Here is a 115,343-nt window from a genome sequence, read left to right on the forward strand (position 1 = left end):
TCACAACATGGGCGCACTCGACAACCAGGAAGAAGCCAGAGAGCTCGCCCGAAAATACCGGTAGGCACGTCTCTGCAGGGGTGCGGCACATCGACGCCGCAACATTTTCTTTGCTGCGGCATGGAGGGGCAGCCTCAGGCGGACGCGCACCTCGCGCCCGGCGGGGCGACGGAGCGAATCAGCGCAGGCATCGGCGAGTTCTCGGCAAGGCTCGGCACAGCCTTGCCGCGCCATCAGCGCTACCCGTCCGTCAGACGGTAATGCACCGGAATCAGCACCTGAAATCCGCCCGTCTGTGCCACGGAAAGCCCCACCAGCTTTTCGCCCAGCCGCTTTGCCGCGGCGTCGAGCACGGCTTTTCCCGAACCTTCCGACAGCGAACACGCACTCACGCGGCCGTCCGACGCCACATGCACCAGAAGCCGACACGTGCCCTCCGCGCCGGAGCGACGCCCCTGCCGCGGGTACTGCTTGTGCCGCTCCACGGCCTGAAGCAGCACGGCAAGCGCCGCGCTTTTGTCCGGCTCGACCTTGGCGCTGCCCGCCGCGCCGGGCATGGACGCCGCCGCCTTTCCCGGCACCAGCGCAGTTCCCGCCGCGTCGGAAGCCCCCTGCGCCGCGCCCCTATCGACCGTTCCCTGCTGCACCGCCTTCGGCTGCGGAGTTTTCACCGCTTCGGCTTTTGCGGGCTTTCGTGCAGGTGCAGGCTTCGCCCTTCTTTCCGGCTTCGGCTCCATCTTCGCCTCCGGCTCCGGTTCAGGTTTCGGCGCAGGCTTCGGCGTGGCCGCAACCTTCGGTTCAGGCGCAACCTCAGGCTCCACCTTCTTTTCCGGCGCTGCCGGTTCAGGAATCTCAAACGGCGAGTCCTCGGCCAGCAGTCTTTTCACTTCCGTCTGCGGGGCCGGAGCCGGAACAAGCGTCCGGAACTGCGCATGCACGAGAGCCGTTCCGCCCGCCTGCACCGGGGGCAGCGTCAACGTCTGTTCCGCCAGCAGCGAAAACACGCTGAGCATGGTGAACGACATCACGCCGCACATGCCCGCGGCCGCCACGTGGCGACTTCGGCGCAGTTGCGTTGCGCCGAAGGGCGACCGCAGAGGACAGGTCTTATAACTACCGGCCTTCCGCCGGTCTGGTGCTGATGACAAAATGGCCTCCCTTCTTCACCTTGGCCCGATCCACGACGCTCACAAAAGCCTCGAACGGAGCCTTTTGATCCACGTACAGATTGAGCAGCGCTTCCGGCCGCTCCGAAAGCACGGCGTCAAGCTCGTCCTTTTCTATCCGGCGGCCTTCGTAATGCAGCGAGCCGTCGGCTTTGATGGAAATCACCTGCTCGCGCCTGTTGTCGGACGCCTCGGCCTCGCCGGAAGCCGGGAGCAGAATGTCCAGCACGGGGCGGCTGAAGGTGGTCGTCATGATGAAAAAAATGAGCAGCATGAAAATGGTGTCGATGAGCGGCGTCAGATCAATGCTCGGCTCGTCGTCCAGACCGAAATTAAACATCATCGTCCTCTCCGCGGGGCCTGCCGCCCTTTCGCTTCTGGCAGAAGTCCAGCGCCCGATAGCTGTATTCCACCACCTCGATATGAAAGCCCTTGAAACGCAGCATCAGGAAATAATAGACCATGAGCGCGGGTATGGCCACGCACAGCCCCATGATGGTGGTTATGAGTGCCTCCCATATACCGTTGGCCAGCATGGCCGTGTCGGGGGCTGCGTTCTCCCCGATGGTCTGAAACACCGTGACCATGCCGAGAATGGTGCCGAGCAGCCCCAGAAGCGGCGACAGCACGGAAATCAGCCGCAAATAGCATATCTCGCGGGTGAGCTGCTCGAAATTGCGATGGAAGAGATAGGCGATTTCCGCCCGGATGTCTTCCGAATGGCCGGAATGCGTCTGCACGATGTCGCGCACGATGCAGATGAGCGGATTGTCGCCCTCGTAGCTCATGCACTCTCCGCTCCGCTCCTCGTTTTCCAGCTCGGGAAAGGTGCGGCGAAAATCCCTCCAGACAAAAAACAAAAACGCGTAGCTTTTAATGGCAAGGTACACGCCCGCGCACGCCACCGCCGCAAGCACCACGCCCGCCGGGCCTATGGCGTCGTATATTTCCGACCAGTTCATCTCCTTGTCCTTCCCTGACCGAAGCCTGCGGGAAAAGGCGTCCGGATCAGGCGTCCGGCCCGCTCCCGCAGCTTCGCGGCCTTGTTGAATGTTGCTTCAGCTCCGCCCCGCCTCCGGAGCGGGAAAACGCTACCGTTCCAGAAAACGGCGGATGAACGCCTGCGCGCGGCGGCAGTCCTCGTCGTCGGGATGTCTGGCCGCCTCCGCAATGCGCGCCTTCCGCTCCTCGGTCATGGGGTGCACGTCGCCCGCCATGCGGGCCATGATTTCCAGCACCTTCGGATCCACCCTACCCTGACAGAGCCAGGAACCGAGCACGACGTTGCCGCGCGCGGGCTCCAGCGCCAGCGCTTCGCCGCGCGCCATGCACTCCCTCGCGTGATCGGAATCGGGCCACGCGCCCAGCGTGCCGAAAAAGGCCAGTCTGGCGTTGCGCACGCCTTCGAGCCAGGCGCGGGTTGCGGCGTCGGGCATGCCCCTGTCCACCCAGTAGCCCACGGCCACCACGTCGTACTGATCCACGGACGAAGGCGCTTCCTCCACGGGAAGAAGCTCACATCCGGGCATGACCCCGGCCATGGCCTGCGCCACCTTTTTCGTGTTTCCGGTTCGCGAGGAATACACCACAAGCGTTTTCATCATCATTCTCCTGACAATAGTTTTCATTTTCAAACATTGACGCCGCCAGACCGCTGCGCGCAGCAACGCCGGACGTAAAACCGCGCTCCCAAACGGCGGTCACACGCCGGTCATTTTCCGGCGAAGCGCAAAGAACGCCGCGCGCACCGAGGGCAGAATACGGTGATGTTCCCTCCCCGCGTACACGGCAAACGCCACGCCTCCCCGCCCGTCGAAAAACTGCACGGAATGGCTCTCCAGTCCCATGAAGGGCAGGGAAAGAAAGGCGATGTCCGCAATGAGATCGGCCCTGATGTGCCCGCCGAGGGCTTCGCCTGCGGCAAGATTGCAGTATCCGTTTCCCGGCGAGCCCGCAGGAATGCGCCCGGAAACTTCAAACACGTGCCCTTCGTGCTGCACGATGAACGTCGCCTTTTCCCACTCGCCGAGCGCCTCCCATATGCCGGCAAAATCCCCGCCGGAGGCAAAGGCGCACATGCCTTCGGGCAACGCCTGCGCCGCCTGCTTTTCCGTGACGTTGAACATCCCGGCCAGCGAGGAAAGCATCCACGGCTTCCGCTGTTCAAGGGCGGCCGCCAAGCTCTCGGCCAGATTCGATGATGCGCGCTCGTCCTTCATAATGCCTCCTTCGCCTGATCGGCGCGCGCCGCTTCCCCGGAAGGGCGAAACGGCAGACGAAGCGCGCGTGAACAGGAACGTTTCATAAGTTCAAGATCGTGGGTAATCACCAGCACGCAGACGCCCTTTTCCGCAAGAGCGTCCAGCGCCCGGGCAATGCGCTGCATGTTGCCGCCGTCAAGGCCGCTGGTCGGCTCGTCGAGAATGAGCACCTCGGGACTCTTGGCCAGGGCGCAGGCAATGACAAGGCGCTGCTTTTCCCCGCCGGAGAGCGACTGCGGATGCCTTTCCGCCAGCGCGGAAAGTCCGAAAAGCTCCAGCAGTTCCGATGCTGATACTTCCGGCGCTGCATTCCCGCCGCCGGATGCGCGCCTTTGCCGTTCGGCAAGGCGAAGACTGACGGCAATCTCCTCGGCCACGGTTCTCATGTGCAGCTGATGATCGGCGTTCTGCAGCACGATGCTCGCCCGGCGCAGAAGCTCCCCGGAAGAAAGTTCCCGGCCGTGCAGGAAAAAGCGCCCCGACTGCGCCTTGTTCAGCCCCGTCAGCAGACGGGCCAGCGTGGTTTTTCCCGCGCCGTTGTCGCCGATGACGGCCGTCACGCCGGGCCCGAGAGAAAAGGACACGCCGTCAAACAGAGGCCTGCTCCCCCGGTAGGCAAAAAAAAGCCCTTCCGCGCGCAGTCCGGCGTCGGCGGGCGCGGACTCTTCCGGCAGCTGGGCGCGCATATCCTCCACACGGCACTCGCGCAGTCCGCAGCCGCGCCGGAGTCCTTCATCCTCAAGCAGGGCGAAGTTGCCCATGGCGCAGATCTCGCCGTTCTTCATGATCAGCACGCGGTCGGCCACGCCTTCGAGCCAGTAGAGACGATGATCGACCACCAGCACGGCCATGCCGCTTTCCTTGAGCGTGCGCAGCTTCCGCGCCAGCTCCGCCGTGGATTCGGGATCAAGATTGGCCGAAGGCTCATCGAGCGCAAGGGCCTTCGGCTCCTGGGAAAGTATGGAGGCAAGCCCCACCTTCTGCTTCTGCCCCTCGGAAAGCTCATGCACGGCCTGATGCAGCACGCCGCAAAGACCGAAGGATTCCGCCGCGCGCCGCACCTTTTCCCGGGTCGCTTCGGCGGGCAGGCCCCGCCATTCGTGAACGAAGGCAAGCTCGTCCTCCACGCCGAGCGCAAAAAACTGCTGTTCCGGATCCTGAAAAAGCGTGCCCACGCTGCGGGAAATCTCCCGGACGGGCGTCTCGCCGGTACTGCGGCCGTTCACCAGCACCCGCCCCTTCATCTCGCCCCGGAAGCAGCCGGGGCACAGACCGTTGGCCAGGCGCATGAGCGTGCTCTTGCCGCATCCGCTCGGCCCGGAAACCAGCACGAGTTCCCCCGGGCGCACGCGGAAACTGACGTCGCGCACGGCGGGCCTGTCGGAAAACGGATAGGTGTAGGTAACATTTTCAAAGCATATCATGCCGTCATCTCCAAACTTGCGGCCGCCGGTTCAGTGCATGGCGGGCGACGAGGCGCTTCCCCAGCGCGCGTGACAGTACAGGGCCGCCGCAACGACGGCCACGGCCAGAACAACCAGTGCGGTGTCGCGCGCAGACCACTGTGGGCGTCGGAAAGGCACAAAGCGCCCGCCCGCCTCAAGCCCCTTGAGCTCGGCGGCAATGCCCAGTTCCTCGGACGTGCGCAGGGAGCGGAAGAGCAGCGGCGCCAGCAGAAGACGCAGCATCATGAACGGATGCCGGAACATTTCTCCCGGGCCGAGGCTGCATCCGCGAATCTTCAGCGTTTCGGCCACCTGACGAACGTCGTTCATGAACGTGGGAATGAAACGGATCATCACCGCGCCCGGCAGATACACGCAGAACGGCAGGCGCAGCCCCTTCAACGCGGTGAGCAGCGCCTGAATGCGTGAAGCGAGCGCCAGAGGCAGTACCACGTTCAGCATGACCGCGCTGCGCATAAAAGGCACCACAAGGCTTTCCGGAGAAAACGGCATGCCGGAAACGGCGCGGGACACGCCCCACGAACATGCGGCGGCAATGCCCATCATGAGCGCGAGGGCCGCATAGGCCACGGCCAGCGCGCGAAAACGGCGCACGGACAACGCGTAGGACAGCGATGCGGCAAACAGCACCGCCTGCCCCTCGAAGGAGCCGACGACAATCGTCGCCGCAGACGCCAGCAGCGTGACGACCATGCGGGCGCGCACGTCGAACCCGCTCTGCGGGGCCCCCTGCTCATCCGGCAAAAAACGTTCCAGTTTCATGGCCGACGCCCCTTGCGAGGCGGGCGCGAAGCCTTCGCCTTCCGCGACGCCCGCCCTCCTACTGACGAATGATGCCCGCATGACGCAGCTCCCTGACGGCCTTCACGCCGGAAAAAAGTCCTCCCACCGAGCCCAGATAGCCGATGGCGACAAAGGGAATCACCATGACCATCATGGCCGGATTCTCGCGCATGAACAGCCAGGAAACGCCGAGGGAAAGTGCCTTGCCCATGGCATCGAACACGGCCGCGCCGAGCACGGCGTTGCCTGCGCCCGCCTTGTCTCTGCCCGGCCACATGGCCGCCTCGCCCGCCAGCGCGCCGATCAGCATGGGCGGCAGCAGCGTGACGCTGGCGCCGAGCAGCAGCATGCTGACGAGCATGTTGATGACGGTGAACAGCATCAGCGTGCCCGGCCTGCGCACCTTGCAGAGCATGACCACAAGCAGCGTGGTGAACACAAGATTCTTGCCCGCGAGACTGACGGGATTCATGCCGCCGCCCGCAAGCGCTATCAGCAGCGTGGACACCTTGGACGCCGCGGCGAACACGCCGACGACCACAAGTTCCTGCGCGCTCCATCGGGAAAAAAATCGAGTCATGAAATTTCCAGACCTCCGACCGGAAAACGAAACAAGGCAAGGCTGCCGCGCCGTCCGCTTTTTCTCCGAAACGGGCGGCGCGGCAGGGTATTCATCAGAACCGGTAGCTCAGCTTCACGTTGGCGTGAAGACCGGGTTCAAGAATGGCCGTATTGTACTGATAACGCTTGTCGAAGATGTTCAGCACCTCGGTGAGCAGCGAAAACTGCTTTTCCGGGCCGAAGTCGAAGCCGAGGGCAATGTTGGCCGTGGTGAAACCGCCGAGATCGTAGTTGCTGCTGCCGGAGGAGGAGCGATACACCGTGGCGGACTGGCTGCGGCCGTACACGTCGGCGCGAAAATCCAGGTCTTCGGCCAGAGCCTTCGCGTAGCGGACGCCGTATCGGCCCACCCACTCGGGAGTGGCGGTATCGTAGGTTTTCCAGCCGTTGCCGTCGTCGTACTGACGGCGCATCCAGGTCAGCGAGGCGTAGGGGGTCACGTCGCCGAACGGGGTGGAAAAACGATAGCCTGCCGCAAGTTCCGAACCGAAGGTGGTGGCGTCGGCCACGTTGGTGTAGGTATAGACGCTGCTGCCGGAACTCACCGGCACGGAGGCTATGTAGTTGTCGGCAATGGAATAGAAGAAGGCAAGATCGAGATCCAGCGCGCCGTGATTGTAGCGGGCGCCGATTTCAAAGTTGTTGGACGTTTCAGGATCCAGATTCGGATTGCCGTAAATGGTGCCGCCGCCCATGGCCGTGCCGATGTATTTTTCCGTCAGGTTCGGCACGCGGAAGCCCTGCGCCCAGCTTGCGCGCAGCGCCAGATCCTCAATGCCCGTCCACACGAGTCCCACATTGAACACGGGGCGGGAATTCGTGTCGTCGCCGAGCGCGCGCTTTTCCACCGCGCCGGAATAGTCGAACATGGGCCGCTTCATGCCGCCCATCTGCATCGTGCCGGTGTAGGGATTGGAAACTTCTTCGCCGCGCGTCAGCTCGGTGCGCACATGCGTCCAGCGCACGCCGTAGGTGAGCGCCAGATTCCAGGGCAGCTGACTTTCCATGGAGGCGAACAGCGACTGATTGAGCTGATTGCCGTCGTAGTATTTGTCCGTGGTCTTGTTGATGAGAATGCTCATGACCGGGGACATGGAAATGCGGTTGTTCAGATAGGTTCTGCCGTCGGAATTGAGCCTGTCGTAGTTCAGCTCATACCCGGCGATGAGATAGTGATCCGCGCCGAGCTGCCAGTCCGTCTGCAGCGAGATGCCGCGGCTGCGGATGATGTTGTGCGCAAAGTTGTCCATGACCACGTCGGCGGAGGCGTAGGAAACGGGTCTGCCGTTCATGCTGGTGCTGCCGGGCCCGCTCGCCTGCCCCACATAGTTGCGCATGTCCTTTTCGTTCTTCTGATAGTAGGCGTCGAAGCGCACGCGGGCCAGGTATTCGCTGATGTCCTTCCCTTCCGCAAACAGGTAGTACTTGGTGCGCGCCCACTTGGGAACACGGACGAAGAAACGGTTGCCGTTGCCGTTGTCCTTCATGGACGTGGAATTGAACGCGCCCTTGTAGTAGTCGAGCCCCGCGCCCACGGTGAAATGTTCGGAAAAGTCGTAGCTCAGGAAGGCGGACGCGTCGGTCTGGCGGAAATTCGTGTTGTCCAGCTCGCCTTCGGGCGTGTGGATGTTTCCCTGATCGGAATGCGAGCCGGACAGGCTGTACTTGAAGCCGTCCAGATTGCCGCGCACGGCCATCCCCTCGGAAAAGCCCCGGGACGCGCCGCTGAATCCGGTCCACACCTCGCCTTCCACGGGCTTTTCGCCGCCCTTCTTCGTAATGATGTTCACCACGCCGCCGATGGCGTCGGAACCGTACAGCACCGACGCCGGTCCCTTGATGACCTCGATGCGTTCAATGCGCGAGGCGTCGATGAGCATGGGCGAGCCGGACATGGACTTGTGCTCGGAAATCTTCTGCCCGTCGATGAGCACCAGCGTGCGGAAGGCGTCCTCGCCGCGAATGGAAATGCGCTTCAGGCCCTGCGAGCCGTCGTTCTGCACCTGCACGCCGGGCACGTCCTCCAGCAGTTCGCCCACGGTGCGCGCGCCGGATCTGCGCACATCCTCGGCGGTCATCACCGTCACGCTCATGGGCACCTGCTGCAGTTCCTTCTCCACACGCGTCGCGGTCACGTACACGTCGCCCGCCTTCACGGTCTCTTCCGCCAGGGCCAGCGGGGCCGGAAGCAGCGCACAGGCAAGCAGCACGGTCGAAAACGCCGTCCAGGTCATTGTCGTCTTCTTCATCATCCCTTCCTTTCGTTGCGCGGCCTTTTAAATCCGCGCTCTGTTCCTCAGGTTCCCGGCCCAAGCGCATGCACGGACTGCCGTGGCCGCGCCCTCTGCCGGAACCCGCGCCCCTGTCCTGCCCTTTCCGGCAGGGGCGCCAGATATCAGTGTTTCGTTGCCTTCTCCAGCTCGTGCTTGAGAAAATCCTGCATGAGCTGAGAAATGTTCACCTGCCAGAACTGCCCGGCAAGCGTGAGCACCATCTTTTCCCCGCGAAGCTCCACCAGTCCGGCGCGGCCCCACTGCTCCAGAAGCGGCTCCAGCCATGTTCGGAGCGGCAGCCTGAACGTGTTCTCCATGTCGGCGAGATCCATCCAGCCCTGTTCCAGGGCCGCAGCCACGGCGCGAAAAAAGTAAAAGTGAGCGTCCGGCCGAACCAGCGTCGCCACGGGCTTTTGTCCGGCGCTCACCGCGTCCAGCCACGTCTGGTACCGGCTCTCATTCATGTAGAACCAGCCCGCGAGATTCCCTCCCGCGCCCGGCCCGAAGGCCAGACAGTTCGCGCTGCCCTTCACCTTGAGATTGTACAGGTTGCGCTCCCGGCTGGTGCGCGCCCAGTGCGTGAGCGAGAGCCGACGGTAAAACGCCTTTTCCAGAACATCCACGGCCGCGGCGAACATGGCCGCCTGCTGCGGAATGTCCGCTGCGGGAGGAAGTTTGCCTTCCCGTATGGCCCGGCCGAGCGGCGTCCGGTCGTACACGTTGAGCTGATAGCAGTCCATGCCGTCGAGCCCGGCGGAACAGGCGGCGGCAATGTCGTCCAGCCACACTTCCATGCTCTGCATGGGAAAGCCGAAAATGAGATCCACGATCACGGCGGCCTGATTGTAGCTCTTCAGGCGCTCCAGCCTGCGGAACACCTCTTCCCGCGGGGCCAGACGCCCCATGGTCTGCCGTATCTTCGTATTGAAGCTCTGCACGCCGAGCGAAAAACGATTCGCGCCTCCCGCAAGACAGGCTTCCATTTTTTCCGGACCGAAGTTGTGCAGCCGCCCTTCCACGGTGATCTCGCAGTCGTTGGCAAGCGGCAGATGCCCGCGCACGGCCCTGAGCAGACGTTCAAGATCGCCGCTCTCCAGCGCCGTGGGCGTGCCGCCGCCCAAGTACACGGCATGCACCGGCCCCTGACTCTGCGCCGCGCGCCCCTCCCAGAGCCGAAGCTCCCGAACAAGAGCGTCCACGTAACGCGCGCTCTCCTCCCGGGAATAGCCCCGGTTGTAGAAGCCGCAGTACAGACAGTGCGTTTCGCAGAACGGCACATGAATGTACGCCACGCTGTCGCCCCGGCGGGGCTCGTCGAGCAGCGCCTCAAGACGCGCCTCCCGCTCCTGCGGCGCAACCAGCCTTCCGCCCACGCCGGGATGCACGGCTATCTTGCCGTCAAACGCGCGGGAGAGAGGATCCGCATCCTCTCTTGCAAAATACTTCTCCACGCTCCAGTCGTCCGACTGCGGAGCGGAAAACGCCGCGCCGTTCAGGCGAGGCTCTTCGGAATCAATCCGTTCCCGATCAAACCGTTCTATGGCGGCGCTCATGAAATCCTCTCTCAACGTTTTGCCGCTGGGCAAAAGTTATACTCATCAAACTTTTTCTGAGCAATAAAGAAATTGAAATTCAATGTCAACTTAAAAACGCAATTTTCTCTTTGCCTTCAGGCTGTGCCCGCAGCTTTCCCTTGAGGAAAACATGCGGACCGGAGGAAAAATCCATTCGTTTTTATTGACGATTTTCACGAAAAACGAACACGGCCCACAAAGACAAAAGGCCGCCGACCTTTCGATCCGCGACCGAGCTTGCGACGTTCTGAAACGCCGCGCTGCGAAGCTTTCCGACTGCGCGCACCTGTGCCGGACCCGGCCCTGGCCTCATCCCGTCCACGGCCATGAAAAGACGTTACGGCATGTTCCGGGCGGCCCAACGCCAGCGAGGCATCGCCTTCCTTCCCCGCCTGCCAAAAAGCCGGAACAGGACTTCTCCTCCTGCTCCGGCCTGTGTTCTGTCTGTCCGCAGCACTCCGGCAAAAACGTCGCACCCGGCGTCAGCGCGGCTTACAGCCCTCCCGGCTTTCGCCAGAGCGAGGGATGAAGCAGAATCAGAAGCGCGTAAAATTCCAGACGCCCCGCAAGCATGCAGAAGGAAAGAATCATTTTGACGGCCTGCGGCATCCATCCGAAGTTGTCCACGGCTCCCACACGGCCAAACCCCGGTCCGGCATTGGAAAGGCACGTCAGCACGGCGGAAAAGCTCGTCAAAAAGTCGATGTTCCAGCAAAGAAGCAGGCCCGTACACAGAAACAGCATGAGCATGTAGGTAACGAAGAAGACGCCGCTGCCGGAGATGATCTTTTCCGAAAGAGGCCTGTCCTGAAATTTGATGGTGTACACCCCGCGCGGATGCAGCATGGAAAAGAACTCACGGCGCAGCACCTTTCCCAGAACCATGATGCGCATGATTTTGAATCCGCCGGCGGTGGAGCCCACGCATCCGCCGACGAAAACGGCAAACAGCAGCATCGGCATCGTGCCGAGAGGCCACAGACTGTAGTTCTCACTGACGAAACCGGTGCTGGTGATGAGGGAAACTATCTGGAACATCGCGCCGCGCAGCAGTTTTTCCGCATCGGAAAAAGACTGCACGGAGGCGCTGTTCTCCGCATACAGAAAGCCTGCGGTAAGCAGCGTAAGCACAGTGCAGAGCAGCACGAAGAAACGGCACTCCTCGCTTTTGCCGTAGGCGTTCCACCTTCCCGAAATAAAACGAAAATGCAGAGTAAAGTTGATTCCGGCCAGAAACATGAAGACAATGATGATCCACTGAACGGCCGGGGAAAACGCCGCCGCCGAAGCATTCTTCGTAGAAAATCCTCCCGTGGCCAGCGTGGCAAAGGCATGATTGACCGCGTCAAGAACATTCATTCCCGCCATCATCAGGCACACGACCATGACGGCGGTAAGAACGCAGTAGCCGCTCCACAGAATCTTGGCGGTATCCTGAATCCGGGGAGCCAGCTTGTCCGGCGTGGGGCCGGGCACTTCGGCCCGGTAGAGCTGCATGCCGCCGACGCCGAGATGCGGAAGCACGGCCAGAGACAGCACGATGATGCCCATGCCGCCGCACCACTGCGTGAGACTGCGCCAGAACAGCAGACTCTGCGGCAGGGCCTCGATATCGGAAAGAATGGAAGACCCCGTCGTGGTAAAGCCTGAAACGGATTCAAACCAGGCGTCCACGGGGGTCATGAATCCCGTGGACACATAGGGAAGCGCTCCGGCGCAGGTGGCGGCTATCCAGCACAGGCCCACGCAGGCCAGCGCCTCGCTGTTGCTGAGTATGGTGCGGCGTTTTCTGCTCCCTGCGCGCACCAGAAGAAGGCCGAACAGCACGGACGCCGCGCAGGTCAGCGCAAGAGAAACCGCGTGCCCGTCGCCGAAGCCTGCGGAAAGAGCCAGAGGAAGGATCTGCATGACGCCGACGCAGGCGATCATGATGCCGACAAGGTAGATGATATTCCAGAGCGTCATAGATCCGAGCCTCCGCACTCGGAGGCCTCCGCATCGCCAAGGATGCGCTCCAGTTCCGCAATGTGCTGCTTTTCCGCCAGAATCAGCACGCGGGCGTCCGACTGAATGACCGTGTCGCCCTTGGGGATGAACACATTGTCCCCCTGAACGACGGCGAGGAAGAGCACGCCCTTGGGCAGGCAGATGTCGCGCAGACGCCGGCCGCAGAGCGCGGAATTCTGCTCGACGAAGACTTCCATGGTTTCGGCGGCTTCATTGCTCACCGCCACCGAGGCCAGCACGTTGCCGTGCCGGATGTAATGCAGAATGCTGCTCACGGTGGCTATGCGCGGGCTCACGATATGATCGATGCCCACGGTTTCCACCAGCGGCAGATATTCGGCCTTGTTGATGCTGGCCACCGCCAGCCCGGCGCCGAGCTTCTTGGCCAGCATGCAGGAAAGAATATTGGACTCCTCGTTCTCGGAAACGGCGACAAAGGCGTCCATCTCGCCTATCCTCTCTTCTTCAAGAAGACTGCGGTCTCTGGCGTCGCCGTGCAGAATCAGCGTAGATCCGAGACTGGAGGAAAGCTTTTCGCACTCCCCGGCATTGCCGGCGATCAGGCAGACCTGCACGTTCATCGACTCCAGTCTTCTCGCAAGCGCCGTTCCGATGAGTCCTGCGCCGTAAATGCACACGCTGCGCACGGGACGGCGCTTCTGCTCCAGCGCGCGGAGTATGGAAGGAAGCGCCGCAGGCTCGTAGATGAAATGAACGATGTCGCCCTGCCGTATGACATCGGAACCGGAAGGAATGATGAGCCTGTTCTCCCGGTAAATCGCGCCTATCATGACGCGCTCTTCCTGCATCACCTCACGGAAGCGGAAAAGCGGCAGATCGATGAGGGGGCCTCTGTCCACCTTCATGCCCGTCATGCGGATGCGGCGATTGGCGAATTCGTGATATTCCACGGAACCGGGCATGGTGATGAGGCGGGATATGGACCGGACGATTTCCTCTTCGGGATTGACCAGAAGGCTGAGCCCGAGACTTTTTTCCAGAAAGCCCGGCAGAAGATGATAGTCGGGATTGCGCACGCGGGCCACGCGTGTGGCCTGAGGCGCCAGCTCTCTGGCGAACATGCAGGCCATGATGTTCACCTCGTCGGAGTTCGTCACCGCAAGAACCAGCTCGGCCTTGTCTATTCCGGCGTCCCGCAGCACCTGCGGGCTGGCCCCCGAGCCCGTCAGCGTCTGCACGTCAAACGCTTCCTGTATCTTGCGCAGCTGCTCTTCGTCATGGTCGATGACAATGACCTGCCGCTGTTCCTCGGCAAGCCGTCTTGTCGTATGAAAGCCGACTTCTCCTGCGCCGATGATGACGATTCGCCCGGAGGAAGGCGCAGATTTTTCCTTAAAAAACATGACTACCCCATGTAAAGGTGGCTGATGAAGACCTATGCCATACGTGCATGAAACATACCATCATGACCATATTTTTCAACGTGTCTTACCGAACACTTGTCTTCCTGCAATCATGCATGTATTTCCTTCATAAACAAAAAATAAAACACATGTCATCATATTGCATGCCTGTGCAGCAGTCATGCAGAAAACTTTTTACAAGCATAATTCATCATCATTCGGCAACCTGTTGAACAGAAAAAAGAGAATGTTTTCCTCCGTCTGTTGAAAAGCAGCAGGTTGGGCTCTTCCCATTCAGAGTCGTGACCGGCAGCATACGTCAGACTCCGGCAACGTGCGTCCGGCAGCCTTTCCGGACGGATACCCCCCGGCCTTTCCGAGGCATCCGCCCTCATGTTGCGCTGAACGCCCCGCCCCGCCGGGACATCCCTTGCTTGACAGAACAGGGCACTTCCCCTAGAAAAAACGGCGGGGGCGGTTAGCTCAGTTGGTAGAGTATCGGTCTTACACACCGACTGTCAGGGGTTCGAGTCCCTTACCGCCCACCAGCATTTGACGTTCCGAAGAAAAGCCGTGTGTTTGCATGGCTTTTCTTTTTTAACAAGCGATCAATGCCCTCAGGCCTGCGGCATCAGAGCTTTTCCCACTTGCTGAAGCGCAGGCAGGAACCGCCGGAGAGCATCTTCATCTTGCGTATGGGGCAGTAGGCCGGGGCCGAATCGCAGCGGATTCTGACCACGCCCTTGAACACGTGAATCTCGGGAACGCGCCTGCCTTCCCACCAACGGCAGGCTCCGCACTTCTTGTCCTGGGGAAAAATGGTATTCGTCGCCATAACAATTTCTCCTTTGCCGCGCCTTCCGCACAACACGCGGACGCTCCATGCCTCCCCGATATCACACCCGCACGCCCTTCTCAACGTGGACGCACGGAAAAGAGCCCCGCGCGTTGCCGCATGTTCCTGCTCCCGAGAGACACTCCGAAGAGATCACGCCTTCTCTTTCCGAACAAGACGCGTCTTTCCGCTGCCTGCGCGGCTCTCCTGGCGTTCCGCTTTCCGCGTCGCCGCCCCGCGCAGGTCTCCGAAGCCGCCTTCTCGTCAGGACGCCTTCCGCCGCTCCATGTCGAGCACATACTCGACTACGTTCCAGTATTCGGAAACGCCGCCGAGGCCGGTGGTGGCGTCGAACACGAACATTTTTCCTTCGGTCGGACGCTCCTTCGGTCGCATGATCCAGAACGGCTTGCAGAGCAGACGGGACGACGACTCCGAGCATCGGATGTCCGCGCGCGGGCCGAGGGGAAGATTGCAGCGTCGCCCCCACGCGGAAATTGCAAACGCCTCCGCCTTTGACGCCGCCTCCGCCTCGTCGAGAACGGCTGCGGCAACATGCGCAGACGCTTCAAGAGCCTGCCCGTCCGCTTCCACGCGCGCGGGGGCAAACGCAGGCTCCGCATCGCCGTGCTCAAAAACAATCCGCTCTTCGCAAACTTCGGGAAACGACGACACCCGAAGGCACTTGCCCGTGCGCGCATCGACCACAAGCAGCATTTCCAGCGGTCTTTTTCCGAAAAAGCGCCAGCTCGCCTGCCCCCGCAGATGAAAAAGCCGGTAGGGGTAATATAAAAGATCGAGCCGAACCTCCTCCCGTCTTTTGCGCAGAAAGGCATACCGCGCACAAAGCGCCTCCGCGTCCCACGCAAGGCCGGAAGAGTTCAGCGTCAGCGTCGTCGTGTCCATGAGTCACCAGCATGCCGGAAATGCGGCCTGACCGAATCAAGAAAATACTGAAAGCGCCTGTTCCGAGCGCCCGTCGCTCAAGGCTCCGGGGCCGAGTCAGGCAGAGCGGCAAACGGAAACTCCGCCCAAAATGTTGCAGGGGCCTTCCGACGAAGCGGCCGGAAAGCCCCTGAACGATCAGAGCTGACGGAACTTTTCCCACAGCTCGCGGATGTCCGGATCGAGCTCGCGCTTTTTGAACACGGCGTTGACGGCAAAGAAGATGAGCGGCGCGCCGATCAGCCCCACCAGAAGCGCGGGGATGCCCGTGGGCTTCTGCAGCCAGATGGTCCACACGGGAATGATGATCATGATGCTCACCATCTGCGCCAGCGCGGCCTGTTTGGAAGCGCCGGGAATGAGGATGACGCCGATCATGGGCATGAGGAAGGTGAACACCAGGAAGCCGAAGGCGAACACGCCTATCCAGAAAATGATGGTCGGCGGCTTGACGGCAAAGAGCAGCGGCAGCAGCACGAACACGGCGGCGCCCAGACGGTTGTAGAACATGGGATGCCGGGTGTAGCGCTCCGGAATGGCAAGCTTGAAGATGTCTTCCGTGAGCGACGAGGCCGCCACCACGATGGAGCCGCTCACCGTGGACATGATGGCGGCGAGCACGGCGGCGAGATAGATGCCGCCCGTAATGGGCGAGAGCACCTTGGGAATGAGCAGCGGAATGACCATGTCGGGATTCTTCACCTCGCCGGGCGCAAGCACCATGTGACTCATCATGCCGGTGGTGGCCAGCGTCCAGGCGAGAATGGCGGAGAACACCACGCACACGATCATGGCCACGCGGGCGGTGCGCACGTCGCGCATGGAGAAGATGGCCACGCTCTGCTGAGGCATGGCAATACCCACGAGCATGGTGATGGCGAGAATGATGAACAGATTGGACCAGCTCATTTTTCCGCCGCCCGTGACGTCGAGCAGATTGGGATCAATGGAGCCGAGCGCGGCGTTGAGCTGGGAGAGCAGATCCGCCGACACGCCGCCGAAGGCCGCCTGGGCCGTGGCCGTGAAGATGGCGATGGAGCCGAGCACCATGATGATGCCCTGAATGAAGTCCGTCCACACCGAGGCGAGATAGCCGCCCATGACGCAGTACACGCCCACGACGACCGCGCCGATGAACAGCCCCGAAAGATAGTCCAGACCGAGAATGGTGGAAAAGATTTCTCCCGTGGCCTTGAACTGCGCCACGAGCGAGCCGCCGAGGCCTATGAGGATGGCCACGGCCGCCACAATGCGGATGGCGCGGCTTTTATAGCGCTTTTCCAGCATCTGCGGCAGGGTGAGCACGTTGAAGTGATCGAAGGCCAGCTTGAGGCGCTGCCCGAACACGCGGAAGGAAAAGAAATAGCACAGCGGCGTGCCTATGCCCATGGCGAGCGAAGACCAGCCCGCATTCCAGGCCATGCCGGGGCTGCCCACGAGCTTGACGCCGCTCTCCCAGGTGGCCGCGAACTTGAAGGCCGTGAACCACGGCCCGAAGCCCTTGCCGCCGAGAAAATAGTCTCTCGAATCCCTCACCTTGCGGGAGGCGAGGTAGCCTATGAACAACATGAGTCCGAAATAGACGACGAGTATGGCAATCATCATGGCGCGCCCCTTCTAATTCCTCTTTTTCTTATTGTCGGGGCGGGTTCTGCCCTGAAGGCACCACCAGATGCCGTAGCCTATGACGAACACAAACTGCACCAGAAACGCGCCGATGTAGAGAAGAAAGGTTGAAGTGGGCATATTGGCAATCATGAGCGAATCTCCCGCGTTGTTCCGATGCGTTTGCAAACGGCAGGCCGCCCCGGAGGGCGGCCGCGCCATCAGATCTTCCAGGGCAGAATGGGACGGCGTTCCCGGTCTGCGGAAACGGCGATGGCCCCTGCCGGGCAGTATTTTTCACACAGAAAACAGGACTGGCAGTCCTGAAGATAGGCGATGTACGGATGCTTGTCCTCGTCGGCCCGCAAGACGTCCTGCGGGCAGTAGGTGACGCAGCGCAGGCAGCGGATGCACTTGTCGTAATCGATATGACGGATGCCCATTAGATGTTCTCCCCAAGTTTTCTGGCCGCGGCAATGGAGGCGTGAAGTTCGCGCTTGTGCTCGGGACGCAGCGGATAGCGGTCGATGGGAATATCCTTCGTGCGGAGCGCAAGTTCGCCGTTCTGCTGTTCCACGAGAATCCATTTCAGCCAGTTCTCGTTGTCGATTTCCGGGTAGTCGAGGCGCAGATGCGAGCCGCGGCTTTCCTTGCGGTACAGGGCGGCGGTAAGCATGACTTCCGCGCTCAGCACCATGTTGCGCGCCTCCAGGGCAAAGCGCAGGCCGTGCGCGTCGAGCGCGCGCAGACGGGGCACGTCGTACTTCTTGATTTCCCGAATGCGGTTCAGCGCGGCGAGCATTTTTTCTTCGGTGCGCAGAATGTACACGTCGTAGGGGAAGAGCGCCTCCTGCACGGCGATGACCACATGGGAAGGATCCACGCCCTGCGGATGCCTGAGCGGCGTGGTGAGCTTTTCCACCACCTGCTCGATTTCCTTCTCGTCCACGTCCGGTTCGCCCACTGTGCGGGCGTATCTTGCGCTGGATTCGCCCACCACCGCGCCCGTGGTGGACGCCGCAGGCATGGCGTAGGCGCAGAAGCCCTCCACGCCCGAAGTGGGGCCGAACGTGGCGTCGCCCGCGGCGTACAGGCCTTCCAGCGTGGTGCGGCCGTCGAGATCAATGTACAGGCCGCCGCCGAAGCCCACGTTGCCTATGAGCGCGGAAACCCAGCTCAGCTTGCCCTGAATCACCTTGCGGTTCTTGTCCACGTAGCCCGCCTGTTCGTAGGAGCGGTACATGAGCGGCAGCGTGCGTTCAAACAGTTCCCAGTCCTTGGGCGTGAAGGAGGAATAATCGAAATAGAGCGGGCCGCGGCCGAAATGCACTTCCAGGGCCATGGAGGCGGAAATGCGCCACAGGTTGCCGTGGGAGGCGTATTCCGGGTCGTACTTGGCGGTGAAGTCCTCGCCGAGAGCGTTGACGAACTTGGCGCCGAGCCCCTGCGAAACGTTCATGCCGTGCGTGGCGAAGTTGCCGTGCGTGAGCTGATGGCAGTTGAATTCGTAGTTGGCGAGCGCCGCACCGGCTTCAAGGCCCATGATGTGCGCGTCGCCCGTTTCCATGTGCAGATCGGCGTAGTGAGACTTGTAGGCCTGCGCGCCGGTGGTGAGCACCACGGCCCGGGCCTTGACCACGTACACTTCGCCGGTCACGCCGTGGAATCCCACCACGCCGCGGATGACACGGTCGTTGCCTTTTTCATGAAGCAGCGCGTCCACCATGACGCGATCCACGATGGTCACGCCCTTTTCCTTGCAGACTCTGCGCATGACTTCCATGAACTGCGGCCCGTGGAACATGAGCGTCTTGATGGGGCGCTGATCGGAAGACCCCTGTCCTTCAATGCGGCGATAGGTGCCGTCTTCATTCTTTTCAAACACCACGCCCCAGGATTCCAGTTCCTTCACCCTGTCGCCGATGGTGTCGAAATGCTTTTTCAGCCAGTCCTGATCGTTGATGTAGAAGCCTTCTTCCACGGCCTTGCCGTACCACAGGTCGAGGGAGTCCTCTTCCTTGAGATAGGCCTTGAACGAACCGGCCCCGAACGTGCCGCAGCCGCTCTTGCCGACATAGCCCTTGTCCAGAAGAATGACGTCGGCGCCGTTTTCCGCCGCCTTCACGGCGGCGAAGGTTCCGGCCGGGCCGCCGCCCACGACAACGACATCGCATTGCAGAGTTTTCATACTGTTCTCCATGGTGAGAGCGACAGACGCTTCCGTCCGAAAAAATGCGGAAAGACGCCGGGCCGCTTGTTCGAGAATACATGACGCAGCCGCGGAGCTCAACAACATTTTACGCTATTTCGCTGCGATACGTTTATGTTTCCCCCAAAGAACCCCCTACCTTCATAATCAACGCAAAAGCGGGCCGGACGACGTGTTATTTACAAAAAAGTTCTTCTTCGCGATCCAAAAAACGAACAGGATTCCCGCTCTCCCGCGCGCTGCTGCAGAAGATTGCGGCAAAAGCATCGGAAGGCTTCCCGCCCATCGGCATCGAAAAGCGTTCGTCACTCCATGCCGGAAGCGTCCTCCCGCGCCTCGTTCTCCCGGGAAAGACCGTATTTGCGCATTTTCGCGTACAGCGCGGAACGACTTATTTTCAGCACGGCCAGCGCTCCGTACCGGCCGTCGATGCGCCAGCCCGTCCGGCGAAGCGCGGCGAGGATGCATCGCTTTTCCGCCTCCTCCACGGAACAGACGGGCTCTTCCCGCTCCGCCGGAGGATCGTTGCGCCCGCTAAACGCCGCGCTTCTGACGGGCGCTTCATAGAAGCCCTCCTGAAAGGCGAGCGTGCGGCCGCCGCTGAGAATGACGGACTGCTCGACCACGTTGCGCAGCTCGCGGATGTTGCCCGGCCACGGCCACTGTTCGAGCAGACGGCAGTTGGCTTCGGAAAAATCCTGCACCACGTCGCGGCCGTGCCGGTGGGCAAAATGATGCAGGTAGTAGCGGGCCAGAGGAAGAATATCCTGACGCCGTTCCCGCAGCGGCGGAATGTGGAGACAAATGACCGCCACCCGGTAATAGAGATCGGCGCGGAACGCGCCCGTGCGCACGGCCTCGCCGATGTTGCGGTTGGTGGCGGCCACCAGCCGGAAATTGATGCGTATGGGCCTTGTGCCGCCCACACGCAGAAAACTCCGCTCCTGCAGCACCCGCAGCAGCTTGGCCTGCCCCCTGGGACTCGCCTCCGTCAGCTCGTCCAGAAAAAGCGTGCCGTTCTCGGCAAGTTCCACCAGTCCAAGCTTGCTGTTCATGGCTCCGGTGAACGCGCCTTTTTCATGCCCGAAGAACTCGCTTTCAAAAAGCTCGTCCTGCAGGCTCGCCATGTTGATGGTCACAAGGCGGCCGCTTCTGCCGCTCCGCTCATGAATGCGCCGGGCCAGCATTTCCTTGCCCACGCCGGATTCGCCGTTGAGCAGCACAGCCGCATCCGTGCCCGCCGCGTTGTCCACGTCCGCCAGAAAATTCCGCATCGTCGGGGAAACCCATATCATTTCCCGCGTGCTCTCGCCCGGGGCGGAAACGCTCTGCGTGCGGCGTTCCGTTTCCAGCGTGAGCATGCACGGCCAGGTAAGCACCCGGGCTATGTCGCGCAGAAGCGTTTCGTCCAGCACCGCCCGCAGCTTTTCGGGAAACGTGCCCGCAAGGCAGAGCACGTATAATCCATAGGGCCGGCAGTCCAGCGGAAGCCCGACAAACATGCCCGGCACGCTCTTTTCGCCGTCCGTCACGCTGTCCAGAATGACCGGCTCCCCTTCCGCCACAAGTTCCGCCATTTCCTCCACCGTGGCGGGCCCCAGAAAACCTTCAAGAGCAGAGCCGCTTTTTTCCACAAGACGCAGCGGCGCGGATGGCTGAGAACGATGATACAGCCACCCCTCCGACGCGCCGAGCAGCCTTCCCGATTCCGTCAGCAGCATGCGGGAAAATTCCTCAAACGACAGCCCGGAACGCCGGGGCGCAAAATTGTCGCGGAACGCCTCCACCAGCGCGTGGGCGGAAACGGCGCCCTCTTCTCCCGCGTTCAGATACGACGGCACCAGCCGAAGCAGCCTGTCGGACCAGAAGAACGGCTTCTGGTACCTGTAGGATCGCCAGGCTTCGTTGACGAGCAGCGCCGCCTCCTTCTCGTTCTCATCCAGCAGCAGCGAGGCCAGAAAAAGACGCGTCTGATCCGCTTCGAGCGTGTTGTGAATGGCGTCCAGCAGGGCAATGCTCCTGCGGTAGGCCTCCACGGCCCCGGCCTTTTTCCCCGCCCGTTCCAGCAGCCGCCCCTGCACGCGGAAGGCCACCCCGCGCAGCAGACGGTTCGGCCCCGAAAGACAACGGGCCAGCTCCTCTTCAAAGGAATAGCACGGCAGAGGCGGCAGTCCCTTTTCGTGCATGCAGGCCAGCAGTTCGAGAAACACGCCGTTGAGATACACCGGCCGCTGATACCCCTGCGCCTCGGCCTTGCGCAGGGCGGGCAGCAGCACCTTGAAGGCCGCCTCAACGTGCCCGGAAAACATGTGATAGCAGGCCAGATGACGCAACGTGGTCACGGCGCTGGCAATGTCCGTCTTCCTCGTTATGCCGGTGAGGGCTATGTCCAGCTGTTCCAGCGCCTTTTCGCTCCTGCCCATGCGCAGATACACGAAGGCAAGCTGACTGCGCATGTTGCGCGAAAGCGAGGAGTCGCTGCTCACTTCGGCCTGCCGGAGTCTCGTGAGCAGAAGCCTCACCGCCAGATCGAAATCCCTGCGGTTGGCCGCCGCAAATCCCCAGTGCCGGGCATAGAACATTTCAAAGTAGCGGCGGCGCTGAATGCGCATTTTCCGGCTGGCGCGGGAGAAAAAGTTCATGGCCTGTTCGTAGTCGCCTTCCAGAAACGCGAAAATGCCGAGATAGGGCACGGCCGTCTCCACGAGAACAGGATCCTTCACCGTATCGAGCTCCGCCCTGCCCCGGGCCATGATTTCATGAAAATACGCGCTGTTGTGCTCGGGAATGTTGCACACGTTGAGCGAGCCTATGAGAAGATCCATCAGGGCCGTCTCTCCCATGTCTCCGGTGCCGAGCGCCGTTTCCCGCGCCTGAAAGAAGAACTGCGGAAGCCCGGGAATGAAGATGCCCGAACACACGATGAACAGATTGAGCTCCCGGCACAGCCCGAGAAAGCGCTTTATCTGCAAAAGCGAGGAAGGAGAAAGATTCCGCAGCCTCTCCAGCGCGAACATGAGCATGGCGCGCATGTCGTCCGTGGAAAGCGCACGGATGCGCCGCTCGCCCTGCTCCAGAAACGTTTCCAGAGCGCCCAGCTCGTCCCCTTCGGCAAGGCTGCGCAAAAAGCGCTCGAAGGGAGAGGTTCCGGCAAGAGAGCGCAGACGCGCGGCCGCCTCTTCGTGCCCGGCCAGCAGAACGTCCAGCGCCTGCCATTCCGCCGCTTCTTCTCCGGCCGGAGCAAAGCAGCCCCGACCCGCGGCCGAAGGTTCGAGTCCGGCCAGCTTCACCAGCATTTCAGGACGCCAGTGCCTTCCGAAAAGTTCCCGCAGAAACGCTCCCGTTTCCGTGCTGTTTTCCCAGTCCGTCTTCTGCTGCCGCATGCTCCTTCTCCTGTACTGACAAGCGCCCTGCGCACAGACGCAGGCCCGCTCATCGTAACTGTATTTTTTACGCACAGCAATAAGACGTTTTGTATTTTTTAAACACGAAATACCCCTGATTCACAAAGGGCAAAAACAACAAACACCAATAAATAAAACATATTATAATTATGGCACGCTTCTTGCTACATAAGGGGCAATTCATCTGAAACAACCATCGGTCCTGCATTGCAACCCGCCAAGGAGATTCCATGATTCAGAGTATCGACCCCGCAGCCTGTACCGGATGCGGCACATGCACCAAAACATGCCCGCTCGACGTTTTCCGTCTTGACACGCAGCAGGAAGAGCTGTCCCCCTGCATGGCGGCCTGTCCCGCCGGCGTGGACATCCGCAGGAACAACTATCTCATCCAGCAGGGCAGGCTCGACGAGGCGGCGGAAAACTTCCTGAACGCCAACCCGTTCCCGGCCATCACCGGACGCGTCTGCTTCCATCCCTGCGAATCCAGGTGCTCCCGCGCCAAGGTGGATCAGGCCGTGAACATCAACGCCATCGAACAGGTGCTCGGCGACCGCGGCATGACGCTTCCGCAGAAGGAAAAGGTGCAGCGGCACATCACCAAGGTGGCCGTGGTGGGCTCCGGTCCCGCCGGACTGTCCTGCGCGTGGTTCCTGGCCAGCATGGGCTATCCCGTCACGGTATTTGAAGCCCGTCCCTTCCCCGGCGGCATGCTGCGCTACGGCATTCCCGCCTATCGCCTGCCCGACGCCGTGGTCACGGGGCAGATTGAACGCCTGGAACGCCTGGGCGTGACGTTCTGCTGCAACACCCTCGTGGGCGACAACGCCGACGTCAGTCTCGCCGATCTGAAAAAGCGCGGCTTCAAGGCCGTCATGCTCGCTCCCGGCGCAAGCGCCGCCAAGAAGGTGGACATCGAGGGCGCGGACGCCGAAGGCGTTCACTGGGGACTCGATTTTCTGCGCGCCTGCCGTGACGATGAAAAACCGGAAATTTCCGGCGACGTGGTGGTCATCGGCGGCGGCGACGTGGCCGTGGACGCGGCCATCAGCGCCAAGCGCCTCGGCGCGGCCCGCGTGTACATGGCCTGCCTTGAAAGCCGCGACGCCATGCCCGCGTACCCCCACAATCAGAAGGACGCCGAAAACGAAGGCGTGGAATTCCACTGCGGTTTCGGCCCGGCGCGCATTCTCACCGAAGACGGCCACGTTTCCGGCATAGAGCTGCACGCCTGCACCCGCCTCAAGGACGAGGAAGGACGCTTCGCCCCGCTCTTCGACGCCGACTCAACGCTGCATCTTGCCGCCTCCCACGTCATTTTCGCCATCGGCCAGACTCCGGAACTGAGCGGCTTTGCCGGCGAGGTAACGGTGGAGCGCAACCGCATCGTCGTGAACGACGTCACCTTCGCCACGTCGGCATGGGGCATTTTCGCCGCGGGCGACGCGGCTTCCGGCCCGGCCTCCGTGGTGGCCGCCATTGCGGGCGGCCGTGAATGCGCCTGCTCCATCGACCGCATGCTGAAAGGCGCGGACCTCACCGGCGAACGCGGCAGAAAGCGCCCCTGCGTGCCCGAAGACAAACTGCCCGGCGAAGGCATCCGCCACGAAGTGCGGCACGAACGCGCCGCGCTTCCCGCGGACCCGGAACATCCCTTTGCGGAACACACGAAGCCTCTGGACATGGAAGCCTGCTTTGCCGAAGCGCTGCGCTGCATGACCTGCGGCAGCAAATCCCGCATCACCTACACCGACGACTGCATGACCTGCTTCAACTGCGAGCTCCACTGCCCCTCCGGTGCCATTTTCGTTCATCCCTTCAAAGAACGTTTTGCCCGAACCCTTGACCAGATTGAAGTCGCCAAGAGCTGAACCCGGAGGATATCATGAAAGAAACCAGAGGATACGAATACACGACCGACCTTCTCGTCATCGGCTGCGGCTTCAGCGGCATGTGGGCCGCCATGCGGGCCAAGGACTTTCTTGACGACGTGCTCGTGGTGGACAAGGGCCCCCGCGACTGGGGCGGACTCGGCGGACTTTCCGGCGGCGACATGATCGTCAAGCAGCCCGACATGAACCTCGACGACCTGCTCGACGACCTCGTGTACTACTACGACGGCCTGGCCGATCAGCGCATTCTCGGCCAGATTCTCACCCAGTCCTACGAGCGCTTCATGGACTTCGAAAACTGGGGACACAAGTTCGTGCGCAACGACAAGGGCGAACTGTGCTTCATTCCTCAGCGCGCGCTCGATCACATGCGCTACTACTATTATCATCCCTACGGCATGGGCGGCATTGAAAAGGCCCGTCTGCTCAAGCAGGAATGCGAAAAGCGCGGCGTGCGCCGCCTCGGCCGCACCGTGATCACCGACGTCATCACCGACGGCGACCGCGTCACCGGCGCGGTGGGCTTTCATGCGCAGAGCGGCGTTCCGGTCTTCATCAAGGCCCGCGCCGTGCTGCTCGCCACCAACACCGGCGGCTGGAAGCCTTCCTACCATCAGAACACGCCGGCGAGCGAAGGCGTGAGCATCGCCTGGAACGCGGGCTGCGCCATGCGCAACTTTGAATTCTGGAAGGTGTGGAACGTGCCCGTGGATTTCGCCTGGGAAGGTCAGACCGGCCTGCTGCCCAAGGGCGCGCGCTTTCTCAACAACAAGGGCGAGGACTTCATGCGCAAGTATTCGCCGAAGTTCGGCGCCAAGGCCGATCCGCACTACAACACCCGCGGCATGGTGTGCGAAGTGCGCGCGGGCAACGGCCCCATCGTGTTCGACTGCAGCCAGATGAAGCCCGAAGACGTGGAAACCATGCGTCCGCGCGCCGGATGGATGGGCCTCAACGACAAGAAGCTGCGCGCCATGGGCATAGACTTCTTTGCCCAGAAGCTCCAGTGGATGCCGCAGGTGCGTCACACCTACGGCGGCATTGTGGCCGACCTCGACGGCTCCACGGCCGTGAAGGGTCTTTACGCCGCAGGCCTTGCGCGCAACCCCGATCCCGGCGTGTACATGGGCGGCTGGGCCACCTGCATCACCGCCACCACCGGCTACTGCGCGGGCGAAGCCGCCGCGCACTTCGTGCAGGGACACGACGCCGTGGCCTTCGACAGAGCCTACGCCGAAGACAAGGTGAACGGCCTGCTCAAGTATCTGGGCAGAGACGGCATCGCCCCCAAGGACGTCATCGCCGACATGCGCGAAGTGATGAGCGCCCCGGACATCGCCCTCATGAAGACGGGGCAGGGCCTCACCCGCGGCCTCGACCGCGTGGCCGAAGTGCGCGAGGAATTCGCTCCGCGCATGGGAGCCCGCGACGCCCACGAGCTGGCCAAGCTCTTCGAGGCGCAGTCCACCATTCTGCTCACGGATCTCAGCCTCACCGCCGCCCTTACCCGCAAGGAATCGCGCGCGGGCCACTTCCGCGAAGACTTCCCCGAACGGGACAACGCCCACTGGCTCAAGTGGATCGAACAGAAAATGGTGGACGGCAGACGCGAACTGCACACCGTGCCCGTGCCCGTCAACGAATATCCCATCAAGCCCTACCGTTACTACATGGACAACTTCACCTGGCCTGAACACCGGCATGCAGGCTAGTTCCGTCCGCAGCGGAACGATATCGGCGCGGCCGTCCCCCGGCGGCCGCGCCTCTGCCGCGCATCCTGCGTGAAAAATATCCCATCTTTTTCGAGGAAAAGCATGAGCACCGCAACTCCCGCGCACAAACGCCCCCTCTCCCTTTCGTACTACATTCACACCGCCGTCTGCCTCATCATCATGTTCGGCGTGGGGCAGCTTCCGCCTCTCGCCCCGCTCACGCCCCTGGGCATGAATCTTGTCGGCATCTTCCTCGGCGTGCTCTACGGATGGATCTTCATCGAAATCGTCTGGCCCAGCCTCGCCGGACTGCTGGCCATGATGCTCATCGGCGGCATGACTCCGGTAAAGCTGCTCAACAACAGCTTCGGCCACCCCATCGTGCAGATGATGTTCTTCATCTTCGTGTTCTGCGCCACCATCAACTACTACGGCCTCTCCAAGTTCATTTCGCTCTGGTTCATCACGAGAAAGTGCGTGTGCGGAAAACCGTGGCTGTTCACCTTCACGTTTCTGGCCTCCATGTTCATTCTCGGCGCGCTCACCAGCGCCTCGCCCGCAGCGCTCATAGGCTGGAGCATCCTGTACGGCGTGTGCGAAGTGTGCGGCTACAAGCGCGGCGACGGCTACCCCACCATGATGGTGTTCGGCATCGTGTTCGCCACCCAGATAGGCCAGTCCATGATTCCCTTCAAGCAGGTGGCGCTCACCGTGTTCAGCGCCTATGAAACCATGTCCGGCAGCGGCATAGACTACGCGAAGTACATGATCATCGCCTGCCTCATCTGCGTGCTCTGCTCGCTGTTCTTCATTCTCATGGGCAAGTACGTGTTCAAGCCCGACATGTCCAAGCTGCGCGACCTCAGAGCCGACGATCTGGACAGCGAAGGCGCGCTCAACCTCAACAACGTGCAAAAGACCATTCTCGTCTTTCTGTTCATGCTGGTGCTCCTGCTGCTCGCGCCGAGCTTCCTGCCCGCCGACTTCTTCCTCACCCGATTCCTCAAGGCCATAGACAACACCGGCGTGGTCATTCTGCTCGTCACCATCATGGCCTGCATCCGTGTGGACGGAAAGCCCCTGCTCAACTTCAAGGTCATGGTCGATTCCGGCGTCACCTGGGGCATCGTGCTGCTGCTCGCCTTCGTGCAGCCGCTCACCATAGGCATGGCCGCGCCGAGCAGCGGCATCACCGACTTCCTCATGGGCCTCATCATGCCGCTCTTCGGCGAAAGCTCTCCCATGACCTTCGCCCTCATCATCGGCTTCGGCGCCATGCTGCTGACGCAGGTCATGAACAACGGCGCCGTGGGCGTGGTGCTCATGCCCGTCATCTACAGCTTCAGTCAGGCCACCGGCATGGCTCCCGAAATTCCGCTCATCATGGTGGTCATGTGCGTGCACTTCGCCTTCCTCACCCCCGCCGCCAGCGCCAGCGCCGCCCTGCTGCACGGCAACGAATGGAGCAACACCGCCGTCATCTGGAAGACCGCGCCCATCGCCATCATAGGGGCCTACCTTTCCACCGCCGTAGTCACCATGCTTCTCGGTCCCGTGCTCTTCTAGCCTCACGCCTGCCGCGCCGTGCCGGACAGCGCGGCACCAACGGGGAACCTCCCCATTCCCCATCGGCGGACGGACCGCAAGGTCCGTCCGCTTCCGGCCTCCGCCGCTTCGACCGGAACACTCTCCCGGCCGTCCTCCGAAGCGCGCAAAAGACGCGCGGCGACTTCCGTCTCCGCGCGTCTTCCAGAGGAGGACTCAGGTCCTTTCTTTTTCCGTTTTCCGTTCCCGTTTACGTCGGAAAATCTACAGCGCCGCCTTGCCCGACTCGCCCGTGCGGATGCGTATGACGTTGTCCACGGGCAGAATGAATATCTTGCCGTCGCCGACGGCCCCGGTGCGGGCGTGTTCCAGAATGATCTTGACGGCGTCGTCCACCTTTTCCTCTTCCATCACGATTTCCAGCATCATTTTGGAGCGGAAGTCCACTTCCATGCGCTGCGAACGATAAATTTCGGTATGGCCGCGCTGACGTCCAAATCCGCGCACTTCCATGAGCGTGGCGCCGCCTATGCCTATGGAGCTCAAGGCTTCCTTCACGCGGTCCACGGTTTCCAGTCTAAGAATAACCTGCAACTTTTTCAGGGAATTTTCTTTCTGCATGACAGTATCCTCATCAGTCGGTAGTTATATCTGGTAGCCGGATTCGGAATGTTCCGAAATGTCGAGACCCGTCACTTCCTTGTCCAGCGGCACGCGCAGGCCCACGAGCATGTCGGTAAGCTTGAGCAGCACGTAGCTGACCGGGAAGCAGAAGCCCACCGTGGCGATGACGGATACGAACTGCACCCAGAGCTGATGGGGATTGCCGTACAGAAGTCCGTCCACGCCGTTGACTTCGGCACAGGCGAACACGCCCGTCAGCAGCGCGCCGAGCACGCCGCCCACGCCGTGAATGCCCACGACGTCGAGAGCGTCATCATAGTTGAAAAGTCTCTTGAGGAAAATACCGCCGTAGCAGACCGCACCGCCGAGCAGACCGATGATGATGGCCGCCCAGGGTTCCACGAAGCCGGCGCCGGGAGTGATGGCCACAAGGCCCGCCACCGCGCCGGAAGCCGCGCCGAGCACGGTGAAGTGACCGGTGTGCCAGCGTTCCACGGCGAGCCAGCCGAGGATGGCGCAGCCGGCGGAAAGATGGGTGGTGACCAGAGCGTTGGCGGCAAGGCCGTTGGCCGCGAGCGCGCTGCCTGCGTTGAAGCCGAACCAGCCGAACCAGAGCAGTCCCGCGCCGAGCACGGTCATGGGAATGTTGTGCGGCAGACCGGCTCTGCGGCCCATGGTGGAACGCTTGCCGAGCACGATGGCGGCGGCGAGAGCGGCCGAACCGGAGCTCATATGAACCACCGCGCCGCCGGCGAAGTCAAGAGCGCCCATCTGCATGAGCCAGCCGCCGCCCCACACCCAGTGGGCCATGGGGCAGTACACCACGAGCAGCCACAGCGTGGAGAAGAGCAGCATGGCCTGAAAATGAATGCGTTCGGCGTACGCGCCGGAAATGAGCGCGGGCGTGAGCGCGGCGAACATGCACTGGAAGGCCATGAAGGCCAGCGCCGGAATGGAGCCGCCGTTGAGAGGCTCCTTGCCCACGCCGAAGAGCATGATGTTTTCAAAACCGCCGATAAGGCCGTGAATGTCGGGACCGAAGGCCAGCGTGTAGCCCACGATAGGCCAGAGCAGCGCGCCTACGCCGAGAAGAACAAAGCTGTGCATGGTGGTGGAAAGCACGTTGCGCGAGGCCACGAGTCCGCCGTAGAACAGAGCGAGTGCCGGCACCATAAGCATGACCAGCATGGCGCTGATAAGAACAAAACCGGTATCAGCAGCGTTCATAGATATTTCCTCCTTCATCCAGAACGTCAGATTCTGTTCTTGACGATGCATAAACCGTGCCAACTCCCCAAAAATAATTCAACGCGGCAAAATAACTGACATCTTCATCAAAACGCCGATTGCCGCATTGATACAATAACGTTTCGGCACAATCCTGTTTCCCGCCGGTCGCCCTCCTGTGCGTTTTTGTGCCCGGAAATATTTTCTCCAATTTTTTCAAAAGGAAAGATCGGACAATATTTTTTTGTATCAATCCAGAAATAACGATGAATCCTTTTCGTACCCCGCGCCTCAAAAAACGACGGGCTCCGGGGCCTCAAACTGTGTTCAAGGGAAAACGCCGGGCCCGCCTTCCGGGAGGCAGCGCAGCAGCCGACCGGAGCCAGGGAAGCCGGAGCAAATCGCCTGTCGCCGGATCTCTCCCCACAGGTTCAGCAGCACGACGAGCCGTCGAGCGGCCGCGCCTGCCTCTGAAAGAACGCTCGCCGAAGCCGGAGCAGCATCCGCCGCATCGGAGCGACGCCGACAGCCCCAAAGGCAAGACGCCCGGCCATCTCAAAAGCCGGGGGCCCAAACGACGGCGCAAAAAAAACGGGACGCTCCGGCCAGCGAAGCATCCCGCGGATGAAAAAACATGAAGAAAAGGAAACTGCGAGGAACGGCGCGCCGTTCGGCCTCGCCTAGTGCATGGAGCAGGCTTCCAGCGCCTTGTCCAGCGTGGCCGTGTGATCGCGCAGACGACCGTAGGCAAAAAAGTACCGATGCAGCGTCCACGCCTCAAGGTCAAGGATGTCGAGCTTGCCCTCGCTCTGATCACAGAGAAAGGGGCGCAGAGCCTCCACCACTTCGGCGTCGGGAAACACCTCGCCTTCGTAGCTGATGCGCAGAAGATCGCCCTTCAGCTCCACGGCGTCGGGAATGTACCAGTCTTCAAGCACGGCGCGCACGGCGCGATAGGTTTCCTCCGTGGCGGGATTCAGGGCCCCGTAGGCCTTCACGAGCACTGGTCTCATAATTGCTCCGTATCCGCCTTTCCGCAGAGAAAGGCGTTCAGACTGAAACGCCGCGTCCGGAAAACCGGACGCGGCGCAATGTTCACACTTCAGCGTCGAAGCGCAGAGTCTTCCGCCCTTCGCGATGCCGGACCGCGGCGCAAAGGCGCGCCGGACGCCGTCAGCATCGGGAAGGCGCAAGCGCTCTAGCGCATGGCTCCCATGATGGACATGGACGCGTTCTTGAGCACGTCGGCCAGCGTGCTGGACAGGGTCTGTTCGGCAAGCGCCGCGCCGGGAATGCCGGTCTTTTCCTGCTGGGAGGCAAAGCTTCTGGACACCGTGGCCTGCTTCTGGCTGTAGAGGCGGGTCTGGATGCGGATGACGGCGTCGTAGCTGCTGATGCTCTTTTCCGTGAGCCACACGCGTTCGACCACGCCGCCCACGATGTAGTCGGGCTGTCCGGCCTGGGCCTGCGCCATGCTGGTGGCCAGAGACACCTGTGCGCCCTGACGCGCGAGTTCGTCGGCCAGAGACTGGCTCACCCATTCCGCCACGCTGGAGCTGGGCTGGAAGGGGCTGCCGTCCTTGCGGGCGCCGATGTCGATGCGGCCGCGCTGATCTTCAAACACGACCACGGCCACGCGCGGAGCCGTGGCCACGGGCAGGGCGGCCGTTCCGCTGGGATTATAAAGCAGGCGGACATTATTCTGGGCCAGGCAGCCGGTGAGGGCCACAGCGGCGAACATCAGAACCGCACACATGGACAGGGAAAGACGACGGAAATGAATCATACCTCAACTCCTGAAAAAGGGATTTCACACCTTAGCCTTTTTATGTCCGGGACGCAACGCCGGGCCGATCTGCTAAATTCCCATGCGCACCTGATAGAGACGGCCGCCGCGCAGCACCTGAAGCAGTATCTGCCGCTTGAGAAAATCCCGGCGGAACGCGTCGAGAAACGCCTTGCGCGAACCGGTCGCCCGGCCGGAAACCGCCGTGACGGCGTCGCCCCGCTCCAGCCCGAGACGGGCCGCGGGAGAATTGGGCCGCACATCCGTCACCACCGCGCCGTTTCTGCCGTCCTTGACGGCCATGCCCCAGCGGCGCAGCGCAAGCGAGGATGCCGTGCCGTCGTCGAAGTCCGTCATGGTCAGGGTGACGGTCTTTTCCGAGCCGTTGCGCCAGAGCTTCAGCGTCACGGGGGCGTGAGGCTGATGGTTGCGCAGCAGGGAAAGATACTTGTCTCTGTCGGTCACGGCATTGCCGGAAATTTCCATGATCACGTCGCCGGGGCGTATGCCCGCCTTGTCCGCCGGGCCGTTGTCGAACACTTCCGTGACGAGCAGACCTTCGGCTTCGGGCAGGCGCAGATAGCGGGCCGTGCGCGGATCCACGTTCTGACCGATGAGCGCAAGCCACGGCGTGCTCACATGGCCCTGATCGAGAATTTCGTCCACCACGCGGCGGGCCTTGCTGATGGGAATGGCGAAGCCTATGCCCTGCGCCTTGTCGTAGATGGCCGTATTCACGCCGATGAGCTCGCCGAGGATGTTCAGAAGCGGACCGCCGCTGTTGCCGGGATTGATGGCGGCATCGGTCTGGATGAGATCGGTGAACACGCCGTCTTCGGCTTCAATGGTGCGGTCGAGGGCGGAAATGACGCCCGTGGTCACCGTGTGCGAAAAGCCGAAGGGATTGCCGATGGCAATGACGCTCTCGCCGGGCATGAGATCGGTGGAATCGCCCATGGCCACGGAAGGCAGATTCTTCGCGCCCTTGAGGCGCAGCACGGCGATGTCGAAATCCGGCTCCGCGCCCACCACGTCGGCGTCGAAGGTGCGGCCGTCGAGAAGGCGCACCGAAATGGCGGACGCGCCGTTCACCACGTGGGCGTTGGTGAGCACCAGCGAGCGGCTGCCGTCGATGATGATGCCGGAGCCGATGCTCTGACTGCGCAGATCGCGGCCGGGCATGTTGAAAAAGAAGTCGAAGGGGGTGAGTTCCGCAGGGGAGCGGCGCTCCACCAGCGTGCTCGTGATGTTCACCACGGCCGGAGCCACGGCGCTCACGGCGCGCACGGCGGGAGTCACGCGGGCCTGCTGACGCGCGGTCAGGGCCGGGGCGGCCGCAGGGGCGGCGGCGCAGCCTTCGGTCACGGGAGCAAGGCACAGAAGACAAAGGAATGCAAGAGAACGAACGGTAATATTGCTCATGGCAAAGACCCTCCGGAAAGCGGAGGTCTGTCGTTTTATCGTTGCGGAACCGGAGAGCGTCGGCGCGCGAGGCTATCTTCCGGGAGCCGGACGACGGGGTTCACTGTTTCCGGGCGCGGGCGCTCTGCCGCCGTCCTTGCGGGGCTCGGGCCGACGCTGCACGGACGGGCCGGAAGGCTTGCCGGGGCGGGCAGGCGACACATGGGCGTCGGGGCGCGGCGCGGGCCTGGAAATCTGCGGCTTCGGCGCAGGCGCGGGTCTGTTCGCCTGAGGCCGCGGAGCAGGCCGGTTCGCCTGCGGACGGGGCGCGGGAGCGGGCTTGTGGACCTGCGGGCGCGGGGCCGGACGGGGCGCGGGGCGCACCTCGTGACGCACGGGGCCGGGATAGGACTCCGCATACGTGTATCCGGGCTGCGGCGGAAGGCAGCCGGCCAGAAGGAAAAGACATCCTGCAACAATGGGCAGCGCGCGCATGGCATACCTCCAAGATGATGGAACAGGCGGCGCAGAAGGCGGACTTCCGAACCGACAAGCCCGGCAAGACGCCCTGCGGACGTTTCGCCGAGGTTCTGCGCCGCGAAAAAACGCCGCGCCGCAAACGCTCACGGCGCGAAAGTCTCAGCCGCTCGAAACGCCCCAGAGAAAACGCCCGGACAGCGCAAAGCTGATCCGGGCTTTTCCGAGGTCCGCCGAAGCGGCCTCACGCTAGCGGCTTCTCGGGCCCCAGTAGGGATGATAGTCCGGGGGCGGAGGCCTGTGCCCGCGGGGCTGATCGTATTCCGGGCCGTCGTGATGAGGCGGCGGGACGGCGCATCCGGCCAGAGCAAAACTTACGCAGAGAAGCGCGATAAGACCAAAACGAATCATGACAACTCCTTTTGTTTCCACCTTGCCGTTCACGTCCGCTTGAAGGTGGCCGTGGCTTTCAGCCCGCCTTCCGGCCTGTTTTCCAGCGTCACGTCGCCGCCGTGCATGCGGGCCATGCTCCGGGCGATGGACAGGCCGAGTCCTGTTCCGCCCGTGCTGCGGTTGCGTGAACGTTCCACCCTGTAGAAGGGCTCAAACACCTTTTTGAGTTCCGACTCCGCGATGCCGGGGCCGCTGTCGGAAATGATCACGGACAGCATGTCGTCGCCGTCCCTGACGTCCACGACCACGTGACCGCCGTAGCGCAGCGCGTTGTCCATGAGATTGGCCAGACAGCGCTTCATGCTGAGCGGACGCGCCTTGAGCGGACGGATCGAGAACATGGCCTCGGGCGTCTGAAGACGTTCCTCCATGCGGATATCCTGCCCCATATCCTGCCGGTCTTCAACCAGACTTTCAATAAGGGACATGACGTCCACCACGGCGACATTCTCGCTCTTGCTGCGCGCGATGTCTATGGTTGTGTCCATGATCTGCTGCAGCTCCCCGATGTCCTTCTGCAGCGGGCCGCGCTGACTTTCGTCGAGCTGCTCCACGCGCAGGCGCATGCGGGTGAGCGGCGTGCGCAGATCGTGCGACACCGCGGCGAGGGTGCGTTCCCGCTCGTCGAGAAATTCGCGGATGCTCGTCTGCATGCGGTTGAAGGCCTGCGCGGCTTCGCGCACTTCGGTGGGACCGGTTTCGGGAAGGGCAGGCGTGTGGATGTCGCGGCCGAAGCGGTCGGCGGCGCGGGCGAGCCTGCGCAGCGGCTTCACGCAGAGATAGAACGCGAGGAAGCTGATGACCACAAAAAATATCTCGATGGCCATGATGCTCGTGAAGGGGAAATACGGCATGGGCGGATAGCCGGGCGCGGAATCCTCAATGACCACCCATGTGCCGTCGTGCAGCGGAACCACGGCCGTGGCCTGATACACGGAAGGGCCGCGCTTTCTTTTGTCCTCGGTGAAATACTGGCACACCGACTGTCCGAAGGATTCCATGGGGCTCGGCAGGTTCAGTTCGCGCACGGCCAGCATGCCGCGGCGGGGCACGTCGTCGCCGTGGCCGTCGCTTTCGTGCATTCTGCCGTGACGGCCCATGCCTCCGCCATGTCTGCCGCTCATCATGCCGCCGGAGCTCCCGGGCATGTCGCCGTAGAGGCGCGACAGGGACACGTTGAGCATGTATTCCATGAGCGCGGACACGTCCTTCATATCCTCATGCACGGACAGGGACGGACGCGAACTCGTAAACGTGACGAAAAATCCGCGGCTGTTGAACTGCTCGCGCAGCACGAAGCGGATTTCCGGCGAGGTGGAATCGAGCAGCGCGGCCACTTCGGCCATGCGCCGGGCCCTGTCGGCCATGAGGCCGCGCATGAAGTAGAAGTGGCGGGATTCTCCCGCGTAAATGGTGGTAAGCAGCAGCAACGCGAAGAAGCCGCCCGAAAAAATAAGTATGAGCTGCGCCAGAAGGGAATCGGGCGAGAGTCTGGAAACAAGATGTCTCAGCCCGGAAAGAAAGCCCTTCCCTTCCGCGTGCGTCCGGCTTTCCGCGGCAGCCATGAACTACTCCACGGTGATGGCGCTGGTGAACACGTAGCCGTCACCGCGCACCGTCTTGATGAGCTTGTTTTCGCGGCCCTTGTCGCCGTCGCCGGTGTCGCGCAGGCGGGCGCGGAGGCGGCAGACCTGCACGTCGAGGCTGCGGTCGAAGGGACTGCGGTCGGTTTCCTGGCCCTGAAGCTCGTCCTGAATGAAGTCGCGGCTGAGCACCTTCTGCGGATGCTCAAGGAAAATGGTGAGCAGACGGTATTCCGCGCCGCTCAGGTTCACCACCATGCCGCCGGGAGCGATCAGGTGACGGGCCGAAATGTCCAGGGTCCAGCCGCTGAAGTGATAGGCCTTTTCCGGGCGTCCTGCATCGGCGGGAGCGCCGGGCGCGCGACCGGAACGGCGAAGCACGGCGCGGATTCTGGCCAGAAGCTCGCGCGGCTGGAAAGGCTTGACCACATAGTCGTCCGCGCCGAGTTCCAGGCCCACCACGCGGTCGGCGGTGTCGCCGAGGGCCGTGAGAAAGATGACCGGCACGGACGAGGCGCTGTCCATGGCGCGCAGGCGGCGGCACAGGGAGAGTCCGTCCTCGCCCGGCATCATGATGTCGAGCACGATGAGATCGGGCACTTCCTGTTCAATGCTCTCGAACATGGCCTTGCCGCCGTCGGCCACCCGTACAAGAAAGCCGTGCTGGCGCAGGTACTCGGCCATGAGGTCGCGGATATCCTGATCGTCGTCAACGACAAGAAGGGACAGGGCAGGCATCTGAGAAGTATCGGTATCGGGCATGGTAAGGTCCTCCAGAACATTCTGGAAAGACTATAGCCGGGAGCGGACTTAATCGCACCCTTTTTCCTGTTACAATATGTTGCAGGAAGCTTGCCGCTTCTTGCCTCACAGAAGGCGCAGCCTTTTTTCCACTTCGTCGATGATGTAGCGCGGCGTGGACGCGCCTGCCGTGAGCCCCACGGTGCGCACGCCGGAAAAATCGGCGGCCTTGAGCTCGTTGGCGGTTTCCACGAGCACCGTGGGCACGCCGCGCATGCGGGCAAGTTCGGCCAGACGCTTCGTGTTGCCGCTCGACTTGCCCCCGGCCACCACCATGGCCTGCACGCGCGCCGCAATTTCTCCGGCCTCCTCCTGACGCTCGCGCGTGGCGTCGCAGATGGTGTCGAGCACGGCGAGCGATGAGCCGAACCGCGAGGAGAGGCGACGGTGCATTTCATCGAAGATGAGGCGGTCCTGCGTGGTCTGGGCGGCGAGCACCAGCGGGCGGCCGTCCAGCTCCGCGCCGGAGAGCAGCGCGTCCAGATCGGCCAGCGAGGAAAAAATATGACTTGCGCCCGCGGCGTAGGAAATGAGACCCCGCACTTCGGGGTGCGACGCCTCGCCGTAGAGCAGCAGCTCGCGGCCGTCGGCCGTGGCCTCGGCAATGGCGAGCTGGGCGTTCTTCACGCGGGGGCAGGTGGCGTCCTCCACGCGGGCGCAGCGTTCGCGCAGTCTCGCCTCCACGTCTCTGGGAATGCCGTGCGCCCGGATGAGCACCGACATGTCGCTTTCGGCCTCCTCCACGGCGTGCAGGCAGCGCACGCCCTTGCGTGCGTAGTCTTCGAGCACCTGCGGGTTGTGGATGATTTCGCCGAGCGTGGCCACGCGCTGACCGGGGCGCGAGGCGACGATGGTGTCGAGCTTGTGCAGGGCAAGCGCCACGCCCATGCAGAATCCGGCGTGACTTGCGCGGATGACGTTCATGAAAATCCTCCGTCAGGACTGCCGGACGCGCTTCACGCGCCGCAGGAAAGGAGAGGTGACAAGGCGGAAATAGTCGCGATGGAAGAACCAGGCGATGACGAGCCACGAGGCGACGAACAGCACGCCGCCCACGGCGAGCACGACAAACTGCTGAAGCAGAGCGTTCCAGCCCTGCATGAGCCTGAATCCGTCGTGCATGACGGCGAGCATGATGCCGCAGCCCGGCATGGAAATGAGCGCGCTGCGCCACGCCGTGCCCCAGATGCCGGCAAAGGCTCCGGACGCCCAGCGGCGGCAGGCCACCGCCATGAGCACAAGCGCGTACAGCGCAATGGAGGCCGTGGTCACCAGCGCCACGCCTCTTGCGCCGAGGAGCGGAATGAGCAGCATGTAGCCCGGCACGGCGAGCAGCGTGACCACCGTGCCCACCACGGCAGGCGTGACGGTGTCTTCCCGCGCGTAGAAGGCGCGGCCCGTCACCTGCTGCAGAAGCCAGAACGGCACGGCGAGCATCATGATCTGCAGAAGCGGCGCGGCCCCCCGCGTTTCGGCGACGGAAAAGCTGCCGCCCTCGAAAATGAATCCGAGCACCGGGCCGGAAGCGGTGATCATCCAGGCCGTGACGGGCACGGCCACGATCATGCTGTTCGTCATGGTGCGGCGCAGGGTGGCGCGAAATTCGTCCATGTCGCCCCTGGCGGCCAGAGACGCGAGGAACGGGAACGACGCCACGCCCGCGGCCTGCGCCACCACGCCCACGGGCACCATCATGATGCGCCGTGCGTAGTTGAGCAGGCTCACGGCTCCGTCGCCGGCCATGCTGCCGAAAATGCGCACGAACTGCTCGTCGAGCACCACCACGGACTGACCGATCATGAGCGGCAGGGCCATGAGCAGAAATTTCTTCATGAGCGGATGCAGAAGACCGAAGGAAAGGTGAAGCCCTCCGGCCCGCACGGCCGCAAAAGGCAGCGCGAACGCGCCGAGGGCGGCGCCTGCAAGCACGCCCCAGCAGAAGCCTTCCATGCCCTGCGCCAGTCCGAGCCACGGCAGCCCCACGCCGAAGAGCAGAATGCATCCGTTGTAGATGAGGGGCATGAGCGCGGGCACCGTGAACTGATGCCGGATGTAGAGCACGGCCGAAAGACACGCGCCCGGCAGGAAGAACACCTGCGCCGGCAGCACGATGCGCAGAAAATCCGCAAGACGCGCGCACTGCTCCGGCGTAAAGCCCGGAGCCACCAGCGGCGCAAGGCGGGAGGCCGCCGCCCACGCGACCACGGAAAGCAGACCGATGGACAGCGTGGCCCAGGAGAACACCACGCCAAAGAAGCGCCAGCCGTCGACCTCGTCTTCCTCGAAGCGCCGGGAAAGCAGCGGAATGAGCGTGATGGAAATGTAGCCGCCCGCCAGAAGATAATTCAGAAAGTCGGGCACGACGAAGGCCGCGAAATAGATGTCCGTTTCGCCTCCGGCTCCGAACTGCCAGGATATGATCTTGTCGCGGAAAAGCCCCATGAAGCGCGAAACGAGCACGCTGAACGCCATGATGAGGGCGGCCGCCCCCATTTTCTGCCGAGATGTAAGTGCCATACTCATACCGGAAGCCCCACGGCTCGGGAAACGGACAGAATCCTCACGCTCTCCGGCGGAATGACCACGTATTCCCGACTGAGCGGTCGCCAAGGATCCGTCAATTTTGCATAGGGCAGGCAGAAGAGCGCGCCCGCCTCCAGACTGCAGTCGAGAAAATGCAGCCCCTCCATATCCATATAGTGTCCCACCGTCCAGTGATCCACGTAGGGCCGTTCCGAGGGCGGGGCAATGCGCAGAAAGCGAAATATCGACACCAGCGGCATGGGCGGTCTCGCGCAGGAACGCAGCGCCTCCCACACCTTGTCGCATGACGTGTCCGGCGCAAAGGGCGCGCTCACGCAAAGGCCGGGAAACTCGTGCCGGCGCACGTCGTCGAGCATGAAGTCCACCAGAGAAACGTAGTCGGTGCGATGTTCGAGAATTCTTCCGAACATGTCCGGATCGGCGGCCTGCGCGTACAGCGCGCGATTGAAAATTCTCCGGGCCTGATGCGGACCTATGCTGAACAGCACCTGCAGCGCGTTGAGCACTGCGTACATGGCGCAGAAATTGTCGATTTTTCCCTGATAGAAAGGCTGCATGGCGTACTCCCGGACAGGCACGTGAAGCAGGAGGACCCGTCGGCCCGCACCAGGAGCCATCCTTCTGTTTTCCCTTTCTTAGGGGATAACGTGACGATGATATCCCGTCAAGAAGCTGGACAGCCCGCATTTCCCTGTGTATAGTGTCGGAGTGAAAGGCATATTACCATAGCTTGATATAAAGATATGTCCTTTCCCGGATGCCTTTCGCTCACGGTGTCCGGTGCATGCCGCATCCCTCCGAGCGCCCCGTGAACTTCAAGGAGACTCCATGATCCCCCCTAAAGGCAAATACCTCTTCACTTCCGAATCCGTCACTGAAGGTCATCCCGACAAGGTGGCCGATCAGATTTCCGATGCCGTGCTCGACGCCCTGCTTCAGCAGGATCCCGATTCCCATGTCGCCTGCGAAACGCTGGTGACCACGGGCATGGCCATTGTGGCCGGCGAAATCACCACCAAGGGCTACGCCGACCTGCCGGCCATCGTGCGGCGCACCATTCGCAACATCGGCTATCTCGGCACCGACATGGGCTTCGACGCCCAGACCTGCGCCGTGATTTCCTCCATCGACAAGCAGTCTCCCGACATCGCGCAGGGCGTGAACCGCGCCAAGCCCGAAGATCAGGGCGCGGGCGACCAGGGCATGATGTTCGGCTTCGCCTCCAACGAAACCGACACGCTCATGCCTGCTCCCATCTACTGGGCGCATCAGCTCTCGCTCCAGCTCTCGCGCGTGCGCAAGAACGGCATCGTCGATTTCTTCCGCCCCGACGGCAAGACGCAGGTTTCCTTTGAATACGTGGACGGCAAGCCCGTGCGCATCAACAACGTGGTGGTGTCCACGCAGCATTCCCCCAAGGTAAGCCACGACGACATCGTGGAAGCCGTGAAGAAGGAAGTCATTCGTCCCATTCTCGAGCCCACCGGCTACTTCGACGAAAAGGACTGCGAAATCTTCATCAACACCACGGGACGCTTCGTCATCGGCGGCCCCATGGGCGACTGCGGTCTCACCGGCCGCAAGATCATTCAGGACACCTACGGCGGCATGGGCAACCACGGCGGCGGCGCGTTCTCCGGCAAGGACCCCTCCAAGGTGGACCGCTCCGGCGCGTACATGGCCCGCTACGTGGCCAAGAACATCGTGGCCGCCGGTCTGGCCGACCGCTGCGAAGTGCAGATTGCCTACTGCATCGGCGTGGCCGAACCCGTGTCCGTGCTGGTGCACACCTTCGACACAGGCAAGCTGCCCGACGAACAGCTCACGAAGGTCGTGCGCGAAGTGTTCGATCTGCGCCCCTACTTCATCTGCAAGCGCCTCGATCTGAAGCGCCCCATCTACAGCAAGACGTCCTGCTACGGTCACTTCGGCCGCGAACTTCCCGAATTCACCTGGGAAAAGCGCGACGCCGTGAACGATCTCCTCACCGCCGCCAAGCTGTAGTCTTCCCTTTCTGAACGCGAAAGCGGAGGAAGAACATCGTTGTTCTTCCTCCGCTTTTTTTTCGGAAATCCACCCGGCCGCCCGCAATCCGCGGAAACGCCGATGCGTCACGCCCGGCGCATCGCCGCGTCGGCCTGAACGCAGGGCGGAACAAAAAACGTTTGCCTACTTCAGCACGCGCGGTTCGGTGAAGGGCACATGGGAGCCCACCACCAGCCAGCCGCCGCGACGGGCGCGGTTCAGCATGTCTTCACGCACGCGGGCCGCGGCCGCGGGATCCATGTCGAAGCTCGTGGAGACCGCAGGGTTCGCTTCCTGCACGTCGAAGGCGTGCAGAAGATCGCTCCAGAAGAGGAACGTGCGGTCTTTTCCGGAAACCATGATGCCCACGTGTCCGGGCGTGTGTCCGGCCTCGTCCACGGCCAGAACGCCAGGCAGCTGCGCGCACACGCTCTCTCCGGCTTCAAACGTGGCCACGCGGCCCTTGTACGCGGCAGCAATGTTCGCCACGTTCTCGAAAATCTTCACCGCGCCGCCCTTCGCCGCCTGACGGTTCGCCTCGCTGGTCCAGTACGAAAGCTCCCTCTCGGGGAACAGCACCACGGCCGACGGGAACGCGGCCACGCCGTCCTTCACGAGACCGCCCACATGATCGCCGTGCGCATGCGTGACGATGACGTGCGTCACGTCCTTTCTCTCAAGTCCGGCTCCGCGCAGCGCCGCGTCCATCTGGGCATCCGTCCAGTCGAAGCCCGTGTCCACCAGCGCCGCCACGCCGGGGGCGCGCAGAAGCAGCACGTTGAGCACGTTGTGAATCGCGCCGTCGGGGTAGGCGTCGGCCACGGCCTTCTTCTGCTGCGCCGTGCCCGGCAGCAGAATGGACGCATTCAAGTCCTTCTGCACCAGAGACACGACTCTGACGTTCACATTGCCCACGGAAAGTTCATGAAACGGAATGTCCCCGGTCTGCGCGGACGCGTTGCCTGAAGCAATCATCATAACGACTCCCAACAGTTGAACAACCTTTTTCCACATAACGACCTCCCTGATCAGCGGGGAATGCCGCCGTCGCCGTGCGGCAGTGCGGCATGATTTTTCTGCCGAAGGCGGACGTTCCGGGTCTCCTGCGGCAGCGCCGCAGGCTTGCGGCGCAACACGTCTGCCGACATCCAATCGGGCGCGCTCCCAGCACGCGCCCCGCTCTGCCGGTCTCTTCCGATGCGCCCGGAACGGATCGCCCTGTTTCCATGATACGGCAAGACGTTCTTCTCCGCCAGTCTTCCTTCGCGGGGTTCAGCGGCCAAAAAACTGAAAAAAAAGCCCGCGTCGAACGACAACGCGGGCGCATGTTCCGGCGAAATTCCGGGTCAGATTTCCAGTTCCCTGAGTCTTGCCTCTATTTCGTCGCCGCGCTCAAGCAGCGCGAGCTGCTCTTCCTCCACCTGCGGCAGGCGGGCAATCTTGGCGTTGAAGGCGTCGGGATCGCGGCTGAACAGATCGGGATCGGCCAGCGCCTCTTCCAGCGCCTTCTGTTCCTTTTCCAGCGCGTCGAGCTTTGCAGGCATTTCCGCCTGTTCCTTGAGCAGGGCTTCCTGCTCGCGCTGCTCCTTGTAGGAAAGACGACGCTTCTTCGGCGCGTTTTCCTTCCACGTTTCCCTGGACGAGGCCGCCTTCTTCTCCTCCGGCTTCTGGCGCTGACGCAGCCAGTCGGTGTAGCCGCCCACGTATTCGCGCACCTTGCCGTCGCCTTCCAGCGCAATGGTGCCGGTCACCAGCTCGTCGAGGAAGGCGCGGTCGTGGCTCACCACGATGACCGTGCCCTTGTAGGAAGCCAGCATTTCTTCCAGAAGTTCCAGCGTTTCGGCGTCGAGATCGTTGGTGGGTTCGTCGAGCACCAGCAGGTTGGAAGGCCGGGTGAAGAGCTTTGCAAGCAGCAGACGGTTGCGCTCGCCGCCGGAAAGAAGGCCCACCGGCGTTCTCAGGCGGCTGGAATCAAAAAGAAAATCCTGAAGATAGCTCGCCACGTGACGCGGTTCGCCGTTGATGGTCACTCTGTCGTTGCCTTCGGCCACATTGTCCATCACGCTCTTCTCGTCGTCCAGCGAGTCGCGGAGCTGATCGAAATAGGCGATCTGCAGTCCCGTGCCGAGGCGCACCGTGCCGGAGGTGGGCGCAAGCTCCCCGAGCAGCACACGCAGAAACGTGGTCTTGCCCGCGCCGTTGTCGCCGATGAGGCCTATCTTTTCGCCGCGCTGAATGATGACGTTTGCGTCTTCAAACACCTTGTAGCCGTCCGGCCAGACAAAGGACACGTTCTTCATCTCGGCCACCAGCTTTCCCGACTTCTCCGCCTCCTGCACGTTGAGCGTGGCCGTGCCCATTCTTTCCCGGCGGGCGGCGCGCTCTTCGCGCATCTTCATGAGCTCGCGCACGCGCCCCATGTTGCGGGTGCGCCGCGCCTTGATGCCCTGCCGTATCCACACTTCCTCCTGCGCGAGCTTCTTATCGAACGCGGCGTTCTGCATGTCTTCCGCGTGCAGACGCTCCTCGCGGCGCTCCAGGTAGGTATCGAAGCCGCAGTCGTAGCAGTAGATCCTGGCGCGGTCGAGCTCCGCCATGCGCGTGGCGAGACGCCGTACGAAGGCTCGGTCGTGGCTGATGAACACCAGCGTGCGCGACTGCCGGGCCAGATACTCTTCCAGCCAGCTGATGGTGCTGATGTCCAGATGGTTGGTGGGCTCGTCGAGAAGCAGCACGTCCGAGGCGATGAGCGCCCGGGCCAGCGCCACGCGGCGGCGCGTTCCGCCCGAAAGCGTGGAGAAGTCCGCCTCCGGATCCAGCGCCAGGCTGTTGATGACGCCGAGCACTTCGCCGTGCCGCTCCCACACCTCGCCGTGTTCCATGACGAGATCCGCCTCTCTGGCCAGATCGGGCGGCAGAAGATCGCGCCTGTCCGAGGCGATGAGGTGCGCCGCGGCCAGAAGGTGTCCTTCCTTGCCGAGCGCGTCGGCCGTCACGCTGAACACCGAGCCCTTCCAGTGATCGGGCACGGCCTGCTGCACGTAGCCTATGCGCAGCCCCGGTTCCTCGTGACGCTCTCCGGCGTCCAAGGGAAGGCGTCCGGCCAGCACCGACAAAAGCGACGACTTGCCCACGCCGTTGCGGCCCACGATGCAGAGCCTGTCGCCCTGCTCCACGAATATTTCGGTATGATCCAGAAGCTGTCTGTTGCCCAGCGTAAGGCTGGCGTCCTGAATGGAAAGAAGTGCCATGAGATTCTCACAAGTTGCCGGGCCGAAGCCCATACCATCCGCCGCGGCCGGAACAGCCGCGGCAAAAAACATGTCCGGCGGCCTTTCAGCCGCCCCCTGCGCCCTTGCCCTGCCGGAAAGGCGGCCGGGCTAGTGCGCCTCGCCCCAGTTGCGGCCGACGCCCGCATCCGCCACCAGCGGCACATGCAGTTCCAGCCCCCAGGCCGAGGTGTCGGTCATGAGCGAGGCCAGGCGCGAAGCCGCGGCTTCGGCGTTTTCCTCCGGCGCTTCCACAATGAGTTCGTCGTGAATCTGGAGAAGCATTCTCGCCTTCATGCGGCGCAGTTCCCCGTCGTTGTACACGGAGAGCATGGCCAGCTTGATGAGGTCGGCGGCCGAGCCCTGAATGAGCGTGTTCACGGCCTGCCGCTCCGCGAGCGCCCGGGCCTGACCGCTCTGGGAAAGCATGTCCGGCAGCGGACGGCGACGCCCGGAAAGCGTGGTGACGTAGCCGTTTTTGCGGGCCTCCTGCTCCACGGAGTCGAAGAATTCCTTGATGTGCGCAAAGCGGGCGAAGTAGCGCTCGATGAACATGCGCGCCTCCGAAAGCGGAATGCCGAGATCCTGCCCGAGCTTGCGCGCGCCCATGCCGTAGATGAGGCCGAAGTTGATGGTCTTGGCCCTGCGGCGCTGATCCGGGCCTATCTGCGCGGGATCGACGTCGAAGAGCAGCGCGGCCGTGCGGGTGTGGATGTCCTCGCCGTTGCGGAAGGCGGAAAGCAGGGTGGGATCCTGCGAATAGTGGGCGAGCACCCTGAGTTCCACCTGCGAGTAGTCCGCGGAAATGAGCTTCATGCCCGGCCCGGCCGTGAAGCAGGTGCGCATGCGCCTGCCGAGCTCGCCGCGCACGGGAATATTCTGCAGATTGGGATTGCTGGAGGAAAGGCGTCCCGTGGCCGTGGCCGTCTGATTGAAGGTGGTGTGAATGCGGCTGTCCGGCCCGGCGAGGCGCGGCAGGGGCTCAAGGTAGGTGGAACGCATTTTTTCCAGCTTGCGGAATTCAAGCAGGGCGTCCACCACGGGATGCTGCCCGGAAAGCTTTTCGAGCACCGCCTGCGACGTGGAAGCCTGCCCGCCCTTGGTGGACCTGGCCGCCGCAAGGCCCAGCTTCTTGAAAAGAATCTCTCCTATCTGCTGCGCGGAGCGGATGTTGAACTGCTGCCCCGCCTCCTGATAGATGCGTTCGGTCAGCGCGTCGAGCTCGGTCTGCACTTCGTCGAGAAAATCCCTGAGCGCGGCCTTGTCGATGGTGATGCCCGCGTTCTCCATGGACACCAGCACCGGAATGAGCGGCATTTCCATGTCGTGCAGCAGGCGCAGCAGCCCGTCGTGTTCGAGACGCTTCACCATGTCGTCGTAAAGAGAAAGGGCGATGGAGGCCGGGCGCTCCATGGGCAGGCCGCTCTTTTCCGCATGACGGGCGGAAAGGCTGGGCCAGCCGTAGTCTCTGTCTTCGGGCGCGAGAAGATAGGCGGCAAGGCCGAGATCGAAGCAGCGCGACGGCGAAATGGTGCCCCAGGCCGGATGTGCGTGCAGAAGACGCTTCATGTCCGGCGTCACGACAAGGGAGGCGGCGGAAGCCCAGGCCACGAGCGCCCGGGAGTCGCCGGAATAAAGGCTCTCCTCTACGTCGGAGCCCTTGCGCACGGCCACGCACAGCCCGTGACTCTGCGAACGGTTCACCACGGGCGCAGGCGTGACGGCAACCATGAGCCCGGCGCACACGGGCAGACGCGAGGCGTCCTGCACGTCGTCCATGGCCGGAACGGGCGCGGGTTCGTCGAACAGGGAAAGCTGACGCGCCGTGCGCGCACCAGGCGCGGCTGCGCCGGAAACGTCCTCGGCCTCGCCCTGAAAGGCCACCACGCCCTGACGCATCAGGCTGTCGAGCTCGCGCAGAAGCGAATTCATTTCAAATTCCCGCAGGAAGGTGCGCGCGTGCTGACGATCCAGCGGCTCCACGGCGAGCTCTTCCAGAGGCTGCGCGCAGCAGTCGGTGTGCAGGCGGGTGAGCTCCCGGTACAGGAACATGGCCTCTTCGTTGCCTTCGAGCTTCTTGCGGATGGAGGGCGGCACCTCGGCCATGCGGTCGCGCACGTCCTCAAGGCTGCGGAAGTCGCGGAACAGCTTTTCCGCCGTTTTTTCGCCTATGCCCTTCACGCCGGGCACGTTGTCGGCGGTGTCGCCGATGAGCGCCTGCACGTCCGGCCACTGGGAAGGTTCAAGACCGGTTTCCGTGCGGAAGGAATCGAGAGTGAGCAGCTTTTCCTCGCGGGAGGCGGGATCCCACATGACCACCTCCGGCGACAGGCACTGACGCAGATCCTTGTCCATGCCGATGATGACCACGGGCCGCTCCGAACCGTACTTTGCGGCCAGACTCGCGATGCAGTCGTCGGCCTCGCAGCCGTCGGACACCAGCACCTTCATGCCGAGCGCCCGCACCAGATTCTGCAAAGGCTCTATCTGCATGACGAGCCCTTCCGGCGCCGGAGGACGGTTGGCCTTGTAGGCCGGAAAGATGTCGTGCCTGAAATGCTTGCCGTGCCCGTCCATGATGAACACGAAATGCTTCGGCCGCTCCTCGCGCAGCAGCTTGAGCAGCACGCGCCCCACGATGTGCAGCGCGCCCGTGGGAAAGCCATCGGAACGGGACATGCTGGAATTGGCAAAAAATCCCCGGAACAGAAAGGCGTTGCCGTCCATCACGTAGAGGGGTTCTTTGGTAAAGCCGAGGCGCTGCTTCAATGACATGGCGTGCTCCTGAAAAAAGGTCTTCCGCATCCTAGCCTGATGCGCAGGCCGCCGCAAGTGGCGCGTTTTCGTCTGAAAAACAAGGCGACTTGCGTCGCGCCGCATGCCTTTTCAGCCGTGCGGGCACCAGAGATTGCAGAGCGCAAGGCTTGTCATCGGCAGGGAATTTTTATATCGTTGACGTTCCTTTAATAAGGGGAGCAACGGACAGGAACGCCTGCCCGTCCATGTTTCGGTTTTTCCACTTTCAGCCTACCTGTCGGGGGTATGTATGACTTTCATTTCTCTGGTAATCGTCTTCGCGTGTGCGGCCTTTGCGCTGTACTACGCCTTCAAGACGGCCAAAAACATCCTCGCCGCCTCCACCGGCAATGAGGATATGCAGCGTATTGCCGGCGCCATTCAGGAAGGCGCTCAGGCGTACCTCAAGCGTCAGTACCGCACCATCGCCATCGTGGGCGTGGTTGTCGCCGTGCTGCTGCTTCTGACCATGTCCTTCCTCACCGCTCTCGGCTTCGTGCTCGGCGCCGTGCTCTCCGGCCTCGCCGGCTTCATCGGCATGAACGTGTCCGTGCGCGCCAACGTGCGCACCGCCGCTGCTGCGGAACAGGGCATGGTTCCCGCGCTGAACATCTCCTTCCAGTCCGGCGCCATCACCGGCATGCTCGTGGTCGGCCTCGGCCTGCTCGGCGTGTCCGTGTACTACGCTCTGCTCGCCATTTTCGGCGTTCCCACCGAAAACATCATGCAGGCCCTCGTGGCCCTGTCCTTCGGCGCTTCCCTCATCTCCATCTTCGCCCGTCTCGGCGGCGGCATCTTCACCAAGGGCGCCGACGTCGGCGCCGACCTCGTGGGCAAGGTGGAAGCCGGCATTCCTGAAGACGACCCCCGCAACCCCGCCGTCATCGCCGACAACGTGGGCGACAACGTCGGCGACTGCGCCGGCATGGCCGCCGACCTCTTTGAAACCTACGCCGTCACCGTGGTGGCCACCATGCTGCTCGCCTCCATCTTCTTCGACGGCGCGCTCCAGACCAAGATGATGATGTTCCCCCTGCTCATCAGCGGCGTGTGCATCATCGCTTCCGTGCTCGGCACCTTCTTCGTCAAGCTCGGCGACGACCGCAAGATCATGCGCGCTCTGTACAAGGGCCTCATCGCCACGGCCGTCATCTCCGCCGTGCTCATCGCCCTCGTCACCATGTTCGTGTTCTGGCACGAAGGCGACATGACCATTCAGGGCATCAGCTTCAACGGCTTCAGCCTCCTGCTGTGCAGCCTCACCGGCCTCGTCGTCACCGGCCTCATCGTGCTCGTCACCGAGTACTACACCTCCACCTCCTATCGCCCCGTGCGCAGCATTTCCAAGGCGTCCACCACCGGTCACGGCACCAACGTGATCCAGGGCCTCGCCGTCTCCATGGAAGCCTGCGCCGCGCCCGTCGTCATCATCTGCGCGGGCATCCTCTTCGCCTACACCCAGGCCGGTCTGTTCGGCATCTCCCTTGCCGCCACCACCATGCTCGCCCTCGCCGGCATGATCGTCGCCCTCGACGCCTACGGCCCCGTGACCGACAACGCCGGCGGCATCGCCGAAATGTCCGGTCTGCCTGAAGACATCCGCGAAACCACCGACGCCCTCGACGCCGTGGGCAACACCACCAAGGCCGTCACCAAGGGCTACGCCATCGGTTCCGCCGCTCTGGCCGCCCTCGTGCTCTTCGCTTCCTACACCGAAGACCTGAGCCGCTACTTCCCCAACCTCGACGTGACCTTCGCCCTGCAGGATCCCTACGTGCTGGTCGGCCTGTTCATCGGCGGCCTGCTCCCCTACCTGTTCGGCTCCATGGGCATGAAGGCCGTAGGCCGCGCCGGCGCCGCCGTCGTGGTTGAAGTGCGCCGTCAGTTCCACAACATCCCCGGCATCATGGAAGGCACCGGCAAGCCCGACTACAGCGCCTGCGTGGACATGCTCACCCGCTCCGCCATCAAGGAAATGATCGTTCCTTCCCTGCTGCCCGTGCTCGCCCCCGTGGTCGTGTACTACGTCATCAAGGCCTGCGGCGGACAGGCTGCCGCCTTCGCCTCCCTCGGCGCCATGCTCATGGGCACCATCGTCACCGGTCTGTTCGTGGCCATCTCCATGACCTCCGGCGGCGGCGCGTGGGACAACGCCAAGAAGTACATCGAAGAAGGCAACTTCGGCGGCAAGGGCTCCGAAGCCCACAAGGCCGCCGTGACCGGCGACACCGTCGGCGACCCCTACAAGGACACCGCCGGCCCCGCCGTCAACCCCATGATCAAGATCATCAACATCGTTGCCCTGCTTCTCCTGCAGGCCCTTGCCTAAACGTTGAACGGGGGCGGATCTTCCGCCCCCGAGCGCAAAAGAGAAAGCCGCGGCCCGTCCGCGGCTTTCTCTTTTGCGCTCTCGCCCCTCAAAATAAAAAAAGACACATCATTTTTCGCCGTTTCACGCCGCCTTTGCGGGAGGGCGCCGCAGCCTCCCTGCCGCCCCTCCCGCAAAGGTGCGCTCCAAAACATCCGCCGCGCGTTGCGGCCTGCGCCCCGGGCGCCAAGCATCCAAGGAGTCCCATGAAAGCCATCGTTTCCAGCGTGTCAGGCAATACGCGCATGTATTTCTTCCTCTTTCTGCTCACCTTGGGCAGCACGATAGGCCTTCAGGGCTCATCCCTTCTCTACACCAACTACGCCGTGGAAGTCGGCGGCTTTTCCGCCGCGGACAACGGCTTCGTCGTGGCCCTGCGCGAAGTGCCGGGATTCCTCTGCTTTCTCGTGGCGCCGCTCATGCTCATCATGCGCGAACACAGGCTCTGCGTGCTCTCCGTCGTCGTCTGCGGCGTGGGCACGGCCGTCATCGGCATGTTCTCCTCCTTCTGGGGCATCGCGGGCGCGGTGTTCGTCATGTCGGCGGGCTATCACTTCTTCGAGACCATCAATCAGTCGCTCATGATCCAGTACTACGACCTCGCCAGCACCCCCCTCATCATGGGACGCATGCGCGGTCTCGCCGCGGGCGGCAGTCTCGCCGTTTCGCTGCTCGTCTTTTTCGGATCCGGGCATCTTTCCTACGAAGCCATGTTCGCGCTCATGGGCGCGGTCGTCGTGGCCCTCGGTGCGGCGTGCCTGTTCTTCGATCCGTCCAGCCCCAGAGTCGCCCCCCAGAAAAAAGGCATGGTCTTCTGCTCGCGCTACTGGCTCTTCTACGCGCTCACCCTGCTCATGGGCGGCCGCAGGCAGATCTTCACCGTGTTCTCCCTGTTCCTGCTCGTGGAAAAGTTCGGCTTCTCCGTGCGCACGGTGGCCATTCTCTACATGGTGAACTACGCGGTGAACTGGTTCTTCAATCCCCTCATCGGCCGCATCATCAACCGCATCGGCGAACGCCGCCTCCTCACCATCGAATACACCTCCGCCTTCTTCATCTTTCTCGGCTACGCCTGGACAGACAGCGCCCTTCTCGCCGGCATCATGTATGTGCTCGACAGCCTGACCTTCAACTTCGCCATCGCCGTGCGCACCTTCTTCCAGAAAATCGCCGATCCCTCCGACGTGGCCCCCAGCATGGGCCTTGCCCAGACCATCAACCACATCGCCGCCGTGCTCATTCCGCCCCTCGGCGGCTGGCTTTGGGTGACCTTCGGCTATCAGCTGCCCTTCTACTGCGGCATGGGCCTCACGGTGCTCTCTCTGCTGCTCATTCAGTTCATGGACAGGGAAATAGCCCGGGCCAGAAACAGAGCCTGAGCCGGTTTCCGCAAAGCCTGCCCGAAACGAAGCCCGAGCGGGCAACGTACTCGCGCCGACGCGCCGTTCATAAACGCTTGAGGCTCAGGCCGCGCTGGTGTACGCTTCAAAAAGCATTCAACCGGGAGAAAACATGAGCGAAGTGGTACGTTTTGGAGTTTCGCTGGAGCGCGACCTGCTCACGGCCTTTGACCGTCACAGCGAGCGCAAGGGGTTTGCCAACCGTTCAGAGGCGCTGCGTCACTGCATACGCCGCGAGCTGTCGGAAGAAATCGTTTCCGATCCCGACGCGCCCGTGGCCGGCGTGCTCACGCTGGTGTACGATCATCACGACAACGACCTGCCCGGCCGTCTCACCTCCCTGCAACACGAAGCGCACGGCCTGGTGCTCGCCACCATGCACGTGCATCTCGACGAACATCACTGTCTGGAAACCATGGCCCTGCGCGGGCCCGCCGCGGCCGTGAACGAACTGGCCGACAGGCTCCGCTCCTCGCGCGGCGTGCTGCAGAGCTCCTGCGCCCTCACCGCCATCGAAGCCGCGCCCGAGCACCATGTCTTCCACGACCATGCCCATAAATAAGGATCACGCATGAGCACAATTTCGGAATCCGGCGCGCCCCTCACGGACGTACAGAGCAGCCCCTCCAGCGTGGCGCTCGACATCGACCGCGTCGGCGTCAAGCATGTGGAACTGCCCCTGGTGGTGAAGGACAGAGACAAGGGCCGCCAGCACACCGTGGCCAGCGTCGACATGGGGGTCGATCTTCCGGCCGCCTACAAGGGCACGCACATGAGCCGCTTTGTGGAAGCCCTGGAAAACTGGCGCGAGGCCAGCGCCGAAGAGCTGGACTACACGTCCATGAAGCGCCTGCTTTCCGACGTGCTCACCCGCCTGAACGCCCACAGAGCCTACGCAAGATTCAGCTTTCCCTATTTCCGCACCCGCCGCGCGCCCGTTTCCGGGCAGGCCGCGCCCGTGCGCTATCGGTGCCGCCTCACCGGCGAACTGGAACAGGGACAGGAAGGCCCACGCTTCCTGCTGGAGCTCGAAGTGCCCGTGACCACCGTGTGCCCCTGCTCCAAGGCCATCAGCCGCGCCGGAGCCCACGGTCAGCGCGCCATGGTGCGCATGGGCATACGCATGAGCCGCTTCGAGTGGCTGGAAGGCTTCATCGACATTGCCGAGGAATCCGGTTCCGCGCCCATCTACACGCTGCTGAAAAGACCCGATGAAAAATTCGTGACCGAACAGGCCTACGACAACGCCCTCTTCGTGGAAGACGTGGTGCGCAACGTGGCCACCAAGCTCGAACAGCACGCCCACGTCACCTGGTTCCGCGTGGAAGTCGAAAGCGAGGAATCCATTCACGGCCACAACGCCTTTGCAAGCATAGAGCGCTCCGTAACCAGAGCCTGACACCTCTCTCCCGCAAAAAGACGCGGGGGAATTTTTTTGATTTTATTTTTTTAAAAAACGGACTATGCTCCCATAAAACGGCATTTCCACAACCTCTCCTCAACGAGGCGTCTCATGAGAACCTGTCACGCACACAAGTCAGCCGGCGGCGGTCTGATCCCGCCATGGCGTCGTCATGCGTCTGAAAGCGTTCTCCTTCTGCACGGCTTCTCCGTCCGGCAGCCCCGCTGAGGCTTCGTCGCCGATTTTCCTCCGGGCCCCTTCCGCCGACGGCCCGCCCCTTTCAGAAGCAGCGCCTTCTCTTCCGCCCCTTGTCCCGGTCTGCATCCGGGCTCTCCGGCAATATGCCGACACTTCCTTTTCCCCGAGTATCTACCGTGAGCGACTATCAGATCTTCATATACATCGCCATTGCCATTTATCTGCTTCTCATGCTCTACATCGGCCTCATCTGCGCCAAACGCAACAGCAACGCCCATGAATACTATCTGGGCGGCCGCAAAATGGGCCCCATCGTCACCGCCATGAGCGCGGAAGCCTCCGACATGTCCTCCTGGCTGCTCATGGGCCTGCCGGGACTCGCCCTGTTCACCGGCATCGCCGAACCCGGATGGACCGCCATCGGCCTGGCCATCGGCACCTATCTGAACTGGCTCATCGTGGCGCGCCGCCTGCGCGTGTACAGCGAAAAAATCCACGCCATCACCATTCCCGACTTCTTCGCCCGCCGCTTCCATGACTCCAGCAGTCTGCTCGTCGGCATCTCGGCGCTCATCATCGTCATCTTCTTCATTCCCTACACCGCCGCCGGTTTCGCTTCCTGCGGCAAGCTCTTCTCCACGCTCTGCGGCCTCGACTACGTCACGGGCATGCTCATCGGCACCGTGGTCATCGCAGGCTACACCATCCTCGGCGGATTCCTGGCCGCCTCCATGACCGACCTCGTGCAGTCCATCATCATGACGCTCGCGCTCTTCATCATCGTGGCCTTCGGCATCCACATGGCCGGAGGCTGGGACGCCGTGAAGGCCTCCGCCAGCCTCGAAGGCTACATCAGCCTCTCGCACGCCACCAACGTGGTGACCCACGAAATTTCGGAATACGGCACCCTCACCATCTTCTCCACCCTGGCCTGGGGCCTCGGCTACTTCGGCATGCCCCACATTCTGCTGCGCTTCATGGCCATCCGCGACGAAAACGAAATCGCCATCTCCCGCCGCATCGGCTCCACCTGGGTGGTCATCGCCATGGGCTGCGCCATCTTCATCGGCGTCATCGGCTACGCCATGATTCAGGCCGGAGCCCTCGCCCCCTACCAAACCGGCTCCGACGCCGAAACCATCATCATCAAGATCAGCAGCCTGCTGAGCTCCTTCGGCGTCGTGCCCGCGTTCATGGCCGGCCTCGTGCTCGCCGGCATTCTGGCCAGCACCATGTCCACGGCTTCCGGTCAGCTCCTCGCCGCTGCCTCCAGCGTGTCGGAAAACCTCTTCAAGGGCGTGTTCCACATCCAGATGACCGACCGCTCCACCATGCTTTCGGCCCGCGGCACCGTGCTCCTCATTTCCATCATCGGCACCGTCATCGCCTGCGATCCGGAAAGCTCCATCTTCCAGATCGTGTCCTTCGCCTGGGCGGGCTTCGGCGCGTCCTTCGGCCCGGTCATGCTCTTCGCCCTGTTCTGGCGGCGCTGCAACCGCTGGGGCGCGCTCTCCGGCATGGCCGCCGGCGGCGTCATGGTCTTTGTGTGGAAGTACCTCGTCAAGCCTCTCGGCGGCGTGTGGGGCATCTATGAACTGCTGCCCGCCTTCCTCGTGGCCTGCGCCGTCATCGTCGTGGTGAGCCTGCTCACCGCCAAGCCCGACGAGAACATGCTCAAGGACTTCGACGCCGTGAACAAAGCGAAATAACGATCCCCAAATCTGCATCAAGGAAGGGCCGCCGGATACATCCGACGGCCCTTCCTTTCGTTCTCCGGGCAAATTCTGCGGGAGCGCAACGCTCTGCCCGTCTCTTTCCTGTTTCGAGCGGAAACGCCCTCTCAGAGCGTTTTTCCGCCCTGCTCTTCTCCGGCGCCAAAACAGAAAGCCGACCCCCGGGAGCAGAGGTCGGCCGTCTGAGAAGGCGGGAGAAACGCCGATGCCCGCCGTGGTGCGGAGCCGTTTGCGCCTTGCGGCGCAGCGCCTGCTCCGGGCGCTCGGGCGGAGCGCGAACGCCCCGCCCGGACAGGATTCCTTATTCAGCGGCAAACTTTTCGCGCTGAACTCTCATGGCCTCGGCCTGCTCTTCCCAGCTGGAGAAGCCTGCCTGCTGGAGGGCGTCGAACACGGTGGCGTCCCAGTCCCAGGAGGCGTAGGTCACGGGCTTGTGGAACGTGCGGCGGAACTCGGCCAGCTTGTGACGGGCGTCGTGTTCAAACGGCGTGCTGAAGCAGGCGGAAAGCTCCTTGTGAAGGCGGCCAACCTCTTCGTCGTACCAGGCGCGGATGGCCGCAGGTTCCGTGAGCTTGGCGGCTTCCTCGTAGCCGTGCTTTTCCAGCAGCGCGCGCAGCTTGGCGGTATGCTGCCTGCCCAGCCACGCGCCGAGGCCGGACGTGGGAATGTTTTCCGCTTCCACGGCGGCGAAGTCGGCCTTGGTGCGCATGTAGGTGTCGGGCACCACGGAGGCGGACACTATGCCCGCAATGGCCACCATGCCGCGCAGAATGACGCTGTTGGCCACGCCCTGACCGCAGAAGCCCACCTTCTTGCAGAACTTCTGACCGGTGAAGATGGTGGTCAGAATGGCCCAGATGACGGCCGGATCCTCTTCGTCGTAAATGTGCGAGAGTTCCGCGTTGTCGCGGTCGGTGGCGAGCACCATCTGCGTCATGTCGTTGGAGCCGATGGAGAAGCCGTCGAACTCGCTGATGAACTGCCGCGCCAGAATGGCGTTGGAAGGAAGTTCCGACATGAGCAGAATCTTGAGTCCGTCTTCGCCGCTGCGCAGACCGTGAACGTCGGCCAGATAGGAGCGCATGGAGCGAGCCTGTTCCAGCGTGCGCACGAAGGGCAGCATGAGCATGAGGTTCGTGCCGCCGTAGAGCGTGCGGGCGCGCTTGAAGGCCTCGATTTCCCAGTCGTGAATGTCGCGGGAAACGCCGCGATAGCCGAGCATGGGGTTGTCTTCGTTGTGCTCGAACAGGCAGCCGCCGAGCAGGTTGCGGTATTCATTGCTCTTGAAGTCCGTGGTGCGGTACACGATGTCCTTGCCGTAGAAGGCCATGGCGAACAGGGCAAGGTTGCGGCCGAGCGTGCGGATGTAGTGATCGCGGCCGCTCACGTGGCCGTTGGTCACGATGAGCTGCTCAATCTTTTCCGGAATGCTGCGCACTTCCTCGATTTCCTTGCCGAGACGGGTGCGGGCGGCCACGCTGCGGCGTATGGAACCTATGCGCATGAGCACTTCCTGCACGAGCGGCTTCTTGGAAGCCGCGGCCATGGCGGCCTTCACGTCTTCCTCGGTCACGGTAGAACCGGGTTCGTCCGCGCCCATGACCACGCGGATGTGCGTGCGCAGATCGTCGGAGGTCTGAAGCACTTCACGATTCATTTCCGCGCGCTGCATGTACTCGGCCATGAGGGCTTCGGCGCGGGGCACGCTGGAGGTGTTGGCGTAAAGCGAAGCCATGTCCATGAGCTGCACCACGTAGGGCTTGAGCTGCACTTCGGCAAAGGGCGCGGGCACCTGACCCACGGCAATCTGCTCGGAAACGCGGCGGCTGACCTGATCTTCCAGTTCCGCGAGGCGGCGTTCCACAAAGCCTTCCAGGGTGCCGTTGTCGTAGGCTTCCAGGGCGGCGGGATGCGCGCCTATGTTGCCCAGCATGAATTCCGCGCGCAGCAGGCCCACTTCAAAGTCGGGCACGTCGCGCAGGCGGGAGAGGAACAGCGCCTGGTTCACGTCGGCCAGCACGATGCCCACATGCGTGCGGGTCTTGGGCAGTTTGGAAATGTCCAGTTCGCCGCCCACCTCGCACAGCGGCAGCAGGCCGCGATACACGAGGCCGCGCGTGCCGTCCACGGTGACGGGCATGCCGTCCATGGCGCGCATGGCCAGCGGATTCTGCACGCCGATGACCGCGGCAATGCCGAGTTCGCGGGAGCTGATGGCCGCATGGCTGGTGTCGCCGCCCACGTTGGCGATGATGGCGGAAGCCACGCGCATGCCGGGAACCATGTCGGGATCGGTGCGTTCGGCGGCAAGGATGTCGCCGGGATGGATGCGGTTCAGTTCCAGAGCGGAGCGCAGGAAGCGCACCGTGCCCTGACCTGCGCCGCGCGACGCGCCGTTGCCGGAAAGCAGCACTTCGCCCTTGGCCGCGGCGTCGGGCAGCACTTCCTTGCGGCGCATGAAAATGGTGTGGGGATGTTCGTCGAGTTCGGCGTTCCAGCGGGTTTCGGGTCGGGCCTGCACGAACCAGAGACGCTGCTTGTCGTCGATGCAGAACTCGGTGTCCATGATGATGCCGCCGTAGGCCTTGCTGATGGCGCGCACGCCGTGGGCCACTTCGATGGGCTGATTCTCGCCGAGCGCCCACTGATTCACTTCGTCCGCGGGCACGGGTTCGATGTGCGTGCCGTCGTCGCCTTCGTTGTACACCATGCGCACGGTCTTGCGGCCCATGAAGCGCAGCACCACGTCGGTGCCGTCGTCGCGCTGGAACACGTAGAACTTGTCGGGCGTGACCATGCCGCCCACGATGGATTCGCCGAGGCCGTAGCTGGAATCGATGCTCACAAGGTCGTTGCGGGAGGTGCCGCGGCAGCCGGTGGCGGTGTCGGCGGAGAAGGCGGTGCCGGCCACCACGGGGCGGATCATGCGCATGATGCACACCGAAAGAGCGGTGTTTTCAATGGCCCATTCCTTGCGGGCGTTTTCCGCAATGGAGGGATCGCCTTCCTTTTCGGCATGCGCCACGGCGTCGAGAATGGCCTCGCGACGATAGGTCATGGAGCGCAGATTGTAGGCCGAGGCGCAGTCCCAGAGATAGGCTTCGGCCACGGCGTCCTCGCCGGTGATGTTCAGGAAGGTGTCCTGCAGACCGGCGAAGGCCTTCTTGCGGGAATCCTCGCCCGCCGCGGACGAACGCACGGCCACGGGGAATTCACCCTCGCCGGCCTCGTCGCACATGTCGCGGTAGGCGCGGCGCACGGCCTCGTCCACTTCGGCGGGCAGGCTGATGGAAAGAATGGCGGCCTGCACCAGCATGGAGCGGCGGCGGAGCTGATCGATGTTCTCCTGCGATTCCGCAAAGCCGTGGACCACCTGGTTGATGAAGTCGCGCAGACAGGTGCTGGCGCTCTTGCCCGCGCCGCGTTCGCGGATTTCCGCGGCCGCCTTGCGCACGAAGGTACCGAAAAACGTGTGATCGGAAGCCACGGCGGGAGAAGCCCAGTCCACCCCGCCCATGGCCGTGTCCACCACCTCGTACACGAGGGATGCGTTCACGCGGCTCTCGTCGAGCACCACATGGAAGGCCGTGGCGGGAATGGCGCGGAACTGCGGCGTGCGTATGCCTTCCACGCGGCTGATGAGCGCGGTGTTGTAGTTTTTGCCGCCCACCAGCATTTCGGCGGATTCGCCCATGCGGACGATGTCCGCGCCGGTCATAATAAAACGGGAACCAGTTTCGTTCATGGTGTCCATGCTCATAAAGGCCTCTTGTCGTGTTTTCGGGGAAGCGCCCCGCTGACGTTCGGGATGGTTGCCGCTACGCTTCCAGATGGGAAGCCACAAGGCGGATCAGACGTCCGAGCTGATGAGTGAAGCCGGATTCGTTGTCGTACCAGACCACGATTTTGAGCATGGTCTTGTTCATGACCGTGGTGAAGGAGGCGTCGATGGTGCCGCCGTGGGTGTCGCCCACGTAGTCGATGGAGACCAGCGGCTCGTCGCAGTAGCCGAGCGCCTCGTAGAGCCAGGTTTCGGAAGCGTACTTGAGGGCGGCGTTGACTTCCTGCGCGGTGACTTCCGTCTTGAGTTCGCAGGTGAAGTCCACCAGCGAGACGTCGGGCGTGGGCACGCGCAGCGCGCCGCCGTTGAGCAGGCCCTTGAGTTCGGGAATGACCAGTCCCACGGCGGCCGCGGCGCCCGTGGTGGTGGGAATGATGGAAAGTCCCGCCGCGCGGCCGCGACGCAGATCCTTCTGCGTGCCGTCGAGCAGGCGCTGACTCATGGTGTAGGAATGGATGGTGGTCATGAGACCGTGCAGGATGCCGAATTCGTTGTGCAGCACCTTGACGGCCGGAGCCAGACAGTTGGTGGTGCAGGACGCGGCGGAAATGACGTCGTGTCTGGCCGGATCGTAGATGTCCTGATTCACGCCCATGACGATGGTGGCGTCGGCGTCGTTGCAGGGCGCGGAAATGATGACCTTCTTCGCGCCGCAGTTCATGTGCAGGGCCAGAAGGTCGCGCTTTTTGAGGGTGCCCGAGGTGTCCACCACGATATCGACGCCGTAGTCGCCCCACTTCCACTCGCCCTTGTCGCAGCGGGTGATGGCGATTTCGTGCCCGTCGAGGCGCAGACCGTTTTCCGTGGATTCCACCTTGCCGGGGAATCGGCCGTGAACGGAGTCATACTTGAGCAGGTACGCCATTTCCTCGTTGCTCGCGCGGTGACCGTTGATGACGGCCACTTCACACTGAGGGAACAGGTGCATGACACGAAGCAGATATCTGCCGATGCGCCCAAAACCGTTGATGCCAATCCTTATCATGAGGGAATCCTTTTTTTGACGGCCATGAGGCGACCTGACGCCTCTCCGACTTCCGGAGAGGTCTTGCGCGGCGGCCTTATGGAGCAACCTTACAGAAAACCCGTGACCGCAGCGCGGCAGAATCATGGCAGTTGCGTGACAGTATGTCCTGCCGCGGAGCGCTTAAAACAGAATCGACCCGGGACGGAAAGGAAGATCCCGGGTCGATTCCATCCGGCCTCCTGCGGGTGTGGAGCCGGTGCTGCCGCATGCTCCGTTGCCACAAGAAGCATGAGGCCCATTCTGTTCTCTGAGGTTTGGCTGTTCCCTCATGAAAAGGCATAGTAGAGAATCCGAGTGTCTGCCTTAGGGCAGTTATGTGTCAATTGTGTGACAGTCTTCTCTTTTTTATAAAAATGTGGCATTCTCCCCAAAAAAAGACTGCCGACAGTCTTCATTTCGCTGAATATTGGGGAAATCATGAGCGAAAGCCTCATTCTCGTCGTGGACGACGAACAGGACATACGCGATCTGCTGGTGTTCAATCTCAAACGCGAGGGCTACGCCACGCTGGAAGCGGCTGACGGCTGCACAGCTCTGGAACTGGCGCGATCCCGCAGACCCGCGCTCATTCTTCTGGACGTCATGCTGCCGCGCATGGACGGCCTTGCCGTCTGCCGCGAACTCGGCAAGGACAGAAGCACGGAACACATCCCCATCATCATGCTCACGGCCCGCGGCGACGACGTGGACCGCATTGTGGGCTTTGAACTCGGCGCCGACGACTACGTGGTCAAGCCCTTCAACACGCGGGAACTCATGCTGCGCATCCGGGCCATGCTGCGCCGGCGATCCGCCCAGGAAAACGACGATCCGCTGCTGCGCTGCGACGGCGTGTGTCTGGATCCGCAGGCCCACAAGGTCACCGTGAACGACAAACCCGTGGAGCTCACGGCCATTCAGTTCTGCCTGCTGCAGGATCTCATGCAGAATCCCGGCTGCGTGCGCTCCCGCGAGGAACTTCTCATTTCCGTGTGGGACTATCAGTTCGACGGCTACGACAGAACCGTGGACACCCACATCAAACGCCTGCGCGCCCGTCTCGGCGAAGCCGCCGACATCATCGAAACCGTGCGCGGCATCGGCTACCGCTGCAAGGGATAACGCATGAAAGCCCCGTCCATCGTTCCCAACCGGGAATCCTGCTTCACCGATCTCACGGCCGCCGACGACGCCCAGAACGACGCCTCGAAAAAACAGGAATCCTCCGCGTCGTTCGACAGCATTCTCGACAGCCTCGACGAAGGCGTGCTCATTCTGGACAAGCAGGGCGTCGTGCTCAAGGCCAATCCTTCGTTCTGCCAGCTCTTCACCACCAGCGCCGTGGGCATGCCCGCCTCCGCCGTGGTTCCCGGCTCCACCTTCCGGGAAATGCTCGACGCCTTCCTGCACGACTTTCTGCCCACGCCGCACGCCTCCCCCGCCTTTCGCATCACGCTGGAGAAGGACGTCATTCTCAGTGTGCGCATTACGCCGCTCAAAAACCGCGACAGCCTCTTCACCTGCGAAACCGCGCCCTACGCCGTGGTGGTGTTCCACAACATCAGCGATCTTGTGCGCATGAGCAGAAGACGCCGCGAATTCATGGGCGAGGTGGCGCACGAACTGCGCACGCCCCTGACGACCATCATAGGCTTTGCCGAAACCATACTCGATCTGCCTCCCCATCACACGGAAGACAGACAGAAGTTCACGAGCACCATTCTGCGCAACGCCCGTCACATGGCGCTGCTCGTGGAAGACATGCTGCGCCTCTCCAAGCTGGAAAGCGGAACCGTGCCCCTTCAGCTCACCTGCGTGCGCGCCGCCTTCGTGCTGGAAGACGCGCTCGACTCCTGCCTCCCCCATCTGGAGGCCAAAAATCTGACGACCGACATTCACATCGACCGGAGCATGAACATCCGGGCCGACGCCCACTACATCACGCAGGTGTTCCGCAATCTGCTGGAAAACGCCTGCCGCTACGCTCCGGAAGGCAGCGCCATCACCATTACGGGCGAGCCCTCGCCGTTTGAATCCATGGCCGTGTTCACGGTGTCCGATCAGGGGCCCGGCATTCCGGCCGAAGACTGCGAACGCATTTTCGAGCGCTTCTACCGCGTGGAAAAGGAACGGGTCTCGCCCTCATCCACCGGACTCGGCCTTGCCATCTGCAAGCACATCGTGGAAAGACACGGCGGCATGATCCGTGCCGAAAAGGGGCCCGGCGGCATGTTTCTCTTCACCGTGCCGCTGGCGCAGTAGCCTGCGCCCCCTTCCCGCGGGAAATGCCGTCCGCGGTGTTGACATCCCCCATGAAAACCCATAAAAAGAATGTCCGAAGCGCCAGCTTAGCTCAGTTGGTAGAGCAACTGATTCGTAATCAGTAGGTCTGGAGTTCAAGTCTCCAAGCTGGCTCCATAAAATTTTGGGCCTCCATGTTTCGGCATGGAGGCCCGTTTGTTTATAAAGAACATACCTTTCATTCATTACGACTGCCTGACCGCAGTCAGCAACGCTACGCCAGAGAAAAATGTTTCAGCGCAGCCTTCCCTCAGTTCTCTGCCACGACTGTCTTCGGCAAAATCAATTTCGGCTCTCCACGAGGCTCTCTGCCGCAACATGAACGACGTCAGGCATCTACGGCCTTTCTAAGCTCCTTGAACAAACTTCTCATGTCTTCGGGAAGATTCTCATAGGCCTTGTACGCCTTCTGCCGCCAAATGCGACGCTCCGATTCGGGAAGAACGTAGATCTCGCACCCGTTATCTTCCAGCTGCCTGATGAACTTCTCCGTTGACGTCTCCACAGCGGCATTAATGGCTTCACGATATGCACGGGCCGCCTCATTAAACAGGCACTTGTCTTCCTCGGCCAGTCCGTTCCACCAGTCGGCAGACGTAAATATGCTCGTGCATATATTGGTCTGATCGGTCAAAATAACATACTTTGTAACATATCAATTATAAAACACTCAACATAAAATAATAATTAAATAAAATAAAAATGGAGAGAAAATACCATATAAGCACGGCATTTTCCCTCCATTTATTTCTATTGATGAAAATGATTATATGGCAATCAATTCCATATCATGCCGACGTTAGAAATAACAATCTCCTGTCAAGGAAAGCACTTTATCGCGCCACTGCATCTGAACGCTTCCCTCTTTTTTCCACACCTGAAGGAACTTATTGTCCAGCAGCGGATTAGTAAACGTAAAATCGGAACGCTTGTGCAGGCCACGGGTTTCCTTGCGCTCCCGAGCAGCCCTCATGGTAATTTCACCACAATCCATAAGATCCAGCGTTTCCGCCATGCGCATCAGCGTATGAGAACAGGGCGTGCGCACCTGATTCAGCGTAATGTCGCGAAGCTGATCGAGATACTGGAGTCCTGCATCAAGCAGAGTTCTGGAACGCACCTTATCCGGTCCGGGAGGGGCATAATCAACCATGATCTGCTGCAAAGCCTGATTGGATTCCTTCCAGTCGGAGCCGGATTTTCTCTCATAAAACGCACTGTAGTACGCCATACGCTCCTGAAGCCATGCATCGTCAAGCTGTTCTTCCTGAGAAACCAGCCCGCGCTTCATGCAGGCTGCGCCGGCCTCTCTGCCGGCTATGCGGCCGTACACGGCAGCCCCGCCCATGTCTCCACGGAAATTGCCCACCGTATCGCCGGCGGCATACAGACCGGGCACATTGGACTGCGCATTAATATCGATCTGTACGCCCTTGCCCACAATATAAGGTTCATACTGACGGAACTCCACCAAGTGATGCGCAGGATTCACCCCGAGCTCATCCATATAATGAATGAGTGCCGTCAAACCTTCGCTTTTCATGCCTTCACGCATGAAAGCCAAATCCTCGGGCGTATCGGAAGTACAATCCATATAGGTAGGACCATGACCGTTCAGCATGAGCTCGGTAAAGGCCGAATTCCACACGTCGCCTGTAATATCGCCGACTTCGCGTGTGGCGTGCGTAACAAACGGCCCGAGCAGCTCGCCGTCACCTCTGCGATACACGCCAATCCAGGTGTTTTTCCCGCCCCGGGAGAAATAGCAAGGGCCGGCATGATGATTGGGCAGCTCCATATTGACGATTTTTGCTCCGACTCGCCAGGATTGGGCAATGGCGGCCGACGTGTTGGCAGGACAATCGCTGACGTTGAAAAGAATTCCCGGAGTCACTCGGGCCGGATACAGTCGGTTGCCGCAGCCGGCAGTGAAAATAACGCTGCGAGCCCTGATGAGCGTGAACGTCGGCTCCGGCTGAGATACATCGAGAGCCAGAGCTCCCGTCACGCCGCTGTCGTCGCAGGTAAGATCCAGCACGGAATGATGATTGAGAATATTCACGCCGACCTGTCTGGCTTTTTCCGTCAGCACGGCCTTCTGATTATGTCCGTCGTACTTCAAAAATATGCGCGGACGACCGGGAAACGCATGTCCCATGAAGGTCCAATCGTCATTGGCGATCTTCATGTTGATGCCCCAGCTGTGCCAGTCCTTCACCACTTCAAAGCTTTCATTGAAGAAACGTACGGCCAGCGGAATATCCATGTTCGCGCCGAACAGGGAATCCTTCAGCTCGTTCAATACGACATCCACACTGCCGTGCTTTTCGGGAATATAGCACAAGAAGTGATCATTACCGGAAGCTCCGGATCCGCTGCGGCGCGTATCGGCCTTTTCCACCACCATGACGCGGGCCCCGCTCCGTCTGGCCGACATGGACGCCATGAGCCCGGCAATACCGCCACCGATAATAAGAATATCCGTCTCCAAATTTTTCGTTACCGGAAGCATAGGTCACTCCTTATTTCGGCAGAAGTTTTGCAGCGTCAACATGAAGAAGCATGAAAGGAATCGGCATGCGCAGAGACACGGCGTGCTTCGGACAATCCAGCACACAGGAGTTGCAGTGCCAGCACTCGTCTGGAAACGCCACTTCCGGCATTTGCCTGGGAGAGTACCGAAATACGCCAAGCGGACATATGGAAGCACAAAGACCACAATGAATGCATTTTGTTTCGTCTATGACAGGAGGCATAGCAATCTCCGCAGATTATTTCATGATGGACGGCAGCCAAGTTGCGGTACCGGGAACGAAATAGACAATGGCAGTGAGAATTGTCATGGCAATGACAAACGGAATGGACGCAACAAACATCTTGCGCAGTGATATACCGGCGACCTCCTTGATCACAAAAAGGTTGATGCCGAAGGGCGGCGTAATGGTGGCCTGATTCAGAAGAATGACGAGAATGACGCCGAACCAGACAAGATCCCAATGAAACATCTTGGCTATGGGCAAAAACGTAGGCACGCAGACCAGCATGAGAGGCATGCTGGGCACAAAGCACCCGAGAATAAAAAGAATGCAGACTATGGCGAGCATGGTTACGCCTGGTCCTATGCCGGCAGAGGCGATGCTGCCCGCCAGCAGCGAAGGAATACGACTGAGCGCCATGAAGTATCCGAACACCGCCGCTCCGGTAAGAATGACGAAGCTCACGGCAATGAACTTGGCCGCTTCATTCAGCGCTTCATAAAACTTATGGAAGGTAAAATTGCGCAGGGCCAGTCCGCACAGCAGCGCACCTATGGCACCGATGGATCCACCTTCCGTAGCCGTGAACACGCCGCCGTAAATGCCGCCGATGACCAGTACGAACAGAACAATGATGGGAAAGGCGGAAATCAGAGCCGATATCCGTGCCGACAGGGGCTCCTTGGGCATGCGCGGAGCAAGAGAAGGATCACGATAAACCTTTATCCAGACGGCAAGGCAGAACAACGCCGTGCAGATAAGTCCCGGAATGGCGCCGGCCATGAACAGTTCCGCTACAGACTGCTCCGCCAGAACAGCATACATGATGAATTCGGTGGACGGAGGGATGAGAACGCCGATAACGCCGGAACAGGCCAACGTGCCCACCGCCAGCTTGTCCTCATAGCCCGATTCCCTCATCTCCGGCAGGGCAATAGCCGACATGGCGATGGATCCAGAAAGCGTATCGCCCACTACGGCGCCGAAAGCCGCGCACGCGCACACGCTGCCCTGCGCAAGCCCGCCCCGATAATGTCCGAGCCAGCGCCGGGCACATCGATACAAGCCTCTTCCCAGATCGCCGTAAAAACAAAAATAGCCCATCAGCATAAAGAACATGAGGGGCGACCACACATAATTGCCCGACGTATTGAACATCAGCTTGCCGTAAAAACCCAGCGTCGGGGTAAGCCCGCGAATCATACAGGAAAAGGTAAAGCCCGCCGCCATCAGCGAAAAGGCCACAGGCATGCCTGCCAGAAAAAGAACGAAAAGAAATACGATGCCTGCACAACCGACAGCAACGGCGCTCAGCTGCGGAATTTTGTGCGTGGCAAGCCAGAAGCAGACAACTACCGGCACTATGCCCAGGATCAGGGAAAAAAGCGCGCGTCCTCTGCCCTGCTGTATCGTACGAGCCAGCAAGGCGAGCCAATCGACGATAAGCGTGAGCGTCAGCGTGCCGAAGCCGAAAACAACAAACCAGATGCACGGCTTGATGGAAAAACCAAGCTGAGGCGTAATGTTCTTGGTCTGTATGGCAAATCGTGCCGCCGTGTACATGGACAGCATACACACGGCAACAGACCAGAACGTTGTGGAGCATTCCAGCAGCAATCTATTGTCATCGCTGAGGCTGCCGGTAACCACATCCATAACAACATGATTCTTGCAGCTCTGTACATAAGCTATGGATGAAAACACCACAAGAACCATAAGAAGACCCGTTATCTCAAACGTGGCAGACAGCGGACTATTGAAAAAATAGCGTAAAATGACATCCACGAAGGTCAGAACGACCATAATCATGAACACCAGCATACCGGCAAGAGAAAGCCCTTTGTTGAATCTGCGCAAAAACGATGCAGCAGTCTCGCAGGCAGAAAGGAAAGGGACGGTCTGAGATCCAGCAGACATGGACATCTCCAAAGCGAAGGTATGTGTCAGGAAGCCTTTTCCGAAAAAAGACTTCATCCTCCAACAGCACGTGTGGAAAAAGAACGGGGCGGTTTCGACACCGCCCCGGGCATCATTTAATTAATACCGATCAGCTTGACGTAGGGAGAATCGTTCCACCCCACTTCAGTGGATCTCTGAAGTTCACGAATACGATCGTATATTTTCTGACCGGGCAGTCCCGCCTCATTCAACGCCGCAACCCATGCCTTGTCCGCAGGCTCGAACCGGCGACGAACTTCTTCATATTCCTCGGCAGTGAGCAGATGCAGCTGTCCGCCGTATTTTTCCTTCCATTCCTTGATGTACATGAGTTCAAATTGACGGTACTTATCAAAAAGATCATCGGTGAACTGACCGCACATGTCGTCTATGACTTTCTTGAGATCGTCGGGAAGGTTGTCATAGGTGTCCTGACTCATGGCTCCAAACACCGAAGCGCCGAGCATGTTGATGCAGGTCAGGTGCTTGATCATGTCTGCATATCGCCAGCTGATGAGCATGGAACTGTTGGTAAGCACGCCATCAACAATGCCGGACTGCAGCGCCATATAGATATCCGGGGGAGCCATGGGCACAGGCACGGCGTCCAGCGCCTTGATGCGCTCAGACGTAATGGGACCGCCCCAGGTGGCTATCTTCAGTCCCTTGAAATCCGAAAGCCTGGTCACAGGCTTCTTGGTGCCTATGACATGCTCCGAGTTCATATCATAGGTGAACAGAAGCTTCGCTCCGGAAAACTCATCCATAACCTGGGGAAATTCCTTCTGAATGGTCCGCATGATGCTGGTTCCCTGCGTGAGTGCCAGCGCCGGATCCGCTACTTCCCAAGTGCGCTCGTGATAAGGAAACTGCCCATGAGAATTACCCAGCACCGTTTCAGTGAAATCGGCCAGACCTTCCTTCACCGTATTGAAGCATTCGGACATGGGACTGAGCGCTCCGGCAAAATAGGGCTCAATATGAATTCGACCGCCTGAACGCTTTTCCAGCTCTTCCACCCACGGTTTAAGAAACTCCGTCCACTGGGAATTGGTAGAAGTAACGGGAAGATTGAACGACAGGTCATACTCTGCCGCCGGCGCATATTGCGGAGTGCCTAGCATTGCGGCCATACCCAGGGCAGAAAGAAGAACTTTTCTCATGCCATCTCCTCCTTATCGCTGCTTCCAAAACAGCACATTTCTTTCCACCAATTTGTGAAGCAAAAAACATGCCAAGTTTTTTAGCCATCTAATTCAATGGGATACAGACATAAAAGAGACATATATTGCAATTTCGCTAGTGCGTATGCTATGAAAATACTCACATCAAAGAAAATTTTCACATATTCACTTATAACGTACCGACACAAAATGGAAAAACGATGAAAAGAGCAAGACCGGTCCGCATCAGACAGGAAAACACCTACTGGGATGACATCGGCAGCGCACTGTGCGAAGTCTACAGCGTCTATGGTCTGGAAAGAGCCATCTTTTTTCTCCGTACCGCACTCGCGCCCCGCATTCCCATCTCTCAGATCAACATCATTTCCCTCTCCACGGACATGCGGGTGCTTACCCCTGTATGCAGTACCAATCCCGACTGTTCCGTACACAGAGAAATTACTCCCTCTGGACGAAAACTTCGCTATCTCTTTCCAGACTCCCCCATCAACGATGTTCTTGTACAAAATGATATTTCCGACAATATTCGCGATTTCAAACACTACTTTTCGGAAAAGGGAACCTGCTTTATTGGCCAGGAATCCCTGCTCCGCATACCGTTTTACAGTAAAGACAATGTAACATATCTCATTCACTTCTGGTCAAAAACACCCAGAACATTCACCAGTCAGCGCATTGCCGCCATTCAGCGGGTGCTGCTTCCCTTTTCGGAGCTTCTCTGGCAGGAAGGCTTTGAATTTCACGAAAAAATGCTCGCAGAAGAAGCGGCCGGAACCAAAACGCCCGGCTACGATCTGCTCTGTCGCTGCACGGATCTGACCGACGTGCTGAAAAAAATCGTACGTGTAGCCCCGAGCGACATTCCCGTTCTTATTGATGGAGAAACCGGAGTGGGCAAGGAAAGCGTGGCCGATGCCCTGCACGAGCTTTCCAACCGCAAAACCGGTCCGCTTATCAAGGTCAACTGCGGAGCCATTTCCGAAAATCTTATCGACAGTGAACTCTTCGGACATGAAAAAGGCGCTTTTACCGGCGCCATCAGCATGCACTACGGTTACTTTGAACAAGCCGACAAAGGCACCATTTTTTTGGACGAAATAGGAGAGCTTCCGCTGGCTGCCCAGGTAAAGCTTCTGCGGGTTCTGGACAATCACACCTTCCAAAGGGTAGGCAGCTCCAAAATTCAGCACACGGACGTCCGGCTCCTTGCCGCCACCAACAGGAACCTGGAAGAAATGGTGCGACAGGGCAAATTTCGGCAGGATCTGTACTATCGCCTTGCGGTATATCCCATCCATGTGCCTCCGCTTCGGGAACGACGCGAAGACATTCTCTCTCTTGTAGAGTATCTCGTACAGAAAACGGCCGTTAATCTGAACAAATGCGTATCCGGCTCGCTGACGGAACGCGATATTGCCCCATTTTATCAGTACAGCTGGCCCGGCAATGTCCGCGAACTGAAAAATACCGTGGAAAGAGCCATGATAGACTATGTCAGCGGCAATAATCTGGCCGAGGCCTTTCAATCGGTACAACTTGGTGGACACCTCGACCCCAGGGGAAACACCTTCTGCCCGCCTCCCGGCTGGCCCACATTGTCAGAACTGGAAGAAAGTTACATTTCCGCAGTGCTTAACCATGTTCACGGCAAAATGACGGGAGCCAACAGCGCATGCAGCATTCTGGGCATCCATTATACTACCCTGCGGGCCCATATACGAAAACTGTCCGCCAGCAGCAAGCCACAGGGAGCATAACCCTCGCAGCTCGTGAAACACCGGTGTTTTTTAGAGCCGGATGCCGACGTGCTGTGCCTCTCTGCAGGCTGTGTCCTCGACAGACGCTGCAGGAAGCACATTTGAGCACCGCACGCTTTGTAGAAAGTTTCTCATTCTGCCGGATCAAATACGACACAAAAAGGCTCCTTTGTGTGACAACTCGTTTTGCATAACGAATATACACACAAAGGAGCCCCAAAAGCCGGTGCGAAAATTAACGTTAGAACGACGCGCACTTCATTTGTACACCGACAAACAGATGGCTGCAGGAAAGTGCGCCACAGTCACTCTGCAAATATACAATTTCCGACGAAAAGACACGAACAGCAAGACAGATTCCGGCGTTCTGATTCAGCTCCACAGGCTTGAAGACGTCGAAAATTACAGTCATTCTCCCGCGCAGTCAGCAGGATGCACCTCGTCGATCAAGCTTCGCAGCGGCACAACGATCATGCATCTGCCCTCACTGAGGGATATCCTGCCTTTCAGATCGGATTGTTACCGGACGGCACGAACGTCGTCAGGCCTTGTTCTGAGAAGGCTTGTCATCCTTCTTGTCGTCAGACAGGAGCGCGGCCTCCCACATTTCCTGATAGTACATGCAGGTGCCGGGATTCCAGGCCGTAGCCGTGGCGTGATCGTAACTTTCCGTAATGGGCCAGTCCGTATGAGGACGCAGTGCCTCTTCAAAGGAAGGCGCTTCCACTATGCCGTCATATTCCAGATTGAGCGTATAGTTCGGGCCCTTAAGATAACGCAGATGATAGCGAGGCATAACTCACTCCAAACAAGTGCCGGAAAGAGAACAGTTCTCTTTCCGGCACAAGAATCATTCGTTCAGTAAACGGCTTAGTGCGTCGTCATCACGAACTTGCTGATGAGGAACAGCACGACCAGCAGGGTGACGCCAAGACCCCAGCTCCAGTGAATGAGCTTGAGTTCGGTTTCATCCAGAGGCTCATACTCCATATTCTTTATTTCTTCATGGAGTTTAACTTCTTTATCTTCCATTTTATGCTCCTTTATAAGAATAGACTAGGCACCGACGATGGGCGGGGTCATGCCATGGAAGAAAGCATAGGAAATGAACAGACCGACCCAGATGATGAAGCCGAACAGGCACACAATGTACACGATGGCGAGGCGGCCGATGCCTTCTTCCTTCAGCTTGCGGAAGTTGGAAACCATGCCGATGCTGAAGAAGGTGAGCAGGAAGAAGATGGTGCGGAAGCCGTTGATGGCGCCGGACATGGCACCGCCCAGCTTGTGCATTTCAGAAGAAGAGAGGCACATGATGAGCAGGATGAGGAAGGTGCCGAGGTAGCCGAGCACGAAACGGGGGAAGCGGTCCATCACGTCGCCCCAGCTCATGGTGCGTTCGCCGTTGGTCTTGTCGAACTTGGCAGTCCACACGTAGGCGAGCACGAGGGCCCACACGCCGATGAACATATCGATGAAGATCTTGACGGTGGTGGTCACCATCACGATCCAGCCGGGTTCGTACTGCGTGCCGAGACCGGCAACCTTGGCGAGGATCAGAGCTTCGGTGATGGCACCGGAAGCGATAGCGCCGCCGTCGGACTTAACGGCCAGACCCATCCAGCCGCCGGCCACCATGGGTTCGCTGTACAGGAAGTGCTGAGCGAGGAAGGGCAGAACCAGCATTTCAATGCAGGTGAACACAACGACCAGGGAAGAAACCATGATCGGAACCACAGGCCTGGCACGGATGGCGCCACCGGTGGCGATAGCGGCGGACACACCGCAGATGGAGATGCCGGAAGCCAGAGGAGCAGCCCATTCCTTGTTGAACTTGAAGTACTTACGAGCGACGTAGTAAACCACGGCCCAGTAGAGCAGGTAAGCTTCAACAATGGCGCAGAGGCCTCGGAAGATGACGTGACCGGCGAAACCGGCGGCATCGGCAGCCTTCACGCCGAGTTCGGCGCCCAGGATAACGATGGCGATCTTCACGAACAATTCGGGGCGGCAGGCTTCACGCACGCTGTCGGTGAAACCGGGAGCCAGGTTGCCGATGAGGATACCGGCAATCAGAGCGCAGATAAGACCGGCTTCAGTGCTGAGGCCCAGAGCCCACGGAATGCCCATCTTGGCGAGTTCGGTGGGGTTGGCGGCGATGTAGGCGTTGGCGCCCACGGTGTAGCAGGCGATGGCGATGAAGAAGATCAGCGTGAAGGAACCGACAAAGCGCTTCACATTGCCTCTCATGAGCTTCACGCCCACGGAGAGAACCGCAGTGATGAAGACGTACGTGATAAGCAGCGCAGCCCAGCCGGGCACGAGTCCCTTCGTCGCCGAAGACAAACCGTCAAAGGGGTTGCTCACCCACATTCCGACCTTGAGGGTCCAGCCCAGAATATCCAGGCCGATCAGTTTGCCCAGTGCCAGCACGAAGATGAATAACCCGCATACGAGGGCTACTTTGTCTTCGTTGAAAGCAGCTTTCGTTGACATATAAACTCCCCTGTTAAAAAGATAATTTGCGTTGCGACACCCGCAACCGGCACTCAAAATAATATTATTCAAAAAAAGTTCAACAAGTTTATTTTTCTCGGATATTTTTTGACCATTGCTGTTTTTACTAAATAATTAGTGATAGTTACAATTAAAAACTCAAAAAAAAGCCTCTTTTCGCCATGTGCCTGATAGAGCAAGCTCAACAGAACGAGCTTTTCTTTTTTTTTCTTTTTAATTCAAGATATTAAATGGAGAGTTCTTTTTGTGCCATTTCATTTCCGAAAAAAATATTTTTTCTCAAAAAAAAATTTTTCAGTGCCGTAGGAGTTCTTCCCGTCAGAACACGGGCAACACACAGGCGGATAAGCAACAATTATATAATTTCATTATCATTTTATTGAAGCTTTCGGATATGAAGCGCTCCAGAGATGAAAATTTCCGCTCGAAGTCGTCCCAAAAGGACATCTTTTCAGCACGCGACGCCAAAAAACGGAAAATCCGCCTCAAAATTTTTAAAAGCACAGCTTTTTCACCTGGTTGTCTCTATTTTTTCATATGACGCCGCATTTCGGCGTCTTTTTGCCCCCTTTCCTCTCCTTCTTCAGAAGATTCGAGAAGTCTTTTGGCTTTTCCTCGTTTGAAGAAAACTTTTTCCCCAGACCGAGCGGCCTCCGCTCCAGCATTAACTTACTAAAAAATCAAGTAAATTTATGTATTCCTCAAACTGACGGCTCAGCAGTGCGCCTGTACAAGCTTCGCAATAATACAGGCGGAGTCCGCCGCCTGTGCGACAAACTCCGCCCGATCTGCATTGTCAATTCATCATGAAACATTATCTTTTAAATATTTTGCCAGATTTACAATCATGTCTATTTGTTCTTTGGACAAATTTCGTATTTCCCGACCGATGTCGCTTCTGTCGTTTTCATTTTTATCATGCCTCGAGATATTATACTTTTTTATTTTATAATACAGTGTACTCCTCGGAATGTTCAATTCCTGAACGGCATTTTTTATATTCCATCCATTTTTCTCAAGAACATCAAGAATATGTTCACGCTCGTTATGTACTTTTATAGAATTTTTATGTCGCAAACTGCTTTCTTTGATCACACTCGGCAAATCTGAGGCAGAGATCACCGGCCCTGAGGTCAAGTATACGGCACGCTCCATAACGTTCTCAAGCTCTCGAATATTTCCAGGCCAGGAATAGTCATTGAGCATCTGCACAGCTTCCTGCGAAAGTCCCTCCACATGTTTTCCCGCCTGCTGCGAGCTCTTTCTGATGAAATATCGCGCCAGAACTTCAATATCGCCGGTTCGATCGCGCAGCGGCGGCAGACTGATGGGAAACACGTTCAGGCGGTAATACAGATCCTCCCGGAACCGATGCTCCCGAATAAGCTGCAGAAGATCCCGATTGGTGGCCGCAATCACGCGCACGTCCACGATTCTCGCCGTCTTGCCCCCTATGCGCATCACCTCCCGACTCTGAAGCAGACGCAGCAGATTGACCTGCACGTCCATGGGCATTTCGCCTATTTCATCAAGAAAAATGGTTCCTTCGTCAGCGAGTTCAAATTTGCCCGGCTTGCCGTGCCTGCTTGCTCCGGTAAACGAGCCCTCCGTATAGCCAAAAAGCTCGCTCTGTATGAGCTCCCTAGGCAACGCGCCGCAGTTGACTACCACAAAAGGTTTTCCGGCGCGTCTGCTTGCATTGTGAATGGCCTGCGCAAACAACTCCTTGCCGGTTCCGCTCTCTCCCAAAAGAAGCACCGTGGAGTTGGACGGTGCTATGCGCCTGGCGCTGTTGAGCGTCTGTTCAATATTGGCCGAATTGCCGAGGATATCTTTAAACTGAAATGTCGGCTTCATTCCGGTCATCCGATTGGCAAAATCGCGCATCCTTCCCATTTCCTTCAGGGTTATCAGCATGCTCCCCGACGATTTGTTGAGCGCGCCGGACATCACGCAGGGAAGGGAAACGTTGTCAATGCGCTGAATCAGCGTAGTGTCCACATCATTGAAAGGCGTTCCTTCATCCAGAAACGCCCGCGTGCTTCTGCTGAACTCTATGACGTCCGTCACCAGACTGCCCACAGGCGTACTCTTTAGTTTCAATAATTTCAGTGCATTACTGTTCATAGTTCGGATATTTTTTGAAGCGTCGAGCGCAATGATGCCCTCTTCCAGAAGTTCGATGAGGGTGTGCTGTTCCTCAAGCAGCTCGCGCAGATGCATCTGCTGGGAAATGGCGTACACGGCCGTGCCCAGCATGCCCGATGTATGAGAATGAAAGCTTTCTGCGGCGGTGGTCACGCCCAAAATGCCGATCACATCGTGATTATGACCGAAAATAGGCGCCGCCGAACACACCAGACCATGATGATACCGGCAGTAATGTTCCGCGCCGAATATCTCTATCTGTCGCTTTTCTTCCAGACATGTGCCTATGCCGATGGTGCCCAGATACTCTTCCCGAGAAAACATTCCGGGCACGTGCAACTCCGAGTCCTCGGGCAGCACTCTCAGAACCATGCCCATGCTGTTGGCCAGCACCATGGTGGTCATGGTGCCGGAGATCATGGAAAAAATTTTTTCCATGATGACCCGTGAAGACTCAATGAGGGGGGCATTGAGCACTGTCTGCTCCCTGAGCTGCGCAGGCGAGGCAACCTTGCTCACAGGCTTGAGAGGGTCCACCCCGTACTGACGGCAGCGCTGCCAGGAACGATAAATGAACTCCCGTATGATGGTTCGATCGACGTCCTTTCCTTTCTGAAAATTTTCCCATTGTTCATAAATTCGCTGACTGTTTCTCAGGCTTGCTGCGGCAAATGTCATACGCTTCCCCATTACGTGAAATATTACACCGATCGGACATTAAATAGTTTGGACAAATTCTGGATATTTTTATAATGTGTGTCAACAAAAGTAAAAAATAATAAAAAATATTAATTAAATTAAGGTAAATAATAAAAATTCACAGTTGGACTATTATTTGGACAAATATCCAATTTTTTACCAGATCCCGTCGTCCAGGCGTCCAAAAAACGCCGTCAACCACAGGAAGAAAAAAGTGTAAAAATAATAAAAACAACATATTATGATATAGTATGCTATACTGTGATTTTTGGCACGGAACTTGCAACTTTTCAAGTAGACAAACAACCCTTTTTCAAGGAGATGCCTTATGGCCATCATTGATTGCCGGTTCCGCCCGCTCACTCCGGAATTTCTGTGGTACATCGAACCCGAACCTGCGAACTTCTGGGTAACCCAGACCCGTCCGCTCAAGCCGGAGCCTCTGGAAACCACCATGAAGTTCTTTAAAAAGATGGGCATTACCGGCGCAGTGTGCTCGGGACGCGATCTGCGCTCCGTAGGCGGCCCCTACGTTTCCAATGAATACATCTCCGGCCTCATGAAGCAGTATCCCGTGTTCATCGGCGTTGCCGGCGCCGATCCTCTGGGCGAGAACGTGCAGGCCGACATTGAGCATTCCATCAAGGATCTCGGCCTCAAGGGCGTTTCCGTCGATCCGTTTGCTCTCAAGACCACTGCCGACGACAAGCGTTTCTATCCTATTTATGAAAAGTGCGCGGAACTGAATGTGCCCGTCATCATTACCATCGGTCCTCTGCCGATCCGCGGCGGTTCCTACATGGAATGGGGCAGCCCGCTGCCCGTCGATCACATCTGCGCCGACCTTCCCGACCTCAAGGTGCTGCTTTCCCACGCCGGTTTCCCGTGGACGCAGGAACTCATCGCCATGGTGTGGCGTCATGAAAATCTGTACATCGAGAGCTCCATCTATCGTCATCTGCCCGGCGCAAACCTCCTGGTTGAAGCCGTCAATACCTGCATCAGCGACAAGATGTGCTACGCCTCGGCCTATCCCTACGCCGACTACAGCCAGGCTCTGCCCAAGTTCCTGGCCATGGGATACGATCCCATCGTGCTTCCCAAGATCCTGCATGAAAACGCCGAACGCCTGTTCGGTCTGAATTAGTAGTCTCTATTATTACCGGTACACTTGTAGGAGGTTTCCGAATATCAGTGTTCCGGTAATAATAATCTATATGACAATGGATAGCCATCAACGACAAAACATGGAGGAAACCCAATGCAATTACTTGATAAAATCAAAAAAAATTCTGTTGTTGTACTATCCATCATTTTTGTCATATTTCAAATTTTGACAACCTCAGGACTCGTCATTATCGACACTGTCATACAAAGATCGTTTCATCTGGCATTTGTCGCCGCCATTACGTTTTTATCTATTCCATTAATAAAATCTGAAAATTCACTTTCCAAATATATTGATATCATACTTGCCGTAATCGCAATATCTACAGGAATATATTTTTATGTCAATCTTGACTATTGTCTCACAAGAATACCGTATGTAGATGAACTTCAGTCTGCAGATATTATCTTCGGCATCATTACAATATGTGTTGTCCTTGAAATCACTCGCAGAACATCCGGAAAGGCTCTTGTCATCATTTCCGTCATCAGTCTTGCCTATGCCTACTTCGGCCCCTATCTTCCCGGAAAGCTGCATCACAGCGGCATAGATTTGAACGGACTTATTGAACACATCTTCCTGCTTCCCGACGGCATCTACGGCATTCCTCTCTCCAACGCGGCAACGATCATCTTTGCCTTTATTCTGTTCGGAGCCTTCCTTGAGAAATGCCATATGAACGATCTGTTCATGGATCTTGCCTGCCTCGCGACGAGAAATGCCAAAGGCGGTCCGGCGAAGGCGGCCATCTTTGCAAGCGCACTGTTCGGAAGCATTTCGGGCAGCGCCGTCGCCAATGTGTACGGCACCGGAATTTTTACCATTCCCACCATGAAGCGCGTAGGATACATCCCCAAATTTGCAGGCGCCGTGGAAGCCGTGGCCTCCACAGGCGGGCAGATCATGCCGCCCGTCATGGGCGCGGCCGCGTTCATCATGGCCGACATCACCGGGCTCGGATATCTGGCTGTCGCGAAGGCGGCGCTTTTCCCCGCCATTCTGTACTACCTGTCCCTGTTCTTCATGATCCATTTTCAGGCCGTAAAGCATAATATCGGATCCACTCCCAAGGACATGGTTCCCTCCATTTCGAGCATCATTTCCAGACTTTATTATCTTACCTCGCTCATTCTTCTCATCGTCCTCATCGTCATGGGCTACAGCCCCATCTATTCCGCGCTCAGCGCAAGCCTTCTCATCTACATCCTTTCCTGGTTCTCGCCCAAAAACAGAATGGGGCTCAAAGGCATTATAGAAACCTTCATTTTCGCCGCAAAAAACACCCTGATGGTAACTTCCTGCTGCGCCTGTGCCGGCATCATTATCGGCGTCATCACCATCACCGGCGCCGGCTTTTCCTTCATCAACATGGTCGCCTCTCTGGCCGGTGACAACATCGTCATCATGCTCATCATGCTCATGTCCGTCTGCATCATCATGGGCATGGGCGTGCCTACCGCTCCGGCCTACATTCTGGTGGCCAGTCTCGGAGCTCCGCTTCTGATAAAGGCCGGCGTTCCCATGATCGCCGCACACATGTTCCTTCTGTACTATGCCGTCATTTCCGTCATTACTCCCCCCGTCTGCCTGGCGTCCTTTGCAGGCGCGGCCATTGCTGAAGCCCCGGCAATGCAGACCGGCATAGAAGGATGCAAACTCGCCACCGTTTCCTTCATCATCCCCTTTATGTTTGTCTTTGAACCCGCGCTGCTGCTCATCGGCGACACATCCACTATCATCATGTCGATCATTACCTCCCTCGTCGGCGTCATTTCGGTGTCCGCCGCCATGCAGGGATTTCTCCTCCGTCCCCTGAACAAGATCGAACAGCTTCTGCTGCTTTTGGGCGGTTTCTTCATGATATATCCCGGTTTCATCACCGATATCTGCGGCTGCGTAACCATCGTGTCCATACTGCTCATCCAGATCTATGCCAATCGTCGTAAGGCAACAATGTAACCCAACACTTATAATACGGAGAGATGTTATGAAAAAATTACTTAAAAAGTCTCTGATGATTACACTGTTGGCCTGTGCTCTTATCTGTCCTTCGGCGCCCAAGGCAGAAGCCAATACCAATATCACGGCCATAGGCGCGGGCATGGGCGGCGGATGGACTCTCGGCCTGGCCGCCATAGGCAAGCTTATTACCACCAATTATCCCAATACGGATTTCAAGCTCATTCCCGGCGGCTCCATGGCCAACCCCATACGGCTCAACAAGGGAGACGGCGACCTGTCCATAACCAATCATTCAAACGCAAAAGCCGCGTTTCTGGGACAGTATCCGTATCGGAGCAAGTGTGAAAACGTTCAGTCCATCATGAACGTCGGCGACTCGACCTACTTTCACATCATCGTCCCCGAAAATTCGCCCATCAAGACCTTCGACGACGTCAAGACCAACAAGATACCGCTGAGAATTTCCACCGGTCCGAACGGTTCCATTGTTGAACTCACCGCACGGTGGGTGCTTGAAGAGTACGGCATCACCTACAAGGATATCCGCAGCTGGGGCGGAAAGACCTATCCGCTGAGCTTTACCGACGCCGTAAGTCTTTTCAAAGACGGTCAGCTGGACATGTTCTGCTGGTTCGGGGCCGGAGAGTCCGCCTACATTCAGGAAATCGTTGCAGGCATGAAGGTTCGCTGGATACCGCTCAACGACACGGTGCTGAACGCTCTGTCTCAGAAGTACGGCCTCAGACCGGAAAAAATTCCCGCCACGTATTTCAGCGGCGCTGTCGGTTCCGAAATTCCCTGCGCGGGAGACGGCGCGGAGTTCATAGTGAGAAAGGATCTCGACGAAGAACTCGTTTACAACATCACCAAAACCATTCTGGACAACAGAGAAGAAATCATCCGGGCCATTCCGTCCTGGAACACCATCAACCTGAATACCGCCGTCAAGGATCTTTCTTTGCCCATGCATCCCGGCGCGGCGAGATTCTATAAGGAAAAAGGAATCATCAAGTAGCCTTTTGCACAGAAACATCCCCCCTAAAAAAACGCCGAACCTTTCCTATCCTACAGGAGATCATCCATGGTTATCGACTTTCGCATCCGTCCTCCGTTCAAAAGCTTTCTTGAACTCGGCATCATAAAAACCTGGCAGAGCGCCGGCAACATTGCTGATCCCAGGCTGCAGAAGCCTACCGGATTCGAGCGTCAGCCCGTTCCTTCCGTCGATGAAGGCAGCATTGACCTCATGATAAAGGAAATGGACGAAGCCGGCGTCACGCACGGCGTCATCATGGGGCGCCAGACGCATAACCCCGTGTACGGCGACACCCTGCACAGCGATGTCTATGAACTGACGGAAAAATATCCAGGACGTTTTTCCGGCTTTGTCGGCATTTGTCCCCATTCGCCGACGGCCGTGGAAGAAATAGAAGACTGCGTGAAGAAATATCACATCAAGGGCGTGTCCGTGGACGGCGGCTGGTGCAATCCCCCCATCTACTTCGACGACCCGAGCATGGTTCCCATTTTTGACGCCTGTCAGCAGTACAACCTTATTCTCACGCTGACCATGAGCTCGTTCCTGGGCCCCGATCTGACCTATTCCGACCCGACTCGACTCATGCCCATCCTCAAAAAGTTCAACAAGGTCAAGGTCGTTTTTGCGCACGGATGCTGGCCGAAGGTGGCGGAAGTGCTCGGCGTGGCCATGCAGTGCCCCAACGTGTACGTGTCCCCCGACTGCTATTTCTATGTTCGTGAAATGCCCATGTTCCAGGAATACGCCAGAGCGGCAAACTCGTGGCTCAAATACCGCTTCCTGTTTGCTACGAGTTATCCGATCAGAGGGTTCAAGCAGAGCATCGAGAACTGGAAAAACAGAGGCCTGGAAAAGGAAGCTCTTGAAAGATCCCTGTACTACAATGCCGCAGAACTGTTGCAGCTGATTTAACGCATTCCATACAAGGCATGGTAATTATGTATAAATACTATGTAGTTACCATGCCTATTATATAAATTACAGGTATATTCCCGCCCCGGAGAGAACATCATGAAATGTCTTGAACCTGCGCGTCTCGGCAACGTGGAACTGCGCAACCGCATCATCTATCCCCCCATGGTGACCAGCTTCGCGTCCGAGGAAGGATTCGTCACCGACCGCCTCATCGCCTATGCGGCCGAAAGAGCCCGCGGCGGAGTGGGACTCTACACGCTGGAAGCCACCTACGTCACGCCTCAGGGCAAGGGCTTCGGCCGCGGCGTGGGCATTGACGACGACAACAAGATTCCCGGCCTCAGGCGTCTCACCGACGCCGTACACGCCCAGGGCGGCAAAATTTCCGTTCAAATTCATCACGCGGGCCGCGAAACCTGGAGCGCCATCAGCGGACTGCCCGTGGTGGCCCCTTCCGACTGCCCCGTCGCCTATTCGGAAGAACCCGTTCACGTGCTGACGAAGGAAGAAATCGCCGTCATCGTCGGACAGTTCGGCGCAGCCGCCCGGCGCGCCAGAGAGGCCGGGTTCGACGCCGTGGAAATTCACGGCGCTCACGGCTATCTGCTCACGCAGTTTCTCTCGCCCTACACCAACAAGCGACAGGACGAATACGGCGGTTCGCTGGAAAACCGCGCAAGACTCAGTCTTGAAGTCATACGGGCCGTGCGCGCGGCCGTGGGCAGAGATTTCACCGTGACCTTCCGCATGAGCGTGGAAGAAAGCCTGCCCGGCGGTCTGCCGCTGCAGGACGGCGCAGCGGCAGCGGCGCTCTTTGCCGCCACGGGCGACATCGACGCCATCCACATCGTGTCCGGCAACTACGCCACGCATCATACCGTCATTCCTCCGGCGAGCGAGGGCTACATCATCAACAGAGCGCGCGCCATTGCCGTGCGTCAGGCCGTGGGGCCGGACTTTCCCCTCATTCTTGCCGGGCGCATCAAGACCGTGTTTCAGGCCGAAGAAATCATTCAGAGCGGCATTGCCGACTTCGTGGCCATGGGACGCGCCCTCATTGCCGATCCCGAACTGCCCAGGCTGTGCGCCGAAGGCAAGTTCAACGCCGTGCGCAACTGCCTCGGCTGCAACGACGGCTGCGCCATGCGCACCGGCGTGGGCCTCGACACGCTCTGCGCCGTGAACCCCTTCATGGGCTTCGAGGGCGAATTCCGTTCGGACGAAAAAGCAAAAACGTCTCTTCGCGTGCTCATTGTCGGCGGCGGCCCCGCCGGCATGGAGGCCGCATGGTACGCCGCCCGCCGCGGACACCGCGTCACCCTGTGCGAAAAGCGCTTCCGCCTGGGCGGACAGTTCTTCCTCGCCTCACTGCCGCCGTTCAAGACCGATCTGGCCATCTACCTGTTCAACATGTTCCATCGACTGGAAAACGTCGGCGTCGAGATTCGCCTGAACTGCCCCGTGGACGCAGACTTCATCCGCAGCTTCAACGCCGACAGAGTCATCGTCGCCACCGGCAGCCTTCCCCTCTCCATTCCCTTCAGGGGACTGGAAAACGTGCCGCATCTTTCCGCCGATGAAGTGCTCGACGGTCATCTCGACGACACCGGAGCCCGGGTGGCCGTCATCGGCGGCGGGCTCGTGGGCGCGGAAACGGCCGAATACATCGCCCGCACGGGACGCAGCGTCAGCATCGTGGAAATGGCGGACGACATTGCGCAGGGCATTCACCCCGTCATGCAGGACTTCATGAAAAAACGTCTGGCAGCGCTCAACGTTTCCGTGTTTACCGGGCACAAGGTGCAGGCCTTTGAAGGCAACAGCATTTCCGCCTCCCGCGCGGACGGGTCAACGGTCGATCTCGGTCCGTTCGACACCGTGGTCATCGCCCTCGGCTCCAGAGCCGACAAAAAGCTCTGCGACGAACTCGACGCCGCTGGCATCCCCTACTCCGCCGCGGGCGACTGCGTGAAGGCAGGCAGAGTGCTTGCGGCCGTAAGTTCCGCCATGCACGTTGTGCATGATCTCTAGGCCTTTATTTTGGATTTTTCCGAGGAATATTCATGAATTCTCCCATATTTTCCCCCATTCGCATCAATACGCTCGAACTTCCCAACCGCATCGTTCTGCCGGCCATGGTCACCAACTATGCCGCCCGAAACGGCGAAGTGACCGACCGCCTCATCCGCTATCATGTGGAGCGGGCGGCCGGGGGCTGCGGACTCAACATTCTGGAAGCCACCTGCGTAGAGCGCAGCGGTCTGAGCTTTGCCCGCGGAGTTCTTATCGACAGCGACGCCATGATTCCCGGCCTGAAACGTCTCACCGACGCTGTTCACGCCGTCGGCGGACACATGGCCGTGCAGCTGCAGCACGGCGGCAGATGCGCGCTGCCCATGTTTTCCGGTCAGCAGCGACTCCTGGTCTCACAGATTCCGGGCGTCACCAGCGACGAAGAATCCCGCGAACTCACGGAAGAAGACATTCTGCACATCATTCAGGCCTACGCCGACGCCGCCGACAGGGCCAGAAAAGCGGGCTTTGACGCCGTGGAGCTGCACGGAGCGCACGGCTATCTCATTCTGCAGTTTCTCTCGCCCCGCACCAACCGCCGTCAGGACGCCTGGGGCGGCACGCCGGAAAAACGTCTGCGTTTTGCACTGGAAGTGCTCAAAGCCGTGCGCAAGCGTGTGGGCGATGACTTTCCGATTCTGTTCCGCCTCTCCGTGGACGAGCTCATCGACGGCGGTCTTACCCTCGACATGGCCTGCTCCGCAGCCGCTGCGCTCGCCGACGCCGGCATAGACGCCGTCAACGTCACCGTTGCCTGCCCGGAAACGAATCAGTTCGTCACGGCTCCGGCCTGCATTCCCATGGGCTGGAATGCCGACCGCGCCGCCGCAGTGAAAAAGGCGGTGGGCGGACGCATTCCCGTCATCGTCGTGGGCCGAGTTCACGATCGCGCCACGGCGGAAAATATTCTCAACTCAGGCAAGGCCGACATGCTTGCCGTAGGCAGAGGCCAGATTGCCGATCCTGCCTTCGCCGCCAAGCTGAAGTCCGGCGACGACGACGCCATCACGCCCTGCATGTCCTGCAACGACGGCTGCATAGGCTTCACCTCCCGCGGAGAATGCGTGACCTGCGCGGTCAATCCCCGGGCCGGGCATGAAATTCTCTGGCCGAAGATTCCTGCGACAGTGAGCAAAAAGGTGCTTGTTGTCGGTGCGGGGCCTGCGGGCATGACCGCGGCCGTCACGGCGGCGGAGCGCGGACACCGCGTCACGCTGGCGGAGAAGGCCGACCGCCTCGGCGGCCTGCTCAACATTGCCATGCTTCCGCCCCACAAGGAAATGTACGGCAAGCTCATCCGCAGCCTGGAGCACCGGCTGAACTCCCTGCACGTGGACATACGACTTTCCTGCGACGTCTCGCCGGCCTTCATCCGCCAGACGAATCCGGATGTCATCATTGCGGCCACGGGTTCCGTGCCCGTGGTGCCCGGCTTCTGCCGCTGCGCGGGCTCGCTGGTGACCGCGCAGCAGATTCTGCAGGGCAATGTGCAGGCCGGACATTCCGTCATCATTCTCGGCGGCGGACTCGTCGGCTGCGAAACGGCGGAATTTCTGGCGGAAAAAGGACACAACGTCACCATTCTGGAACTGCGCGACTCCCTGGCGCCTGATCTCGAAACCCGAGCGCGCAGACTGCTGCTGCCCCGTCTGAAGGAACTCGGCGTGAACGCGCTTCTGCAGACGGAAATCGTGAATATCGACGGCGAAGGCCGAATCACCGTTCGCGACCGCTTCCGCTGCGAACGACAGCTTCCGTTCTTCGACAGCACCGTGCTCGCCCTCGGCTACCGCTCGGATCAGAGCAGTCATCCCATGCTGGAAGCCAGCGGCGTTCCGGTGATCTACGTTGGCGACAGCGTCCGCGCAGGCAAGGTCATCACCGCAGTGCGCGACGGCTTCGAGGCGGCGTACCGGCTCTGATCTTCAAAAACAACATTCCGGCCGCTTCGCTCCAAGCCTCCTCGACCGAAGCGGCCGCTCCTCGACCAACGGAGTCATTATGCCGCTGTACAACTATCCCTGCTATGAGGGCAAGCTGATCATTCTTCTGGGGCAATGCAAAACCACTCCTTTGAAAGAATGGTATCTCAAGAAACATGCCAGAGCTCTCGCCGAGCGCCCCGACATACTGGAATACCGCGCCAATATTCTTTCGGAACAAACGCTGAGCTGCTTGACGAAAGACACCAACGGCGAAGATCCCTACGGCGTGCAGGCCGTGGACGAAATCAAGGGGCCGGACTGGAGTGCAGTACGTGAGCTCTACGACGACACCCACATCATTGGAGCCTATCAGGTCACAGAATACATGATCCGGGAACTGTACACCAACAGAGCCACCGGCATACGCAGCCCGGAAATCAAACGCATCGCCCTTCTCACAAAACCCGCGGACAGAACACATGCACAGGCCATGGAATACTGGCTGGACAAACATCCCAGCTTTTGCTTCAGACATCACAGCGGCATGGCTTCTTACTCGCAGAACCACATAGACAAACTTCTTACGAAAGACTCAATTCCGCTGGACGGTTTTCCCATTCTCACTTACTGGAATGAAGACGCTCTGCGCTTTGGGCACTTCAGCATGAAGGATTCCAAGGAACTGATGGTCGAAGACTGCCGTCACTTCCGCTCCACATCCTTTGTCATCACAGTGGACGAATACATCATGAAGCGGCCGCTGTGCTGGCGGGATGCCTGAACCCGCAATCCCCTGACGCCCCGTTGTTTCCGCAAGGACGGCAACGGGGCTTTTTCCTGCTCCTTGCGCCGAGGCCCCTCAATTCGCAGTCACAGGAGCTTCGGATGCCGCGAGCCGCCGTTCCTTTTCCGCAGCGCACTCATCGCCAACCCGCACGACGTATTCGGCAATGTACTCCTCGCCGGTTTCTCCGAGCACGTAATTCATCTGGTCAAACGCGTACACGGGGCCGAGCGCACGCTCTCCCCGGGCCGAAAGTTCCGCCGTCATGCGGACGAACGCCTCCTTGTGACTCTGCATGTCGCCGCGATGGAACAGGCAGGCGTACCTGCCCGGCTCCATGCGTCCGGCGCGTTCCCGTCCCACGTCGCGCCACGCGGCGGTAAACATGCTCTCAATGCGGAACTCGCCCCTGCACGCGCAGTCCTCGGGGATGATGACACCGAGCGGCGGATCAATGCTGTTTCCTTCCATCAGGCTGCGCATCAGGCACTCGGAATAGCATTCCGCGCTCGATTCCCGAACGGCGATCTTCTCGGAATCCACAGGATACACGCGTATCTCAAGCGCCTCTCTCCGCTCGAAAAAAAGCCGGTCGTACGTCGCGCTCCGGGCCTTCTCCCCCATGTGCGCCAAGCCCCTGAGCATGGCAAGCCGATGCGCCATGCGTTCCTGTTCCCGCTCCAGCACGGCTATGCGCTCCGTCACAAGGCCGAGATATCCCTCATCCCCGCAACGTTCGCGACACTTCCTTATTTCCTCCAGCGTGCTGCCCGTTTCCTTGAGAAGAGAAATCAGATCAAAATCGAAAAACTGCTTCATGCTGTATCGTCGATAGCCGTTTTCCGAAACATACGCCGGGCTGAGAAGTCCCTTTCTGTCGTAATGAAGCAGCGTGTCCTTGGTGGTATGGCATACGCGGGCAAATTCCCCGATCTTCAAAAAACTTTTTCTTCCCACGCCTTTCTCCTTGACCCTTGTGTTACCCAGTAGTTTACGCTGACGAACGACCGAAGAAAAGACGCCGACTCGCGTTGTCTCGGAAAAAATCAAGGATCTTGGCATGAAACGGACTGAGTTTTCCATCACCCGCGCGGCCTGCGCGTACTTCTTTCTCTGCCCCGGACTCGCCTATGGCGTGTTCACTTCCCGCCTGCCCGCGCTGAAAATGCAGACCGGCGCCGACGAATCCCAGATAGGTCTTCTGCTGCTCTGCGTCGGCATGTCCAGCCTCGTCGCTCTGTTCTGCAGCAGCCGCCTCATCGCCCTCTGGGGAAGCCGGAATCTTCTCAAATACGGTTCCATGACGCTTGCGGCCGCCACGGCGCTGAGCTGTCTGGCCCAAACGCCGCTCCAGCTCGGCGCAGGCTGTCTGATCGTCGGCGCAAGCATGGGCCTCGTGGACGTGTCCATGAACACTCAGGGCATACGCACGGAACATCGCTATCGCACCTCGTGCATGTCCTTCATGCACGCCGCCTACAGCTTCGGCGGCGTTACCGGTTCCATCGCCGGGGCCGTGTTCGCCGGTCTCGGCCTGAATCCGTTCATCAACGCCGCCTGCGTGCTCGGCCTCTACGCCTGCTTTCTCGGAAAGGCTTCCTCACATCTGCTGAACGATCTGCCCGTTTCCCGACAGGACGGCAAGGACGACGTCCGCTCGCTGCCGCTCTTCGTGCTTCTTTGCGGCGTTCTCTCCATGCTCTCCTACGCCTCGGAAGGCTCCGTAGCCGAATGGGGCAGCCTGCTGCTCTTCACCGTCAAGGGCGCAGACGAACACACCTCCGCCCTCGTGTTCGCGGCCTTTTCCGTCACCACCGTGTTCTGCCGCCTTTTCGGCGATCGACTGCGGCACGTGCTGAGCGACTTCGTTCTTCTGTTCGGCGGCTCGCTGCTGGCGCTTGCCGGCATGCTGCTGGCGCTTTTCTCGCCGCTGCCCGCCGTATGTCTTGCCGGGTACGCGCTCATGGGAGCCGGACTTTCCCCCATCGTGCCCACGCTCTTCAGCCGCGCGGGAAGCTGCCCGGGCATAAGCGCAGGCAGAGCAAGCGCCATTGTCTCCATTCTCTCCTACAGCGGCCTGCTGTTCTTCCCGCCCATGCTCGGATTCATCGCGCATGAACAAGGATTGCAGAACTCCCTGCTCGTCATTGTGGCCGCATGCGTCATTCTGGCGCTGGGATCCTTCCTCTTCCGGGAAAAAAGAACACGCGCTCCCAGGGCCTAGCCGCCGAAAAGAGGCGCATGCCCGATTCCGCCCCTTCGGCTCGACGAAAAACGCCGGGAATGTTCCCGGCGTTCGTTCATCATGCAGCCATCATTTTTTGTTCCACGGCATGCGCGCCAGCAGCAGTCCGAGTCCGCAGAAGCCCGTGACTCCGGCAAACACCAGCCCCGCGCCCACAAAGGCGGAAAGCCAGTACATGGGATGCCACACGTAGCTTCCCAGTATGCCCAGAAGCACCAGAGCTCCGGCTCCAATCTGAATCTGCCGGAACAGCGGGAACGGCGCCTTTTCGTGCTGCACGGGCAGCCCTTCCTTCTGCCACCCGGAAAGGCCGCCTTCCATCTGCCAGGCCTCGGCGTCGCCGGCAAGACTGCGCAGCAGGTCGGAAGCCTTGTCCGTGCGATTGCCGGAACGGCAGAAGAAAATGACGGGCTTGTCCGGGGCGTCGGCGTCCTTGAGCGGATAAATCTTCGCAATGGACAGCGGCACGAGACGGGCTCCGGGAATAAAGTTTTCCGCATATTCCGCCGTTTCCCGGATATCAACAAGACGGGCTTCCCCGTTCTTCAACATTTCAAACGCCCTGCGGGGCGAAATGGTAGGCAGCATAAGCAACTCCTGTTTTTGCGGTCAGGGTGTCAGAAAAAGGCGCCGCGCGCAAGGGGGAGAGAAATATTTGCTCCGATGCTTCCTCTTTGCGGCAAAAGGCGAACGCATTCCGTTTGCCGGACGCGTCCGAACGACCTCTGGACAGTCCTGCATCAAAGTGTTCCCGCCCCTCTTCCTGAAACATTCTGCACTGCCTCGGCAAATTTCCATGTCCCGGCATAATGATGTGCTCCGCCATGCTCCTCTCCGAAACATGAAGATCCACGCCGAACAAAAACGATGTTGTTTCCAACATCGCGCTGCATGTCGATACATTACTGATTCACCGGCACATTATTGACATTCGTCCGCAAATCATACTAGATTTTTCCTGCTTTCCACAGGAAAGCACATGATCCCGTTGAAACTGCCTGAACGCCGCAAGGCCGACTAGCAGCGGAGGGAGCTCTGGAGAATCCCGTTTGGGTGCCGAAGGTGCAAGGCGAAAGCCGAAACTCTCAGGCCAAAGGACAGAGCTTAGGATCTTGCCGCTCGACCATACCTGCCGCTTCATCCCTAAGCGTTTCTCTGGAGCAAATCTCATGGATTTGCTCTTTTTTTGTACCCTGAAACAGAGGGCATGACGGGTTGCGGACAACGTTCCTCATGCGCTCGAAGGAATGGTTTATGGAATTCATCAGTCAGATAGTCGATGCGGTCAACGGCGTGCTCTGGGGCTGGCTTCTGCTCTTCCTGCTCTGCGGCACGGGCATTTTCTACACCATCCGGCTGCGCTTCATTCAGCTGCGCAAGCTGCCCCACGCCTTCCGCCGTCTGTTCAGCAACATTTCCCTGCACGGTGAAAGCGCCGACCACACCGGCATGAGCTCCTTCCAGGCACTCGCCACCGCCGTGGCCGCCCAGGTGGGCACGGGCAACATTGCCGGCGCGGCCACGGCCATTGCCGCCGGCGGCCCCGGAGCCATCTTCTGGATGTGGCTGAGCGCCTTCTTCGGCATGGCCACCAACTACTCCGAAGCCGTGCTCGCCCAGAAGTACAAAACCACCAACGAACGCGGCGAAACCGTCGGCGGACCGGCCTACTACATCCGCGCCGCCTTCCCCGGCGCCTTCGGCAAGGCGCTCGCCGGATTCTTCTCCGTGGCCATCATTCTCGCCCTCGGCTTCATGGGCAACATGGTGCAGTCCAACTCCATCGGCGCGGCCTTCAGCACCGCCTTCGGACTCTCGCCCGTGCTCGTCGGGGTCGTCGTGGCCCTCATTTCCGCCGCCATCTTCCTCGGCGGCGCCAAGCGCATCGCCTGGGTCATGGAAAAGCTCGTGCCCCTCATGGCGCTCCTCTACGTGGGCGGCTGCCTCATCATCATTTTTGCCAACATCACCGCCCTGCCCGGCGCGTTCAAAACCATTTTCGTCATGGCTTTTGATCCCCAGTCCGCCGGCGGCGGCGCGCTCGGCATCACCGTGCGCGAGGCCATGCGCTACGGCGTGGCCCGCGGCCTCTTCTCCAACGAAGCCGGCATGGGCTCCACGCCCCACGCCCACGCGCTGGCCAAGGTCGCCCATCCCGACGATCAGGGCATGATGGCCATGATGGGCGTGTTCATCGACACCTTCGTGGTGCTCACCTGCACCGCCCTCGTCATCGTCATCACCGGCGAATGGAACTGCGGCAGCACCGGCACCGAACTCGCCCAGATCGCCTTCGACACGGTGTTCGGCTCCCTCGGCAACATCTATATTGCCGTCTGCCTGTTCTTCTTCGCCTTTTCCACCATCATCGGCTGGTACTTCTTCGGCGAGGCCAACGTGAAGGCCCTGTTCGGCGCAAAATACGTCAAAATCTACGCCGCCATCGTCGTGGTGTTCATCGTCATCGGCTCCGGCCTCAAGGTGAACCTCGTGTGGAACATGTCCGACATGTTCAACGGCCTCATGGTGCTGCCCAACCTCATCGGCCTGCTGGCCCTCTCCGGCGTGGTGGTGGCCATCGCCAAAAGCAAGCGCGACGACTGATCGCTGCGTCGCCTTCCGACATCGAGGTCCTGCCGCCTGACGGCATGTCATGAGGGCGCAACGCTCCGCCCGCCCTCATGACCGCAGGATCAAAAAACTACGGGAGCGAATCCCTTCCCGCCACCACTACTTCAACATCATCCGAGCATGACGACATGCCCTTCGGGGCCGCTTCTGAAAAGCTTCGAGACGAAAAGAGCCCGTGCCGAACAGCGACACGGGCTCTTTTCATGCGGAAACGCTTCCGCCAGTCAGGGGAATTTTTCCCTGCCGTTTACAGCTTCAGACCAAGCGCCAGGCCCTGATCCATGGCCTCATAGGCGTCGCCTATGTGATCGCAGTCGCCGATGGTGTGCACCGGAATGCCGCAGTCGCCGAGCGATTCCTGAAGCTTCTTGTCCGGCACCGTGCCGATGGCGAGCACCAGCGTGTCGGCCTTCACGGGGAAGAGCGCGTGACCGTGATCGATTTCCGCGGTATGCGCGGTCAGACGGAACAGCGTGGAATCCGGGAACAGACGGATGTTGTCGCAGTTGGCGATTTCCTGGAACAGCCAGCCGCGGATGCGGGAAATAAGGCCGCGGCCAAGCTCGTTGAGTTCCACAAGGCATACCTTCTTGCCTTCGCGGGCGAGCTTGAGCGACGTTTCCAGACCGATGTAGCGGCCGCCGAGCACCACGCAGCGCTCGCCGGTGCTCACCTTGTTGCGCAGCACGTCCATGGCGTACACGATGGGCATGCCGCTGTCCTGACCGTCCACGCCGGAAAGCGCGCGGGGCGTGGCGCCCGTGGCCAGCACCACTTCGTCGGGATGCGCGGCCATGATCTGTTCGCGCGTCACCGCCGTGTTCATGTGAATGCGCACACCGGCCTTGTCCATGTTCTCCTTCAGCCACGGCACGAGCGTGCGGAAGCTGGCCTTGTCGTCGCCGGCGGAAGCCACCAGCCACTGACCGCCGAGCTCGCCGGTCTTTTCAAAAAGATCCACGTGGTGGCCGCGTTCGGCCAGCGCGAGCGCACAGCGCATGCCCGCCAGACCGCCGCCGATCACATAGATATTCCTGGGATTTTCGGCGGGACGGGAAACATAGGTGTCTTCCATCATCAGGGCGGGGTTCACCGTGCAGCACATGCCGCGGCCCACCAGTCTCGGACGCGAGGCCCAGGTCTGGCAGTTGTTGCAGCGCACGCAGCGGCGGATGCTGTCTTCCTCGCCGCGGCGCAGCTTGCCCACGTAGTCGGGATCGGCCAGCAGCGGACGCGCAATGCCGATGAAGTCGGCCACGCCGTCGGCAATCATCTTGTCCGCTTCATGCGGATCGTGCAGGCCGCAGCTTGCGATGATGGCCACATTAGGAAGCGCCTTCTTGACCTTGGCGGTGTCGGCGATGTTCTGCGCCGAACCTTCCGCATAGATGGGAACACCGTGCCACAGACGTTCCTGACCGCCGCCCGTCATGAGGAAGGCGTTCACACCGGCCTCGGCCAGATAGCCCATCTCTTCAATGCCCTCGTCGAGGGTCATGCCGCCTTCCATGTAGTCGCACTTCGGGAAGCGGATGTACACGGGAAAGTCGTCGCGGGTGCGCTCGCGGATGGCTTCCACGATCATGCGGGGAAGCGCGATGCGCTTTTTCGCCGTGCCGCCGAAGTCGTCGGTGCGGCGGTTGCTGTAGGGGGACAGGAACTGACTGATGAACTTGCCGGAACCGCCGTGCAGCGCAAAGCCGTCGAATCCGGCTTCGTAGAGTCTCTTGCCCGCCTGGGCGTAGCATTCGATATAGTCGAGAATTTCCTGACGGGTCATTTCTCTGGGAACCACGAGATCCCAGGAGCCGCGCACCGGAGAAGGCGCAATGCATTCCTTCTTCGTGCCCGCGCGGGAGCCTGCGCCGCCGAGCTGCAGAAACACCTTTGCGCCGCCGGACTTGATGAGCGCCGCCAGCTCCGCGAGCTTTTCAATGTACTTGTCGTCCCACAGGGCAAGGCCCTGCGCCAGCTTCACGGAAGGCCACGCAAAGGTCTGCTGCACGGTGACGAGACCGGCCTGCCCCAGGCGGGCCCTGTGAAAGGCAAACAGCGGTTCGCCCACAAAACCGTCTTCCGTTCCGCCCCGGGTCTGCACCGAAGTCTGAACGTAGCGGTTGGGTATTTCAAGATTCCCGATTTTCGCGGGGGTGAAAAGGTGAGGAAAAGCCATCTCATGCCTCCTTGTAATCTAAGCAACGCCCGGCAGACGCAACACGCCGCCGTATCTCGGCGCAGAAACTGTCGGAATTTTGATTGTCGTGCTGCGGAGCCGCCCGGCACCGCGCTAAGGCGCGCTCTGCCGACAGTACGAACACGTCTTCAGGCGCAGGCCGGGCGTTTGCGGCGCATCGGAAGATTGTCCGAACCGCCGCCATCCGCATCCGAAGGCGCGACACACGTCCGTCACGCCCCGAAAAAACGAATCCGCCAGACCGGTAATGCCCGAATCCGGCGAATTCCCTGATGGTTGCTGGAAAAAGTGCCCTAGAACAGAATGCCGCGGGGCGTGTTGACGCTGAAGCCGAGGGAGAAGATGACGTAGCACACGGCCACGAACACCAGCGTGAACACCACGTTCCAGAAAAGATCCCTGGACTTCAGATCGTTCTTCAGCACGGTGCAGAGAATGAACACCAGCGTGGCGGAAGACACGTAGAAGCCGATGTACTTGATGCACAACACGTAGGCGATGAGAAGCGCGGCGTGCATGCCTATGCCCTTCCAGTTGATGCAGGAGAAGGGAGCTTCCGTCATGCCCGCGTACTTCGCCGGCATGAATACGGCCTTGAGGATGATGGCCGCCATGAGCAGCGCGAGCAGGCCGAGCACGATGGCGGGGAACATGGCCGTCTTTTCGGGGTAGTCCACGAGCATGGAGGCCAGCGCGCCGATGACGGGCAGCATGATGACGCCGGAAATGAGATCGGCGCCGCGCATGCCTTCAAGCAGACGCGGAATCTCGCCCGACGCGCCCTTGGCCTGAGCGGTCTTGCCGTTGCGCACGCGCTTGTACACGCGGTAGATGACATACAGGGCGATGAGCACCAGCATGCCCTGTGCCACGGGACGGTTCATGAAGTACACGAGCGCGCCCTTGGCTCTCGCAAGGGAGAGGGCTTCGAGCATGGAGCGTTCCACCACGGGGCCGAGGATGACGCCGAGGGCGTAGGCGCCGGGGTTGAAGCCCAGTCGGATGAGGAAATAGGTGGCGATGCCGAAGAGCACGAAGATCCAGATGTCGAGGTTCAGGCCGCGGACCACGTAGGCGCCGATGGCGCAGATGACGATGACGCCGGGGAAGAGCTTGTCCGAGGGGATGCGCAGGATGTTGGCCAGAGAACCGATGGTGAACAGACCGAGCAGCATCTGCACCACGGCGCAGAGGAACAGGGCCATGATGACCATGTACACCACGGGGCCTTCGTTGGCGAGGAAGTTCGGGCCGGGGGCCATGCCGTGCATGAAGATGGCGGCCATGAACACGGCGGCGGCGGGAGAACCGGGAATGCCCAGCGCGAGCACGGGAATGAACGCGCCGCCCACGAGGCCGTTGTTGGAGCATTCGGAAGCCACGATGCCTTCCTCCGCGCCCTTGCCGAATTCTTCGGGATGCCTGGAGTAGCGCTTGGCGCTCGAGTAGGCGAGCATGGTGGCCACGGAAGCGCCCACGCCGGGCACGATGCCCACGCCCACGCCGATGAGGCCGGAGCGAACGAGCAGCATTTTCATTTTGCTGAACATCATATGGAACAGGCGGAAGAAGGCGGAGACGTTGTCGCGGAATCCGGCCTTTTCAAAGGCTATCTGTTCCTGCACGCCGCAGGTGGGGGCAAGCACCATGTTCAGCATGCTGGGCAGGGAGAAGGTGCCGAGCATGACGGGAATGAAAGGAATGCCGCCCATGAGGTCGATGCTGCCGAAGGTGAAGCGGGGGTTGCCCACATAGGCGTCCACGCCGATGCAGGTGGTGAACACGCCGAGCGCCGCGGAAACGATGCCCTTGAGCGGATCCTTCGCGCTGATGGAGCCCACGAGGAACAGACCCACGGCCGCGAGCAGGAAGAGTTCCGCCGCGCCGAACTTGATGACGAAGGGAGCAAGCAGCGGCATGAACAGCAGCATGGCCAGGGCCGACATCATGCCGCCGGAGAAGGACGCGATATTGGAAATGAGCAGGGCGTCTCTCGCCTTGCCCTTTCTGGCCATGGGATAACCGTCGAAGGCGGTGACCATGGCCGCGGAGGTTCCGGGCGTGTTCAGCAGAATGGACGAGATGGAACCGCCGTATTCACAGCCCACATACACGCCGGAAAGGGCGATGAGCGCCGTGGAATGGTCCATGGTATAGGTCAGCGGGAGAATGATGATCATACCAATGGCCGCGCCGAAACCAGGCAGTGCTCCGACCACGATACCCAGCGCAACGGAAATGACGAGCGCCAGCACATTAATGGGGCTGAGACAGGTAAGGAGTCCGCTCCACAACATTTCTAACATAGTAATACCTTTACTGTAATTTTAGGAAAAACGGATTCCTTTCCGAATGCTCCGAAAGAAAAGGGCCCCGGACGGTTCCGAATCCGGCCCTCTTCCGAACGTTCGGAGCGTCTCAGCGCCGCGCCCGGCGCTCTTCGGAACAGGAACGCTTCGCGGCGGAAGCGTTCTCTGCTGCGCTTTTCCATGTCCCGGAAGACAGAAGGACGGCGGAAGACGCATCCGCTCCCGCCGCCCCGTCCGCAATCAGTCGGCGGTGTTCTTGATGACGTCCTTCAGGTTTTCCACCTTCTGGTCGATCTTCGCGATGGTTTCCTTCAGGTCGTTGCTGTCCTGGAAGCCGTAGGTGGAGCCGATTCTTTCAATGGAGGCCTTGAGTTCCGGGTCGTCCCGGAGCGTGGCCAGACGGCTGGTCAGATAGTCCAGGGCTTCCTTGGGCATGTCGGCGCGGCCGATGAGGCAGTTGAACATGGTGCAGCCTTCCATATCGAGGCCGTATTCGGCAAAGGTGGGCACGCCTTCGATGATGCGGGTCTTCGAGGCGGAGGCCAGAGCGCGGATCTTGCCCTTGTGGGTGGTCAGCCACTGGGCGTTGGAGCAGGCGGCGTCGATCTGTCCGTCGAGCAGGGCCACGTTCAGCTTGGTGCCGTTTTCAAAGGGAATGCGCACCATGTCCACGCCGGTTTCCTTCACGAAGGAGGCAAAGGTAAGATGGTTGGAGCTGTAGGAGCCGGTGTTGCCCACGGTCACCTTGCCGGGATGTTCCTTGGCGTACTTGATGAGATCGTCGAGCGTCTTGAAGGGGCTGTCTTCGCGCACGGTGATGATTTCATCGAAGAGCACGGAAGAAACGATGGGCACGAGATTCTTGGTGTTGTAGGAGGTCTTCTGGAAGACCTGCTGCATGGAGATGTGCGGGAAGTTGTAGAAAAGCAGGGTGTAGCCGTCGGGTCTCGTGCTCATGTAGTAGTTGGCGCCCACCACGCCGCCCGCGCCGGCCTTGTAGTCGGTGACGAGCTTGACGCCCAGCGCCTTTTCATAGAACGGCTGCGCAGCGCGGAAGTTGTTGTCCGCGCCGGTGCCGGCGCCGAAGGGAATGATGACGGTAATGGGCTTTTCAGGATAGGCAGCCTGAGCGGCGGGGGCTGCCAGACCGAGGGCGAGCAGAACGGCGGCGCAAGCCTTTCCGAGCTTGTTGAGGGTAATGTTCATGACCTCTCTCCTTGTACGACAGGGGGTTGAAAAAGGGGGCTCCTTCAGGCCGTCTCACAGCTTGCGGCCGATCTGCGCGCCTTCGCGGATGGCGTAGAGCGCGTCTCCGATCTGGCGGCAGTCGCCGATGGCGTGATATTCCAGGCCCAGAGCTTCGAGATCCTCGACCAGATTGTTCACCGGCACCGTGCCGATGGCTAAAACCACGGTATCGCAGGGCAGCGTGAGCATGGAGCCGTTGTTGGCGGCGTCCACGCCTTCGCTGTTCAGGCGCAGAAGAGGAGAATTGGGATAGAAGCGCACCTTGGCGGCCACCATTTCGTTGCGGTAGATGCCCACCAGACGCGGAATGCCGCCGTGACCGATTTCCATGGCTTCGAGCAGAGACACGTCCTTGCCCTGCTTGGCGAGCTTGATGGCGACTTCCATGCCGATGTAGCGGCCGCCCACCACCACGACCCGGTCGCCGACTTCGGCGCGGTCCATGATGACGTCCATGCCCTGCACCACGGAAGGTCCGCCGTGTGCGGGTCTGTCCACGGCGGCGGGAAGTCCGCGCGGCACCGCGCCCGTGGCAAGCACCACCACGTCGGGGCGTTCCTTTTCCAGCAGGGCGCGGTTCACTTCCACGCCCGTGTGAACATGCACGCCGGCCTCCTTCATGGCGTTGAGCATCCAGGGAATGAGCGTGCGGAAGTCGGACTTGTAGGTCGCCTTGCCGGCCACGATCCACTGACCGCCGAGATCCTCGGCCTTTTCATAGAGATCCACATGATGGCCGCGTTCGGCGAGAGTGTGGGCGGCTTCCATGCCCGCGAGGCCGCCGCCGGCAATGAGAATGCGCCTGGGTTCGGCAGCAGGTTCCGGCTTGGGGAATTCCGCCTCGCGCATGGCCGCAGGGTTCACCGTGCAGGTGATGCCGGGCGTAGGAATGCGGTCCTTTCTGGACTTGTAGGTGAAGCAGTTCAGGCAGTAGATGCAGCGCTTGATGTCGCGGTAGCGGCCTTCCTTTGCCTTGATGAGCAGCTCGGGATCGGTGATGAAGGGGCGGCCGAGAGAAATGAAGTCCGCCGCGCCCTCTTCGAGCAGCAGCTCCGCGGCGAGCGGATCGTGAATCTTGCCCACGGTGATCACGGGCTTGCCCGAGGCTTCGCCCACGGGGCGCGCCAGATGCGCCAGGCAGTTGCGGGGGAAGAAATAGTTGAACGAGGTGTTCCAGCCCTTTTCCTGATTGCCGGCCGAGCATTCAAAGGCGTCCACGCCCTCGGCGGCCATGATGCGGGCTATCTGCTTGCCGTCTTCAAGGGTGTTGCCGCCCTCGACCATGTCGTCCACGCTGAAACGGAAGATGATGGGGAAGTCTTCGCCGGCCTGCTTGCGGATGGCCTGCACGATCTGACGGGGGAAAAGCGTGCGCTTTTCCAGAGTGCCGCCGTAGGCGTCGGTGCGGCGGTTGCTGTAGGAGGACAGGAAAAGGCTCACGAGCTTGCCGTGCGCGGCGTGGATTTCCACGGCGTCGAAACCGGCTTCGCGGGCGCGACGCGCGGCCTGACCGTAGCATTCCACGAAATATTCGATCTGCTCGACGGGAATTTCCTTCGGGGGCTTGTCTTCAAAGGCGAAGCGCACGGGCGAAGGCGCAATGGAGTGCCCGTCGGGACGGCGGGTGCCGCGGCCGCCCAGTTCCACGGCGACCTTGGGACCATAGGAGTGCATGCGTCGTACAAGATCGGCAAGAGGAGGAATGTGCGCGTCGCACCACAGACCCATGGCGCCGTCGGTCTGTTCTTCACGCCAGCAGTAGGTGTGGCCCATAATGACAAGGCCCATGCCGCCCTTCGCTCTTACTTCATAAAAACGGGCAAGGGCGTCGCTCAGCGTGCCTTCAGGCCCGGCCCCGCGCGCGGCGATGGGAGCAAAAACAAGGCGGTTGTTCAGCTCCATGTTGCCGATGCGTCCGGGGGTAAGCAGTTTTTCCAGTGCCATGATGTCTCCAGAAATTGCGACTTGCCGGATGTCTGCTCCGCGCTCGGAAAACAGCATCCGCTCTTGAACGGCGGAGAGCATCCGCGCGTTCGGGTGATGATGAAGCGTCTTTGACGCCCGCGTGCGGCAGGTCCGGAAAACCCGGGCCTGCCGCATCGGACTTGTCATGCCGTATCTTTCGTCGTTACACGGCTACGCGGACCAGCGCTGACGCCATTCCGTGATAACCTTGCCGTTTTCCTTGCGTACCGTCAGGAATTTGTCCGACAAAAGCGGATTCGTAAAGGTGTAATCGGAACGCTGATGCATGCCGCGGCTTTCCTTGCGTTCGCGGGCGGCGTGCATGATGATTTCGCCGTTGTCCATGAGCTCGAAGGCTTCCACGGTGCGCAGAAGTTCGTGAGCGTTGGCGGCCTTCACGCATTCCTCGGCGTTCGTGCGCAGATCGGCAAGATACTTGAGACCGGCGCAGAGCAGGGTTTCGGAACGCACGCGATGCGGACCGGCCGCGGCGTAGTCGTTCATGATCTGCTGCAGCCCCATGGCGGCTTCCTTCCAGTGAGCGCCGGAAGGACGGGTCAGGAACCTGTCGTAGTAGGCCATGCGTTCCTGCGCCCATTCGGACTTTTCCGCCTCCACGAGGGAACCGGTCTCCAGGTTGGCGGAAGCGTGTTCGCCGGCCATCCAGCCCCACACGGCCGCGCCGGAGATGTCGGAGCGGAAGTTGCCCACCATGTCGCCCGCGGCATACAGGCCATGCACGGAGGTTTCGCCGTTGATGTCGATCTGCAGGCCGCGGCCGATGAGATGCGGTTCGTACTGCATGAATTCCACGCCGTACTTGGAAGGATCGATGCCCTTGTCGTCCATGTAGTTGAGCAGCGCGCCGAGGCCTTCGCTGATCATGCCCGCACGCATGAACTTCATGTCTTCAGGGCCGGTGCCCGAGCAGTCGATGTAGGCGGGGCCTGTGCCGTTCATGAGCACGTCGCTGTAGGCGGAGTTCCACACGTCGCAGGTGATATCGCCGACTTCCCTCGTGGCCTTGGTGACGAAGGGGCCGAGCAGCTTGCCGTTGGGGTAGCGGTACACGCCTATCCAGGTGCTCTTGCCGGCTCTGGAGAAATACTTGGGACCGGCGTGACGGTTGGGCAGCTCCATGTTCACGAGCTTGGCGCCGATGCGCCAGCTCTGCGCCTGCGCCGCGCCCGTGCAGGAAGGACAGAAGGCGGTATTGAACAGCCAGCCGGGCGTTCCGGCGGGAGAGTACAGGCGGGAGGCCGAACCCGTGGCGATGATGACCTTCTTGGCGCGCACCACGGTGTAGGAAGGTTCCTTGCCGCTCATGTCCAGCGCGAGCGCGCCGGTGATGCCTTCATCGTTGCGCAGAAGGTCGAGCACGGGATGATGATTGAGAATGACGGCGCCGGCCTTCTTGGCCTGAGCGGTGAGCACCTGCTTCTGATTGTGACCGTCGTACTTGAGGAAGATGCGGGGACGATTGGGGAAGGCGTGTCCCATGAACACGTAGTCGTCGCCGAAGGGCTTCATGTTGATGCCCCAGGAATGCCACTTGTCGGCAATGCTGATGGAACGCTCAAGGAAGCGCACCGAAAGCTTGGTGTCGTGGCAGAGGCCGAGCATGCTGTCCAGAAGTTCCTTCAGGATGGGAGCGATGTCGTTGCCGTGGGCCTTGGGATAGTAGCAGGTGAAGTGATCGTTGCCGGTCGCGCCGGAACCGCTGCGCTTGCTGTTGGCCTTTTCGAGCACGATGACCTTCGCGCCGCCCTGAGCGGCGGAAATGGCCGCGCACAGACCGCCGATACCGCCGCCGACGACCAGAACATCCGTTTCCAACGTATTTTTAAGCGTGAGCATGACCTACTCCTTGAACTGGGCCGCATCCACATGGAGCAGCATGTAATTGAGGGGAATCCGCAGAGACACGGCTTTCTTGGGGCAGTCAAGCACGCAGGCGTTGCAGTGCCAGCATTCCTCGCCGTAGGCGACGCTGGGAACCGTTTTGGGAGCTTCCTGCTCGAACACATTCATGGGACAGATATCGGCGCAGGTTCCGCAGCCGATACACAGGTCCTTATTGATGACCGGGGGCATGTTTTCTCTCCTTGCTCGTTGGCGGGCGTATGGGTGATATTGTCAATCCTATGATTTGCAAAATCCATACCAAAATGAAAAACTCCATAAAACAAAGATGTTGTGAAAAATATCAAAATCATAATTATTGCGAAATCATAATTTAAGTTTGTATTTTTATAAGACTTGAACTATGTTCCTTCATGGCGCGCCAAGGCGTCCGCCCCTGTTTTCCACGCTCAGCCAAAAGGCCTTCCATGCATTTCGACGAAGATTCCCTGCGCGCCAGCGCCCTGTCCTTCAAGCTCATCTACCGCACGCGAGGCATGTATCAGACCTGCGCCTGCCTTCGCGACTTTCTGGCCGAAACCATGGCCGTGACCCGCATCAACGCGCTCTACATTCCTTCGGACTGGTCCAACGTCATCACCATGGTGGACACCCAGGAAAACAGACCCGTCACCATGAAGCGGGAAGGCCGCCAGCTGCCCCTTCTGCTCTGGGAGAGGCTGGCCGAACCGCTCATCGTGGGCAATCTCGATCCCTACAAGGAAAAGCATCTGGGAAGCGATCCTGCGGCGGAAAAGCTGCCCTTTCTCCATCACCGCTCGCTGGCCCGCCTGCCCCTGTGCCGCACGGAAGCCTATATTTTCGTAGTCAACTTCTGGTCCGACACCTACAACGCCTTCACGGAAGACGATCTGCCCGAACTTCAGAAGGTCACCAGCGGCTTTGCCGAAGAACTGGCCCGGGATCTGGAAAGTCCGGCCGCGCCGTCCAGCCGCTCGCTGACTTCCGGCAGCGACAAGCTGTTCGAGTGTTCGGGGCTGAACCACGTGCGCAACATGGTGGAGCAGGTGGCCCCTTGTTCGAGCACCGTGCTCATCATGGGCGAAACCGGCGTGGGCAAGGAATCCGTGGCCGACGCTATTCACGAACTCTCACCGCGGCGCAACGGCCCGTTCATCAAGGTGAACTGCGGCGCCATTCCCGACACGCTGCTCGAAAGCGAACTCTTCGGCTACGAAAAAGGCGCGTTCACCGGCGCCGTGAACACGCGCCGCGGCTATTTCGAGGCCGCGCAGGGCGGGACCATTCTGCTGGACGAAATCGGAGAAATGCCCCTTTCCGCGCAGGTTAGGCTGCTGCGCGTGCTGGAAAACAGGACCATCATGCGCGTGGGCAGTCCGAACGCGGTGCAGCTCGACGTGCGCATCATCGCCTCCACCCACGCCGATCTGCACCGCAAGGTCAAAGAAGGCACATTCCGCCGCGATCTCTGGTACCGGCTCAGCGTGTTTCCCATCCACGTGCCTCCGCTGCGGGAACGCAAGGAAGACATTCCCACCCTGCTGCGCCACTTTCTCCACACCAAGGCCAAGCAGTTCGACCTGCCGGAAACCATCCGCGTTCCCAAGGAAGAGCTTGCGAGACTGTACGCCTACAACTGGCCGGGCAACGTGCGGGAGCTGGATCACGTGGTGGAGCGCGCCATGATTCTCGCCCGCGGCAAAAGCGGCACGCTGCACTTCGACATTGAAAGGGACGAATTCGAGGAATCGAGCTGGTCTGCGCCGGAAAAGAACGCCTCCGACTGGCCCACGCTGGCGGAAATGGAAAACCGCTACATCCGCGCCGTGCTGGCCAAATGCGGGGGCAAGCTCACCGGCGAAAACAGCGTCACGCAGGTGCTGGACATCCACTACACCACCCTGCGCGCAAGAATGAAGCAGCTCGGCCTGAGCATGCCCAGAGAAAAATAAGACGTGCGCGCCGGGGACTTTTCCGACTCCTTTTTTCCCTCACCGGCGCGGAAGACTTTAACCCAAAAGGGACGCCCCGTTTATGGAGCGTCCCTTGAAGTTCCACATTCCGTCAGTTCATCATGCCGTCGGTACGGGAATGACGGCATCGCCGAGCAGGACGCCGCAGCCCAGCGCTATCAGCGAACAGACAATCAGCACTGCCAGTCCGTAGGCTATATAGTCCTTCGGCGAAGAGTATCCTTCGGACCCAAGCATGGCGGCGGCAATGGGCACAGACGACACGGAAAACATGATGCCCACATTGCACAGAATGCCCACCGTAAGACACACCACCACGGGATTCAGTCCGTAATGAACAGCCAGCGTAGCAGTCACGGGAATAAACAATCCCACAACGGCAAGATTCACAATGACCTGCGAAAGCATGGCGCCGATGATCATGACGGCAAACCACACCAGCAACGGTGACATGTCGCCGATGGCATGAATGAGAATGTTGCCGAGCCACTTGTCCACACCTCCGGCCACCAGGTTTTCCCCGAAGAGAATGGCGCCCGCCATGAAAATGATGATTGACCAGTCCACGGAACGCACACAATCCTTCCACGGCATGGAAAACTCGATGGTGCCGCTCTCGGCATCCCGGCGTATGGGCAGAAACAGCAGACTGCAGCCCATGAGCAGCGCCACGGACGGCGGAGCGAACAGCTTCACGCCCACAGCCCAGCCCAGAGCACGGGACACAGGCTGACCTGCCACCCAAAGCAGCATGGCAAGAAACATCACGAACATGGAAACATGTTCAAACGGCGTGACCGGACCAAGCTCTTCGCGCTTTTTACGGATATAGTCGCCGGAACTGCTCACCAGACCGTCCTTACGGGGCGGGAAAAACACATAGGCAAGCAGCACCATGGCAAGCAGCATAAGCAGACATATGGGCATGCCGAGCGCCGTCCACTCGGCAAACGTGACATTATAGTTCAACGATGAGGCAATAACGCCTATCACCACCAGGTTGGGCGCGCCGCCTATGGGCGTTCCCGCGCCGCCGAGAGCGGAGCCTACGCCGGACATGACACACAACCCGCGAATGGTGTTGCTTTTCCCCGGCTCGGCATTGATGCCCCTTCCCATGGCCACGGCCAGAGAAACAAAAAGAATGGCTACGGGAATGTTGGGAACAATGGTGGAAACCAGGCCCGTGGCAAAGGCAAACACCAGCATGAGGCGCCTGGGACGCCCCTTGATCCACGGCAGACTCAGCACCCAGTACGCGTATCTCGTGATGAGTCCGCTTTCCTTCCACGCGCCGAGAATGATCATGGCGCCGACCATCAACATAAGGTTGGAGTTGCCGAAGATGGCATAGGCCTTGACCGGAGGCATGACATCCACGATTCCGTAAATAGGAATGCTCAGCAGCGACACGGCGGCCAGAGGAAACAACTCCGTAACCCACCAAATCAGAATCCATGCCGCAGCCGCAAGGTGTTTCATACCGATGTGCCCGAGACCTTCGGGCGCCGGACACTGCAGAATAACCCAGCACAGCAGGGGGCCGAGCAGAAAAAAGATGATCTGCCTGTTGCGATACAAACTGCGAGTCATTGACACTTCCCCTCATGGAAGCGTGCTCCGTTCCTCATGGAAAACACGCGTTACAGCAGTAAAAAGGCAATGGGACATCTTTTTTTCGGTACGGCCGGAACCATCTTCTGGCTCCGGCCGTACACTCCGCGCTCCCCGTCTTCCGAAAGAACGCGGATAACGTACTCAAAGCATCCTACGCTTGCGCCATGCCGTAACGGGTCTGCCATCCTTCATTTCCACGGTGATGAACTTCTCTCCGTCGGAAACGCTGGTAAATGGATAATCGGAACGGATGTGCTGAACCCTAGTTTCCCGTCTTTCACGGGCCGCCGTCATAACGGCTTCGCCAAGATCGATAAGGTCTAGCACTTCCAGACCGCGCATCAGCGTGTGGGCATTGGGGGTAGCCATATCTCGCAGAGCGTGGGCGCGCAGATCCGCAAGATAGTGCAGCCCCGCACGCAGCAGAGTTTCGGAGCGCACGCGCGGCGCCGCCGGACAGTAATCATTCATGAGCTGCTGCAGGGCAATGTTGAATTCCTTCCACGGCGCACCGTTTTCCCTGTGCAGCAGACTGTCATACAGCGCCAGACGACGCTCAATGAGCTCGTCCGAAGCCGTCTGATCCGAAAGCTGAACGTCCCGAACATACGTCGACGCATGCTCTGCGCTTATCCAGCCCCAGGTCACCGCGCCGGCAATCCCGGACCGGAAATTGCCTATGGGATCGCCCGCCACATAAAGACCACGGATGTTCGTAGAACCGGTTTCGTCGATTTCCAGACCGCGTCCGAAAAGCAAGGGCTCGTAACGACCGAATTCAACGGCGTCGTGCGCGGGGTCTATGCCTTCGCGATCCATGTAGTCCAGCTGCGAAGTCAGCCCTTCGCTCACCATGCCCTGACGCATGAACTGCAGATCTTCCGGCGAGGCCTCGGAACAGTCCAGATAGGCGGGGCCCGTTCCGTTGGCCATGACGTCGGCGAAAACGGACTTCCACACATCGGAGGTATTGTCGCCGATTTCCCGGTTGGGCTTACGGACGAACGGTCCTATGGGACGTCCGTCGGGATACTTGTACACGCCAATCCACGTAGCCTTGCCGCAGCGTGCAAAATACTTGGTGCCCGCATGCGTGTAGGGATGTTCCATATTCACCAGCTTTGCGCCGATGCGGTAAGCGGATGCCATGCCTCCCGCACAGCTAGGACAGTATCCGCAGTTAAACAACATGGCCGGCGTCATGGCATTGGGATACAACCTTGTGGAGCAGCCCGTGGCCATAATGACAGCCTTGGCCCGCACCAGTACAAAAGAAGGCTCGTCGTCCTTCACATTCATGAGGACAGCACCGGTCACACGCCCGTTTTCGGCCAGAAGATCCGTCACCGGATGATGGTTGAGAAAGGTAACACCTGCTTCCTTGGCCTTTTTAACCAGCACTTCCTTCTGATTGTGCCCGTCATACTTGATGTACATGCGCGGACGATCGGGAAATGCGTGCCCCATGTACACATAGTCGGGGCCGAACGGCTTCATGTTGATGCCCCACGAATGCCAGCGATGCACCATTTCCGCGGTCCGCTCCAAAAATACCTTGGTGATCTGAGTGTCATGCCACGGGCCTACCTGTCCCGCCAGCATTTCGTTAATCATCTCCTTGATCGTTATCTTCTGAATTTCCGGCATGAAGCACAGAAAATGATCATTTCCCGTTGCGCCCGAACCGCTGCGCCGCACATGAGCCTTTTCCGCCACAATTGTGGAAAGTCCCTGCTCTCCGGTGCATATCGACGCCATCAGACCGGCGATGCCTCCGCCTACAATCAGGATATCGGTATCCAGAGTCTTCTGTATATTCAACATGGCTATCTCCCGCTGGGCTTAAGGTCGGAGGCGTCCACATGGAGCATCATGAACGGGGCCGGAATACGAAGGGAAATGGCATGCTGCCGGCAGTCCAGAACACAGGAATTGCAATGCCAGCATTCCTCTCCGTAAACGACCTGAGGTTTGCGGGTTTCCTTGTTCGGCCTGAACACCTGCATGGGGCAGATATCCATACAAACACCGCAGCCTATACACTTTGCTTCATCAATCAGAGGCGGCATGAGCTTGCTCCTTTGCTTTGCGGAAGTTCGACTTCCTGTTTGACGCTGTCGGAAACGTCGACAATTTATAAAAAGCAAGTTCCGTGCCATTTAATTATTATTTAATAATTCAAAGTATTATATTAAAAATATCGATTCCTGTACGGCAAATGTGACTATTTTTAAAATTTATATTATCCACATAATTAACAATTTCACTCATATTCGGAGGCATCATGTCCGCGCCCTTTTCCGCTGAGACTCAGTCGCCCCGCGCCGTACCAGCTGCGGAGCACATTCCATCCATAGCTCGGTTGTGCCTCGCCGTGCTGCACAGACACGGCATGGGCAGCGCCATGAACATGCTCCTTGAAGCCACCCGGCAATTTGCTCCGGTCATCCGCATCAACGGCGTCTTCATCAGCAGAGACGGAAGCTCCATTTTGAATATTTTCGATACGCAGCCCAACGACCGTATGGTTTCCTACTATCTATCGCCCAATCGCACTGCCGCCATAGCCGCAGAACAGAGCGGATGGAAACGCAAGCACGCCATCAGGCTGGAAGATATAGACAAACCCACGCTCATCAACGACCTTGCCCCCTATAAGACTCCTGCTCTTCTCAACAATCCGCTGTGCAAAGGCATCCCGTTTCTCGCACACAACGCTCTTCTGCGCCTGCCCCTTTTCATCATGGAACCCTTTGTATTCGTCATCAACTTCTGGGCGGATGTTACCGACGCCTTTGCCCCCGAACATATCCCCGCCATGCAGGAGCTCATTCATCCGCTGGGCAAGGAACTGGAAGAATCCTTCTCCACCTCTGGAACTGACCTGCTTTCGGATCAGGAGGACGACAAGTTCTCCGAAAAGGAACGTCCATTTCTGGACTTCTACGTCAAACAGCTCGAAAGCTGTCCCGGTCTGCACAACGTATGCGGGCTCATCCGCAAGGTCGCCCGCACCGACGCCACCGTCATCATTCAGGGAGAAACGGGCACAGGCAAGGAATTCGTTGCCTGTGCCATCCACGAACAATCGTCCCGCAAGGACAAGCCTTTCATTATCGTCAATTGCGGAGCCATTCCTCCCACGCTGGTGGAAAGCGAACTCTTCGGTCATGAACGCGGTGCTTTTACCGGTGCCGTAAGTACGCACAAAGGCTATTTCGAACAGGCTCAGGGAGGCACCATTTTTCTCGATGAAATCGGCGATCTTCCGCTTTCTGCTCAAGTCAAACTGCTGCGCGTGCTGGAAAAAGGACATCTCGTGCGTGTAGGCGGCAACAAAGCCATGCGTCTCAATGTGCGCATCATTGCCGCTACCAATGCCGACCTCGATGCCAAAATGAAGGATGGAAGCTTCCGACGCGATCTCTGGTATCGGCTGGCAGTATTCCCCATGCATATCCCTCCCCTGCGGGAACGCCCCGGAGACATTCCTCATCTTGTCAAAGAATTCCTGGGGGCGAAAACACAGTCTCTGGGACTCAACTTCCAGGGAGGCGTCTCAGAAAAGGAAATCCGTCGACTCTACGACTACAACTGGCCGGGCAACGTGCGGGAACTGGAACACGTGGTGGAGCGTTCGCTCATCATGCACGACAACGACAAGGGGACTCTGCATTTCGTCCTGCCCGATGCCGCCGACGCCCCGCTCCCATCATCCCCTGACCAGACCTCCATCATGAAAGAACCCGCCGACTGTTCCGCCTGCGACTCTGCCCCCTGGCCGACACTGAAGGACGTGAAGGATAAACACATCCGGGAAACGCTCAAAAAAACCGGAGGAACACTGCTGGGACCAAACGGCGCGGCCACGCTTCTCGGTATTCACTACAGCACTCTGCGTTCAAAAATGAAGCAGATGGGACTTCCTCTGCCCCGCGAGGTACAGAAAAAAACCTTTTTCTCCTGAACGAAACATACAAACGGCTGCTCCGCAGGCACGTCCCCTTCTTCCCCGGCGGCTTTGAGAAAAACATGTCCGTCTCAGGCTGTCAGCGTGAACCCGCGCGTTTCTCCCGAACCGGAGGCGACGCAGCCTTGCATCGCCAGCTCAGGCACGGCTGACGGCAGACATTGCCGCCGGGGGAATCCCCGCTTCCTGCCGCAGGCGGTACATTAACCGGCCGCGGTACGCGTCCGTGCCGAAAGTTTTGTACCAGGCGTTTCAGGTTTTCATTGAAATTATTGAAAAAATAATTATGGCATCATCCTTGCATAAGAACAGGCAACGCATCCTTCTTCTCAAGGAGTTCGCCATGAACCTTTTCTCCAGAAGCATATTCCGCAGAGTAGGCGCGGCCTGCCTTCTTTCCGTTCTTTCCGCCACGCTCTGCCTGGCGGCGGAGGCTCCCCGCTACGACGACCATCTCAAGCTGGCTCTCGTCAACATGCAGCCCGTCTGGGGCGACAAGGACGCCAACCTCAAAAAGATGGTCCGCATGTCGAACGAAGCTGCCGACAACGGCGCACAGATGATCGTGTTTCCCGAAATGTGCCTCACCGGCTACGCCATGGAACAGGGCGACATGAAGCGCGCCGACCGCATGCAGATACGCCTTGCCGAAACGGAAACCGGACCGAGCGCGGCCGTGATGACGAAGCTTGCCAAAGATCGCAGCGTTTACATCGTTTACGGTTATCCGGAACGCATCGGCAGCGACAAGCTGAACGTGTATAATTCCGCCTTCGTGGCCGGGCCGGACGGCTATCTCGGCTCGTACCGCAAAATTCATCCCTTCGGCAGCGAAGTCATCTGGTGCAAGACCGGCACGGAGCCCTTCTCCTTCGACACTCCCTGGGGCCCCATGGGCATAAGCATCTGCTACGACACCTACAACTATCCAGAACTCGGCCGCTACTACGGCGCGCTCGGCTGCCGCATGATACTCAACCCCACGGCCACGTCCTGGGCATACTACTCCAACAAGAATCTCAAGGACGGCAAGCCCCTCAACAACGGCTTTCCCACCGCGGGCAACAACACGGAATGGGTGAACCGCTTCAAGAGCCGCGTTGAGGCCGTAGTGGTGCAGAGCGGTCTGTTCGTGGCGAGCTCCGACCTCGCCGGCGCGGAATACGACGCCAAAGGAACCTTCATGGGCACCTGCTTCCCCGGCGGCTCCTGCGTGGTCGGCCCCTCTGACGACAAGCCCGGTACGCTCACCTATTTCGACTACTTCGGCACCGATCCCGCCGCGTTCGGCACGGAAGGCATAGCCTACAGCACCGTCGATCTGAGCCGCGCCACCCGCAATTCCTTTGCAAACTACATCAAGACCGACCTGCAGGAAGGCAATCTGTACATGCCCGATCTCTACGCCAAATGGTTCGGCGATCTGGCGGCCTCCGGCAAGTTCACCTCCCTGAATCACGCCATGAGCGGAGCAGCGGAGCGGTAGTTCGCTCAGCTTCACGTTTACGGGCGCGACGCCTGCGTAAAACTCCTCCCCGGCGCAGACGTCGCAGCCCGTTCATTCTCCTCCTCATCCAGATTCCTGGACAAAGAGCGCGGCCCCATCCTTTCGGATGAAGCCGCGCCCTTTCTTGTTCACGCGTGCGGAAAAACGCCGCTATTCTTCCATGGCTTCCTTGAAGCGCTTCTGCAGCGCCTGCATCTTGGCCTTCTTGTCGATGAGTTCCGTGTGACGCGCCTTTTCGGATTCCACAAGGTCCGCGGGAGCGCGCTTGACGAAGTTCTCATTGGAAAGCTTGGCGTCGAGAGCGACGAGATCCTTGTCCACCTTGCCGATTTCCTTGTCGAGGCGGGCGAGTTCGGCCTGGAAGTCCACCGCACCCGAAAGCAGCACGATGACTTCACAGCCGCGCACCACGTTGCTGGCCGAAGCCTTGGGAGCGTGGGCGTTGCTGTCGATGGTGAGGCTTTCGAGTCTCGCCAGATCGAAGAATCCGCGGTTCGCCTCCAGCAGGGCGGCCTGTTCGTCGCTCGCCGGACGCAGCACCACGGTCAGGCGGTACGAAGGCTTGATGTTGAGTTCCGCGCGGATGGTGCGGATGGCGCTGATGGCTTCCTGAAGGAAGATCATCTCGTCGGATTCGCGCTTCTTCACGCACTGCGGACGGGCTTCGGGATAAAGCTGCGTGGCGATGTCCGTGCCTTCATGGCCGGGCAGGGAATTCCACACTTCGGCGGTCACGAAGGGAATCATGGGATGCAGCAGCAGGAGAATTTCACGCAGCACGGTGTAGAGCACATACTGCGCTTCTTCCTTGGCCTCACCCTCTTCCTTCATGTCGGCCTTGATGAGTTCGAGGTACCAGTCGCAGAACTCGTTCCACAGGAACTTGTACACGCACTGGGCCGCGTCGTTGAAGCGATAGCTTTCGAGAGCGGCGTCCTCTTCCACCTTGATTTCCTCAAGACGGTTGAGAATCCACTTGTGATGCAGTCCCTTGACGGCGCCGAGATCCACGGCCTTGGGCTCGCCGTGTTCGGGCAGGTTCATGAGGGCGAAGCGCGAAGCGTTCCACACCTTGTTCACGAAGTGGCGATAGCCTTCAATGCGCTCCTCGGACATGCGGATGTCGCGGCCCATGGCGGCAAAGGCGGCCAGGGTGAAGCGCAGAGAGTCCGCGCCGTACTTGCGGATCATGTCCTGCGGGTTGATGCCGTTGCCGAGCGACTTGGACATCTTGCGGCCCTGCGCGTCGCGCACGAGGGCATGGATGTACACTTCGCGGAAGGGCACTTCGCCCATGAAGTGCTGGCCCATCATGATCATGCGGGCCACCCAGAAGAACAGGATGTCGAACGCCGTGACGAGCACGCTCGTGGGATAGTACTTCTTGAGCGTTTCGGTGTGTTCGGGCCAGCCCATGGTGGAGAAGGGCCACAGCGCGGAAGAGAACCAGGTGTCGAGCACGTCGGGGTCCTGTTCCAGCTTGCGGCTGCCGCACTTGGGGCACGTCGCGGGATCTTCCTCGGCCACGATGAGCTCGCCGCAGTCGGCGCAGGTCCACGCGGGGATGCGGTGGCCCCACCAGATCTGACGGCTGATGCACCAGTCGCGGATGTTGTCCAGCCAGTTGTAGTAGGTCTTGGTCCAGCTTTCGGGATAAATCTTGATCTTGTCCGGCACGGCGGCGCGGGCGGCGGGAGCCATCTTGCTGATGGCCACGAACCACTGATCGGAAACGTAGGGCTCGATGACGGTCTTGCAGCGGTAGCAGCAGCCCACGCTGTGGGTGAGCGGCTCTTCCTTCACGAGATGGCCGTTTTCGCGCAGCTCTTCCACAATGGCCTTGCGGCATTCCTCGCGGCTCATGCCGGCGTAGCGGCCGCACACGTCGCTCATGCACATGTTGCCGTTGTCGTCGATGACCTGGATGAATTCCAGATTGTGGGCGTGGCCGAGCTTCCAGTCGTTGGGATCGTGGCAGGGCGTGACCTTCAGGCAGCCGGTGCCGAATTCGCGGTCCACATAACGGTCGGCGATGAGCGGAACTTCGCGGTTCACCACGGGCACGATGAGCTTCTTGCCCACGAAGGCGGCGTAGCGCTCGTCGTCGGGATGCACGCACACGGCCGAGTCGCCGAGAATAGTTTCGGGGCGGGTGGTGGCGATGGTCACGGAGCCGGTGCCGTCGGCGAAGTCGTAGCGCACATGCCAGAGCGAGCCCTTGGCGTCGATGTGATCCACTTCGTCGTCGGCAAGGGCGGTGTGGCAGCGCGGGCACCAGTTGACGATGTACTTGCCCTTGTAGATGAGTCCTTCCTTATAGAGCTGCACGAACACCTTGCGCACGGCGCGGGCGAGATTGTCGTCCATGGTGAAGGCTTCGCGCGTCCAGTCCACGGAGGAGCCGAGTTCCTTGATCTGTTCCAGAATCTGGCCGCCGTACTGCTTCTTCCATTCCCACACGCGCTTGATGAAGTCTTCGCGGCCCACGTCGTGACGGGTTTTGCCTTCCTTGGCGAGGGCGCGTTCCACCACGTTCTGCGTGGCGATGCCCGCATGGTCGGTGCCGGGAATCCACAGCACGTTCTTGCCCTTCTGACGGGCGTGACGGCAGAGGATGTCCTGAAGGGTCTGGTTCAGGGCGTGACCGATGTGCAGAATGCCCGTAACGTTGGGCGGAGGAATGACGATGGAATACGGGTCGCCGGGGGCGGACAGGTCGGGCGTGAAGGTTTTGGCTTCTTCCCAGTGCTTGCGCCAGTGAGCTTCCACTTCCTGCGGTTCATAGGCTTTGGACAGCATTTCAAGGCTCCAATGGTTTAAAATATCCGCCGTTCCGCAGAGGAGCGCTCTGCGCCGCTCAGGCGGAAGCGCCGGGAGCTTGCGCCTGACTGCTCTTGCCGAACGGGCGGCTTGTGCGTATGCATAACACACGGAGGGAACACATGATTGCCATACTGTGGGACGCATCCCATATCTGGGGATATCTGCTGCTGCACGCCGTTCGTTCGACGGGCATTCCCTTCCGTGTACTCAAAGGGTTAGACATAGCCCAGACCGGTCTGTCTGGCAAGATGCTCATAGTGCCCGGAGGTTCTGCGCGGCGCAAGGCCGACGCCCTCGGGCCGGACGGCGCGCAGGCCGTGCGCCGCTTCGTGAAGGAAGGCGGCAAATATCTCGGCTTCTGCGGCGGCGCGGGGCTCGCGCTGGCCGACGGACTCGGCCTCTGCCCCTGGAGCCGCGACGGCATGACCGACCGGCTTCAGCATCTTGTGTCCGGGCATCTGGTCTGCTCCGTGGCCGAGGGCGGCGATCTTGTTCCGCCGAACCTCGCCGGAAAAGACGCGCTGCTGCCCGTGTGGTGGCCGGGCCGTTTCAACGAGCCGGACGAGCCCTGCGACGTGCAGGTGCTTGCGCGATACCGCGCGCCCGGGCCCGATCTCTACGTGGCGGACATGCCCTTTTCCTCGATGCCCGCCGACATCCTCGCCGAATGGAAGACCATGTACGGCGTCGCGCTGCGGCCCTCCCTGCTCGACGGCCGCCCCTGCGCCGTCACGGGAACCTGCGGCAGGGGCGAATGGCTTCTGAGCTACAGCCACTTGGAAACGCCCTCCGGCGCGTTCCCGGGCTCGGAACAGGCGGGATCCTGGCTCATGCACATTCTGCGCCGCTGGTGCGGCGCGCCCGCGGATCTTGCGTCCGTGCCGCCGCTGGACTTTGCCGCCCTTCCCGTGCTCTGGGAAGACAAAACGCTGCTTGCCTCGCGCGCCTCGCTCGACGAGCTGCTCTCCCTGGCCTGCGAGCTCGGCCTGCTCTTTCCGCGCAATTCCTGGCTGCTCGGCTGGCGTTCCGGCGTGCCCGGGGCGCAGTTCAACAGCCTGAACGCCGCGCTTTCCACCACGCTCAGCCTGCCGCCCGACAAGCGGCGTCTCCGCCTCTGGAACGAGCGCCGCAGCGATTTTGAACAGGCCTTCTCCCTCTTTTTTCAGGGCGCAAGAAGCTGGCTTCTCGCCCGACGGCTCGCCGACACGCTGGCCGATTCCGCGCCGGGCATGCTGCCGCGGGAACTGCTGGTGGACCAGCGCCGCGCGCTTTTCGGTTCGCCCATGTTCGGCGGCGGCCTCAGCGAACAGCTGCTGAACATGCTCGAAGAACTGGCGTGAGACCTTCCGGCGGAACTTCGCGCCCCCCTCGGCTCATCCCCGCGACAGCGCGTCCTCCCCCGCCTTGCCGCCTGCAAGACGCAGGCGACGCTCGCGCAGCGCCGCCGCAAACACGGATTCCGCCGCAACATAAACGCCGCTCCCACGCTCCCGCCTGCCGAAAAACGCCGACGCCGAAGCCCCGGTGCGCGAATAGGCAGGCGCACGGCAGTCGCCTTCGCCTCCCGCCGCGCTCCCTGCGCCTCGTCCGCGCATAAAAAATCCCGCCGCTTCCGAAAGGGAAGAGACGGGGAACACGCCGGGCACACTCCAGGCAACTGGAAAACCCCGCGCCGCCGTGCTTTGCGTCCACACCAAAGTCACAGCGCGCGAGGCGGGGACAAAACATGAAAACATCGGGGGAAAATTCCGCCCGCAGAAGACACGGCAAAGCCGCAGCACCAGAGATTACGAACGGCCCCTGCGCAGGCAGCAGGCCACGAGCGCAAGCCCCGCGGCCACGGCCGCCAGCGCGGCCCAGAAAAGCGCCTTCACGTCGCGCGCAAGCACATAGCCCCACAGCCCGGTATGCACGCCGCCCCGGCCGTCCACAAGCTGCACGGGAAAAAGTTCGGAATAAATCCACATGGTCAGAAGGCCGCCCGCGCCGATGAGAAACATCAGCACGCCGGCCGCGAGCGCAATGTGACGCGCCGCCGCGCTTGCAGGCTGAGCGGGCGTCGTCGTCTTTTCGCCGCGCTCTTCCGGCAGAGATTCCGCAGGCGCGGCTTCGCCGGATTCCGCCGGACCTTCGGGCGCGTCCGCCTGATCCCTCAGCAGATAATCAAGACTCACCCCCAGCGTGTCGGCAAGTTCCACCAGACGGTCAAGATCGGGAGCCGAAAGACCGGTTTCCCATTTCGTGACGGACTGCCGGGACACGCCCATGCGCTGCGCAAGCTCTTCCTGCGAAAGTCCCAGAGCCTTGCGTCGGGCCTGAATTTTTCCGTATAGCTGGAGATCTTTCCTCATGTGCTTCCATGGGCTGACGACATTTCTGATCCGGAAAGCCGGAGCCTCCCCGTTTCCGGCTGAATCTGCGCATTCCCTGCGGGGAACGTCACGCCTCCCGGTCCTGCCGGTCGCGTCGACGGCCATGAACGACCGCGTTTTAAATCAAGACATGGCCGGACGCGGGGCGAACAAGGCTCGCCGCGGTCCGGCCACAATGCATTGCCTCGTTACTTCAGACGGTCCATCGCCTTGTCATAGAAGACGCACAGCGCGTCCATGTCCTGCTTCTGCTGAAGCTGAAGCAGTTCGGGCTGCAGCTCCTGCATGACCTTCGCGTACTTTTCAGGATCCTTCTGGGAAACTTCCTGAATGGTCTGGGCAAAGGCGGTGGCCTTCTGCTGCGCTTCCTCAGGGCTGCATCCGGCCTCGGCAAGGGAAGAACAGCCAAGGGTCAGGGCCAGAGCCGCGCACGCGGCCAACATCTTCCTGTTCATAAGGAACTCCTGTGGTTTCATGGCGTACTGCCAGGGGTGAACGGCAGGCCGGAGCATGCGGCCTGTCGATGGCGGCGCTTCAACATCATGATGAAAACAGCAGCCACCTCCCGCCTGACCTCGTCGAAAAAACACCCGAGACGTCAGGCCGCCGTGTAGGACGGTCAAGGTTTAACGCCATAGCCCGGCAGACTCCACCAACCGGAAGTTTCCTTTCCGGCAACTTATGGTTGCATCTCTTTTATTTCAGGAAATTATCATAATATATTTTCCCTTGTCACGTTATTTCGGCAACCAAAGGTTGCCGGAAACAGCAGGTTGCACTGCCCGCTTCCGGCAGCGGACAAGGGGAAAAACGACGAATCCGGCTTCCTTTTCCGACCCGTTTAGTTCGCTCCGGAAGCATGCCCTTTCCTCTGAACATACGCCTGCGCACGTCGTGCCGAAGCGGGGCGTCCGCCCCATCATCGACGCCCTGCGGTCGCGCAGACGTTTCCCGCAAAAATCATGCGCCATGTAACATATGCAACACGCGCCGCGAGAAAAAAGCCTCCATACTCCAGGCACGGAAGGCGGCCGGTCCCTGTCTCCAGACCCTTCCCGAAAAACGCGGACCGGCCTTTCTCCCTCCATACCAATCCCGTCTCAGGAGGTCAGCGTGATAAACACCATCGACACAGAAAAGTGTACCGGATGCGGCACTTGCTTCAAGACGTGCGGACTCGACGTATTCAGACTCGACACCGATCAGCCGGTTCTTTCCCCCTGCATGGCCAAGTGCCCCGCAGGCATCGACATCCGCGGCTACAACGGCCTCATGCAGATGGGCAGCATCGACGAGGCCGCCGAAAAACTCAGAGAACGCAATCCCTTCCCCGCCGTCACGGGCCGCGTCTGCCCGCACCTGTGCGAGAGCGAGTGCAGCCGCGGCAAGGTGGATGGCGCCGTCAACATCAACGGCATCGAGCAGTATCTCGGCGACCGCACGCTCCACAGCGAGCCGAAAAAGCCCGCCGTGCGTCATGTTCACCGCATAGCCGTGGTGGGCTCCGGCCCCGCCGGTCTCTCCTGCGCCTGGTATCTCGCCCGCGCAGGCTACCCCGTGCGCGTGTTCGAGGCCATGCCCAAGCCCGGCGGCATGCTGCGCTACGGCATTCCCGTCTATCGCCTGCCCGAAGACGTACTCGACGCCCAGATTGAACAGCTCAAGGCGCTCGGCGTGGAATTTCAGTGCGGAACGCGCGTGGGCAAGGGCTGCGACTGCAGCATGGAAGACCTCTACGAACTCGGCTACAAGGCCGTGTTCATCGCCCCCGGCGCGACAAAAAGCCGCAAGCCCGGCGTGCCCGGCGAAACGCTGTCCGGCGTGCTCTACGGCGTGGAATTTCTCTGCGCGGTCAGGCAGAACCGTCAGCAGCCGCTCTCCGGCAAGGTCGTGGTGATCGGCGGCGGTGCCGTGGCCATGGACGCCGCCATCACCGCCCGCAAACTCGGCGCGCAGAGCGTGGACCTCTACTGCCTGGAAAGCCGCGAAGAAATGCCCGCCTTCAAGCACGACATCGACGACGCCCTGAACGCCGGAGTCACGCTGCATCCGGGCTGGGGCCCCGTGGCCGTGGAAGGCGAATCCTCCGTCAGGGCCATAACGCTGCGCCGCTGCCTCTCGGTGTTCAACGCCGAAGGCCGCTTCGCTCCCGCCTTCGACGAGGCCGACACGCAGAGCGTAGAAGCCGACGCCGTCATTTTCGCCATCGGCCAGAGCTCGGATCTTGCGCCCTTTGAAGACGTGGTGGAAACGGAGCGCGGACGCATCAAGGCCGACCCCGAAACCTTCGGCACCTCCTACTGGAAAATTTTTGCCGCGGGCGACGCCGTCACCGGCCCCTCCACCGTGATTTCCGCCATTGCCGGAGGCCGCGAAGCCGCCGTTTCCATCGACCGGCTCATGACCGGCGGACATCTGCACAGCGACAGAAAGGAAACAAGACCCCTCGCAGAAAACCTGCCTGGCGAAGGCGTGATGCTCTCTCCCCGCGTGGATCGCAGGGAAATCATCTCGGACGGCTTTGAGGAAAAGCGCCTCGGCCTCGACGACGTGGATGCCCTTCACGAATCCATGCGCTGCCTCACCTGCGGAGCCAAGGCCCGCGTCAACTACCGCGACGACTGCATGACATGCTTCTTCTGCGAGCTGCGCTGCCCGGCCCACGCCATCGACGTTCACCCCTTCAAGGAAAGACTGCCGTTCACGCTGGAACGCAATTTCGGAGGTTTTTAATATGGCTGCACCCATTGTCTATACTACGGATGTTCTTGTCGTCGGCGGCGGCTTTTCCGGTTCCTGGGCGGCTCTCAGCGCGGCGGCCGCGGCCAGGGACGTGCTCATTG

Annotated in this window: 86 protein-coding genes, 2 tRNA genes, 1 pseudogene and 1 riboswitch (2 of these 90 cut by a window edge); of the genes and pseudogenes, 30 read left to right on the forward strand and 59 right to left on the reverse strand. The window is 60.2% G+C overall.

The window, feature by feature from the left end; translation table 11 throughout:
* Positions 1-64, forward strand: the 3' end of a protein-coding gene (locus Q0K02_RS00520) for a metal-dependent transcriptional regulator (protein ID WP_294483958.1). The gene continues 494 nt to the left of window position 1, outside the view; the window shows 64 of its 558 coding nt (coding positions 495-558); the start codon falls outside the window, past its left edge; it ends in the stop codon at positions 62-64.
* Positions 65-239: 175 nt separating this feature from the next.
* Here the strand turns inward: Q0K02_RS00520 and Q0K02_RS00525 are convergent, their stop codons facing one another.
* From Q0K02_RS00525 to trkA, 12 genes are all read right to left on the reverse strand, one after another.
* Complete coding sequence (locus Q0K02_RS00525; RefSeq protein ID WP_294483960.1) at positions 240-1,052, reverse strand: TonB family protein; 813 nt, start codon at positions 1,050-1,052, stop codon at positions 240-242.
* A 61-nt stretch (positions 1,053-1,113) separates the two neighbouring features.
* Positions 1,114-1,509 (reverse strand): biopolymer transporter ExbD, encoded by a 396-nt coding sequence (locus tag Q0K02_RS00530; protein ID WP_294483963.1) that lies wholly within the window; start codon positions 1,507-1,509, stop codon positions 1,114-1,116.
* Positions 1,499-2,128, reverse strand: a complete 630-nt coding sequence (locus tag Q0K02_RS00535) for a MotA/TolQ/ExbB proton channel family protein (RefSeq protein ID WP_294483965.1) — start codon at positions 2,126-2,128, stop codon at positions 1,499-1,501. Before Q0K02_RS00535 ends, Q0K02_RS00530 begins: the two co-directional genes overlap by 11 nt.
* Positions 2,129-2,257: 129 nt before the next feature.
* On the reverse strand, positions 2,258-2,767 hold the full coding sequence (locus Q0K02_RS00540) for a flavodoxin family protein (RefSeq protein WP_294483966.1): 510 nt from the start codon (positions 2,765-2,767) through the stop codon (positions 2,258-2,260).
* A gap of 99 nt (positions 2,768-2,866) precedes the next feature.
* Positions 2,867-3,385 (reverse strand): heme utilization cystosolic carrier protein HutX, encoded by a 519-nt coding sequence (hutX, locus tag Q0K02_RS00545; RefSeq protein WP_294483968.1) that lies wholly within the window; start codon positions 3,383-3,385, stop codon positions 2,867-2,869.
* Positions 3,382-4,851, reverse strand: a complete 1,470-nt coding sequence (locus Q0K02_RS00550; RefSeq protein ID WP_294483970.1) for an ABC transporter ATP-binding protein — start codon at positions 4,849-4,851, stop codon at positions 3,382-3,384. The genes hutX and Q0K02_RS00550 overlap by 4 nt, the downstream gene beginning before the upstream one ends.
* Before the next feature lie 30 nt (positions 4,852-4,881).
* Positions 4,882-5,655, reverse strand: a complete 774-nt coding sequence (locus tag Q0K02_RS00555) for an energy-coupling factor transporter transmembrane component T (protein WP_294483972.1) — start codon at positions 5,653-5,655, stop codon at positions 4,882-4,884.
* A gap of 58 nt (positions 5,656-5,713) precedes the next feature.
* On the reverse strand, positions 5,714-6,256 hold the full coding sequence (locus tag Q0K02_RS00560; protein WP_294483974.1) for an MptD family putative ECF transporter S component: 543 nt from the start codon (positions 6,254-6,256) through the stop codon (positions 5,714-5,716).
* Positions 6,257-6,350: 94 nt separating this feature from the next.
* Complete coding sequence (locus Q0K02_RS00565; protein ID WP_294483976.1) at positions 6,351-8,546, reverse strand: TonB-dependent receptor; 2,196 nt, start codon at positions 8,544-8,546, stop codon at positions 6,351-6,353.
* 146 nt (positions 8,547-8,692) lie between these two features.
* Positions 8,693-10,123 (reverse strand): heme anaerobic degradation radical SAM methyltransferase ChuW/HutW, encoded by a 1,431-nt coding sequence (hutW, locus tag Q0K02_RS00570; RefSeq protein ID WP_294483979.1) that lies wholly within the window; start codon positions 10,121-10,123, stop codon positions 8,693-8,695.
* A gap of 513 nt (positions 10,124-10,636) precedes the next feature.
* A complete protein-coding gene (locus Q0K02_RS00575) occupies positions 10,637-12,109 on the reverse strand; it encodes a potassium transporter TrkG (RefSeq protein ID WP_294483981.1) in 1,473 nt (490 codons plus the stop codon).
* The gene (gene trkA / locus Q0K02_RS00580) at positions 12,106-13,515 is read right to left on the reverse strand and encodes a Trk system potassium transporter TrkA (RefSeq protein WP_294483982.1); all 1,410 of its coding nucleotides are present in this window, start codon (positions 13,513-13,515) and stop codon (positions 12,106-12,108) included. The genes Q0K02_RS00575 and trkA overlap by 4 nt, the downstream gene beginning before the upstream one ends.
* A gap of 472 nt (positions 13,516-13,987) precedes the next feature.
* On the opposite strand from trkA, the gene Q0K02_RS00585 reads away from it, so the two are divergent.
* A tRNA-Val gene (locus Q0K02_RS00585) sits at positions 13,988-14,063 on the forward strand.
* Positions 14,064-14,146: 83 nt separating this feature from the next.
* Here Q0K02_RS00585 and Q0K02_RS00590 read toward each other — a convergent pair.
* The 7 genes from Q0K02_RS00590 to Q0K02_RS00620 form a co-directional block, all read right to left on the reverse strand.
* A complete protein-coding gene (locus tag Q0K02_RS00590; RefSeq protein WP_294483984.1) occupies positions 14,147-14,350 on the reverse strand; it encodes a hypothetical protein in 204 nt (67 codons plus the stop codon).
* A gap of 264 nt (positions 14,351-14,614) precedes the next feature.
* Positions 14,615-15,256, reverse strand: coding sequence for a hypothetical protein (locus Q0K02_RS00595; protein WP_294483986.1), 642 nt, complete (start codon positions 15,254-15,256; stop codon positions 14,615-14,617).
* A gap of 177 nt (positions 15,257-15,433) precedes the next feature.
* Positions 15,434-16,900, reverse strand: coding sequence for a hypothetical protein (locus tag Q0K02_RS00600; protein WP_294483988.1), 1,467 nt, complete (start codon positions 16,898-16,900; stop codon positions 15,434-15,436).
* A 12-nt stretch (positions 16,901-16,912) separates the two neighbouring features.
* Positions 16,913-17,053 (reverse strand): hypothetical protein, encoded by a 141-nt coding sequence (locus Q0K02_RS00605; RefSeq protein WP_294483990.1) that lies wholly within the window; start codon positions 17,051-17,053, stop codon positions 16,913-16,915.
* Between the two features lie 68 nt (positions 17,054-17,121).
* On the reverse strand, positions 17,122-17,343 hold the full coding sequence (locus Q0K02_RS00610) for a ferredoxin family protein (protein ID WP_294483992.1): 222 nt from the start codon (positions 17,341-17,343) through the stop codon (positions 17,122-17,124).
* Complete coding sequence (locus tag Q0K02_RS00615; protein ID WP_294483994.1) at positions 17,343-19,088, reverse strand: FAD-binding protein; 1,746 nt, start codon at positions 19,086-19,088, stop codon at positions 17,343-17,345. The genes Q0K02_RS00610 and Q0K02_RS00615 overlap by 1 nt, the downstream gene beginning before the upstream one ends.
* Positions 19,089-19,414: 326 nt before the next feature.
* Positions 19,415-22,492: a sigma 54-interacting transcriptional regulator gene (locus Q0K02_RS00620; protein ID WP_294483996.1), complete on the reverse strand. Its 3,078-nt coding sequence runs from the start codon at positions 22,490-22,492 to the stop codon at positions 19,415-19,417.
* 251 nt (positions 22,493-22,743) lie between these two features.
* On the opposite strand from Q0K02_RS00620, the gene Q0K02_RS00625 reads away from it, so the two are divergent.
* The 3 genes from Q0K02_RS00625 (at position 22,744) to Q0K02_RS00635 (ending at position 27,683) form a co-directional block, all read left to right on the forward strand.
* Positions 22,744-24,384 carry an FAD-dependent oxidoreductase gene (locus tag Q0K02_RS00625; RefSeq protein ID WP_294483998.1) on the forward strand — a complete coding sequence of 547 codons (1,641 nt, stop codon included), beginning with the start codon at positions 22,744-22,746 and terminating at the stop codon, positions 24,382-24,384.
* 14 nt (positions 24,385-24,398) lie between these two features.
* On the forward strand, positions 24,399-26,117 hold the full coding sequence (locus Q0K02_RS00630; RefSeq protein ID WP_294483999.1) for an FAD-binding protein: 1,719 nt from the start codon (positions 24,399-24,401) through the stop codon (positions 26,115-26,117).
* A 102-nt stretch (positions 26,118-26,219) separates the two neighbouring features.
* Positions 26,220-27,683, forward strand: coding sequence for an SLC13 family permease (locus Q0K02_RS00635; RefSeq protein ID WP_294484000.1), 1,464 nt, complete (start codon positions 26,220-26,222; stop codon positions 27,681-27,683).
* 243 nt (positions 27,684-27,926) lie between these two features.
* Here Q0K02_RS00635 and Q0K02_RS00640 read toward each other — a convergent pair whose 3' ends face one another.
* The 11 genes from Q0K02_RS00640 to Q0K02_RS00690 form a co-directional block, all read right to left on the reverse strand.
* Complete coding sequence (locus Q0K02_RS00640; protein WP_346665377.1) at positions 27,927-28,283, reverse strand: P-II family nitrogen regulator; 357 nt, start codon at positions 28,281-28,283, stop codon at positions 27,927-27,929.
* A gap of 24 nt (positions 28,284-28,307) precedes the next feature.
* Positions 28,308-29,513: an ammonium transporter gene (locus Q0K02_RS00645; protein ID WP_294484001.1), complete on the reverse strand. Its 1,206-nt coding sequence runs from the start codon at positions 29,511-29,513 to the stop codon at positions 28,308-28,310.
* Positions 29,514-30,193: 680 nt separating this feature from the next.
* On the reverse strand, positions 30,194-30,526 hold the full coding sequence (locus tag Q0K02_RS00650) for a hypothetical protein (RefSeq protein WP_294484002.1): 333 nt from the start codon (positions 30,524-30,526) through the stop codon (positions 30,194-30,196).
* A gap of 185 nt (positions 30,527-30,711) precedes the next feature.
* Positions 30,712-31,299: a hypothetical protein gene (locus tag Q0K02_RS00655; RefSeq protein ID WP_294484005.1), complete on the reverse strand. Its 588-nt coding sequence runs from the start codon at positions 31,297-31,299 to the stop codon at positions 30,712-30,714.
* A gap of 72 nt (positions 31,300-31,371) precedes the next feature.
* The gene (locus Q0K02_RS00660) at positions 31,372-32,721 is read right to left on the reverse strand and encodes a trypsin-like peptidase domain-containing protein (protein WP_294484007.1); all 1,350 of its coding nucleotides are present in this window, start codon (positions 32,719-32,721) and stop codon (positions 31,372-31,374) included.
* 705 nt (positions 32,722-33,426) lie between these two features.
* Positions 33,427-33,588, reverse strand: a complete 162-nt coding sequence (locus tag Q0K02_RS00665; RefSeq protein WP_294484010.1) for a hypothetical protein — start codon at positions 33,586-33,588, stop codon at positions 33,427-33,429.
* 29 nt (positions 33,589-33,617) lie between these two features.
* On the reverse strand, positions 33,618-35,195 hold the full coding sequence (locus tag Q0K02_RS00670) for an ATP-binding protein (RefSeq protein WP_294484013.1): 1,578 nt from the start codon (positions 35,193-35,195) through the stop codon (positions 33,618-33,620).
* A gap of 3 nt (positions 35,196-35,198) precedes the next feature.
* A complete protein-coding gene (locus Q0K02_RS00675) occupies positions 35,199-35,975 on the reverse strand; it encodes a response regulator (RefSeq protein WP_294484015.1) in 777 nt (258 codons plus the stop codon).
* 105 nt (positions 35,976-36,080) lie between these two features.
* Positions 36,081-36,938: a 4-hydroxy-3-methylbut-2-enyl diphosphate reductase gene (ispH, locus tag Q0K02_RS00680; RefSeq protein WP_294484017.1), complete on the reverse strand. Its 858-nt coding sequence runs from the start codon at positions 36,936-36,938 to the stop codon at positions 36,081-36,083.
* A 12-nt stretch (positions 36,939-36,950) separates the two neighbouring features.
* Complete coding sequence (murJ, locus tag Q0K02_RS00685; RefSeq protein WP_294484018.1) at positions 36,951-38,531, reverse strand: murein biosynthesis integral membrane protein MurJ; 1,581 nt, start codon at positions 38,529-38,531, stop codon at positions 36,951-36,953.
* Between the two features lie 2 nt (positions 38,532-38,533).
* Positions 38,534-39,115: a hypothetical protein gene (locus Q0K02_RS00690; RefSeq protein WP_294484019.1), complete on the reverse strand. Its 582-nt coding sequence runs from the start codon at positions 39,113-39,115 to the stop codon at positions 38,534-38,536.
* Positions 39,116-39,386: 271 nt separating this feature from the next.
* Here Q0K02_RS00690 and metK point away from each other — a divergent pair, with 271 nt between their 5' ends.
* Complete coding sequence (metK, locus tag Q0K02_RS00695) at positions 39,387-40,562, forward strand: methionine adenosyltransferase (RefSeq protein WP_294484020.1); 1,176 nt, start codon at positions 39,387-39,389, stop codon at positions 40,560-40,562.
* A 165-nt stretch (positions 40,563-40,727) separates the two neighbouring features.
* On the opposite strand, the gene Q0K02_RS00700 is transcribed toward metK, so the two are convergent.
* The 3 genes from Q0K02_RS00700 to polA all read right to left on the reverse strand — a co-directional run bounded on the left by Q0K02_RS00700 (position 40,728) and on the right by polA (position 46,627).
* Positions 40,728-41,561 (reverse strand): MBL fold metallo-hydrolase, encoded by an 834-nt coding sequence (locus Q0K02_RS00700; RefSeq protein WP_294484023.1) that lies wholly within the window; start codon positions 41,559-41,561, stop codon positions 40,728-40,730.
* Positions 41,562-41,929: 368 nt separating this feature from the next.
* Positions 41,930-43,834, reverse strand: a complete 1,905-nt coding sequence (locus Q0K02_RS00705) for an ATP-binding cassette domain-containing protein (RefSeq protein WP_294484024.1) — start codon at positions 43,832-43,834, stop codon at positions 41,930-41,932.
* Positions 43,835-43,963: 129 nt separating this feature from the next.
* The gene (polA, locus tag Q0K02_RS00710) at positions 43,964-46,627 is read right to left on the reverse strand and encodes a DNA polymerase I (protein ID WP_294484026.1); all 2,664 of its coding nucleotides are present in this window, start codon (positions 46,625-46,627) and stop codon (positions 43,964-43,966) included.
* A gap of 271 nt (positions 46,628-46,898) precedes the next feature.
* Here polA and Q0K02_RS00715 point away from each other — a divergent pair, with 271 nt between their 5' ends.
* From Q0K02_RS00715 to Q0K02_RS00735, 5 genes are all read left to right on the forward strand, one after another.
* The gene (locus Q0K02_RS00715; protein WP_294484028.1) at positions 46,899-48,977 is read left to right on the forward strand and encodes a sodium-translocating pyrophosphatase; all 2,079 of its coding nucleotides are present in this window, start codon (positions 46,899-46,901) and stop codon (positions 48,975-48,977) included.
* A 245-nt stretch (positions 48,978-49,222) separates the two neighbouring features.
* Positions 49,223-50,395, forward strand: a complete 1,173-nt coding sequence (locus tag Q0K02_RS00720) for an MFS transporter (RefSeq protein WP_294484030.1) — start codon at positions 49,223-49,225, stop codon at positions 50,393-50,395.
* A 133-nt stretch (positions 50,396-50,528) separates the two neighbouring features.
* Positions 50,529-50,978: a nickel-responsive transcriptional regulator NikR gene (nikR, locus tag Q0K02_RS00725; RefSeq protein WP_294484032.1), complete on the forward strand. Its 450-nt coding sequence runs from the start codon at positions 50,529-50,531 to the stop codon at positions 50,976-50,978.
* Positions 50,979-50,987: 9 nt separating this feature from the next.
* On the forward strand, positions 50,988-51,815 hold the full coding sequence (gene folE2, locus Q0K02_RS00730; RefSeq protein WP_294484034.1) for a GTP cyclohydrolase FolE2: 828 nt from the start codon (positions 50,988-50,990) through the stop codon (positions 51,813-51,815).
* 377 nt (positions 51,816-52,192) lie between these two features.
* Entirely contained in the window at positions 52,193-53,725 is a 1,533-nt protein-coding gene (locus Q0K02_RS00735) for a sodium/proline symporter (RefSeq protein WP_294484036.1), read from the forward strand.
* 325 nt (positions 53,726-54,050) lie between these two features.
* Here Q0K02_RS00735 and Q0K02_RS00740 read toward each other — a convergent pair whose 3' ends face one another.
* Both Q0K02_RS00740 and gap read right to left on the reverse strand, forming a co-directional pair.
* Positions 54,051-57,509 (reverse strand): PEP/pyruvate-binding domain-containing protein, encoded by a 3,459-nt coding sequence (locus Q0K02_RS00740; protein WP_294484038.1) that lies wholly within the window; start codon positions 57,507-57,509, stop codon positions 54,051-54,053.
* Between the two features lie 58 nt (positions 57,510-57,567).
* Entirely contained in the window at positions 57,568-58,575 is a 1,008-nt protein-coding gene (gene gap, locus Q0K02_RS00745; protein ID WP_294484040.1) for a type I glyceraldehyde-3-phosphate dehydrogenase, read from the reverse strand.
* Positions 58,576-59,034: 459 nt separating this feature from the next.
* Here gap and Q0K02_RS00750 point away from each other — a divergent pair, with 459 nt between their 5' ends.
* The 3 genes from Q0K02_RS00750 (at position 59,035) to Q0K02_RS00760 (ending at position 61,014) form a co-directional block, all read left to right on the forward strand.
* The gene (locus Q0K02_RS00750) at positions 59,035-59,718 is read left to right on the forward strand and encodes a response regulator transcription factor (RefSeq protein WP_294484042.1); all 684 of its coding nucleotides are present in this window, start codon (positions 59,035-59,037) and stop codon (positions 59,716-59,718) included.
* 3 nt (positions 59,719-59,721) lie between these two features.
* On the forward strand, positions 59,722-60,858 hold the full coding sequence (locus tag Q0K02_RS00755) for an ATP-binding protein (protein ID WP_294484044.1): 1,137 nt from the start codon (positions 59,722-59,724) through the stop codon (positions 60,856-60,858).
* Positions 60,859-60,938: 80 nt separating this feature from the next.
* A tRNA-Thr gene (locus tag Q0K02_RS00760) sits at positions 60,939-61,014 on the forward strand.
* A gap of 211 nt (positions 61,015-61,225) precedes the next feature.
* On the opposite strand, the pseudogene Q0K02_RS00765 reads toward Q0K02_RS00760, so the two are convergent.
* The 5 genes and pseudogenes from Q0K02_RS00765 to dctP form a co-directional block, all read right to left on the reverse strand.
* Positions 61,226-61,537, reverse strand: a pseudogene (locus Q0K02_RS00765) (hypothetical protein); the annotation flags it as partial.
* 159 nt (positions 61,538-61,696) lie between these two features.
* Positions 61,697-63,409, reverse strand: coding sequence for an FAD-dependent oxidoreductase (locus tag Q0K02_RS00770; RefSeq protein ID WP_294484045.1), 1,713 nt, complete (start codon positions 63,407-63,409; stop codon positions 61,697-61,699).
* 10 nt (positions 63,410-63,419) lie between these two features.
* A complete protein-coding gene (locus Q0K02_RS00775) occupies positions 63,420-63,653 on the reverse strand; it encodes a ferredoxin family protein (RefSeq protein WP_294484049.1) in 234 nt (77 codons plus the stop codon).
* Positions 63,654-63,668: 15 nt separating this feature from the next.
* Complete coding sequence (locus Q0K02_RS00780) at positions 63,669-65,570, reverse strand: TRAP transporter large permease subunit (protein ID WP_294484050.1); 1,902 nt, start codon at positions 65,568-65,570, stop codon at positions 63,669-63,671.
* A 116-nt stretch (positions 65,571-65,686) separates the two neighbouring features.
* Complete coding sequence (gene dctP / locus Q0K02_RS00785) at positions 65,687-66,754, reverse strand: TRAP transporter substrate-binding protein DctP (protein ID WP_294484051.1); 1,068 nt, start codon at positions 66,752-66,754, stop codon at positions 65,687-65,689.
* A 221-nt stretch (positions 66,755-66,975) separates the two neighbouring features.
* Here dctP and Q0K02_RS00790 point away from each other — a divergent pair, with 221 nt between their 5' ends.
* Entirely contained in the window at positions 66,976-68,532 is a 1,557-nt protein-coding gene (locus Q0K02_RS00790; RefSeq protein WP_294484052.1) for a sigma-54 dependent transcriptional regulator, read from the forward strand.
* A gap of 541 nt (positions 68,533-69,073) precedes the next feature.
* Here Q0K02_RS00790 and Q0K02_RS00795 read toward each other — a convergent pair.
* The 4 genes from Q0K02_RS00795 to Q0K02_RS00810 form a co-directional block, all read right to left on the reverse strand.
* Positions 69,074-69,328: a hypothetical protein gene (locus tag Q0K02_RS00795; protein WP_294484054.1), complete on the reverse strand. Its 255-nt coding sequence runs from the start codon at positions 69,326-69,328 to the stop codon at positions 69,074-69,076.
* Positions 69,329-69,402: 74 nt separating this feature from the next.
* On the reverse strand, positions 69,403-69,564 hold the full coding sequence (locus tag Q0K02_RS00800; RefSeq protein WP_294484055.1) for a bacteriocin-type signal sequence: 162 nt from the start codon (positions 69,562-69,564) through the stop codon (positions 69,403-69,405).
* 24 nt (positions 69,565-69,588) lie between these two features.
* On the reverse strand, positions 69,589-71,028 hold the full coding sequence (locus Q0K02_RS00805; RefSeq protein ID WP_294484056.1) for a putative sulfate exporter family transporter: 1,440 nt from the start codon (positions 71,026-71,028) through the stop codon (positions 69,589-69,591).
* Positions 71,029-71,853: 825 nt separating this feature from the next.
* Positions 71,854-73,875: a sigma 54-interacting transcriptional regulator gene (locus tag Q0K02_RS00810; RefSeq protein WP_294484057.1), complete on the reverse strand. Its 2,022-nt coding sequence runs from the start codon at positions 73,873-73,875 to the stop codon at positions 71,854-71,856.
* Between the two features lie 349 nt (positions 73,876-74,224).
* Here Q0K02_RS00810 and Q0K02_RS00815 point away from each other — a divergent pair, with 349 nt between their 5' ends.
* From Q0K02_RS00815 to Q0K02_RS00845, 7 genes are all read left to right on the forward strand, one after another.
* Positions 74,225-75,043 (forward strand): amidohydrolase family protein, encoded by an 819-nt coding sequence (locus Q0K02_RS00815; protein ID WP_294484058.1) that lies wholly within the window; start codon positions 74,225-74,227, stop codon positions 75,041-75,043.
* Positions 75,044-75,157: 114 nt separating this feature from the next.
* Positions 75,158-77,023 (forward strand): TRAP transporter fused permease subunit, encoded by a 1,866-nt coding sequence (locus Q0K02_RS00820; protein ID WP_294484059.1) that lies wholly within the window; start codon positions 75,158-75,160, stop codon positions 77,021-77,023.
* 28 nt (positions 77,024-77,051) lie between these two features.
* Positions 77,052-78,041 carry a TAXI family TRAP transporter solute-binding subunit gene (locus Q0K02_RS00825; RefSeq protein WP_294484061.1) on the forward strand — a complete coding sequence of 330 codons (990 nt, stop codon included), beginning with the start codon at positions 77,052-77,054 and terminating at the stop codon, positions 78,039-78,041.
* Between the two features lie 66 nt (positions 78,042-78,107).
* Positions 78,108-78,977, forward strand: a complete 870-nt coding sequence (locus Q0K02_RS00830; RefSeq protein ID WP_294484063.1) for an amidohydrolase family protein — start codon at positions 78,108-78,110, stop codon at positions 78,975-78,977.
* A gap of 99 nt (positions 78,978-79,076) precedes the next feature.
* Positions 79,077-81,011, forward strand: a complete 1,935-nt coding sequence (locus tag Q0K02_RS00835; protein WP_294484065.1) for an FAD-dependent oxidoreductase — start codon at positions 79,077-79,079, stop codon at positions 81,009-81,011.
* Between the two features lie 32 nt (positions 81,012-81,043).
* On the forward strand, positions 81,044-82,975 hold the full coding sequence (locus tag Q0K02_RS00840; RefSeq protein ID WP_294484066.1) for an FAD-dependent oxidoreductase: 1,932 nt from the start codon (positions 81,044-81,046) through the stop codon (positions 82,973-82,975).
* 79 nt (positions 82,976-83,054) lie between these two features.
* Positions 83,055-83,759: a hypothetical protein gene (locus Q0K02_RS00845; protein WP_294484067.1), complete on the forward strand. Its 705-nt coding sequence runs from the start codon at positions 83,055-83,057 to the stop codon at positions 83,757-83,759.
* 78 nt (positions 83,760-83,837) lie between these two features.
* Here the strand turns inward: Q0K02_RS00845 and Q0K02_RS00850 are convergent, their stop codons facing one another.
* Positions 83,838-84,719 (reverse strand): MerR family transcriptional regulator, encoded by an 882-nt coding sequence (locus Q0K02_RS00850; RefSeq protein WP_294484068.1) that lies wholly within the window; start codon positions 84,717-84,719, stop codon positions 83,838-83,840.
* A gap of 103 nt (positions 84,720-84,822) precedes the next feature.
* Here Q0K02_RS00850 and Q0K02_RS00855 point away from each other — a divergent pair, with 103 nt between their 5' ends.
* Positions 84,823-85,986, forward strand: a complete 1,164-nt coding sequence (locus Q0K02_RS00855) for an MFS transporter (RefSeq protein ID WP_294484069.1) — start codon at positions 84,823-84,825, stop codon at positions 85,984-85,986.
* Positions 85,987-86,076: 90 nt separating this feature from the next.
* On the opposite strand, the gene Q0K02_RS00860 is transcribed toward Q0K02_RS00855, so the two are convergent.
* Positions 86,077-86,595, reverse strand: a complete 519-nt coding sequence (locus Q0K02_RS00860) for a rhodanese family protein (RefSeq protein ID WP_294484070.1) — start codon at positions 86,593-86,595, stop codon at positions 86,077-86,079.
* Positions 86,561-86,833, reverse strand: coding sequence for a hypothetical protein (locus Q0K02_RS00865; protein ID WP_294484072.1), 273 nt, complete (start codon positions 86,831-86,833; stop codon positions 86,561-86,563). The genes Q0K02_RS00860 and Q0K02_RS00865 overlap by 35 nt, the downstream gene beginning before the upstream one ends.
* A gap of 199 nt (positions 86,834-87,032) precedes the next feature.
* Positions 87,033-87,118: riboswitch (glycine riboswitch) on the forward strand.
* Positions 87,119-87,261: 143 nt separating this feature from the next.
* Here Q0K02_RS00865 and Q0K02_RS00870 point away from each other — a divergent pair.
* Positions 87,262-88,611, forward strand: coding sequence for a sodium:alanine symporter family protein (locus tag Q0K02_RS00870; protein WP_294484074.1), 1,350 nt, complete (start codon positions 87,262-87,264; stop codon positions 88,609-88,611).
* A gap of 274 nt (positions 88,612-88,885) precedes the next feature.
* On the opposite strand, the gene Q0K02_RS00875 is transcribed toward Q0K02_RS00870, so the two are convergent.
* From Q0K02_RS00875 to Q0K02_RS00900, 6 genes are all read right to left on the reverse strand, one after another.
* Positions 88,886-90,811, reverse strand: a complete 1,926-nt coding sequence (locus Q0K02_RS00875) for an NAD(P)/FAD-dependent oxidoreductase (protein ID WP_294484075.1) — start codon at positions 90,809-90,811, stop codon at positions 88,886-88,888.
* A 314-nt stretch (positions 90,812-91,125) separates the two neighbouring features.
* Complete coding sequence (locus Q0K02_RS00880; RefSeq protein WP_294484077.1) at positions 91,126-93,138, reverse strand: tripartite tricarboxylate transporter permease; 2,013 nt, start codon at positions 93,136-93,138, stop codon at positions 91,126-91,128.
* Between the two features lie 243 nt (positions 93,139-93,381).
* The gene (locus Q0K02_RS00885; RefSeq protein WP_294484078.1) at positions 93,382-94,347 is read right to left on the reverse strand and encodes a tripartite tricarboxylate transporter substrate binding protein; all 966 of its coding nucleotides are present in this window, start codon (positions 94,345-94,347) and stop codon (positions 93,382-93,384) included.
* Between the two features lie 54 nt (positions 94,348-94,401).
* Positions 94,402-96,333, reverse strand: coding sequence for an FAD-dependent oxidoreductase (locus tag Q0K02_RS00890; protein WP_294484080.1), 1,932 nt, complete (start codon positions 96,331-96,333; stop codon positions 94,402-94,404).
* 192 nt (positions 96,334-96,525) lie between these two features.
* The gene (locus tag Q0K02_RS00895; protein ID WP_294484082.1) at positions 96,526-98,211 is read right to left on the reverse strand and encodes an FAD-binding protein; all 1,686 of its coding nucleotides are present in this window, start codon (positions 98,209-98,211) and stop codon (positions 96,526-96,528) included.
* Between the two features lie 3 nt (positions 98,212-98,214).
* Positions 98,215-98,448 carry a ferredoxin family protein gene (locus Q0K02_RS00900; RefSeq protein ID WP_294484085.1) on the reverse strand — a complete coding sequence of 78 codons (234 nt, stop codon included), beginning with the start codon at positions 98,446-98,448 and terminating at the stop codon, positions 98,215-98,217.
* A gap of 236 nt (positions 98,449-98,684) precedes the next feature.
* Between Q0K02_RS00900 and Q0K02_RS00905 the strand changes: the two genes are divergently transcribed.
* Entirely contained in the window at positions 98,685-100,190 is a 1,506-nt protein-coding gene (locus Q0K02_RS00905) for a sigma-54 dependent transcriptional regulator (RefSeq protein WP_294484086.1), read from the forward strand.
* A 120-nt stretch (positions 100,191-100,310) separates the two neighbouring features.
* On the opposite strand, the gene Q0K02_RS00910 is transcribed toward Q0K02_RS00905, so the two are convergent.
* From Q0K02_RS00910 to Q0K02_RS00920, 3 genes are all read right to left on the reverse strand, one after another.
* Positions 100,311-101,804, reverse strand: coding sequence for an SLC13 family permease (locus tag Q0K02_RS00910; protein WP_294484087.1), 1,494 nt, complete (start codon positions 101,802-101,804; stop codon positions 100,311-100,313).
* A 165-nt stretch (positions 101,805-101,969) separates the two neighbouring features.
* On the reverse strand, positions 101,970-103,652 hold the full coding sequence (locus tag Q0K02_RS00915; RefSeq protein WP_294484088.1) for an FAD-dependent oxidoreductase: 1,683 nt from the start codon (positions 103,650-103,652) through the stop codon (positions 101,970-101,972).
* 2 nt (positions 103,653-103,654) lie between these two features.
* A complete protein-coding gene (locus Q0K02_RS00920; RefSeq protein WP_363315647.1) occupies positions 103,655-103,987 on the reverse strand; it encodes a ferredoxin family protein in 333 nt (110 codons plus the stop codon).
* Positions 103,988-104,112: 125 nt separating this feature from the next.
* On the opposite strand from Q0K02_RS00920, the gene Q0K02_RS00925 reads away from it, so the two are divergent.
* On the forward strand, positions 104,113-105,795 hold the full coding sequence (locus Q0K02_RS00925) for a sigma-54 dependent transcriptional regulator (protein WP_294484090.1): 1,683 nt from the start codon (positions 104,113-104,115) through the stop codon (positions 105,793-105,795).
* Between the two features lie 346 nt (positions 105,796-106,141).
* On the forward strand, positions 106,142-107,284 hold the full coding sequence (locus Q0K02_RS00930; RefSeq protein WP_294484091.1) for a carbon-nitrogen hydrolase family protein: 1,143 nt from the start codon (positions 106,142-106,144) through the stop codon (positions 107,282-107,284).
* 171 nt (positions 107,285-107,455) lie between these two features.
* Here Q0K02_RS00930 and Q0K02_RS00935 read toward each other — a convergent pair whose 3' ends face one another.
* Entirely contained in the window at positions 107,456-110,104 is a 2,649-nt protein-coding gene (locus Q0K02_RS00935; protein WP_294484092.1) for a valine--tRNA ligase, read from the reverse strand.
* Positions 110,105-110,247: 143 nt separating this feature from the next.
* On the opposite strand from Q0K02_RS00935, the gene Q0K02_RS00940 reads away from it, so the two are divergent.
* On the forward strand, positions 110,248-111,468 hold the full coding sequence (locus tag Q0K02_RS00940) for a BPL-N domain-containing protein (protein WP_294484093.1): 1,221 nt from the start codon (positions 110,248-110,250) through the stop codon (positions 111,466-111,468).
* A 447-nt stretch (positions 111,469-111,915) separates the two neighbouring features.
* Here the strand turns inward: Q0K02_RS00940 and Q0K02_RS00945 are convergent, their stop codons facing one another.
* Both Q0K02_RS00945 and Q0K02_RS00950 read right to left on the reverse strand, forming a co-directional pair.
* The gene (locus Q0K02_RS00945; RefSeq protein WP_294484095.1) at positions 111,916-112,479 is read right to left on the reverse strand and encodes a helix-turn-helix transcriptional regulator; all 564 of its coding nucleotides are present in this window, start codon (positions 112,477-112,479) and stop codon (positions 111,916-111,918) included.
* Between the two features lie 209 nt (positions 112,480-112,688).
* On the reverse strand, positions 112,689-112,955 hold the full coding sequence (locus Q0K02_RS00950; RefSeq protein WP_294484098.1) for a BTB/POZ domain-containing protein KCTD2: 267 nt from the start codon (positions 112,953-112,955) through the stop codon (positions 112,689-112,691).
* A 658-nt stretch (positions 112,956-113,613) separates the two neighbouring features.
* Here Q0K02_RS00950 and Q0K02_RS00955 point away from each other — a divergent pair.
* Positions 113,614-115,233 carry an FAD-dependent oxidoreductase gene (locus Q0K02_RS00955; protein ID WP_294484099.1) on the forward strand — a complete coding sequence of 540 codons (1,620 nt, stop codon included), beginning with the start codon at positions 113,614-113,616 and terminating at the stop codon, positions 115,231-115,233.
* A gap of 1 nt (position 115,234) precedes the next feature.
* Positions 115,235-115,343, forward strand: the beginning of a protein-coding gene (locus Q0K02_RS00960) for an FAD-binding protein (RefSeq protein ID WP_294484101.1). The gene runs 1,625 nt beyond the window's last position; only the first 109 of its 1,734 coding nucleotides appear in the window; it begins with the start codon at positions 115,235-115,237; its stop codon lies beyond the right edge, outside the window.

Source organism: uncultured Mailhella sp. (assembly GCF_944324995.1).
GTDB lineage: Bacteria > Desulfobacterota > Desulfovibrionia > Desulfovibrionales > Desulfovibrionaceae > Mailhella.

Bases quoted from the DNA above. Each gene is read 5' to 3' on its own strand.
- Q0K02_RS00890 (WP_294484080.1), bottom strand. From the start codon at position 96,333: ATGGCACTGGAAAAACTGCTTACCCCCGGACGCATCGGCAACATGGAG.
- ispH (WP_294484017.1), bottom strand. From the start codon at position 36,938: ATGAACGTCATCCGCGCAAGTCACGCCGGATTCTGCATGGGCGTGGCG.
- Q0K02_RS00700 (WP_294484023.1), bottom strand. From the start codon at position 41,561: ATGATGATTGCTTCAGGCAACGCGTCCGCGCAGACCGGGGACATTCCG.
- Q0K02_RS00845 (WP_294484067.1), top strand. From the start codon at position 83,055: ATGCCGCTGTACAACTATCCCTGCTATGAGGGCAAGCTGATCATTCTT.
- Q0K02_RS00560 (WP_294483974.1), bottom strand. From the start codon at position 6,256: ATGACTCGATTTTTTTCCCGATGGAGCGCGCAGGAACTTGTGGTCGTC.
- trkA (WP_294483982.1), bottom strand. From the start codon at position 13,515: ATGTTTTTTAAGGAAAAATCTGCGCCTTCCTCCGGGCGAATCGTCATC.
- Q0K02_RS00825 (WP_294484061.1), top strand. From the start codon at position 77,052: ATGAAAAAATTACTTAAAAAGTCTCTGATGATTACACTGTTGGCCTGT.
- Q0K02_RS00590 (WP_294483984.1), bottom strand. From the start codon at position 14,350: ATGGCGACGAATACCATTTTTCCCCAGGACAAGAAGTGCGGAGCCTGC.
- Q0K02_RS00690 (WP_294484019.1), bottom strand. From the start codon at position 39,115: ATGCAGCCTTTCTATCAGGGAAAAATCGACAATTTCTGCGCCATGTAC.
- Q0K02_RS00805 (WP_294484056.1), bottom strand. From the start codon at position 71,028: ATGTCAACGAAAGCTGCTTTCAACGAAGACAAAGTAGCCCTCGTATGC.
- Q0K02_RS00935 (WP_294484092.1), bottom strand. From the start codon at position 110,104: ATGCTGTCCAAAGCCTATGAACCGCAGGAAGTGGAAGCTCACTGGCGC.
- Q0K02_RS00705 (WP_294484024.1), bottom strand. From the start codon at position 43,834: ATGGCACTTCTTTCCATTCAGGACGCCAGCCTTACGCTGGGCAACAGA.
- Q0K02_RS00950 (WP_294484098.1), bottom strand. From the start codon at position 112,955: ATGAACAGGAAGATGTTGGCCGCGTGCGCGGCTCTGGCCCTGACCCTT.
- hutX (WP_294483968.1), bottom strand. From the start codon at position 3,385: ATGAAGGACGAGCGCGCATCATCGAATCTGGCCGAGAGCTTGGCGGCC.
- Q0K02_RS00720 (WP_294484030.1), top strand. From the start codon at position 49,223: ATGAAAGCCATCGTTTCCAGCGTGTCAGGCAATACGCGCATGTATTTC.
- Q0K02_RS00645 (WP_294484001.1), bottom strand. From the start codon at position 29,513: ATGAACGCTGCTGATACCGGTTTTGTTCTTATCAGCGCCATGCTGGTC.
- Q0K02_RS00535 (WP_294483965.1), bottom strand. From the start codon at position 2,128: ATGAACTGGTCGGAAATATACGACGCCATAGGCCCGGCGGGCGTGGTG.
- Q0K02_RS00860 (WP_294484070.1), bottom strand. From the start codon at position 86,595: ATGCTGCCTACCATTTCGCCCCGCAGGGCGTTTGAAATGTTGAAGAAC.
- Q0K02_RS00630 (WP_294483999.1), top strand. From the start codon at position 24,399: ATGAAAGAAACCAGAGGATACGAATACACGACCGACCTTCTCGTCATC.
- Q0K02_RS00640 (WP_346665377.1), bottom strand. From the start codon at position 28,283: ATGCAGAAAGAAAATTCCCTGAAAAAGTTGCAGGTTATTCTTAGACTG.
- Q0K02_RS00800 (WP_294484055.1), bottom strand. From the start codon at position 69,564: ATGGAAGATAAAGAAGTTAAACTCCATGAAGAAATAAAGAATATGGAG.
- Q0K02_RS00740 (WP_294484038.1), bottom strand. From the start codon at position 57,509: ATGAGCATGGACACCATGAACGAAACTGGTTCCCGTTTTATTATGACC.
- Q0K02_RS00550 (WP_294483970.1), bottom strand. From the start codon at position 4,851: ATGATATGCTTTGAAAATGTTACCTACACCTATCCGTTTTCCGACAGG.
- Q0K02_RS00615 (WP_294483994.1), bottom strand. From the start codon at position 19,088: ATGAAAACTCTGCAATGCGATGTCGTTGTCGTGGGCGGCGGCCCGGCC.
- Q0K02_RS00790 (WP_294484052.1), top strand. From the start codon at position 66,976: ATGAAAAGAGCAAGACCGGTCCGCATCAGACAGGAAAACACCTACTGG.
- Q0K02_RS00665 (WP_294484010.1), bottom strand. From the start codon at position 33,588: ATGATTCGTTTTGGTCTTATCGCGCTTCTCTGCGTAAGTTTTGCTCTG.
- Q0K02_RS00675 (WP_294484015.1), bottom strand. From the start codon at position 35,975: ATGCCCGATACCGATACTTCTCAGATGCCTGCCCTGTCCCTTCTTGTC.
- Q0K02_RS00810 (WP_294484057.1), bottom strand. From the start codon at position 73,875: ATGACATTTGCCGCAGCAAGCCTGAGAAACAGTCAGCGAATTTATGAA.
- Q0K02_RS00865 (WP_294484072.1), bottom strand. From the start codon at position 86,833: ATGGCGGAGCACATCATTATGCCGGGACATGGAAATTTGCCGAGGCAG.
- Q0K02_RS00830 (WP_294484063.1), top strand. From the start codon at position 78,108: ATGGTTATCGACTTTCGCATCCGTCCTCCGTTCAAAAGCTTTCTTGAA.
- Q0K02_RS00855 (WP_294484069.1), top strand. From the start codon at position 84,823: ATGAAACGGACTGAGTTTTCCATCACCCGCGCGGCCTGCGCGTACTTC.
- Q0K02_RS00565 (WP_294483976.1), bottom strand. From the start codon at position 8,546: ATGAAGAAGACGACAATGACCTGGACGGCGTTTTCGACCGTGCTGCTT.
- Q0K02_RS00895 (WP_294484082.1), bottom strand. From the start codon at position 98,211: ATGCTCACGCTTAAAAATACGTTGGAAACGGATGTTCTGGTCGTCGGC.
- gap (WP_294484040.1), bottom strand. From the start codon at position 58,575: ATGATAAGGATTGGCATCAACGGTTTTGGGCGCATCGGCAGATATCTG.
- Q0K02_RS00940 (WP_294484093.1), top strand. From the start codon at position 110,248: ATGATTGCCATACTGTGGGACGCATCCCATATCTGGGGATATCTGCTG.
- Q0K02_RS00900 (WP_294484085.1), bottom strand. From the start codon at position 98,448: ATGCCCCCGGTCATCAATAAGGACCTGTGTATCGGCTGCGGAACCTGC.
- Q0K02_RS00575 (WP_294483981.1), bottom strand. From the start codon at position 12,109: ATGACGCTCTGGAATATCATCTACCTTGTCGGCATCATGATCGCCTGC.
- Q0K02_RS00875 (WP_294484075.1), bottom strand. From the start codon at position 90,811: ATGGCTTTTCCTCACCTTTTCACCCCCGCGAAAATCGGGAATCTTGAA.
- Q0K02_RS00770 (WP_294484045.1), bottom strand. From the start codon at position 63,409: ATGCTTCCGGTAACGAAAAATTTGGAGACGGATATTCTTATTATCGGT.
- Q0K02_RS00555 (WP_294483972.1), bottom strand. From the start codon at position 5,655: ATGAAACTGGAACGTTTTTTGCCGGATGAGCAGGGGGCCCCGCAGAGC.
- hutW (WP_294483979.1), bottom strand. From the start codon at position 10,123: ATGAGCGCCGCCATAGAACGGTTTGATCGGGAACGGATTGATTCCGAA.
- Q0K02_RS00915 (WP_294484088.1), bottom strand. From the start codon at position 103,652: ATGTTGAATATACAGAAGACTCTGGATACCGATATCCTGATTGTAGGC.
- Q0K02_RS00755 (WP_294484044.1), top strand. From the start codon at position 59,722: ATGAAAGCCCCGTCCATCGTTCCCAACCGGGAATCCTGCTTCACCGAT.
- polA (WP_294484026.1), bottom strand. From the start codon at position 46,627: ATGTCATTGAAGCAGCGCCTCGGCTTTACCAAAGAACCCCTCTACGTG.
- Q0K02_RS00715 (WP_294484028.1), top strand. From the start codon at position 46,899: ATGACTTTCATTTCTCTGGTAATCGTCTTCGCGTGTGCGGCCTTTGCG.
- Q0K02_RS00600 (WP_294483988.1), bottom strand. From the start codon at position 16,900: ATGATGATTGCCATACTCGTCGTCTATTTCGGACTCATGTTGTTCATA.
- Q0K02_RS00905 (WP_294484086.1), top strand. From the start codon at position 98,685: ATGCATTTCGACGAAGATTCCCTGCGCGCCAGCGCCCTGTCCTTCAAG.
- Q0K02_RS00910 (WP_294484087.1), bottom strand. From the start codon at position 101,804: ATGACTCGCAGTTTGTATCGCAACAGGCAGATCATCTTTTTTCTGCTC.
- dctP (WP_294484051.1), bottom strand. From the start codon at position 66,754: ATGAGAAAAGTTCTTCTTTCTGCCCTGGGTATGGCCGCAATGCTAGGC.
- Q0K02_RS00670 (WP_294484013.1), bottom strand. From the start codon at position 35,195: ATGGCTGCCGCGGAAAGCCGGACGCACGCGGAAGGGAAGGGCTTTCTT.
- Q0K02_RS00840 (WP_294484066.1), top strand. From the start codon at position 81,044: ATGAATTCTCCCATATTTTCCCCCATTCGCATCAATACGCTCGAACTT.
- Q0K02_RS00635 (WP_294484000.1), top strand. From the start codon at position 26,220: ATGAGCACCGCAACTCCCGCGCACAAACGCCCCCTCTCCCTTTCGTAC.
- Q0K02_RS00835 (WP_294484065.1), top strand. From the start codon at position 79,077: ATGAAATGTCTTGAACCTGCGCGTCTCGGCAACGTGGAACTGCGCAAC.
- Q0K02_RS00610 (WP_294483992.1), bottom strand. From the start codon at position 17,343: ATGGGCATCCGTCATATCGATTACGACAAGTGCATCCGCTGCCTGCGC.
- Q0K02_RS00530 (WP_294483963.1), bottom strand. From the start codon at position 1,509: ATGATGTTTAATTTCGGTCTGGACGACGAGCCGAGCATTGATCTGACG.
- Q0K02_RS00885 (WP_294484078.1), bottom strand. From the start codon at position 94,347: ATGAACATTACCCTCAACAAGCTCGGAAAGGCTTGCGCCGCCGTTCTG.
- Q0K02_RS00945 (WP_294484095.1), bottom strand. From the start codon at position 112,479: ATGAGGAAAGATCTCCAGCTATACGGAAAAATTCAGGCCCGACGCAAG.
- murJ (WP_294484018.1), bottom strand. From the start codon at position 38,531: ATGGCACTTACATCTCGGCAGAAAATGGGGGCGGCCGCCCTCATCATG.
- Q0K02_RS00815 (WP_294484058.1), top strand. From the start codon at position 74,225: ATGGCCATCATTGATTGCCGGTTCCGCCCGCTCACTCCGGAATTTCTG.
- Q0K02_RS00605 (WP_294483990.1), bottom strand. From the start codon at position 17,053: ATGATTGCCAATATGCCCACTTCAACCTTTCTTCTCTACATCGGCGCG.
- Q0K02_RS00925 (WP_294484090.1), top strand. From the start codon at position 104,113: ATGTCCGCGCCCTTTTCCGCTGAGACTCAGTCGCCCCGCGCCGTACCA.
- Q0K02_RS00620 (WP_294483996.1), bottom strand. From the start codon at position 22,492: ATGCGGCAGCAGAAGACGGACTGGGAAAACAGCACGGAAACGGGAGCG.
- folE2 (WP_294484034.1), top strand. From the start codon at position 50,988: ATGAGCACAATTTCGGAATCCGGCGCGCCCCTCACGGACGTACAGAGC.
- Q0K02_RS00775 (WP_294484049.1), bottom strand. From the start codon at position 63,653: ATGCCTCCTGTCATAGACGAAACAAAATGCATTCATTGTGGTCTTTGT.
- Q0K02_RS00595 (WP_294483986.1), bottom strand. From the start codon at position 15,256: ATGGACACGACGACGCTGACGCTGAACTCTTCCGGCCTTGCGTGGGAC.
- metK (WP_294484020.1), top strand. From the start codon at position 39,387: ATGATCCCCCCTAAAGGCAAATACCTCTTCACTTCCGAATCCGTCACT.
- Q0K02_RS00625 (WP_294483998.1), top strand. From the start codon at position 22,744: ATGATTCAGAGTATCGACCCCGCAGCCTGTACCGGATGCGGCACATGC.
- Q0K02_RS00795 (WP_294484054.1), bottom strand. From the start codon at position 69,328: ATGCCTCGCTATCATCTGCGTTATCTTAAGGGCCCGAACTATACGCTC.
- Q0K02_RS00920 (WP_363315647.1), bottom strand. From the start codon at position 103,987: ATGGCACGGAACTTGCTTTTTATAAATTGTCGACGTTTCCGACAGCGT.
- Q0K02_RS00820 (WP_294484059.1), top strand. From the start codon at position 75,158: ATGCAATTACTTGATAAAATCAAAAAAAATTCTGTTGTTGTACTATCC.
- Q0K02_RS00880 (WP_294484077.1), bottom strand. From the start codon at position 93,138: ATGTTAGAAATGTTGTGGAGCGGACTCCTTACCTGTCTCAGCCCCATT.
- nikR (WP_294484032.1), top strand. From the start codon at position 50,529: ATGAGCGAAGTGGTACGTTTTGGAGTTTCGCTGGAGCGCGACCTGCTC.
- Q0K02_RS00540 (WP_294483966.1), bottom strand. From the start codon at position 2,767: ATGAAAACGCTTGTGGTGTATTCCTCGCGAACCGGAAACACGAAAAAG.
- Q0K02_RS00930 (WP_294484091.1), top strand. From the start codon at position 106,142: ATGAACCTTTTCTCCAGAAGCATATTCCGCAGAGTAGGCGCGGCCTGC.
- Q0K02_RS00650 (WP_294484002.1), bottom strand. From the start codon at position 30,526: ATGAGACCAGTGCTCGTGAAGGCCTACGGGGCCCTGAATCCCGCCACG.
- Q0K02_RS00780 (WP_294484050.1), bottom strand. From the start codon at position 65,570: ATGTCTGCTGGATCTCAGACCGTCCCTTTCCTTTCTGCCTGCGAGACT.
- Q0K02_RS00750 (WP_294484042.1), top strand. From the start codon at position 59,035: ATGAGCGAAAGCCTCATTCTCGTCGTGGACGACGAACAGGACATACGC.
- Q0K02_RS00870 (WP_294484074.1), top strand. From the start codon at position 87,262: ATGGAATTCATCAGTCAGATAGTCGATGCGGTCAACGGCGTGCTCTGG.
- Q0K02_RS00660 (WP_294484007.1), bottom strand. From the start codon at position 32,721: ATGAGCAATATTACCGTTCGTTCTCTTGCATTCCTTTGTCTTCTGTGC.
- Q0K02_RS00655 (WP_294484005.1), bottom strand. From the start codon at position 31,299: ATGATTCATTTCCGTCGTCTTTCCCTGTCCATGTGTGCGGTTCTGATG.